The sequence below is a fragment of the Pseudomonas sp. REST10 genome, from assembly GCF_029542605.1.
Classification (GTDB): domain Bacteria; phylum Pseudomonadota; class Gammaproteobacteria; order Pseudomonadales; family Pseudomonadaceae; genus Aquipseudomonas; species Aquipseudomonas khazarica.
The window spans coordinates 1073201-1188543 of sequence record NZ_CP035677.1 but is presented as its reverse complement, the minus strand read 5'-3'; the positions used below and the strand labels follow the sequence as shown (position 1 = coordinate 1188543).

The following is a 115343-nucleotide window of genomic DNA, read 5'->3' as shown; positions in this document are numbered from 1 at the left end:
CAGCTTTCCGGTGGCATGAGCCAGCGCGTGGCGATCGCCATGGCCATCGCCGCCGAGCCCAAGTTGCTGATCGCCGACGAGCCGACCACGGCGCTGGACGTCACCATCCAGGCGCAGATCATGGAACTGCTGCTCGACCTGCAACGCGATCAGGGCATGGCCCTGGTGCTGATCACCCACGATCTTGCCGTGGTGGCCGAGACGGCCCAGCGCGTCTGCGTGATGTACGCCGGGCAGGCGGTTGAACTGGGCCAGGTGCCAGCACTGTTCGATGCCCCCAGCCACCCCTACACCGAGGCACTGCTCAAGGCCATTCCCGAGCACAGCGCAGGCGCCGAGCGCCTGGCGACCCTGCCCGGCATCGTGCCCGGACGCTACGACCGGCCGCAGGGCTGCCTGCTGTCCCCGCGCTGCCCCTACGTGCAGGAGCGCTGCCGCCAGCAGCGGCCCGCACTCGATGAACACGCCAGTGGCGCCGCGCGCTGCTTCTTTCCCCTGGAGGTGGCCTGATGAGTTGCGTACTCGAAGCCCAGGACCTGACCCGTCATTACAACGTCTCGCGCGGCCTGTTCAAACCCACCGCGCTGGTCAGGGCACTCAACGGCGTGTCGTTCAGCCTGCAGGCCGGCAAGACGCTGGCGGTGGTCGGTGAATCCGGCTGCGGCAAATCCACCCTGGCTCGCGCCCTCACCCTGATCGAGGAGCCCAGCTCGGGCAGCCTGCAGATCGCCGGCCGCGAAGTGGCCGGGGCCAGCAACGACCTGCGCAAGCAACTGCGCCGCGACGTGCAGATGGTGTTCCAGAACCCCTACGCTTCGCTCAACCCCCGGCAGAAGATCGGCGACCAGCTGGCCGAGCCGCTGCTGATCAATACCGGCCTGGATCGCGGCGAGCGCCGCGAGCGCGTACAGGCGATGATGCAGCAGGTGGGCCTGCGCCCCGAGCACTACCAGCGCTACCCGCACATGTTCTCCGGCGGCCAGCGCCAGCGCATCGCCCTGGCCCGCGCCATGATGCTGCAACCCAAGGTCCTGGTGGCGGACGAGCCGACCTCGGCGCTGGACGTGTCGATCCAGGCCCAGGTGCTCAACCTGTTCATGGACCTGCAGGAGCAGTTCGCCACCGGCTACGTGTTCATCTCGCACAACCTCGCGGTGGTGCGCCATGTGGCCGACGACGTGCTGGTGATGTACCTCGGGCGCCCGGTGGAAATGGGCCCGGCGGCGGCCCTCTACGACCGCCCCCTGCATCCGTACACACGGGCGCTGCTGTCGGCGACGCCGGCGATCCATCCCGATCCGGACAAGCCCCGGGTGAAGATCAGCGGCGAGCTGCCCAATCCGCTCGATCCGCCGTCCGGCTGCGCCTTCCACAAGCGCTGCCCGCATGCCGACGAACGCTGCCGCGGCGAGCGCCCGGAGCTGCGCCTGATCGACGCGCGCCAGGTCGCCTGCCATCACGTCGAGCGAATAGCCGGCTGAGCGTCTTCAGCTCACTGGCGGCAGGGTCAGCTCGATGCTCTCCGCCAGGGAGTCCTCCAGGCGCTGCAACTCGACCTCCACGGCCGCCGCGTCGTCGGCCAGCGACTCGGCGATGCGCATGAATGCCGGCGTCGCCTCGACGAGGGCCAGCACCACCATGGGATCGAAGCGCGTACCGCTGGCCTCGCTGATCTGCGCCACCGCCTGAGCGGGGCTGAGCCGTGGCCGGTACGGGTGCTGACAGGTCAGCTCCTCGAAGTGGCCGACCAGCGCCATCAGGCGTGCGGACAGAGGAATCTGCTCACCATGCACGCCCTGCGGGTAGCCCTTGCCATCCCAGCGCTCGTGCTGGCCATGGACGATGTCCTTGGCATCGGAGAGAAAACTGGTGCTGCTACCCAGCTTGCGCTCGGCACGCAGCAAGGCGTCCCGCCCGGCCAGCACGCCTTCGCTGAGCAGGCGCAGGTCGCCCTCGTCCGGTTCGCCATGGCGGAACAGGATACGGTCCGGCAGGGTCATCCGGTCGATCACGTGGAGCATGGCGGACTTGCCCAGCTGGGCGATGCGCTCCTCGTCCAGCTGAGCCGAAAGCGCGGGCTGTTGCCGTGCCACCGCCGCAGCCAGGCAGGTCATGTAGCGCTCGATGCGCGCCAGGTGACGGCTGCACGGGTTGTCACGCATGACGGCAACGCTGGCCATCGCCTCGATGGTCACGTCCTGCAGTTTCTGGATATCGCGGGTGCGCCGCTTGACCTCGAGTTCGAGGTACTCGCTCTTGTCGCGCAGGTAGTCGGTGGCCGCCTTGAGCTGCAGCTGCGCCTTGACCCGAGCCAGGACGATGGGCGGACTGACCGGCTTGGTGATGTAGTCGGCGGCACCGAGGTCGAAGCCCATCTGCTCGTCGACGGCATCGCGCTTGGCGGTCACCAGAATCAACGGGATATGCCGGGTCTGCGCTTCACGCTTGAACTGGCGGCAGAGCGCATAGTCATCCTGCCAGCCGAGCAGTATCAGGTCCGGCTGCGGCACCTCGCAGGCAGCAGCCAGCGCCTGGTCAGCGGCTACCAGGCGCACCTGGTAGCGCTCGACCAGCAGCGCGCCGATGCGCTCGCGCACCTCCTGTGAGTCGTCCGCGACCAGAATCAGCTCCTGTTCCGGCCTGTCGAGCATCCCGCGCATGGCGACCTCCACGGCTACCTGTCTACCGAACAGTAAAGGCGCAGAACGGCATCTGCGCCCAGGTGTTCCACAACTGACCGCCGTTAGGCTTTGAAAGTGCAATACGGATTGGCAGCGCGGCGGAGCCGGCCGACAATCGTCATTCAGATCGTCATCACCTGGGCAGGCCACATGTTGAATCCGGAGAGTTGCTGGCAGGCCGTCTGCGAGCGCGACGCGACGCTCGACGGACGCTTCGTGTTCGCCGTGCGCAGCACCGGCATCTATTGCCGGCCAAGCTGCCCGGCCAGGCGCCCACGCCGCGACAACGTCAGCTTCCATGCAGACCCGGGCAGCGCCGAAGCCGCCGGCTTTCGCCCGTGCAAGCGCTGCTCGCCGCAAGGCCAGAGCCCGGCGCAGCAGCTCGACGCGCTGGTCGCTGCCGCCTGCCAGTTGCTGCGCGGCGAGCAACGCCTGACGCTGCCCCAGCTGGCCGCGCGCATCGGCTTGTCGCCCTCGCACCTGGCGCGTGCGTTCAAGGCGCGTACCGGCATGACGCCCCACGCCTGGGCCGATGCCGAACGACGACAGCGCCTGGACGCGCACCTCGCGCAATCGCACAGCGTCCTCGACGCCGCGCTGGCGGCGGGCTACTCCGGCACCCGCGCCCTGTATGAGAAGCCGCAGGCCATGAGTCCGGGCCGACGGCGTTCAGGGGGCGCCGGCGAACACCTGCGCTACGGCATCGCCCCCTGCGCCCTCGGCCACGTGCTGCTGGCGAGCAGCGACAAGGGCGTCTGCGCCCTGCTGTTCGGCGACGATCCGGCGACGCTGCTCGCCGAACTGCAGCAGCGCTTCGCCGCAGCCCGGCTGGAGCAGGATGAGGGCGCCCTGCACGACTGGCTGCAGCAGGTGCTCGGGCAACTGCAGGAGCCGGAACGCGCCGCCCACCTGCCGCTGGACATTCGCGGCACGGCCTTCCAGCAGCGCGTCTGGCAGGCCCTGCAACAGATTCCCAGCGGCGAGACCCGCAGCTACGCCGAGCTGGCCGGGCAACTGCGCAGCCACCCGCGCGCGGTGGCCCGGGCCTGCGCCAGCAACGCCATCGGCCTGCTGCTGCCCTGCCACCGTGTGGTGGCCAGCGACGGCAGCCTCAGCGGCTACCGCTGGGGGCTGCAGCGCAAGCGCCAGTTGCTGGCGAACGAGCGTGGCGAACCATGAGTTCGCCGCTGCCACCCGCGACGACCGCCCCGCAACAGCATCTCGAGCGTTACACCAGCATCGCCGCCGCCACCTCGTTGCGCTTGCCGCGCCCGACCAGCTGCTCGACCAGGGTCAGGGCGAAGGCCAGTGCCGTTCCCGGCCCCTGGCTGGTGATGCAATTACCGTCGACCACCACCGCTTCATCGACGAAGCTGCAGCCGCTCAGGCGATCGCTGAAGGCCGGGTAGCAGGTCATCCGTCGCTGCCTGAGCACCCCGTAGCCCTGCAACGCTAGGGCAGGCGCCGCACAGATGGCGGCGAACAGCTCACCGGCCCTGGCCTGCTTGCGCACGCGCTCGGCCAGCGGCTCGAAGTCGGCCAGGCGCTGCGCACCGGGCATGCCACCGGGCAGCACGATCAGGTCGAAGTCCTGCGCCAGCACATCCACCAGCATGGCGTCGGCGGTCAGGCGCGTGCCACGGGAACAGGTGATCATCCGCCGCTCCTCGACACTCGCCACCAGCACCTCGACGTCGGCACGGCGCAGCACATCGATCAGGGTCACGCATTCGAGATCCTCGACGCCATCGGCGACGGTGATCAGTGCACGCTTGCTCATCTATCCACTCCTTCAGGTGCGAAATGAAACTGTCCGCCTGGTCATGAAATGGCCGCACAGCGCACAAATTCACCAGGCAAAACCTTGCTGGTATGATGCGCGGCTTTTGCGGGAACGGGCAATTTTCCGGCCGGTTCGGACGAATGTGCTTTGCTTTCTGCAGACCAATTTCGGCGCGCTCGCGCCTTGGGGAGCCACCATGCTGGAAAGACTGTTCCAACTCAAAGCCCACAACACCACGGTGCGCACCGAGGTTCTGGCCGGGATCACCACCTTCCTGACCATGGCCTACATTCTCTTCGTCAACCCCAACATGCTGGCTGCGACCGGCATGGACCATGGCGCGGTGTTCGTCGCCACCTGCCTGGCCGCCGCCATCGGCTCGCTGGTGATGGGCCTGCTGGCCAACTACCCGATCGCACTGGCCCCGGGCATGGGTCTCAACGCCTTCTTCACCTACACCGTGGTGATGACCATGGGCTACAGCTGGCAGACCGCCCTGGGCGCGGTGTTCCTCTCCGGCGCGATCTTCTTCCTACTGTCGATCTTCAAGATTCGCGAATGGATCATCAACAGCATCCCGCTGGCCCTGCGCGCCGGCATCGCCGCCGGTATCGGCCTGTTCCTGGCGATCATCGCCCTGAAGAACGCCGGCATCGTGGTCGATCACCCGGCCACCCTGGTCGGCCTGGGCGACATGAGCAACGGCGGTGCGCTGCTGGCCTGCCTGGGCTTCTTTGTCATCGCCGCGCTGGCCTACCGCAAGGTCACCGGCGCCGTGATGATCGGCATTCTGCTGGTCACCGCACTGTCGATCATCCTTGGCCTGTCCGAGCTGCCGGGGGTGGTCTCGATGCCGCCGTCGCTGATGCCGACCCTGCTGCAACTGGATATCGCCGGCGCCCTGGACATCGGCCTGGTCAGCGTGATCTTCGCCTTCCTCTTCGTCGACCTGTTCGACACCTCCGGCACCCTGGTGGGCGTGGCGCAGAAAGCCGACCTGCTGGACAAGGACGGCAAGATGCCGCGCCTGGGCCGTGCCCTGCTGGCCGACAGCACCGCGACCATGGCCGGTGCCGCACTGGGTACCAGCACCACCACCAGCTACATCGAATCTGCCGCGGGCATCAGCGCCGGTGGGCGTACCGGCCTGACCGCCTGCGTGGTCGCCGCGCTGTTCCTGCTCAGCCTGTTCTTCGCCCCGCTGGCCGGCTCCGTACCGGCCTATGCCACCGCACCGGCGCTGCTGTTCGTCGCCGTGCTGATGATGAGCAGCCTGGCGCAGATCGACTGGGACGACCTGACCGTCGCCGCCCCGGTGGTGATCGCCGCCCTGGCCATGCCGCTGACCTTCTCCATCGCCAACGGCATCGCCTTCGGTTTCATCGCCTGGACCGGCATCAAGCTGCTGTCCGGCCGTGCCCGCGAGCTGAACGCCGCGATGTGGGTGCTCTCGGCGCTGTTCATCGTCAAGCTGGCCTACTTCGCCTGATCGGCCCCTGGGTGGGCATGCCATTGCAGCCCCCAATACCCGCTAGCCGAATGCAACGGTGGATGAAAAGAGCGTCATCCACCCTACGCCCCCCGCCGGCCACCACCTAGGGTGGACATCGCTTTTCATGTCCACCAATCGCTCACTTGGCCCACCCACAGTGCAGCGTCGACGAGTAACCCAAGGCACGCGGCCACCGGCTCCGCTACAATGGCGCCCCGTTTTCCTGCCTGCACGAGTGACCGATGAGCCGCCCCGCATTCGACCCCGCCACCTACGACGCCCAACTCGCCGAGAAGAAGGCACGCCTGGTCGAACTGCTGGCGCCCTTCGCCGCCCCCGAACCGCAGGTATTCGATTCGCCACGCGAGCACTACCGCCTGCGCGCCGAATTCCGCCTGTGGCGTGAAGACGGCCAGCGCCACTATGCGATGTTCGCCCCGGGCGACAAGCACACGCCGATCCTGCTCGACGACTTCCCCATCGCCAGCCTGCGCGTGAACGAGCTGATGCCACGCCTGCGCGCGGCCTGGCAGGCCAGCGAGGTGCTGTCGTTCAAACTGTTCCAGGTGGAGTTCCTCACCACTCTGGCCGGCGACGCCCTGATAACCCTGGCCTATCACCGTCCGCTGGACGACGCCTGGCAGGCCGAGGCGGAAAAACTGGCGAGCGCGCTCAACGTCAGCCTGGTCGGTCGCTCGCGTGGCCAGCGCCTGGTGATCGGCCGCGACTACGTGGCCGAGGAGCTCGACGTGGCCGGGCGCAGCTTCCACTACCGCCAGCCGGAAGGTGCCTTCACCCAGCCCAATGGCCGGGTCTGCGAGAAGATGCTCGGCTGGGCTTACGATGCGCTCGGCGAGCGCCAGGATGACCTGCTCGAGCTGTACTGCGGCAACGGCAACTTCACCCTGCCGCTGGCCACCCGCGTGCGCAAGGTACTGGCCACCGAGATCAGCAAGGCCGCGGTGAATGCCGCTCTGGCCAACCTGGCCGACAACGGCGTGGACAACGTCGAGCTGGTGCGTCTGTCCGCCGAGGAGCTGACCCAGGCCCTCAACGAGGTGCGCCCGTTCCGCCGCCTGGCAGGCATCGACCTGAAGAGCTACGACTTCGGCAGCGTCTTCGTCGACCCACCACGCGCCGGCATGGACCCGGACACCTGCGAGCTGACCCGGCGCTTCGAGCGCATCCTCTACATCTCCTGCAACCCGGAGACCCTGGCCGCCAACATCGCCCAGCTGCACGACACGCACAAAGTCACGCGTTGCGCGCTGTTCGACCAGTTCCCCTATACCCATCACATGGAAGCGGGCGTGCTGCTGGAGCGCCGCTGAGTCGCCTGAACGGCTCAGTTCCCGCGCTGAATCCCCCGCAGTGCCCACCAGGCCAGCCCGGCCGAGACCAGTTCGAGCAGCAGCGCGTAGAGATTGAAGGTCTGCTGCGCGCCACCGTCGAGCCACAGGCCGCCGATGCGCGCCACGGCCAGGGCGCTGTAGAGCAGCACCAGCAGGGTCAGCCCCGGACGCAGCAGGTCGAGGCGCAGCAGCGCCATCGCGAGAAAGGCCGCCAGGCCAAGCTGCAGGCCACCGTAGAACGCCCGGATCTCGGTCACCGCCGCGGCGCTCATCAGCAGCGCACCGCTGAAGCTGGCCATTTCCTCAGGGCGGATGAAGTAGGCCAGCCCCAGCAGGACGAGGGCGGCAATCTGGATCAGCAGGACGATTCGCGCGAACAACATCGGAAATTCCTCGTTCGAGTGCCGGCGCGCAGAGCGACGCCGCACCAGATCATGGCACTTCCGTCAGGATGATCTACAACTATCACCTGTAGTAGTGCCCTCACCGTACTCGACATGGAGGTCGACATGCCTGCCCGCCGTCCTAGTCGTCCCGCCCGTCGGCGCCATGCCGAGCTCGTGCCTGAGTACCTCTCCACGCCCCCCGCTCAGGAGCCCCGCGACACCGTGAACCGGCGCACCGGATGATGCGCCGCAGCCTAGATAACGGCCACCCTGCGCTCACTGCACGAACCGCTCGCCAGGCAGGCGTGGCCACATAAGGAGATGATCCATGCGCAACGCACAAGGAACCCTGATCTTCACCCTGGCACTGGCCACCCCACTGCTCGCCCCGGTAGCCCAGGCCGGCACCTTTCCCGACTTCGGCTACCAGCCACCGAGCAAGGAATACAGCGGGCCGCTGTTCCAGCTCAGCCAGTCCTATCCCGACGCCGCACCTCCCGCGTCGGCCCTGCCGGCCTTCTTCAAGCTGCTACCCGGCAAGCGGAGCAACGACTTCGAGACCTGGCGCGAATACATGGACGCGGTCAAGGACTACTGCCTGGAAGGCAACGTGGAGAACGACTGGAACGTGCAGAAGAACACGCTGCGCCAGTGGTACCACATGCCCTGGCAGCACTACGGTCCGCTGGGTCGTGAGGGCATCCACGGTCTGACCAAGGAGGCGCAGATCCAGGCCAAGCAACTCGCTGCGAGCCAGACCAGCACCGGGCAGACCTACGCGGTGGGCATCTACAACGACATTGGCGCCTACACCATCGGCCAGGTGTGGAAAGACCCGCAGAACCCCGACCCGGACTTCACCTCCAAGCCCAACAGCTTCGCCAACGGCACCGTGGTGTGCAAGGCGCTGTTCGCCGATGTCGACCGCAGCCAGGTGCCCTTCCTGCAGAACCCGGTGCTGTGGAAGGGCTATATCACCACGCGCTTCGACTCCGCCGACCGCGAGGTGAAGGACGTCGCCCTGATCCAGATGGACATCGCCGTGCGCGACACCCGCATCAACGAAACCGGCTGGATCTTCGGTACCTTCCAGTACAACGGCGCAGTCACCGGCAAGGCCGGCTGGGACAACCTGGTCCCGGTGGGCATCATGTGGGGCAACGACCCGCAGGACACGGGCAACGACTTCAGCAACCCGCAACCGAGCCAGACGCGCATCAACCCCAACCTCAAGCAGACCGCGATCAACGCCAACACGGCGCAGTTGCCGCCGACGCACCTGGGCTGGAATGGCCGCCTCAACGGCCCGGTGGATAACCCGGTCAGTTCCTGCATGAGCTGCCACATGACCGGGGAGTACCCGCAACTGGCCATCATGAACCCCACCTTCCAGGCCAACCCTCCGGCTGTAGGTTCGCCGGAATGGATGCGCTGGTTCCAGAACATTCCCGCCGGCCAGCCGTTCAGCCCCGGCACCAAGAGCAGCGACTACAGCCTGCAGCTGGCGGGAGGCCTGGCCAACTTCTATGACTGGAAGTGCAACCAGGGCGGTGTCTTCGTCGATGGGCACAACGCCTGCCAGAAGGCCAGCCAGTTGAAGCTGATGCTCAAGAAGGAGGTCAAGCCTGAGCAGATCCAGCCGGTACAGCGCGATCCCGGCCTGATGGAACTGGAGTGACCCGTGCAGCGGCGCCGGAGCAACTGCGGCGCCGCGTCACGCATCTTGGTCATCCTCGGGCGCGGCGGTATCCTCTACCCCACGCCCACAGGAGCTGCCAACATGCGCCTTTCCCTGCTTGCCCTCTTCCTCATCGGCAACCTGGCCCACGCCAGCGAGCCGCTGACCATCGATGTCCACCGCGACGCCAGCTGTGGCTGCTGCACAGCCTGGATCAGCCATTTGCAGGACAACGGTTTCACCGTCAACGACCACGTCGAGCAGGACATGAGCGCAGTCAAGCAACGCCTCGGCGTGCCAGCGCGCCTGGCCTCCTGTCATACCGGCGTGATCGACGGCAAGTTCGTCGAAGGCCATGTGCCGGCCGCCGACATTCTCAAACTGCGCGAACGCGCCGACCTTGTTGGCGCCGCCGTACCGGGCATGCCCGTGGGCTCGCCCGGCATGGAGTACGGCGACCGCGTCGACGCCTACCAGGTCATCGGCCTGGACCGTGACCGTCAGGACCAGGTGCTGAGCGACTACCCCGCTCCGCAGCGATAACCAACGAGGGAGCAGCGACATGCGCTGGCAGAAAGGCAGACGCAGTGACAACGTGGTGGATGCCCGCGGCCGCTCCGGCAGGCGCGTCGGCGGCGGCTTGAGCCTTGGCGGCGTGGCGGTCATCGTCATCGTCGGGCTGCTGATGGGCCAGGACCCGCTGCAGATCCTCGGCCAGATAGCCGGCCAGGCCACGCAGCCGCAGGCACCCCAGTCCCAGACGGCACCACCCGCCGGGGATGAACAGAGCGAGTTCGTTCGCGCCATTCTCGGCGATACCGAGGACACCTGGCGCGAGCTGTTCCAGCAGGCCGGGCAGCAGTACCGCGACCCGCAACTGGTGCTGTTCTCGGGCGGGGTGAACTCGGCCTGCGGCTTCGCCAGCTCGGCGGTCGGCCCCTTCTATTGCCCAGGCGACAAGCGCGTGTACCTGGACATGGCCTTCTTCCGCGAGATGGAGCAGCGCTTCTCCGCCGCCGGCGACTTCGCCCAGGCCTACGTGATCGCCCATGAGGTCGGCCACCACGTGCAGACCCTGCTGGGCGTATCGGCCAAGGTCAATGCCGCCCGCCAGCGCGGTGAGCGCGTCGAAGGCGATGGCGGCCTGCTGGTGCGCCAGGAACTGCAAGCCGACTGCCTGGCCGGCGTCTGGGCGCACCATGCTCAGCGGCGTCACGACTGGCTGGAGGCGGGTGACCTGGAAGAGGCGCTGAACGCCGCCAGCGCCATCGGCGACGACCGTCTGCAGAAGCAGGCGCGCGGCCAGGTGGTGCCCGACGCCTTCACCCACGGCACCTCGCAACAGCGTGTGCGCTGGTTCAGCACCGGCTTCGAGACGGGTCAGCCGAGCCGCTGCGACACCTTCAAGGCGACACGCCTGTAACGGCCAAGCGGCTCAGACCGCGAAGCGCCGACTCCACCAGGCGAAGGCAGTGGCCGCCCCGCCACACAGGGCGATCACCAGTGCCATCGGCACCGCCGAGCCATCATGCAGGAAGGCCACCAGCGCCGATGCGCTGGCGGCCACGGTGAACTGCATGCTCCCCAGCAACCCCGAGGCACTGCCGGCATGCCGCCCCTGCCCGGCCATGGCGCAGGCCGTGGCGTTGGGCAGCAGACAGCCCAGGCTGGCGACGCAGATGAACAGCGGCACCAGCAGCGGCCAGAGCTGCTCCGGTCGCCACCACGCCAGCGCCAGCAGGCACAAGCCGCTGCTCAGGTACACCAGCACCACGCGCCGCAACCACACCGCCGGACCACCCGCCCGCACCAGCCGCGCATTGACCTGGGCCATGATCACGAAGCCGGCCGCATTGCTGCCGAACAGCCAGCCGTAGTGCTCGGCCGGCACGCCGTACAGCTCGATGAAGACGAAGGGGGAGCCGGCGATATAGGCGAACATTCCCGCCATCGCCACACCGCCAGCCAGGCTGTAACCCATGAACGGCGCATTGCCCAGCAGCGCCCGGTATTGCCCGAAGGCGCCACTCAGGGGCGCTGGCGGCAGCTCCTGCGGACGCGTCTCCGGCAACCAGCGCAGTACTGCCAGCAGGCACAGGGTCGCGAAGATCGCCAGGCTGTGGAAGATCCAGGGCCAGCCCAGGGTATTGAGCAGCAAGCCACCGCCCAGCGGCGCCAGGATCGGCGCAAGCCCCATGACCAGCACCAGTTGCGAAAACACCTTGGCCGACGCCAGCGGGTCGCACAGGTCACGCACCACGGCACGGGTGATCACCATGCCGGCGCAGCCGCCCAGGGCCTGCACGAAACGCGCGGCGATCAGCCACTCCAGGCTTGGCGCGATCGCACAGGCCAGCGAGCCCACGGCGAACAGCGCGACCCCGACCAGCAACGGCACCCGGCGCCCGAAGCGGTCGGCCAGCGGCCCGTAGAACAGCTGGCCGATGGCGATACCGACGAAGTAGGCCGCCAGCGACAGCTGGATGTGTTCGACATCGGTGGCGAATTGCTGGGCCAGAGTCGGGAAACTCGGCAGATAGAAATCGATGGCCAGAGGGCCGAAGGCACACAGGGCACCGAGAATCAGGAGCGTTCTCAGGTTCATGACTATTCCGGGCTTTATTGTTAGCCGGCTAATCATCTCACTGACCACAGCCGTGGTGAAAGCCCCAGCACCACCATCGTCGTGCACGACGCAGGACCTAAAACACTGGCGCTGATACCCGTCGATCACCCCTCAGCAGAGGTCGTGGCAAAGCCGGTAAACTCCGCCCCCTCATAGCCCAGCACCAACCTGCCGGATCACCATGCGTAGAACAAAAGAAGACGCGGAGAAAACCCGCCATACCATCCTGGCCGCAGCCGAACACCTGTTTCTCGAGCGCGGAGTCGCCCACACCAGCCTGGAACAGATCGCCAGGCACGCGGGTGTGACCCGAGGTGCCGTCTACTGGCACTTCCAGAACAAGGCCCACCTGTTCCACGAAATGCTCAACCAGGTGCGCCTGCCACTGGAGCCTCTGGCCCAGCAGCTGGCCGAAGTGGACGGACTGGTATCCCTGCAGCTGCTGCGCGACCTGTGCATCGAGGCCATGGCCAACCTGGTTCTCGACGACCAGCGCCGGCGCATCCTCACCGTGCTGCTGCGGCGCTGCGAGTTCACCGAGGAGCTGCGTGAAGCCGAGGAGCGCCACGAAGCCTTCGTCAATCAGTTCATCGCCCTCTGCGAACAGCAGTTCGCCCTGCCGTCCGTACAACCACTGCTGCAACCCGGGATCACCTCGCGCCTGGCGTCACGGGCCCTGCATGCCATGCTGGTCGGGCTGTTCAGCGACTGGCTGCGCGACCCCAACCTGTTCGACGCGCAGACCGACACGCCGGCGATGATCGACAGCTGCTTCCGCGGCCTGCTGCGGCAGTGGCCGTAGCGCCACTCGCGGCCGGCTAAGGCGCGCTCACCTCATAGCCCTCGCCGCGTATCGCCGCCTCCAGCTGCGCGGCCGGCACGTCACTGTCGACCTGCACCAGGCCGGCGGCGAGATCGACATCCACCTGCGCCGCCGGGTCGAGTGCCTTGATCGCCTGGGTGACGGCCCTGGCGCAGTGACCGCAGGACATTCCGCTAACCTTGAACTGCTGCATCTGCTGACTCCTTGAATCGATGGTCGATGGGTGTAGTCTCGACCTTGCCACGGTGGCAAGGTCAAGCACTTGCCGCCAGTCATTCCGCCGGCTTTCGACATGGGGATCATCGTCATGCGCCTGCCCTACCTGCTGCTTGCCGCTCTGCTTGCGCCAGCAGCCCTTGCCCAGCCGCTGGCACCCCTGCCATCGGCCGCCCAGGGCGAGGGCTACGCGGTACTCATCGTTTCACGCGAACGGCTGGAGGTGGCCACCACCTGCGAGGTCGCGCTGTACCTGCATGACCAGATGGCCGCCCGCCTGCATCAGGGCCAGTCGGTGGCGTTCAACCTGCCGCCTGGCAAGGTGTCCCTGCGCCTCGGCCTGACCGGCACCGGGCCGTGCCAGGACGGCATCGCCCAGCTGGAGGGGCAGTCTCTGGAGCTCTACGCCGGCGAAGTACGCCGCTACCGCATCGCCATGGGCAACGCTGGCCTGCGACTGCATGCCGCGCCCGCATTGAACTGAACGCTTGACCTTGCCATGGGGTCAAGGTTGATCCTGTGGTCATGACGTTACCGGGAGCCCGTCCATGACCACCTTCGACCTGCCGATCCAGGGCATGACCTGCGCCAGCTGCGCCGGTCGTGTCGAACGCGCACTGCGCAAGCTGCCGGAGGTCGCCAGCGCCACCGTCAACCTGGCCAGCGAGCAGGCGCGCATCGAAGCGCCTGCCGACAGCCTCGGGCAACTGATCGAGGCGATCGAAGGGGCCGGCTACGCCGTACCCGGCCACGCACTGGAACTGACCATCGAGGGCATGACCTGCGCCAGCTGCGTCGGCCGCATCGAACGCGCACTCGGCAAACTGCCGGGCGTGACCCAGGTCGCGGTCAACCTCGCGGACGAGAAGGCACGCCTGCAGGTCGTCGCCGGTTTCGACGCACAGCAGGCACTGCAAGCCGTGGCGGCGGCTGGCTACCAGGCCAGCCTCGTGGACGAGCAAGCCCCTGCGGACGACGGCAGCTCGCGCCTGCGCCGCGAGCGCCTCACCTTGTTCGCGGCCATCGCCCTGACCCTGCCATTGCTGGTGCCGATGCTCGTCGAACCCTTCGGCCTGCACTGGATGCTGCCAGCCTGGCTGCAGTTCCTGATCGCCACCCCCGTACAGTTCATCTTCGGCGCCCGCTTCTACCGTGCGGCCTGGCAGGCGCTCAAGGCACGCGCCGGCAACATGGACCAACTGGTGGCCATCGGCACCAGCGCCGGCTACGGCCTGAGCCTCTACCAGTGGGCGGTGACACCCGCCGGGCAGATGCCACACCTGTACTTCGAAGCCTCGGCAGTGATCATCAGCCTGATCCTGCTCGGCAAGTACCTGGAAAGCCGCGCCAAGCGCCAGACCGCCAGCGCCATCCGCGCCCTGCAGGCGCTGCGCCCGGATCACGCCGTGCGCCTGGTCGATGGCCGCGAGGAGCAGGTCAGCATCGATGCGCTGGCCCTCGGCGACCAGGTGCTGGTCAGGCCTGGCGAACGCTTTCCCGTGGATGGTCAGGTGGTGGAAGGCCGCAGCCACGCCGACGAAGCGCTGATCAGCGGCGAGAGCCTGCCGGTGGCCAAGCAGCCGGGCGACAAGGTCACCGCCGGCGCCATCAACGGCGAAGGCCGCCTGCTGGTGGAGACCACCGCCCTCGGCGCGGAGACGGTGCTGGCGCGCATCATCCGCCTGGTCGAAGACGCCCAGGCCGCCAAGGCGCCGATCCAGAAGCTGGTGGACAAGGTCAGCCAGGTGTTCGTCCCTGCCGTGCTGCTGGTGGCACTGGCCACGCTGCTGGTCTGGTTGCTTTTGGGGGCATCCGCCGAACAGGCCCTGCTCAACGCCGTGGCCGTGCTGGTAATCGCCTGCCCCTGCGCCCTCGGCCTGGCGACCCCGACCGCGATCATGGCCGGCACCGGCGTCGCCGCTCGCCACGGCATCCTGATCAAGGATGCCGAAGCGCTGGAGGTGGCCCATGACGTGCGCCACATCGCCTTCGACAAGACCGGCACGCTGACCGAGGGCAAGCCACGCATCGCCCATGTCGGCCTGGCCGAGGCCAGCGAAGAGACGCTGCTGCGCCTGGCTGGCGGCCTCCAGCAAGGCAGCGAACACCCGCTGGCCAAGGCCGTGCTGGAACGCTGCAGCGAGCAGCGCATTGCCCTGCCCGCCGTGAGCGACAGCCGCGCGCTGGCGGGCCGGGGCATCGCCGGCACGGTCGAAGGCCGCCAGCTGCAGCTGGGCAGCAGCCGTCTGCTGGACGAACAGCAACTGCAGGCCGGCGCCCTGAGCGAGTCCGCCCGCGCCTGGGAAGCCGAAGGTCGGACCCTGTCCTGGCTGATCGAAAGCGGCGACAGCCCGCGCCTGCTCGGCTTGCTGGCGTTTGGCGACCAACTCAAGCGCGGCGCCGCAGAAGCCATTGCCGAACTGCGCGAACAGGGCATCACCAGCCACCTGATCAGCGGCGACAACCAGGGCAGCGTCGCGGCGGTGGCAGGCACCCTGGGCATCGACCAACCGCATGCCCAGGTGCTCCCGGCGGACAAGGCGCGCCTGATCGACGAGCTGCGCCAGCAGGGCACGGTGGCCATGGTCGGCGACGGCATCAATGACGCCCCGGCACTGGCCGCCGCCGACGTCGGCATCGCCATGGGCGGTGGCACCGACGCCGCCATGCACGCCGCCGGCATCACCCTGATGCGCGGTGACCCGCGCCTGGTGCCGGCGGCCCTGGACATCAGCCGGCGCACCTATGCGAAGATCCGCCAGAACCTGTTCTGGGCCTTCATCTACAACCTGGTCGGCATCCCCCTCGCCGCGGCGGGCCTGCTCAACCCGATGTTCGCCGGCGCGGCAATGGCCCTGTCCAGTGTCAGCGTGGTGAGCAACGCCCTGCTGCTGAACCGCTGGAGACCCAAGGCATGAACATCGGCCAAGCCGCCAAGCACACCGGCCTCAGCGCCAAGATGATTCGCTACTACGAATCCATCGACCTGCTGCCCCATGCCGGGCGCTCGCAGAGCGGCTACCGGCAGTACGACGCCAACGACCTGCATCGCCTGACCTTCATCAAGCGCTCACGGGACCTGGGGTTCTCGCTGGACGAAGTGGGCAGGCTGCTGGCGCTGTGGCAGGACAAGCAGCGCGCCAGTGCCGACGTCAAGGCACTGGCCGAGGAACACATCGCCACACTGTCACGCAAGATCGCCGAGATGAGCGCCCTGCGCGACACCCTGGTGGACCTGGCGGCCAGTTGCCAGGGCAACGAGCGGCCGGACTGCCCGATCCTGCAGGGCATCGAACAGGGCGTCAGTTGCTGCGCCAAGGGACACGCGGAAACGCCGTAGCCCGGATGAAATCCGGGGCCCAGGCGCCGCCTGACGTAAAGGCCGTAGGGGCCCGCTTGCGGGCGATCACACAAGCGTCATGATCAACAGCCGGATGTTATCCAGCCCGCGTGCCCCAGCGGATCAGCACCGGACATTGCCTCAGCGCATCCAGGGTGGCGTCGGCTCGGCGTCCTTGGGTTCATCCTCGGCGTTGCGCAGGGCCTGTTTCTTCGCCTCTTCGGCCAGCGCGGCCTTGATCTCGCGCATCACCGCATCGATGTCGGCGGCGTCCTGCGGTTCGGCGAACTCGCCGGTCAGTTGCGTATGCGGCTGCAACTTGCCGGCCTCGTAGAGCGCCCACATTTCCTTGGCGTACTTGGTATACCTGAGCTCCGGGGCGAACTGGCCGAAGTACTCGGCCATGTTGCGCACATCGCGCTCGAGCATGCTGAAGGCATGGTTGTTGGCCGCCGCATCCACCGCCTGCGGCAGGTCGATGATCACCGGCCCCTCGGGGCCAAGCAGCACGTTGAACTCCGAGAGGTCACCGTGCACCAGGCCTGCGCAGAGCATCTTGACGATCTCCTGGATCATGAAGGCGTGGAACTCACGCGCATCGTCCGGGTGCAGGTCGACGTCATTGAGCCGCGGCGCGACGTCGCCTTCGCCGTCGTCCACCAGCTCCATCAACAGCACGCCATCGAGAAAGTCATAGGGCTTGGGCACCCGCACGCCGGCACTGGCCAGGCGGAACAGTGCCGAGAGCTCGGCATTCTGCCAGGCCTGCTCCTGCTCCTTGCGCCCGTACTTGCTGCCCTTGGCCATGGCGCGCGCCTGACGGCTGCCACGCACCTTGCGCCCCTCCTGATATTCGGAGGCCTGGCGGAAACTGCGCTTGTTGGCCTCCTTGTAGACCTTGGCGCAGCGTAGCTCGTCGCCGCAACGCACCACATAGACCGCTGCCTCCTTGCCGCTCATCAGCGGTCGCAGCACTTCGTCCACCAGGCCATCCTCGACCAGGGGTTCAATACGTTTGGGCGTCTTCATCGGTGTGGGTCACGGGTCCTTTCTAGCCGGGGATCTGAGTATTGGCCATCCTCGCACAGCCTGAGTCGATCATCACGCATTGATCAGGTGCCGTCTGAGTGCCTCGATGGCATAGCGCACCTTGGCGGGCTGAGCATCGCGGCGCGGCGTGACGATGTACAGGCCCACCGGTTCCAGCTGCCAGTCGGGCAGCAGGGGCAGCAGCTCGCCACTGGCCAGCAGCCCGCGGATTTCCGCCTCGGGCTGCAACGACACGCCCATGCCGGCCAGGGTGAACTGGCGCGACGCCAGGATGTTGTTGCAGGTGACGCGGCTCTCCAGGCGCAGCCGCTGCTGCACGCCAGCGGGGCCCTGCAATACCAGGTGCTGGATGCGTTCGAGGTGCAGGCCGATCCAGTCCAACGCCAGCAACTGCTGCGGTTCGCTCGGCAGACCGGCACGCGCCAGGTAGGCCGGCGCAGCGCACAGCAGCAAACGCCAGTTCACGATGTGGCGAGCGACCAGACTGGAGTCCTCCTGGCGCCCGACACGGATGGCCAGATCGATGCGCGACTCGACCAGATCGATCTGCTCGTCCTGAAAGAACAGCGTCAGGCTGAGGCCGGGGTGGGTGCTCAGCAGCGGGGCCAGCGCCTCGCACAGCAGCGGCCCGGAAAAGCCGACCGGGGCCGCGACGCGCAGCTCCCCGACCGGCGCATCCCGCTGCTCGGCCAGGCGCTGCTCGGCGCGCTGCGCCAGCTCGACGATCTGTCGACAGCTGTCATAGAAGGTTGCGCCGGCCTCGGTCAGGGTCAGCTTGCGGGTGGTGCGGTGCAACAGCGTGACCCCCGTGGCCTCCTCCAGTCGACGCACCTGCTGACTGACCGCAGAAGCCGACATGCCCATGGCTTCTCCTGCGCCGACCATCGAGCCCTTTTCCACCACGGTGGCGAACAGCGCCATGCGCTTGAGCTGCTCCATTATGAAGTCCTGCTTAACTATTCCAGTTCATGAAGCCACTTTTTCCTGGGTTTATCCAGCAGCGATCATGTGTTCCCCCCCCACTACTCGAGGTCCACCCCATGAAGATCGCTCTGATCGGCGCCACTGGTTATGTCGGCGCCCCCCTGTTGCAGGAAGCGCTGCAGCGCGGACATCAGGTCACCGCGCTGGTGCGCCACCCGGAAAAACTCGCCGCCCACCCTCGCCTGAGCGCCGTACAGGCGAACGTGCAGGACACCGCCAAACTGGCCGAACAGCTGCGAGGCCATGACGTGGTGATCAGCGCCTTCAACCCGGGCTGGGGAGTGGCGGACATCCGCGAGCAGTTCATCAGCGGCAGCCGCTCAATCATCGCGGCGAGCAAGCAGGCGGGCACCCAGCGCCTGCTGGTGGTCGGCGGGGCGGGCAGCCTGTACGTGGCCCCCGGTCTCCAGCTGATCGACACAGCGGACTTTCCCGCCGAATACAAGGAAGGTGCAGAAGGTGCCCGCCAGGTCCTCAACCTGCTGCGTGACGAACAGGCACTGGAATGGACGTTCCTCTCGCCAGCCGCCCTGCTCGTGCCTGGTCCGCGTACCGGCAAGTTCCGCCTCGGCAACGACGAGCTGCTGATGAACGGCGACGAGCCCGGCAGCGTCTCCGTGGCCGACCTGGCCGTCGCGCTGATCGACGAAGCGGAGCAGCCACAGCACATCCGCCAGCGTTTCACCCTGGCGTACTGACCTCAGCCCACAGACAGGGTGCGCAGCGCGCACCCGATCAGGAGTCACCATGAATCCATTGAGCAGCAGTGCCTTCGTCGCGACCGACACACCGGCACGTTACATCAGCCGTCTGTGCAAACACTTCGCACACAAGATTCCAGTCAGTTTCGACGAGCAGCAGGGCCGCATCGAGTTCGACTCGGGCCTGGCCACCTTGCAGGCCGAAGAACAGGGTTTGCGTCTGCAGGTCGAGAGTGGCAACGCGGATGACCTGCAACGCCTGCAAGCTGTCGTCGCCAGCCACTTCGAGCGGTTCGCCTGGCAGGAAGCGCTGACCCTGGACTGGCAACCTCAGAGCGCATCCAGCTGAGCGCGCAGGCGCCGCAGCACGGCCAGCGACTCGGGGTTGTCGCCGTGCACGCAGAGGCTGTCCGCACGCAGGCGTAGCGGCTTGCCATCGATGTCGGCAAAGGCCTCGCCACGGGCGATGGTCACGGCCTGCTCCAGTATGCGTTCAGGGTCCTGGTGCACCGCGTCCGCGAGACGTCGCGGTGCCAGCCGGCCATCGGAGAGATAGGCGCGATCGGCGAACGCCTCGAACATCAGCGGTACATCCGCCTCGTCCGCCAGGCGCAGCTCGCGGCTGTTGTCGGCCAGGGCCAACACCATCAGGGGCAAGCCCCTGCGATAACTGGCACAGGCATCGAGCACCGCCATCAGCAAGGCGTCGTCGAGCACCAGGTCGTTGTACAGCGCGCCATGGGGTTTGACATAGGCCAGCTGGCCGCCCGCAGCACGGCAGAAGGCATCCAGCGCGCCGATCTGATACAGCATCAGGGCACGCACTTCTTCCGGCGAACACTGCAGGTGGCGCCTCCCGAAACCCTGCAGGTCGGGGTAGGAAGGGTGTGCACCGACGCTCACGCCATGCTCGATGGCCAGCGCGACGCTACGCGCCATGATCAGTGGATCACCCGCGTGGAAGCCACAGGCCAGGTTGGCCTGATCGATCAGCGGCATGGCCAGCGCGTCGTCACCCATGCGCCAGGCGCCAAAGCCCTCGCCCATGTCACAGTTGAGCAGTATTCGCTTCATCCACGCAGCATAAGACGGACGACGGCAAAGTCCAGCGCGCGCCCCGCTTCCGCACGGTGGTACCCGACACGCCAACCTGCATGAACGCCAACGCCCCGGACCAGCCGGGGCGTTGGACAACCGGGCGTGCCTGTCGGCACGCCGGAGGCGGACTCAGAAGCTGTAGGTCGCCGAGAGGATCGCCGAACGGCCGTCGCCGTACTCGATGGCCGAGGAACGGGCACCGGTGCCCGGCGTCTGGCGAACGCGCTCCACGTAGTCTTCGTCGAACAGGTTGTTGAGGTTCAGCTGCAGGTCGACGTTGTCGTTGACCTTGTAGCCGACCATCGCGTTGTGCAACCAGTAGGAGTCCAGCTTGGCGTTGCTGCTGGAGCTGACGTTGCGCTCGCTGACATAGCGGGCGCCGTAACCCAGCGACCAGCCGGCCGGCAGCTGGTAGGAGGTCCACAGGTTGAACGAACGCGGCGGCGTGTTGGCCAGGGCCTGACCCTCGCGGGCGATGCCGGCGGCGGTGTCGGCCGCTTCGAGGGTCTCGCTGCTGAGTACGGTGTAGTTGGCGAACACGTCCCAGCGCTCGGTGACATGGCCGGTCAGCCCCACCTCGATCCCCTCGACGCGCTGCTTGCCTGCCAGCTGGGTGCTGCCGTCAGCCATGGTTTCGCGGGCATTGGTCTTTTCTACCCGGAAGATCGCCGCATCCAGCTCCAGGCGACGGTCGAGCAGTTCCCACTTGGTACCCAGCTCCCAGGTCTTGTTCTTCTCCGGATCGAGGCCTGAGGTCGCGTCCGAAACGCCGCTGCCGGTGGTCGCCAGGTATTCGGCCGACGGGTTGAAGGAGGTGCCGTAGGCCACGTAGATGCGGCCATTGTCGACCGGCTTGTAGACCAGGCCGATGCGCCCGCTGAGTTCTTCGTCGCGGGTGTCGAGCTTGGTCAGGGTGCCGGCCGGCAGCGCGGTGTTCTTGTAGTCGCCTTCGATCCAGTCGTAGCGCAGCCCCAGGCTCAGGTCCCAGTCGGAGTTCAGGGCGATGGTGTCGAACACGTACACCGCCTGGTTGTCGAGGCGGGTCGACGTATCCGCGCTCATGGTCTTGTTGACCGCACCGTTCCAGTAGCCCGGCGGGTTGCCCAGCGAGTAGCCACCAGTCGGGTAGAGCGCGGTGCCCAGGCCATGGTTGTAGGTCAGGCGATCGTAGTCCTCGCGGGAGATTTCCACCCCGGTGGACAGGCTGTGCTGCAGACCGAAGGTGTCGAAGTCGGCACGCAGGTTGGTCTGGTTGATCAGCATCTTGCTGTTCACGTCACGCCCATAGGCCTGCGGGCCGGCCGGCAGGTAGTTGCCGGCCGGTACGCCGGTGGTGTTGACGTGCGAGGCGGAGATCACCGTGTTGCGGTCGATCTGGCTGTAGCGGGTGAGGTTCTGCAGGCTCAGGCTGTCGTTGAAGGCGTGCTCGAGCTTGATGGTGAAGGAGTCGGTCTTGATGTCGTCCTTGTCCAGGTTCTTCCAGCCGAAGTAACTCTCGCGGTCCACCCCGGCGACCTTCTTGCCATCGATGGCCGGCACACCGTAGTCCGGCAGGATGTCGTCGGTCTGGTGGAAGTAGCTGAGGGTCAGGCGGGTGTCCTCGCTCAGGCCCAGGGCCAGCGACGGCGCGATGCCCCAACGCTTGCGGTCGATCTCGTCGCGGCCGGCCACGTCGTTTTCGTGCGTCATCAGGTTGAGCCGGAAGGCACTGTCGGTACCCAGGCCGTCGAGGGTCTGGTTGCTGTCCAGGGTCAAGCGGCGGTAGCTGTCGGTGCCGATGCTGGCGCCGATCTGGGTGAAGTCACGCAGGCGAGGCGCCTTGGTCACCTGGTTGATGCTGCCGCCGGTGGTACCGCTGCCGCCGAATACCGAGTTGGGGCCCTTGATGACCTCGACCGACTCGATGTTGAAGGTGTCGGTGCGGTTGGTCTGCGCGCTGTCGCGCAGGCCGTCGATCTGCATGTTGGCGTTGGCGCTGAAGCCACGGATGTTGATGCTGTCACCGGAACCACCACCACCCTCACCGGCGGTGAAGGTGATGCCGGAAACGTTGGACAGCACCTGGCGCAGGCTCAGCGCCTGCTGCTCGGCGATTATCTTCTGCGGTACCACGGTGACGGTCTGCGGGGTGTCCAGCAGCGGCGCGGTGTACTTGGGCGACGAGACCGACTCGGTCTTGTAGTCACCTTCCTGCTCACCCTTGACCGTGACGCTGTCCAGCTTGAGCGACTCGTCCGCCAGCGCCGGCAGCGTCAGCGAGGCAATGGCCAGGCCGATGGCAGTGGCCAGCACGCGTTTGACGGGCAAAACCTGATCGTAGTTCGTGGCACGCATTTGAGATAACCTGTCAATATGTAATGATAATTATTTACAAACATGTACAGAGGAATCCGTAGAAATCCCCCGCACAACGCCCTGGCACAGGGCCTGAAACGGCCCCGCCCCTAAAAGAGAACGTATATTATTTGTAAATAAATTTATGTCAAATAAGAAACACTATTAAATGCATTCTTATCTGGCATCTGCGCACGAACCACCCATCAGGACGGAGCAGTTCCTTTGCGCAGCGCGTGCAAGGACCTCAGCAGCTGTGTGGCGTCCAGATCGTCTGCGGGCCGATGCTGGCCAGATCGGCGCAGCCGGTCAGTGCCATCGCCACCTCCAGTTCGGCGCGCAACAGCTGCAGCACATGCGCCACCCCCACCGCACCGGCTACGGCCAGGGCGAAGATGCACGGCCGGCCCACCAGCACCGCGTCGGCGCCCAGGGCCAGCGCCTTGAGGATGTCGGTGCCACGGCGGATCCCGCCATCGAGCAGCACCGGCACACGTCCCTGCACCGCGGCCGCCACCTCCGGCAGCGCCTCGATGGTCGCCGGCAGGCCATCGAGCGTGCGGCCGCCGTGGTTGGACACGATCAGCCCATCGACCCCAGCCGCCAGCGCCTGCTCGGCATCGGCGGCGCTGAGGATGCCCTTGAGCAGGATCGGCAGGCGCGTCTGCGCGCGCAGCCAGGCCAGGTCGGCCCAGGTCGGCGCGGCGTTGAGCAGTGGTCCGCCGAGCAACAGACTGCTGGCGGACGGATCGGCGCTGACCGCCAGCGGGCGCATGCCGCGCAGATTCACCGCTTCGATACCGGCGGGCAAGGCGAAGCCCGCGCGCTGCTCACGGTTGCGGATGCCGCTGACCGGCGCGTCCACCGTCAGCACCAGGGCACGATAACCGGCGGCTTCGGCGCGCCGCACCAGGGCGGCGGTGAAGTCACGATCGGGCTGGATGTACAGCTGGAACCACAGCGGTGTCTGCGCCTGCGCCGCGATGGTTTCCAGCTCGATGCTGGCCTGGGTGCTGACCACCATGCCGGCACGCAGCGCACTGGCGCCCAGCACGCAGGCCAGCTCGCCGTCGGCATGGGCCAGCTTCTGATAGGCCACCGGCGCAACGAAGATCGGATGCTCGTAGTCCTGACCGAACAGGCGCAGGCGCGTGTTGCCACCGCGCAGGTCCTGCAGCACGCGACTGCGCAGGCGCAGCCGATCGAACGCCTGGCGATTGTCCTGCAGGGTCAGCTCATCCGCCGCCCCTCCGGCCAGGTAGGCCCAGGCCTGCTCGCTCATGCGTTCGCGGGCATAGGCCTGGTAGTCGCCGACGGCGGCGATGTCAGCGGGAATCTGTTGCAGCGGGGCAAGGGGCATGGCGACTCTCGATGGCGACTCAGGTCTGCGACCACTGCCGCAGCAGGTTGTGATACAGCCCGGTCAGGCGCAGCAGCTCGGGGCTGTCCGGCACCTGCAGGCGCAGCGCCTGGATGCTGTCGTCGAGCTCCAGCAGCAGCTCGCGCTGGTCATCCTGGCGCACCAGGCTCTGCAGCCAGAAGAACGAGGCCAGACGCGCACCGCGAGTGACCGGCTCGACGCGATGCAGGCTGCCACTGGAGTACAGCACCAGGTGTCCGGCCGGCAGCTTGATCCGCCGCTCGCGCGTCACCAGTTCGCCGCCGTCGTACTCGTCGGGTTCGTTGAAGAACAGCGTCGCCGACAGGTCGGCGCGGATACGCTGCGAGGTCCCCGGCACGCTGAAGATCGCATTGTCGATGTGGTCGCCGTACTGGCCTCCGCCGGCATAGCGATTGAAGCGCGGCGGCACCACCTTGAGCGGCAGGGCAGCAGCCATGAAGCGCGGGTTGCGACTCAGGCATTCGAGCAGGAAGTCGCCAAGCTGCTGCGTCAGCGGGTCGTTCTGCGCCAGTTGCTGATTGGTCTTGGCGTGCACCGCCTGGTGCCCGGCGGTCAGGCGCCCGTCCTGCCAGCTCGCCGTCTCGAGCGCCGCACGGCAATCGCGCAACTGCTCGGCATCGAGCACATCGGGGATGATCAGCATCATGGTGCCGCTCCAGGGCAAAGAGCAAAAGTGATAATGATTCTAAATAACTGGCGCACCAAACAACAGCCATGCGCGACAGAAATGAAAACGCCCACACGAGGTGGGCGCTTGCAGACAGCGTCGGGCCTTACAGGTAGTAGGACTTCAGCGGCGGAAAGCCATTGAACTCCACGGCGCTGTAGCTGGTGGTGTAGGCACCGGTGGAGAGCCAGTACAGACGATCACCGCTGGCCAGGTTCAGCGGCAGGCCGTACTTGTAGTTCTCGTACATGATGTCGGCGCTGTCGCAGGTCGGGCCGGCGATCACCACTTCTTCCATCTCGCCCTTCTTCTCGGTCCAGATGGGGAACTTGATGGCCTCGTCCATGGTTTCGATCAGGCCGCTGAACTTGCCGACGTCGGCGTATACCCAGCGCTCCACGGCGGTACGCGACTTGCGCGCCACCAGCACCACTTCGGAGACCAGCACGCCGGCGTTGGCGATCAGCGAACGACCCGGCTCGAGGATGATCTCCGGCAGTTCGTCACCGAAGTCTTCCTTGAGGAAGCGGGTGATCTCCTCGGCGTAGGTTTCCAGGTCGTTGGTGCGCTGGATGTAGTTGGCCGGGAAGCCGCCGCCCATGTTGATCATCTGCAGGGTGATGCCGTCTTCTTCCTTGAGACGCTCGAAGATCACCTTGACCTTGGCGATGGCGGCATCCCACACGTCGATGTCGCGCTGCTGCGAACCGACATGGAAGGAAATGCCGTACGGCACCAGGCCCAGCTGCTTGGCCAGGATCAGCAGGTCCAGCGCCATGTCCGGCTGGCAGCCGAACTTGCGGCTCAGCGGCCAGTCGGCGCTGGTCGAACCTTCGGTGAGGATGCGCACGTAGATCTTCGAACCCGGCGCCGCCTTGGCGATGTTGCGCAGGTCGGCTTCGGAGTCGGTGGCGAACAGGCGCACGCCCTTGTCGTAGAAGTAGCGAATGTCGCGGGACTTCTTGATGGTGTTGCCGTAGCTGATGCGCTCCGGGCCGACACCTGCGCTCATGACCTTGTCCAGCTCGTAGATCGAGGCGATGTCGAAGCTCGAGCCCTTGTCGCGCAGCAGCTCGATGATCTCGATGGCCGGGTTGGCCTTGACCGCGTAATAGATCTTGGCGAACGGGAAGCAGTTGCCCAGCTGGTCATAGGCATCGGCGATGATCTGCCGGTCGATCACCACGAAGGGGGTCTCGTGCTGATCGGCGAATGCCTTCATGCGCTGGAAAGTGGCGGGTGCGTAGTAGTCTTCGACCTTGATCGACATGCTGGGGACTCCAATGGCAAAACCAGGAACACATGAATTCGGGCAGCGAAACGCCTGACAGGTTCCGCTACGTGTCGGGGCTGGCCGCGCAACGCGCGAGCCTGAACGTCTGACAGTTTCCCCACTTTGGTTCGCCTACTTCCCAAGGCATGTCGCCGAGCATCACTGATCGCGGTGGGCCACCAGCGATCTCTCGTCGTCAGTACTTGAGCCGGATGGATCGTTTCCAGCATGGACGTTCGGGCGCGGACTTTAAGACCATGCGCCCGTCAGATCAACCGGAAATTCCCCCTATCTGGAGCGGCCCTGGCAAACGTTCCGGATATCACACAGAACAGGCGGAAATGCTGAACGGACGCGGCTTCCAGCCTCTGCCAAGTCTAGACGAGAGAGATGTCAGCGGCATGGCAACCGGGTGCACGCCGACCTCCCGATTGCCATGCCGGAACGACCTCGATTCAGTACACGTCGCGCCGGTAACGTCCGTCCTCGACCAGTTGCTGCACGCACTCGTTGCCGAGCACCTCACGCAGTGCCACATCGACACCGCCGGCCATGCCGTCGAGGCTGCCGCACACGTAGATCGCCGCGCCCTCGTCCAGCCAGGCAAGCAGACGTGCGCTGTGCTCGCGCAGCAGGTCCTGCACATAGTGCTTGCGGGCCTGGTCGCGGGAGAAGGCCAGGTCCAGATGCTGCAGGTCGCCGGACTCCAGCGCCGCCTGCAGCTCGTCGCCGCAGAAGAAGTCGCAGGCGCGACTGCGCTCGCCGAACAGCAGCCAGTTGCGCCTCTGGCCTGCCAGCGCACGCGCCCGCAGCAACGAGCGCAGCCCGGCCAGGCCGGTGCCATTGCCGATCAGGATCAGCGGACGATCATCCTCCGGCAGATGGAAACCGGTGTTGCGCCGCACCCGCGCCAGCAGCTGCCCGCCCACGGGCAGGTACTCGCTCAGCCAGCCGGACCCCAGGCCCAGGCGGCCACCCGCCTGTACGGCCTGGCGCACGATCAGCTGCAGCACAGCGTCGGCTGCCACCGAGGCAATGGAGTAGTCGCGCGCCCCCAGCGGCACCAGGGCATCGACCAGCGCCTGGGCATGCAGCCCGACCAGGTGGGCGAAGCTGCCTGGCAACTGGCGCTCGGCCAGGGCCTCACGCAGGCTGGTCGCCTGGCCATCCAGCGTCACCGGCTCGCTGCCGTCGAAGCCGGAGTGCTGCAGCCAGGCCTGCACGGCGGCGGCCCCGTGGCGCGGACGGATCTCCAGGATGTCGCCGGCCTGCCAGTCGCTCTGCGCAGGCGGCGTCAGGCCGATGAAGTACACCGGCGCGCCCTGACTGCCGTGGTTGAGCAGGCGGCGCTCGGCGAGCGTCCAGTTCTGCCAGGGCGTCTCTTCGAAGCGCATCGGCGCCGCACCGGTCAGGTCGCTCAACTGCTGCTGCCAGCGCTGCAGTGCCGCATGGTCGGCGCCATCCACCTCAATGCTGTCGAACAGCGGCCGAGCGCCCTGCAGCCCCAGCCAGGCGTTGATGCGCCGGGCGAAGCCACAGAAGTGCTGATACTGCCGGTCACCCAGCGCCAGCACCGCATAGCTCAGTTGCTCGAGAGGCACCGAACCCGCCAGCACCTTGCGCTCGAAGCCCTGCGCGGCATCCGGCGCCTCGCCATCACCGAAGGTGCTGACCACGAACAGCGCCTTCTGCGTCTGGCGCAGGCTGTCGGCATCCAGGCGTGACAGCGGTTCGACCCGCACCGGGATACCGGCGGCCTGCAGCTGGCCGGCACTCTGCCAGGCCAGCTGCTCGGCAAAGCCGCTCTGGCTGGCGAACCCCACCAGCCAGCCACCTGCCGAGTCCTCGTCCTTGAGCGAGCTGCGCGCCGCCAGCGCAGCCCGCTTCTTGCGCCGGCGATCCAGGTACAGCAGCCAGCCGGTGATGAAGAACAGCGGCATGGCCGCCGTGGCCAGCATCATCAGGATGCGCCCCGGCATGCCGAAGTACTCGCCGACATGCAGCGCATAGACGCTGGCCAGCAGCTGCGCCTTGAAACTCTTGTCGGCATAGCGCTCATGGCGGCTGACCGCGCCGCTTTTCGGGTCGATCTGGAACTGGTTGAAGGCGCGCACATGGTCGGCGCCGTCGAGCATGTAGAAGACGGTCCCCGGCTGCCCGGCCACGGCTGGCAAGCGCAGGTTCCAGGCGACCAGGCCGGGGCCGGCGGCCTGCTGGATACTCTGCCAGACGGCGTCGTAGTCGACTTCGGGGGCCGGGCCGTTGCCCGCGTCACGGCCACCCCGGCCACGGCCTTCCCCGCGCTTCTCCGGCGCCGTGTCGGAGAGCATGCGCGTCAGCCCTTCGCGGTACCACTCATAGGACCAGTACAGGCCGGTGAGCCCCGCGCAGAGGTAGAACAGCAGCACCCAGGTGCCGGCCACCGCGTGCAGGTCCCAGTTGAAGCCACGGCCTTTCTTCTTCCAGTCCAGGGTCAGCCAGGTGCGCCAGTTCAGAGCCTTGCGCGGCCAGCGCAGGTAGAGACCGGACAGGCAGAAGAAAATCAGCGCCAGGGTGCTGGCGGCGGTGATCTGCTTGCCCACCTCCCCCATCGACAGGAAGCGGTGCAGCATCAGCATCAGGTGGAAGAAGTCCTGGCCGATCGGCTCGGCCAGCACCTCGCCGGTGTAGGGGTCGAACGCGATGCGCGGCCCGCGTCGCTCGCCTGGCGGCGGCGCGAGAAAGGCCATGCCCGGCCCGTCATGCCGGGTATCGACCCACAAGCCGGTGACGCGATCAGCGGTCACGGCCTCGATCCGCGACACCAGTTCGCGCGGCGCAAGGTGGCCCTGCTCGCTCGGCTCGATCTGCCAGCGCTCGGCATTGAGCGCCCGGGTGATCTCGCCCTCGAAACTGTAGAGCGCGCCGGTGATGCCCATGACGGCCAGCACCAGGCCGGCGCTGATGCCGAAGAACCAATGCAACTGGAAGATGATTTTCTTGAACACGACGGCGCCACCCCTACCCTGACCCTTTGCGACGGGCGGCTACTCTATATGGGAATAATTTTCATAACCATTTATTTACGCGATTTTTACGCATTCGCAGCCTGCGCGACTCTCCTGCCCGGCCAGCGCACCTGAAACCCGATGGCCGCCCCTCGGCCAGAGCCTGCAGTTATCGGTATAATCGCCAGTTTTCCGGGCGCCAAGGCGCCCTCAACGATTCCATCCAGGCACGCATTCATGACCACCCAGGCCGCCGAAGTCGCCAAGCGCCGTACGTTCGCCATCATTTCCCACCCGGACGCCGGTAAGACCACCATCACCGAGAAACTGCTGCTGATGGGCAAGGCCATCGAAGTCGCAGGGACCGTGAAGTCGCGCAAGTCCGACCGCCATGCCACGTCCGACTGGATGGAGATGGAGAAGCAGCGCGGCATCTCCATCACCACCTCGGTGATGCAGTTCCCCTACCGCGAGCACATGATCAACCTGCTCGACACCCCCGGCCACGAAGACTTCTCCGAAGACACCTACCGCACCCTGACCGCGGTGGACTCGGCGCTGATGGTGCTCGACGGCGGCAAGGGCGTCGAGCCGCGGACCATCGCCCTGATGGATGTCTGCCGCCTGCGCGACACCCCCATCGTCAGCTTCATCAACAAACTCGACCGCGACATCCGCGACCCCATCGAGCTGCTCGACGAGATCGAGGCGGTGCTCAACATCAAGGCCGCGCCGATCACCTGGCCGATCGGCTGCTACAAGGACTTCAAGGGCGTCTACCACCTGACCGGCGACTACATCATCGTCTACACCCCCGGTCACGGCCACGAGCGCACCGAAGCCAAGATCATCCAGAGCCTCGACTCCGACGAGGCGCGCGCGCACCTCGGCGACATGTACGAGCGCTTCGTCGAAGAGCTGGAACTGGTCCAGGGTGCCTGCCACGAGTTCGACCCCGAGGCCTTCCTCAAGGGCGCGATGACCCCGGTATTCTTCGGCACCGCACTGGGCAACTTCGGTGTCGACCATGTGCTCGACGCCGTGGTCGACTGGGCCCCGCGCCCGCTGGCACGCGTGGCCAACGAGCGCAGCGTGGAGCCGACCGAGGAGAAGTTCTCCGGCTTCGTGTTCAAGATCCAGGCGAACATGGACCCGAAACACCGCGACCGCATCGCCTTCATGCGCATCTGCTCGGGCAAGTACACCCAGGGCATGAAGATGCGCCACGCCCGCCTGGGCAAGGACGTGCGCGTCGGCGATGCGCTGACCTTCTTCTCCAGCGAGCGTGAGCACCTGGAAGAAGCCTATGCCGGCGACATCATCGGCCTGCACAACCACGGCACCATCCAGATCGGCGACACCTTCACCGAAGGCGAGAACCTCGGCTTCACCGGTATCCCGCACTTCGCCCCGGAACTGTTCCGCCGCGTACGCCTGAAGGACCCGCTGAAATCCAAGCAGCTGCGTCAGGGCCTGCAGGAACTGGCCGAGGAAGGCGCGACCCAGGTGTTCTTCCCCGAGCGCAACAACGACATCATCCTCGGTGCGGTCGGTGTGCTGCAGTTCGACGTGGTCGCCAGCCGCCTGAAAGAGGAATACAAGGTGGAATGCGCGTACGAGGCGATCAACGTCTGGTCCGCCCGCTGGATCGAATGCAGCGACGAGAAGAAGCTCAAGGAGTTCAAGGACAAGGCCTACGAGAACCTCGCCGTCGACGGCGGCGGCCACCTCACCTACCTGGCCCCGACCCGCGTCAACCTCAGCCTGATGGAAGAGCGTTGGCCGGAGGTCAAGTTCCGCGCCACCCGCGAGCATCACTGATAGAAAGACGGCCCGCTTTGCGGGCCGTCTTTCTGCTGCAGGGCACACGTTCTGCTCGGCTCTGCAACTGGGCTGGCATACCAGCCCGTTTCAACGCAGCCTCGCCGCACGCAGGCTCGTTTCATCCATATCCTAGTAGCGGAAACGGCCAACAATGCCGTGCAAGCGCTGTGAGTTTTCCCCAGCATGGCGCCCGCGCTGCAAGGTATTTTCCGCCAGCCCCACGCTACGCGCCGCCTCCTCGCCCAGATTGGCCACACGCTGGTTGATCTCGTCGCTGACCTGCGACTGCTCACGTGCCGCCTCGGCGATCTGCAGGCTGCTGCGCGAAACCGTCTCGACCAGCCCGCCAATGCTGCCCAGCGCCTTGCCTGCGGTTTCCGCCTGCGTCACGCCGTTTTCGGCATGTTTCTGGCTGGAATGCATGACCTCAACCGCTTCACGTGAGGCGGTCTGCAAACGCTGGATCATGCTGTTGATTTCCTCGGTGGAGGCCTGGGTGCGACTGGCCAAAGTGCGCACCTCGTCGGCCACCACAGCAAATCCGCGCCCCTGTTCGCCGGCCCGCGCTGCCTCGATGGCAGCATTGAGTGCCAGCAGGTTGGTCTGTTCGGCAATGGTACGGATAACTTCCAGCACGCCGCCGATTTCCTGAGCGTGGGTTTCCAGCTCACCGATCACCCGCGCTGCGCTGCCCACCTCACCCGCCAGTTGGCGTATATCGCTAATGGTGCTGTCGATCACCTTGAGGGCCGCGCGCACTTCGCGATCAGCCTCGGCGGTCTGCTCGGAACTGCCACGCGCATGCTCGGCCACGCCCTGCACGGTAACGGACATCTGGTGCACAGCGGTGACTACCTGATCGATCTCGCTGCGCAGCACCTCGGCGCTGCGCTCGGAGGCTTGGGCATCACTGATCAGTTGCCCGGAAGAATGTTCCAAGGTGCCAGCCACCTCGCCCACAGTGGCGATCTGCTCACGCAGGTTGCGGCTGAACTGGTTGAAGGCATCGACCACCGCGCCGATTTCGTCATCATTCTCACGCTGGATCACCCGAGTCAGATCGCCGGAGCCGGAAGCCAGCCCCTCCAGGGTATGGCTGAGACGGCGAATCGGCGGTAGCACGCGACGATTGATCAGCATCAGTGCTGCAAAGATCACCGCCACAATTAGCATCAGCGCACCCAGGGTGACGCTGTGCATTTCGTCGAGGTAATCGGTGTTGCTCTGATGAACGCGGTCGAACTCCTCACCCAGCGGCTGTTGTAATTCGTTGAAACGAGCGATGACCGTGGCCGACTGCGCATCGAAGGCTTCCATTACCTGATCGCCAGCCTCTTTGCCCTGCTTGCTGTAAGCCTGGTACATACGTTTGCCGGTGTCATCGAGCTGATCGATCGGCTCGATCAGGGCGCTCAGCTGGCTGGCATAGTCCGGCAGCAGAGTGCGAAGTTTTTCCAGCAGCGCCTTGGCCTTGCGGTAATGCTCGGCGGCTTCGCCTGCCGGCTCGTCTTCTTGGGTCAGGCTGGCGTCGGTGTAGAACTGCTGCACCTGGGCCAGGTTGTAACGCAGTTCCTGGGTACTCTCGCGCGCCTCGGTCAGCTGCGCGGCATACGCCTCGCCCACTTCCAGTGCATCGATGGCGCGGCTCATCCAGACCGCCAGGCCCAGTGCAGTCAACAGGATGAACAGCGCACTGCCCCACATCAAACGCGTAATGGTGATATTCACCAGCTCTCTCCCGGTAGTGGACCTGCGGATGCTATCGGCAGCTACGACCCAAACTGGAGATCGCCGCGCCTTGCGCGCGCAGTATCCCTCATGCGCAGAGCGAACGCGTGCCTCCACTACCAAAGAGTGAGAACGCTTGGACCAGCTAGCGCTCCAGCTCACTCACCTGCAACCCAGCCAGACTGTACCGGCACCACAACTGGCGGCTACCAGGCGCAAGCAGCAGGTACTCGGCCAGCGCCGGCTCCAGCTCGGTACGTATTCGACGCGCCAGGGCGCGGGCGCCGAAACGTATATCGTGCTCACGGCACAACCAGGCGCGGGCGCTCGGTTCCAGATGCAGCGAACGTCCCTGGCGCGCGAGGCGCTGGCCCAGCTTGTCCAGTTCGATCTCCAGCAAGGCGTCCAGCCAGCGCTCGTCGACCCGCTCGAACACCAAGATGCGGTCGATACGGTTGAGCCATTCCGGTTCGAAACGCTCGTGCAGCACCTGCTCCAGCAGCGCCGCCTCCCCCTTCGGTGCCAGGCCCAGCCAGCGCCGCCAGCCACGACCGAAGCGCTCACGGTAGCGCTGCGCCTGCTGCGCCCCGACATTGCTGGTCATGAAGATCAGGCTGTTGCGGAAATCCAGGGTGCGGCTGCCGGCCGTCAGGGTCAGCCGGCCATGTTCGAGAATGCCGAGCAGGCTGCGCAGCACTTCCGGGCTGGCCTTCTCCAGTTCGTCGAACAGCACGATACCGGGTCGCCCGAAACTGCCGGCGATGGCTTCGCCATCGAACAGCGTGGTGCCCTCCTTGCTGCCGACGTATCCCGGTGGCGCGCCGGTCAGCGCCGCAGCGTAATGCTCCTGGGCCAGGGTGTGCATGTCGATGCGGCACATCGCGTCGGCGCGGCCGTGAATGGCCTGGGCCAGCAGGCGCACGATCTCGGTCTTGCCGACACCGGTCGGGCCCATGAACAGGTTGACCGCCAAAGGCCGCTCGCGCTCACCGATGTCGACCTTGACCACCTTGAGCATCGCCTCGACCTGCGCCAGCACGGCGTCCTGGCCGACGATGCGCGAGCGCAGCAACGCCATGACCGCTGCCGGCTCGAAGAGGAAACGCGACTGCAGGCGAGCAACGCCCTGTTCATCCAGACGCTCGCGGTTGCTGTCGATCAGGTCGTTGGCGAAGGGCATCCCGTTTATTCCACAGAGGCAAAGGCATCGCCGGCAAGCCGGCTCCTACGGGCGATCAGCCAGCCGTGCGTTCCTTGCCCGGATGCGGCAGTTCTGCCACCGGACAGTCGGCCACGCCGATGCTCGAGCGGGTCATTTTCTCCACATCCTCCTGGGCCTTCTGCGCGTCCAGCACCCAGGTGCGGTAGAACTCGAACGGGCAGTCGGCCACGCCCTTGTCGCCATCCCCGGAGTTGTAGACGCCGGTGTAGCCACGGTGCAGCAGCTTGAACAGGTGGTTCTGCGACTGGTCGTTGGCCCGTGCATCACGGATCTGCGACACCGACAGCTGGGCGTACTGGATGCCCATTTCCTCTTCGCCGCACTCGCCCAGGGTGCGCCCGTCGAAGCCGATCAACGCGGAGTGGCCGAAGTAGCTGTACACACCGTCGAAGCCGCTGGCGTTGGCCACCGCCACATAGCAGTTGTTGGCCCAGGCCATGGTCTTGGCCATCAGCACCTGCTGCTCCTTGGCCGGGTACATGTAGCCCTGGCAGCGCACGATCAGCTCGGCACCCTTCATCGCGCAGTCGCGCCAGATTTCCGGGTAGTTGCCGTCATCGCAGATGATCAGGCTGATCTTCATGCCCTTGGGGCCGGTGGAGACATAGGTGCGGTCGCCCGGATACCAGCCCTCGATGGGGCACCAGGGAATGCACTTGCGGTACTTCTGCACGATATCGCCCTGGTCATCGATCAGGACGAGGGTGTTGTAGGGCGCCTTGTGCGGATGCTCTTCGTGGCGCTCGCCGGTGAGCGAGAAGATGCCCCAGGTTTTCGCCTCGCGGCAGGCGGCGGAGAAGATCGCGGTCTCCTCGCCGGGGATGGCGGCGGCGGTGGCCATCATCTCGTCCCTGTCGTACATAATGCCCATGGTGCTGTATTCGGGGAACACCACCAGGTCCATGCCGGGCAGGCCGAGCTTCATGCCCTTGATCATCTCGGCGATCTTGCGCGCGTTGTCGAGCACCTCGGCCTTGCTGTGCAGACGCGGCATCTTGTAGTTGACGACAGCAACGCCGACGGTATCGGGGCTGCTGGAAATATCGCCGTGGCGCATGGAGAACCTCCGTTTGCGATGTACTTCGCAGGAGCGGCTTCAGCCGCGAATTTTCTTCGAGTGGTCGTTCTTCGCGGCTGAAGCCGCTCCTACGGGAACGTCCGGCCGTCAGTGACTGATCATCCACGGCCGTGCCGATGGGCTGGCCTTGAGGCCGTGTGGGTTGGCCTTGGTGCGCTGCACTGGCTTGCTCGGGCCGCAGCAGCTGCAGCCGGCCGGATGCTTGCGACTGGCCTTGTACTCGTCGAGATTCATCGGCGCGTTGGCGCTGCGCTCGTTGCTTTCATGGGCGCGGCGCTGGCTGCCCGGCAGGGTCGCCAGGCCCGGCGCGCTGAGGATCACCCGCTCGCTGGCGGTGTCGCAGTACGGGCAGGCGCAGGCCTGGTCGCGCTCGGCCATTGGCCGCAGCACGGTAAAGTCGCCGCAGTGCGGGCAGTCGTATTCGTAGATGGGCATGACGGCATTCCTCGAAAGACCAGGGCCCCTCCCCCGCATGCAGGAGAGGGGGAGTGACATCACTTGTCGTAGGCGATGGGCATGTCGATGCTGCCGTCGAGGAACCGGGTCGGGCCGCTGGCGCTGGGGTTGATGTCGAACTCGAAGATGTCGGTCGGCAACCACAGCGTGGCGCAGGCGTTGGGGATGTCGACCACGCCGCTGATATGCCCCTGCACCGGTGCCGAGCCCAGCAGCGAGTAACCCTGCGCGCCGCTGTAGCCGAACTTCTTCAGGTAGTTGATGGCATTCAGGCAGGCCTGCTTGTAGGCCAGGTTGACGTCGAGGTAGTGCTGCTTGCCGTCGTCGTCCACCGAGATGCCTTCGAAGATCAGGAAGTTGTTGTAGGTGGGCACGATCGGGCTGGGTTTGAAGATCGGGTTCTTGATGCCGTACTTGGCCATGCCGCCCTTGATCAGCTCGACCTTCATGTGCACCCAGCCGGCCATCTCGATGGCGCCGCAGAAGGTGATCTCGCCATCGCCCTGGCTGAAGTGCAGGTCACCGACCGACAGGCCGGCGCCGTCGACGTAGACCGGGAAGAAGATCTTCGAACCGCGCGACAGGTCCTTGATGTCGCAGTTGCCGCCATGCTCGCGTGGCGGCACGGTGCGCGCGCCGGTGGCGGCGGCCATGTCGCGGGCATCGCCCTTGAGCTTGCCCATGTGCGCGGTGGAGGCGAACGGCGGGTTGGCCAGCGGCGGTACGCGGGTCGGGTTGGTGTCGATCAGCGCCTGCTCGCGTTTGTTCCAGTCGGCGAGCATCTTGTGATCCGGCAGGCAGCCGATCAGGCCGGGGTGGATCAGGCCCGCGAAGCGCACGCCGGGGATGTGCCGGCTCTTGGTGAACATGCCCTCGAAGTCCCAGATCGACTTCTGCGCCGCCGGGAAGTGATCGGTGAGGAAGCCGCCGCCATTGCTCTGCGAGAAGAAACCGTTGAAGCCCCAGAGCATGTCCTGCTTGGCGCCGATGTCGAGCAGCTCGACGATCAGCAGATCGCCCGGCTCGGCCCCTTTCACGCCCACAGGACCGGACAGGTAGTGCACGGTGGAGAGGTCGACGTCGCGCACGTCCGAGGCATCGTCATCGTTCTTGATCGCGCCGCCGGTCCAGTCGTAGGTCTCGAGGATGAAGTCATCGCCCGGATTGACCCAGCAGGCCATCGGGATGTCCGGGTGCCAGCGGTTGTGGACTTGCTCGTTCTCGGTGGCGGCCTGGTTGAGGTCGACCTTGATCAGGGTATCGGTCATGACATAGCTCCATGGGACCTGTGAGGAATGCCGGCCACTGTGTGCCGGGTACGCAGCCAGTCTCAAGCGCGCGGGGAAATCGGCAAATACGTTGGATGACGTATGCCCAGAACGCCGGCCTTACGGGGCCTGCAGGCATTTTTCGCGGACGCGAAAAAGCGGCCACTGCATGGAGAACACAGTGACCGTAAAGCGGGAACCACTACCCTCTCCCCCAACCCATCTCCCATGAATGGGAGAGGGGAGCAGCACGCGGTGCGAAATGGCACACCACCGAACAGTCCCCTCTCCCGCTTGCGGGAGAGGGTTAGGGAGAGGGCAAGAAAGTCACACCGACAGATAACGACTGATGCTCGCCTCGTCGACCTGGTCGCGGCTCTCCTCGACCACGAACTTGCCCTTCTCGATGACCAGGAAGCGGTCGGCGATTTCCATGGTGAACGACAGCACCTGCTCGGAGACGACGATGGTCAGATCACGCATGTTGCGGATCTCCTTCAGGCTGCGGGCGATGTCCTTGATGATCGACGGCTGGATGCCCTCGGTCGGCTCGTCGAGCAGCAGCACCTTGGGATTGGTCGCCAGCGCCCGGGCGATGGCCAGCTGTTGCTGCTGGCCACCGGACAGATTGCCGCCCTTGCGGTGGCGCATGTCATGCAGCACCGGGAACAGCGCATAGAGGTCATCCGGTACCTTGCCGCCGGCGGAGGCCGGTAGACCGGTCTGGATGTTCTCCAGCACGGTCATGTGCGAGAAGATCATCCGCCCCTGCGGCACGTAGGCGATGCCACTCTCCACCCGCTGGTGGGTTTCCAGCTGCGACACGTCCTTGCCATCGACGCGGATCTGCCCGCCCCATTGCGGCAGGATGCCCATCAGGCTCTTGAACAGGGTGGTCTTGCCCATGCCGTTGCGGCCCATCACCGCGACGATTTCCTTCTTCGCCACGTCGAGGTTGAGCTCATGGAGGATCTGGCTCTGGCCATAGCCCGAGGCGAGGTTGCTGATCTGGAACATAAATGACTCCTTGCTGGACATGCCCCCGGATTGCATCCGGGCTACAGATACGCGCGACCGGGATCAATGCCCCAGGTACACCTCGATGACCTTGGGATTGCTCTGCACCGCCTCCATGCTGCCCTCGGCCAGCACCTTGCCCTGGTGCAGCACGGTGACGCGGTGGGCGATGCTCTTGACGAACTCCATGTCGTGCTCGATGACCAGCACCGAGCGCCCCTGGCTGATACGGTTGAGCAACTCGGCCGTCGCCACCCGCTCGCTCACGCTCATCCCGGCCACCGGCTCGTCGAGCATCAGCAGCTGCGGGTCCTGCATCAGCAGCATGCCGATCTCCAGCCACTGTTTCTGCCCGTGGGAAAGCAGGTCGGCCTGGCGGTGCAGGTGTTCGCCGAGCATGATCTCCTGCGCCACCTGCTCGACCCGTTCGATCACCTCCCGCGAGCGCTTGAAGAACAGCGCGCCGAACACCTTGCGCCCGGCCGGATAGGACATCTCCAGGTTCTCGAACACCGTCAGGTTCTCGTAGATCGACGGGTTCTGGAACTTGCGCCCGACGCCGGCGCGCACGATGTCGTACTCGCGCATCCGGGTCAGCTCGCGCCCGTCGAAGTCGATGCTGCCGGCGGTGGCGCGGGTCTTGCCGCAGATCAGGTCGAGCACCGTGGTCTTGCCGGCCCCGTTGGGGCCGATCACCACATGCACCTCGTTGCGGTCGACATACAGGTTGAGGTCGTTGACCGCCTTGAAGCCGTCGAAGGACACGGTCAGCCCCTCGATGGCGAGTACCGGCTTGGCGGCCTGGAAGCCTGCTGGGCTGTTCATGGCGTGGTCTCCAGTTCAGGGGCGGGACGTTTGTTCGCAGCGACGCTCCTGGCCGCAGGTTGCGCGGCGACCCGGGCCTGGGGTTTGCGTTTGAGGCGTGCCAGCCAGCGCTTGCCGTGGCTGTCCCACAGGCCGGCGAGACCGTTGGGGAAGTACATGACCACGACGATGAACAACCCGCCCATCAGGTACAGCCACAGTTCGGGAAAGCTCTCGGAGAAGTAGGTCTTGCCGAAGTTGACCAGCAGCGCGCCGTACACTGCGCCGAGCAGCGACAGGCGCCCGCCGACCGCGGCGAAGATGACCATCTCGATCGACGGCACGATGCCGACGAAGCTGGGCGACATGAAGCCCACCTGCAAGGTGAACATCGCCCCGCCGATACCGGCGAAGGCGGCGCCGACGCAGAACACGAAGATCTTGAAGCTGGCCACGTCGTAACCGGAGAAACGCACCCGCTCTTCCTTGTCGCGCATTGCCAGCAGCAGCCGCCCCAGCTTGGAAGCGACGATGAAACGGGCGATGAGGATGCAGCCGATCAGCAGCGCTGCACTGACGAAGTAGAGGATCAGCCTGGCTTCGTCGGTGCGGATGTCCCAGCCCTTGAGCGTGCGCAGGTCGGTGATGCCGTTGACCCCACCGGTGAGGCCCTGCTGGCCGATGATCAGCACGGTGAGGATCAGCGCGATGGCCTGGGTGACGATGGAGAAATACACGTCACCGACGCGGCGCTTGAACATCGCCAGGCCGATCACCAGCGCCAGCAGCACCGGCACCGCGACCACGGCGACCAGGGTGAAGCCCAGGCTGTGGAACGGCTCCCAGAGCAGCGGCAGTTCGGTGATCTGGTTCCAGTCCATGAAGTCCGGGATGCCGGGTGTGGACTGGATCTTGGTGCTCTCCGGGTCGGACGCCTCGAGCTTGAGGAACATCGCCATGCAGTAGCCGCCGAGGCCGAAGAAGATGCCCTGGCCGAGGCTGAGGATGCCGCCATAGCCCCAGCACAGCACCAGGCCAACGGCGACGAAAGCGTAGGTCAGGTACTTGCCCACCATGTTCAGGCGGAAGGCATCGAGCGCCAGCGGGAACACCACCAGGATCAGCGCCGCGAGCAGCGCCAGACCGATGGCCCCCTGCTTGCCGCCGAGCAGTTTGTCGAGTGTCTTGTTCATGTCCGCGTCCTCAAATCACTGTAGGAGCCAGCTTGCTGGCGATCCTGCGGTCCCTGATCGCCCGCGAGCGGGCTCCTGCCAAAGCACCAGGGTTCATTTGCGCACCTTGCTCGAGAACAAGCCCTGCGGGCGCAGCATCAGGATCAGCACCACGGCGGACAGGGTCAGCACCTTGGCCATCGATCCGCTGGTGAAGAACTCCAGCAGCGACTGCGCCTGGGCAATGCTGAATGCCGAGGCGATGGTGCCGAGCAGGCTGGAAGCGCCGCCAAATACCACCACCAGGAAGGTGTCGACGATGTACAGCGAACCGGCCGTCGGCCCGGTCGAGCCGATGGTGGTGAACGCCGCGCCCGCCACGCCGGCGACGCCACAGCCGAGGGCGAAGGTCATGCGGTCGACACGCCTGGTGTTGATGCCGACGGCCCGCGCCATCACCCGATTCTGCACCGTGGCGCGCACCTGCAGGCCCCAGCGCGAGCGGTACAGCATCACAAACAGCAGCGCGGTGAGCAGCAGGGTCAGGCCCATGACGAACAGGCCGTTGCGCGGGATGTCGATGGCTTCGGTGGGGTTCCACGAGCCCATCAGCCATTCCGGCAGCGTGGCGCCGACCTCGCGGGCGCCGAAGATCGAGCGAAAGCCCTGCTGCATCACCAGCGACAGGCCCCAGGTGGCCAGCAGGGTGTCCAGCGGGCGCTGGTAGAGCTTGCTGATCATCGCCCACTCCACCAGCCAGCCAATGGCTCCGGCGATGAAGAACGAGAGGATGATCGCGAGGAAGAAGTAGTAAGGCCCGAAGGCCGGAGCGTATTGCTCGGTGAGTGTCGATACCACGAACGTGGTGTAGGCGCCGATGGTGAGGAACTCGCCATGCGCCATGTTGATCACGCCCATCTGGCCGAAGATGATCGCCAGCCCCAGAGCCATCAGCAGCAGCACGCAGAACACGGACAAGCCGTTGAAACCCTGCATGGCTGCGATGGCGCCGAATTCAGATAGCCATTCCATGTCGATGGTCTCCAGTGGAGAAGAGAAAAGCCTGCAGGAACCGGCTTGTCGGCGATCCGTTCATCGCCAGCAAGCCGGCTCCTACGAGAGGGCGTTGCTTACTGGTAGCCTTCCGGGAAGGGGTTCGGCTCGATCAGGTCGGACTCGTAGACCACCTTGAACTGGCCGTCCTTCTGCACTTCACCGATGCGCGTCTTGCTCCACAGGTGATGGTTGTCGTGCACCTTGACGTAGCCTTCCGGCGCGGTGCCCAGCTCGATGCCCGGAGAGGCGGCGACCACCTTGTCGATGTCGAAGCTGCCGGCCTTCTCCACCGCGGCCTTCCACAGCCACGGGCCGAGGTAGGCGGCCTGGGTCACGTCGCCGATCACCGCATCCTTGCCGTACTTGGCCTTGAAGGCTTCGACGAAGGCAGCGTTGTTCGGGTTGTCCAGACTCTGGAAGTACTTCATCGAGGCGTAGAAGCCCTCCATGTTCTCGCCGCCGATGCCCAGCAGCTCGTCCTCGGTGACCGACAGGGTCAGCAGGGTCTGCTTGGCGGAGGTCACGCCGGCGGCCTTCATCTGCTTGTAGAACGCCACGTTGGAACCACCGACCACGGCGGAGAAGACCACGTCAGGCTTCTTCAGCTTGACCTTGTTGATCAGCGAGCCGAACTGGGTGTTGCCCAGCGGGTAGTACTCCTCGCCGACCACCTTGCCGCCGAGCACGTTCTCGATGTGCTTGCGCGCGATCTTCATCGAGGTACGAGGCCAGATGTAGTCCGAACCGATCAGGTAGAAGGTCTTGGCGCCCTTCTCCTTGGCCACCCAGTCGAGGCCGGCGAGGATCTGCTGGGTCGCTTCCTGGCCGGTGTAGATGACATTCTTCGACTGCTCCAGGCCCTCGTAGAAGGTCGGGTAGTAGAGCAGGCCGTTTTCCTTCTCGAACACCGGCAGCACGGCCTTGCGCGATGCCGAGGTCCAGCAGCCGAACACGGTCGCGACCTTGTCGCCGACCAGCAGCTTGCGCGCCTTCTCGGCGAAGGTCGGCCAGTCGGAAGCCCCATCTTCCTGGATGACCTTGATCTGCCGGCCGAGAATCCCGCCGCTGGCGTTGATCTGCTCGATGGCCAGGCGCTCGGCCTGGATCGAACCGGTTTCGGAAATGGCCATGGTGCCGGTCGCCGAGTGCAGGATGCCGACCGTGACCTCGCTGTCGGTGACGGCCAGGCCGGTGCTGTTGACCTCGGCGCTGGCGACATGGCTGAACAGGCTGGCAGCCAGCAGCGAGAGCGCCGCAGCCCCTAGCGCCAGCCGGCGGGGAAGAAGTCGAATCGGTTGAGAATCCATGGTCGTGCTCCTGTGCTGGTTATTCGTGCCGAACCACGCCGGCTTCGCAGCAAGGATGCGTTTGCCCCGGCACGCGGGGTATACGCAGCATGACGTAACGGCATACGTCATCTGACGTACAGCCTCGCGCGCCAGCCTGGTGCAAGCTGGGCGCAGAAAAACCAGGCAGACAGAAGCTCGCGCGCGCGGCAGAGGGCTCGCCGAACCGGGGCATGGAAGTTGCTGGGATCTGCCTGTAGGAGCCCGCTTGCGGGCGATGCGTCCTTCCTGGTCATGCAGATCGCCGGCAAGCCGGCTCCTGCAGGAACGCTCGACAGGGACGATCCATCAGACAACGCCAGCAGGACGACGCCCGTGCAGCAGACCGGCACCCAGCGCATCATCAAGATTCGCCGCGACTACAACTCCTGGGTCGCCGACGAGACCATGGAGGACTACGCCCTGCGCTTCACGCCCAGGTCGTTCCGCAAGTGGTCGGAGCTGCGCATCGCCAACACCGCACTGGGCGCCGTGTCGTTCCTCGCGCTGGAGGCCATCGGTGGCGCCCTGGCCCTGTCCTACGGCTTCACCAACACCCTGTGGGCCGTGCTCGCGGTCGCGCTGGTGATCTTCCTCACCGGCTTGCCGATCAGCTACTACGCGGCCCGCTACGGCCTGGACATGGACCTGCTGACCCGTGGTGCCGGCTTCGGCTACATCGGCTCGACCATCACCTCGCTGATCTACGCCAGCTTCACCTTCCTGTTCTTCGCCCTGGAAGCGGCGATCATGGCGCTGGCCCTGGAGCTGTACTTCAACATTCCCCTGGCGCTGGCCTACGTCATCTGCTCGGTCATCGTCATCCCGCTGGTGGCCTATGGCGTGACGCTGATCAGTCGCCTGCAGATGTGGAGCCAGCCCGTATGGCTGCTGCTGCTCCTGCTGCCCTACGTCTTCGTCGCCGCCAAGAACCCCGATGCCCTGTCGGACTGGACCAGTTTCGCCGGGCGCGAAGGCGAACCCGGCAGCTTCAACCTGCTGCACTTCGGCGCCGCCTGCACCGTGGCCCTGGCGCTGGTGACGCAGATCGGCGAACAGGTCGACTACCTGCGTTTTCTCCCGGAGAAAACCCGCGCCAACCGTGCACGCTGGTGGACCGCCCTGCTGCTCGCCGGCCCCGGCTGGATCATTCCCGGTGCACTGAAGATGCTCGCCGGCGCCTTCCTCGCGTTTCTCGCCCTGCAACATGAAATCCCCATGGAGCGCGCCGCCGAACCCACGCAGATGTACCTGGTGGCCTTCAACTACGTGTTCGCGTCGCCGCAGTGGGCGCTGGCCGCCATGGTCCTGTTCGTCATCGTCAGCCAGATCAAGATCAACCTGACCAATGCCTATGCCGGCTCGCTGGCCTGGTCGAACTTCTTCGCACGGATCACCCACAGCCATCCGGGGCGCGTGGTCTGGCTGGTGTTCAACGTGGCCATCGCCCTGATGCTGATGGAGCTGGGCGTGTTCGAGGCGATCGAGGAAGTGCTCGGCCTCTACGCCAACATCGCCATCGCCTGGATCGGCGCGCTGGTCGCCGACCTGGTGGTGAACAAGCCGCTCGGCCTGTCGCCGAAGTACATCGAGTTCAAACGCGCGCACCTCTACGACATCAACCCGGTGGGCGTCGGCGCCATGCTGATCGCCTCGCTGCTCTCGGTGCTGGCCCACGGCGGCCTGTTCGGCGCCCTGGCGCAGGCCGCCTCGCCAATCGTGGCACTGGGCTCGGCCTTCCTCCTCGCCCCGCTGCTGGCCTGGCTCACCGCTGGTCGCTACTACATCGCCCGCGAACGTCAGCCACAGTTGCTCTACCCCTACGCCGAGTCCGGCCAGGTGCAGTGCTGCCTGTGCAACAACCGCTTCGAAGAGCCGGACACCGCGCTGTGCCCGGCCTACGGCGCACCGATCTGCTCGCTGTGCTGCTCGCTCGATGCGCGCTGCGATGATCGTTGCAAACCCCGTGCGCGCCTGGCCGACCAGCTCGACGACTTCGTCAGCTGGGTCTTCCCGCGTGCATCGATCCCGCGCCTGCACAGCCGCCTGGCCCAGTACCTCGGCCTGCTCGGTCTGCTGGTGCTGATGCTGTTCGGCGCCCTGGCGCTGATCTACAGCCAGGTCTCGCTGAGCCTGCTGACGCAGGAACCGGAGGTACGCCAGACGCTATTCCAGGCCTTCCTCAAGGCCTTCCTCACCCTCTCGCTGTTCGCCGCCATGCTCGCCTGGTGGCTGGTGCTGACCCGCGAGAGCCGCCGCGTGGCGCAGGAGGAGTCGGACCGCCAGACCCTGCTGCTGATGCAGGAGATCGAAGCACACCGCAAGACCGACGAAGCCCTGCAACAGGCCAAGGAGGCCGCCGAATCCGCCAACGCGGCGAAGAGCCGCTACGTCACCGGCCTGTCCCATGAGCTGCGCACGCCGCTCAACAGCATCCTCGGCTACACCCAGATCCTGCAGCGCGACACGGCCATGCCCAGCCAGCACCAGGACGCCCTGGCGACCATCCTGCGCAGCGGCTCGCACCTGCTGTCGCTGATCGACGGCCTGCTCGACGTGGCCAAGATCGAGGCCGGCAAACTGCACCTGGAGCTGGCGGAGATTCCCTTCCCCGAATTCATCGATCAGCTCGAACGCATGTTCACCCCGCAAGCCGCCGAGAAAGGCCTGCGCTTTCGCCTCGAATGCATCGGGCGCATGCCGGCGGTGGTACGCGGCGACGAAAAGCGCGTGCGGCAGATCCTCATCAACCTGCTGGGCAACGCCGTGCGCTTCACCGAGCGCGGCGAGGTGCGCCTGCGCGTCGGCTACATGCGCGAGACCGCCACCTTCGAGATCATCGACACCGGCGTCGGCATCGCCCCGGAGCAGATCGAGCGTATCTTCCAGCCCTTCGAGCGCGGCGACCTGATGCGCCAGGACAATGGCGTCGGCCTGGGTCTGACCATCACCCGCATGCTCACCGCGCTGATGGGCGGCGAGCTGTCGGTGGACAGCGAACCGGGCCAGGGCACCCGCTTCCAGGTGCGCCTGTTCCTCTCCGAGGTGCGCGTGCCGCAGGCGGTGGTACACGTGGAGCACGACATCATCGGCTACCAGGGCGAGCGCCGGCTGATCCTGGTGGTGGACGATCACCTCGAGCACCGCCGCGTGCTCGCCGGCATGCTCGAACCACTGGGCTTCGAGGTGATCCAGGCGGCCAGCGGCCAGGAAGCCATTCGCCAGGTGGCCCTGGAGCATCCGGCGCTGATTCTCATGGACCTGTCCATGCCGCAGCTGGACGGCTGGGAAACCAGCCGCCTGATCCGGCGCAACACCCAGTGCCAGGCGCCGATCATCGTGATCTCCGCGAATGCCTTCACCGACGATCGCGAACGCAGCGTGGCAGCCGCCTGCAACGACTACCTGGCCAAGCCGGTGTACACCCCGCAACTGCTCGAACGCATTCAGCAGCAGCTGGGCCTGACCTGGCTGCATCGCACCCAGGAGCGGCCCGCCAGCGTGCAGCGCGTGACCCTGCCCGACAGCGACGACCTGCAGGCACTGCGCGAACTGGGGGCGCTGGGCTACATCCGTGGCATCCAGCAGCGCCTGGACGACATCGACCAGCGCAACCCGGCCTGCGCCAGCTTCACCGCCTCGCTGCGCAGCCTGGTGAAGCACTTCCAGCTCGACGAATTCAACCGCCAACTGAAGGAGGCCGAACATGAATGCGCCGCTCCACCAGCCTGAGTCGCGTCTGCCTGCCAGCCTGTCGGCCGAACGCGGCATCATCCTCATCGTCGACGACACGCCGGACAACCTGGCGCTGATCTCCGACGCCCTCGACGACGCGGGCTACATGGTGCTGGTGGCGCTGGATGGCAGCAGTGCGCTGGGGCGCATCCAGCGGCGGCGCCCCGACCTGATCCTGCTCGATGCGATGATGCCGGGGCTGGATGGCTTCGAGACCTGTCGGCGGATCAAGGCCGATCCTGCCAGCGCCGACATCCCGGTGCTGTTCATGACCGCCCTGACCGACAGCGAACACGTGGTGCAGGGCTTCGAGGCCGGCGGCATCGACTACGTGACCAAGCCGATCAACCCCGACGAGGTGCTCGCCCGGGTCGCCTCGCACCTGCGCACCGCGCGCATCCTGCAGGCTGCCAGGGCCGCGTCCAGGCCGGTCGACCTCAGCCTGGACAATGCGCCGGCGCACGCTCACCTGTCGGCACGCTTCCAGCTCACCGAGCGCGAAGTGGAAGTGCTGCGCTGGGTGGCGTGCGGCAAGACCAACCGCGATATCGGCGACATCCTCGGCCTCAGCCCGCGGACGGTGAACAAGCACCTGGAACACGTCTACGTGAAACTCGGCGTGGAAACCCGCACCGCCGCTGCCTCGGTGGCCCTGGCGGCGATGAGCGAACGCGCATGACGCACGCTCGGCTGATCCTTGAGTAGGGCGGGTGCAACCCGCCCTACGGAACGAGCGAAAGTCCGTAGGCTGCAGCATGCCGAATTGGCTTAGAGTGGTGGCAACGCACCTGTTTCGGAGCCTGCCATGCCCCACCCCAACCTCGTCATCCTCACCGGTGCCGGTATCTCCGCCGAAAGCGGCATCCGCACCTTCCGCGCCAGCGACGGCCTGTGGGAAGACCATCGCATCGAAGAGGTGGCGACCCCCGAAGGCTTCGCGCGCGATCCGGCGCTGGTGCAGCGCTTCTACGACCTGCGCCGCGCCCAGTTGCGCGACCCGGCCATCGCGCCGAACGCCGGGCACCTGGCGCTGGCCGAACTGGAAGCAGCCTGGCAGGGTGATTTTCTGCTGGTCACGCAGAACGTCGACAACCTGCACGAACGCGCGGGCTCCCGGCGCCTGCTGCACATGCACGGCGAACTGCAGTCGATGCTGTGCAGCAACAGCCAGCGACGCTTCCCGCTGGAGGGCGACATGCCGGTCAGCCAGGCCTGCGCCTGCTGCGGCCTGAGGGGCACGCTGCGCCCGGATATCGTCTGGTTCGGCGAGATGCCCTATCAGATGGAGCGCATCCAGGATGCGCTGGAGCGCTGCGAGCTGTTCGTCAGCATCGGCACTTCGGGTCATGTCTACCCGGCAGCCGGCTTCGTCGAACAGGCACGGCGGGCAGGCGCCCACACGCTGGAGATCAACCTGGAGCCCAGCCAGGGCCATTCGCTGTTCGCCGAAAAGCGCTATGGCCTGGCGACCGAGCAGTTGCCCCGCTGGGTCGCGGAGCAGTTGGCCGGCTGAGCGTCGACATGCAGGAGCCGGCTTGCTGGCGATCAGCCTCGCGCTGGATCACCGGCTCCTACAAAAGCGCGCGCATTGCCAGACAGCGACGTAGGGCGGGTGCAACCCGCCACGCCGAAACCGGCGGGTTGCACCCGCCCTACGGTTACTGCTGGGCTGGTGCGACCACTTCGGCCGGAGCTTCGGCGGCCGTGGGGCTGAACATGCCGCTGTTCCAGGCATGGTAGCCGCCAGCCAACAGCACCAGCAGCAGGACCACCCAGGGCCAGACCACCGGTTTGTCGGCGTAGGGGTCACGCAGGGCACGGTCGCTACCCTTGGGCAACTCGGCCATTTGCGTCAGCGCGGTACCGAAGGGAATGCTGATGCGCGCCTTGGCGTTCACTGCCCAGCCATTGGCATCGAGAATCGGCCCCAGGCTGCGCCGACGCAGCTTGAACCAGGCCAGCAGCATGGCCGGGCCGGAAATGGCCAGCAGCACGCCCAGCAACAGCAACGGCACCTGCCACCAGGCCAGCGACAGGATGCCTGTCACCACCGCAGCCAGGGCCGTACCCAGGGCACCGACCGCCAGGCCGATGGCAGCGAAGATCCCGGCGAACTTGGCGATGTCGAATGCCGGTGCCGGCGTTGCAACACCCGGCGCCCCCGTTTCACCGACCTTGGCAGCGGTCTTGCTGACCATGTCGGCGTCGCGGCTGGCCGCCAGTTTCTGCACCTGGTCGGAGACCAGCTTGGAGATGCGCCGATAGGGCGACCAGAACGCCTCGCGGATGCTGATGGCGCTCTGCACCACCTTGACCACCTTGGCGTCCCAGTCATTGCCGTCGCGGTCATAGAACAGGCCATGGCGCCCGGCCTGCAGGTCGCCCTCGCTACCGGCGGTGACCGCCACCACGATATTCATCGCCTCCTTGCCTCGCACCGGCTCGCCACGACGGGTACAGGCGCAGTAGAGCAGGAAGCAGTCGCTGGCCGCCGCCACCTTGGCATGCGCCTCGATGTTGTCGACCTCCACCGCCAGGTCGCAGCTCTTGCCGTCGATGTACAGCGTGCCGGCCTGGAACACGGCCTTGTCCTGACGGGCATAGAAACTCTGGAACGACACGAAGTTGCGCAGCAGCGTGATCAGGCCATGGCGCAGGCGAATCAGCTTGTCCAGCTCGACCAGCCCGTCGGCCGCCTCGGCCACGGTCTTGTCTTTCTCGACCAGCGCCAGCAGGCGGACTTCGGCGTCCTGCTCCACCAGTTCGAGGATGCGCCCGCGCTTGAGCACTTCGACAATCGCCACCTTGGGCGTCTCGGCCTGCCAGGCCAGGTAGTTGCCGCAGAGCGCGACCAGGTGCTGCCACTGCTCGCGCGACAGGCGCTCCAGCTCGCCGTAGACCGGCACCACCACGCGCTGGCGGAACTCGCCGATCGCGCCTTGCCACGCCGGGTTGAGGCCCTTGTCCAGTGGCAACTCGTCGCCGTGCTGCACCGCCGCCAGGGGCAGGCCGGCGACTTCGCCGGCATCCGCCAGGGACAGCGACGACAGACGCACCAGCTCGGCTTCCTGGGCATTCATCAGCGCCGCGGCACGCGGGTCGAACTCGGCCATGGCAACGCGGGTGAAGTAATCGTCGATCTTGGCGCGCACGGCACTCAGCGCCTCGACCGCCGCGACCGTGCCCTCGCCAAAGGCGTCCAGTCCCTGCTCCGCCGCACGCGCATGCCAGGCGTGCAGCTGGCGCGCCTGCGCGAAGAACTCGCCGATCTGCTCGGCGCCGATCGCGGCCTCGCCACTGCGGTCGGTCTGCGCCCCCAGGCTGGCGATGATGTCGGCGATGGCCGCCTTCAGCTCGGCGTCATCGGTCAGCGTCGCCGGCACCAGGCCGTCGCCGTTGGGTTCGTGCGGCGGGAACAGTTGCGCCAGGTTGGCCGTGTCGGCCGGCACCAGGCTGTCGCCATCGGCGCGTCCGAGCACCGCCAGCAGGCGTTGCGCCGCCAGGCGCAGGCGCGCCCCCACGGCGTCATCGGTGAGCGAAACGAGCTGCAGCGGGCCGTTCTCGAACAGCACGGCCGGATCGCGCAGACGCGCCAGCGTCCAGTCCACCACGTCGAGGATTTCCGGGGCGCGGATACGACCGTCCTTGTTCAGGTCGATGTAGTCCAGCATGCGCCGATCCAGCTCCAGGTTGTTCACCGGGCAGGCCAGGCTGGCCCAGAGTTTCTGGTCCAGGCCACGCAGTGCGGCGAGATCCGCCGGGGTTTCCAGTTGCACCTGATCGAAGCCGCCTGCCCGGAAGAAGCGCCAGCGATGCGCGAGAGCTTGAGTCATCTACAAAAGATCCTTTCTTGGTGAGGGCGACTGCGCCAAGCAGTCCGGCATGCTCCCGTCGCCACGCACGGGCGCACGGTCATGCCCTGGACTCCTACATCCCAGGCGCTGTTCGGCCCAGTGTACCCGAGCTTCAGCGGCGCGCGCTCATTGCGCCTCGACCGCCAGCGGCTGCGCGTCGGGCTGCTTGATCAGCGCATAGAGCACGCCGGTGAGCAGGCTGCCGGCGACGATGGCCAGCAGGTACAAGGCGGCGTGGTTGATGGCGTTGGGGATCAGCAGCACGAAGAGGCCGCCGTGCGGCGCCATCAGCTTGCAGCCGAAGTACATCGACAGGGCGCCGGTCAGCGCCCCGCCGGCGATGCTGGCGGGGATCACCCGCAGCGGGTCCCTGGCGGCGAAGGGAATCGCCCCCTCGGAGATGAAGCACAGCCCCAGCACGCCCGCCGCCTTGCCGGCCTGACGCTCGCTCTGGGCGAACTTGCGCCGCGCCAGCACGGTGGCGATGGCCATGGCGATCGGCGGCACCATGCCCCCGGCCATGGTCGCGGCCATCGGCGCGTAGCTGCTCGACGCCAGCAGGCCGACGGAGAAGGCGTAGGCCGCCTTGTTGATCGGCCCGCCAAGGTCCACGCACATCATCCCGCCGAGCAGCGCACCGAGCAGAATGGCGTTGGTGCTGCCCATGCTGTCGAGAAAGCGCGTCAGCGACTGCAGCACACCCGCCACCGGCGTGCCGACGACATAGATCATCAGCAGGCCGGTCACCAGGCTGGCCAGCAACGGGATGATCAGGATCGGCTTGAGCGCTTCCAGGCTCTCCGGCAGGCGCACCCAGCGGGCGATGGCCCTGGCGCTGTAGCCGGCGATGAACCCGGCGACGATGCCGCCGATGAAACCGGCGCCCAGCGAGCCGGCCAGCAGGCCGCCGATCATGCCCGGCGCCAGCCCCGGACGATCGGCGATGGAATAGGCGATGTAGCCTGCCAATACCGGCACCATCAGCTTGAAGGCGGCGTCGCCACCGATCTGCATCAGCGCCGCCGCGAACGTACCCTCTTCCTTGAAGGCCTCGATACCGAAGACGAACGACAGGGCGATCAGCAGACCACCCGCCACCACCATCGGCAGCATGTAGGAGACACCGGTGAGCAGATGCTTGTAGGGCCCGCTCTTCTCGCCCTGGCTGGCTGCGGCCTGGCCTTCTCCGGACGCCGCCTCGCTCAGTGGCCGGGCCTCGTTCAGCGCCCGTTCCAGCGTCTGTTGCGGCTGCTTCAACGCCACGCCAGTGCCACAGCGATAGACCTTCTTGCCGGCGAAGCGGCTGGTGTCCACCTCGATATCGGCGGCCAGCAACACCGCGTCGGCAGCGGCGATGGCAGCCTCGTCGAGCAGGTTGCGCGCACCGACCGAGCCACGGGTCTCCACCTGCAGCTCGATACCCGCACGCGTCGCTGCCTGCTGCAGCGCCTCGGCGGCCATGAAGGTGTGCGCCACCCCGGTCGGGCAGGCGGTGATGGCGACCAGCCGGCGCGTGCCAGCGGTCGACGGCTCGGCCGTAGCCTGATAGGGCTCGGCGCGCTCGGCCGCCTCACGCAGGAAGCGCTGCGGGTCGGCCAGCGCCTCGGCCGGCGAGGCCTGCAACAGGCGTTTGCCAGCGAAGCGCTGCAACGGCAGATCGCCGGTCCGGACCACCAGCACCCAGTCGGCGGCGGCGATTTCCGCCGCACTGAGCGGCGAACCGATGGCGCGGGCGTCGTGCACCTCGACGCGGGTTTGCCAGCCCAGGCGTTCGGCAGCCGCCTGCAACAGGCGCGAGCACAGCACGCTGGTGACCTGGCCATTGGGGCAGGCAGTGACGATCAGCAGATTCATGGTGGGTGCCTCTTATTGTTCTGGACGGTGCAGTTGCACGGCCGCTTCGAAGCGGGCCAGTTGCTCGCGATCATGGATACCGAAGCCGATCTGGGTGACCGCCTGCGCCGCTACCGCCGTGGCCAGGCGCAGCGTGCGCTCGGCGGGCCAGCCTTGCAGCAGGCCATGCAGGCTGGCCGCCAGCAGCGAGTCGCCGGCACCGACGGTACTGGCCACCTCGACGCGCGGCGGCACGGCAAGCAGGGCGATACCCGGCCCGTGCCACTCGACGCCGTCGGCGCCACGCGAGAGCAGCACATGCTCGATGCCCTGGCCGCGCAGGCGCGTGATGGCCGCTGGCAGGTCGTTGCCGCAGGCCTCGCGCAGCTCTTCCTCGTTGGGTTTGATCAGCCACGGCACGACGCCGAGGGCCGCCTGCAGGGCCGCGCCGCTGCTGTCCACCACCAGCGGTACGCCACTGGCCTTGATCCGTCGCAGCAGGCTGGCGAACCACTGCGTGGTGACGCCACGCGGCAGGCTACCGGCGACCACCACGGCGTCGTGCCCGGCAAGCAGCGGCTGCAGCTCCTCCTCCAGGCGCTGCAGGTGCTCGGCCTCGACCTGCGGTCCGGGGCCATTGAGGTCGGTGATGCGGCCATCGGCCTCGGCCAGCTTGATGTTGCTGCGCGTCTCGCCCGGCACGCGGACGAACAGGTCATGAAAGCCGCGCGCCTGCATCAGACGCTCGAACGGCGCCGCATTGGCACGGCCCAGAAAGCCGCTGACGCTCAGGCTGTGGCCCAGGTCGGCGAGCACCTGGGCGACGTTGAGGCCCTTGCCGGCGGCATGACTGCGCAGCTCGTCACAACGGTTGATCGCACCGGGCTGCAGGCTCGGCAGGCGCAGGGTCAGGTCCAGCGCCGGGTTCAGGGTCAGGGTCAGGATTCGTGCCATCAGTGCATCTCCGCGACCAGCGCGCGCACGGCGCTGGCACTGTCCAGCGCCAGGGCGCGATCGACCAGGGTACGTGCCTGGCGGCTGTCGACCTCGCGCACCCGCGCCTTGACCAGGGCGATGGAGCGCGGCGTCACACTCAGCTCGTCCACCCCCAGGCCGATCAGCAGGGGCACGGCCAGGCGATCGCTGGCCAACTCGCCACAGACGCCGACCCACTTGCCCTGGGCATGGGCTGCCGTGACAGTCATCTCGATCAGGCGCAGCACCGCCGGGTGCAGACCATCGGCCTGCGCCGACAGCTGCGGATGACCGCGGTCGATGGCCAGGCAGTACTGGGTCAGGTCATTGGTGCCGATACTGAAGAAGTCCACCTCGCGCGCCAGCACCGGCGCCAGCAGCGCGGCCGAGGGCACTTCGATCATGATGCCGAGCTGCAGGTCGCGCACCTCGATCTCTTCGCGCAGGCGCTGCACCAGGTCACGCGCCGCGCGCCACTCCTCCACCGCGCCGACCATGGGGAACATGATCCGCAGCGGACGGCCGTCGGCCGAGGCGAGCAAGGCGCGCAGCTGGGTTTCAAGGATCTCCGGGCGCTGCAGGCTGAGGCGAATGCCGCGTACGCCGAGGAAGGGGTTTTCCTCGGCGGGCATCGGCCAGTACGGCAAGGGTTTGTCGCCGCCGACGTCCAGCGTGCGCACCACCAGCGGGCGGCCAGCCAACGCGTCGAGCACGCGGCGGTACTCGGCTTGCTGCGCGGCCTGGTCCGGCGCCTGGGCATGTTCCATGAACACCAGTTCGGTGCGCAGCAGGCCCACGGCCTCCGCGCCCAGCTCCACCGCGTCGGCGGTTTCCCCGCTGGCACCGATGTTGGCCGCCACCTCGACTCGCACGCCGTCACGGGTCTGCGCCGTGTCGAAGCGCCGGGCGTGCGCCTGCTCCTGGCGTCGCTGCGCAGCCTCGCGCTCATGCAGCGCCTGGTCACGCTCGCGCGCATCCGGCGCCACCCGCAGTACGCCGCTGTCGCCATCGAGCAGCAGCGGCGTGCCCTGCGCCAACTCCAGCACGCCGTCGCCGGCGCCGACCAGCGCAGGAATGCCCAGGGCACGGGCGATGATCGCGCTGTGCGCCGTCGCCCCACCGCGCGCGGTGAGAATGCCGGCAACGCGTCGACGATCGAGCCCGGCGACATCGGACGGCACCACCTCGGCCATCACCAGGATGTAGGGTTCGTCCGGCTCGCTGGGCAGCGCCACGCCACACAGCTGCGCCAGCACCCGATTGCCGATGTCGCGCAGGTCGGCCGCGCGTTCGGCCAGCAGCGCATCATGCAAGGCTTCCTGACGCCTGGCCGCCGCCTCGACCTCGGCCTGCCAGGCCGCTTCGGCACTGGCGCCCTGCCGCAGGCGTGCCTCGACATCCTCACGCAGTACCGGGTCACCGAGCATGGCCAGGTGCGCACTGAAGATTTCCCGGATGCTGGCCACGCCCGCGCCATCGACCAGGCGCTGGATCTGTGCCGAGACGACGGCCAGGGCCTGCTCGAGGCGCGCCTGTTCAGGTTCGACGCCCTGCCCCTGTTCGGCGAAATGAAAGGTCGGAGGCGTGCGCACCAACGCCGGCCCGATGGCGATACCGGGCGAGGCACCAACCGCCAGCAGGCGAGCGCCGGCGACAGGCGCTGCCGGCGCGACCGGTTGCAGCTGCGCGGCCACCTCCGGCAATGCCTCGCTCAGCGGCTCGACCGTTTCACCGAGGCCGCTTTGCAGTGCCGCACGCAGCGCCGGCAACGCCGCTTCGGCAATCGCCGGCTCGGCGCTGAACTCCAGCATCTGTCCGCGACGCGCCCCCAGCGCCAGCAGCCGGCTGAGGCTCTTGGCCGAGACGCCTGCAGCGCCGTCACCGAGCAGGCGCACACGGATCTCGCCGGCAAAACCCTGCGCCAGCTCGCTCAAGGCCTTGGCCGGCCGTGCATGCAGGCCATGGGCATTGAGCAGCGGCACGCTGAGGCTGGGCCAGTCCGGCGCCACCTCGCCACCCAGCGCCTCGATCACCTGGCGGCTGTCGCTGGCCTCGCTGAACGCTGCCGCGCGACCGCCGATCAGCACATCGCAGAGCCGCTCCAGCGCCTGCCGATGCGCCTCGCCCTGGCTGGCCAGGCAGAACAGCCCGCGCAGCGCCTCGCCACGAAAGGTCAGCGGCTGCGCCGGGGTGACGAACGCCAGGCCCGGCCGCTCGACACTGGCCTCGCTGTGCAGCCACCACAGCCCCCCCCCTAGCGGCAACGGCTCGCCACGCGCCAGGCCGAGCGCAAAGCCCGTGCGCGCGCAACCGGCCTGGCGCAACAGGCGGGCACCCTGCCAGAGCAACTCGTCGAAGTCTTCGGCCGCCTGCCCCAACGCCACCAGCTGGCCATCCAGGGCCAGCGCCTGCGGCGCGCCCTGCAACAGTTCGAGGATCTGCGTGGCTTCACCCGCCTCACGCAAGGCCTGGCTCAGGTCCCCTTCGCCCAGGGCACGGGTCAGCAGTTGCAACAGATGCAGGTGCTCATCGGACTGGGCGGCAATCGCGATGGCCAGGTACACCCGTTGCCCGTCCCCCCAATCCACACCCGCCGGAAACTGAATCAGGCTGACACCCGTGCGCAGCACCTGGTCGCGTGTCTGCGGCGTGCCGTGGGGAATGGCGATGCCCTGCCCCAAAAAGGTCGAGCCCTGGCGCTCGCGTGCCTGCAAACCGTCCAGATAAGCCGCTGTGGCCAGACCAGCGCTGGCCAATGCGTCGGCAAGCATGGCCAGGGCTTCATCCTTGTTCGCCGCGGCCCGGCCCATCTGGATCTGACTGGCATCGAGTTCGAGCATGGGAGTCTCCGACTTATTGTTCTGGCTAAGACGAGCAGGTGAACTAGACTGCTGAAACGATTCACCATATTCCGGCACCTTAGCCGATAACGGGGCATCCTTGAAGCCCAGTCATCGCCGGGACGGTGTAGACTCGCCGCGCTCGCACAGCCGAAACCTCATCTCTACAGGGTGCGCCCGTGAAACTCAGCGACATCGCCCGCCTGGCCCAGGTCTCGGTCACCACCGCCAGCTACGTGATCAACGGCCAGGCCGAACGCCGGCGCATCAGCCCCGCGACCGTAGCGCGCGTGCTGGCTGTGGTGGAGGAACATGGCTATCGACCCGACCAGCAGGCCGCCAGCCTGCGCAGGGGGCAGAGCCGCTGCCTGGGCTTCATCCTGCCTGACCTGGAGAACCCCAGTTATGCGCGCCTGGCCAAGCTGCTCGAGCAGAAGGCTCGCGCCGCCGGCTATCAGCTGCTGATCGCCAGCTCCGACGACGCCGCGGACAGCGAGCGCCAGCTGCTCGAGCTGTTTCGCTCGCGCCGCTGCGACGCCTTGATCGTCGCCAGTTGCCTGCCGCCGGACGACCCGCTGTATCCGTCGATCGTCGCCTCCGGCCTGCCGGTGATCGCGGTGGACCGCGCGCTGTCACCCCGGCATATCCGCTCGGTGGTCAGCGATGACGAACAGGCCGGACGCACCCTGACCGCCAGCCTGCTGACGCCCCGGCCCCGGCATATCGCTCTGCTCGGCGCCCGTCCCGAACTGGTCATCAGCCAGGCGCGCGAACGGGGCTTTCATGCCGCGCTGGCCGGGTTCGACGGGCGCGTCAGCGTGTACCACGGCGAGCTGTTCAGCCGGGCCTGCGGCTACCGCCAGATGCAGGCGCTATTGGCCGACGCCGGCCCGCCCGACGCCCTGCTGAGCACAGCCTACGTCCTGCTCGAAGGCGTGTTCGACGCCCTGCGCGAGCGACACAGCGAGCAGCAGCCGGCGATACGCCTGGCGACCTTCGGTGACGCCCAGCTGCTGGACTTCCTGCCGCTGCGGGTCAATACGATGAGCCAGCAACACGAGCGCATCGCCGAGCGCGTGCTGAGCTGGGCCCTCCGCGCCGTGGAGCGGGACGACTATCAGCCCGGCATCGAGGCCATCGAACGCAGCTTCAAGGCGCGTATCTGACCCCCGCTGGCAAACCCGTTGGGGCGGCGGCTCGCCCGGTACTGGCAACCTGGCCGAAAATGGTCGACCCTGAGTGAACGATGCGCCTGATCGATACCCACACCCACCTCGACTTCCCTGACTTCGACGCCGACCGCGCCGAGGTGCTCGCACGCAGCCGGGCCCTGGGCGTACAGCGCATGGTCGTCCTCGGGGTGTACCAGAGCAACTGGCAGCGTCTATGGCAGCTGGTCGAGTCGAGCGAAGGCCTGTACGCCGCATTCGGCCTGCACCCGGTGTACCTGGACGAGCACCGCCCTGAGCACCTGGGCGAGTTGCGCGCCTGGCTGGACCGGCTGATCGGCCACCCCAGGCTGTGCGCCGTTGGCGAATTCGGCCTGGACTACTACCTGGACCACCTCGATCGCCAGCGCCAGCAGGCCCTGTTCGAAGCCCAGCTGCACCTGGCAATCGAGTTCGAGTTACCCGTCCTGTTGCATGTACGCCGCGCGCACGCGGCGACCATCGCCACGCTCAAGCGCCTGCGTCCGGCGCGTGGCGGCATCATCCACGCCTTTGCCGGCAGCGCCGAGGAAGCACGCGAATACATCAAGCTGGGGTTTCGCCTGGGCCTGGGCGGCGCGGCGACCTGGCCGCAGGCCAACCGCCTGCGCAAGGTCGTGGCCGGGCTGCCGCTGGAGGCCATCGTACTGGAGACCGACGCGCCGGACATGGCGCCCTCCATGCACGCCAACCAGCGCAACAGCCCGGAGCACCTTGCGGAAATCTGCAGCGAGCTGGCGGCATTGCGTGGCATGTCGGCCGAGGCGCTGGCGGCGGCCAGCAGCCGCAATGCGGAGGCGCTGTTCGGCTGGGGCTAGGCCACCAGGCTTGAGCCGCGATCAGGGCAGCTCAAGCCCTCGGGCCGATCAGACGCGGAACGCGCCGATCAACTGCTTGAGGCGGGTGACCAGTTCGCTCAACTCGCGGCTGGCCTGCTCGGTCTGGCTCGCGCCAGCGGCGGTGCGCTCACCAGCATGGTTGATCTCGACGATGTTCTGGTCGATATCGTGCGCCACGGCGGTCTGCTGCTCGGCGGCCGCCGCGATCTGCTGATTCTGATCGACGATCATGCCCACCGCGCCGAGAATGTTCTCCAGCGCCTGCTGCACCTTGGCCGACTCGCTGACCGTGCCATCGGCCATCTGGTGGCTGGCATTCATCGCCTTGACGGCGGCGCCGACACCGCCCTGGAGCTTGGCGATCATCGCCTCGATCTCCTCGGTGGACTGCTGGGTGCGCTTGGCCAGGTTGCGCACTTCGTCGGCGACCACCGCGAACCCGCGCCCCTGCTCCCCGGCACGCGCCGCCTCGATGGCCGCGTTGAGCGCCAGCAGGTTGGTCTGCTCGGCAATGCCCTTGATCACGTCCAGCACCTGGCTGATGGCGGCACTGTCGCTGGCCAGTTGATCGATGACCGCCACCGACTGGTCGATTTCCCCGGCCAGGCGCTGGATCGCCCCGACCTGCGACTCGACCAGCGCCCGGCCGCTGACCGTTTCCTGGTTGACGCTCTGTGCACTGTTCACCGCAGCGGCGGCGCTGCGCGCCACCTCCTGGGCCGTGGCCGACATCTGGTTCATCGCCGTGGCGACCTGCTCGATCTGCGCGCGCTGACCGGCGACGGCCTGGTTGCTCTCGCCCGACACCAGCTCGACGCGGTCGGCCTGGCCGCCCACTTCGCCGACCGTGTGGCCAACACGCTCGATCAGGTCATGGATACGCATGACGGTCTGGTTGAACACCTGCCCCAGCTCACCCAGCTCGTCGCGACTCTGCGCCTGGAAGGTGACCGTCATGTCGCCGGCCGCCACCTTGTCCATGACCTGGCCAAGGGTCTTCAGGGTCGAGCGCGTGGACACGTAGAAACCGCTGTAGAGGTAGACGATCAGCAGGAACACCACCACCAGCGCGACCACCAGCAACACCATCTGCGCGCGGTTCTCGGTCAGGCGCTCGCTCAGCTGGCTATCGAGAAAGGCCAGCAGGCCGTCGTTGAACGCGTAGGTCTTGGCCATCTGCTGGCTGACCTGCTCGTAGAACTGGGCCCAGGGCGTATCGAGACTGTCGGCGATGATCACCTGGTCCTCGAACAGCACAGCACTGTCCTTCAGGCTCTGCCGGCTGGCCTCGGCCAGACCGCCCAGGCCATTCTGCGCGGCGACGCTGCCCGCCAGCGCCTCCTGCAGGTTCAGGCCATATTCGGCGTGCAGCTTCTCCAGCTGCAGCAACAGATCATCGAACTTGGTGCTGGCCGCCGAGTTGAGAAAGCCCTGCCCCAGCGAGTAGGCGCCGATGGCACGGCCCTGGCTCAGCACGTCGGTGATCTGCGGGGTGACGTTGGTGATCAACTCGGTGATCTGGCGAACCTGGCGCTGCGGGTCCTGGCTGAGACCGGCCTGGCTGGCCACCAGCTTGATGAACACCTGCGAGGAGCCGAGCAGCTTCTCGACGATGACCGCCTTGCTCTGCAGCGACGTCTCGCCTTCCGCGCTCTTGAGATCCGCCAGCAGCTCGTCGCGCTTGCTGACGAACTCGGCCGCCTGCTCGGCATCCTGGGTGACCGGCTCCAGACCCTGCAGCCCCGCGCTCAGCGCCTGCTGCAGCTGGCCGATGCGGCTTTCCAGATCGCCCGCCTGGCCGGACTGGCCGATCATCGAGTTGATCTGCACCAGGTCATTGAGGCTTTCCAGGTCACGCCGCAGCTGCAGGCTCTGGCCCAGCAGCTCGAGGCTCTCCAGTGCATTCTCGGTCCCGACGAACTGTCGGTAGGAGTCACGCACCAGATAGAAATTGGTGACCAGCATGGGCAGGAAAAACAGGACACTGATCAGACTGAACTTCATGCCGAAGCTGAGGCGGTTCATCAGCGCGATGGCCGGATACAACACGGTCTTCACTAGACGTCTCCAGTTGCCATTATTGTTATGGGTGTTGCTTGAACGGCCGCAGAGCCTCTCACGGGCTGACGACGGCGTCCTGTGCAGCCCGACCTGCGGCGCGCGAATCCACGCGGCGAATACAGGCAGATAAATGTGACGCGAATCACTAAACAGGACAGGCTACCGCCCCCTTATACCCCTTATCGACCCGCCTCTCTGTAACTTAAGGTTAAACCCGCGCGACACCCCGCAACGCCTCGCAGGAAGCCTTCGAGGTTGCAGCAACCCCGGCCAACGCTCGCCAGGGCGCGCCGATCACCGCTAGATGAGCAGCACCCACACCGCGTAAGCGGCGTACCAGACCACTGCGGCGCGAATCAGCAGCTGCCACAGCTGATCCAGCGTATCCACGCCCTCCTCACCCATGACCGGGGCCGGCATCTCCCCCGCTGCACGCCCGGCCTTGATCACCAGTTGGGCGGCGGCGATGTCCCAGCTGAGCAACTCGTGCAACAGGGCACGCGTGACCGCAACGAAGTTGCCCACCAGGGCGAAGCTGGAAGCCAGCACCCGCGCAGGTAGCCAGTCGAAGGCGTGTCGCAGCTGAACCGCCCGCTCGCGCAGCGCGGCCTGCTCGGCATGCTCGGACGTCAGCGCCAGCAGCCGGTAGGCCAGCGCCGCCAGCGGACCGAGCAGCAGATACCAGAAGATCACCGCGAAGAAGCTCTGGTAGGCCTGCCACAGCAAATGCCCCTGGACCTGCTGCAGCAGTTGAGTGCCCTCTTCCGGCTGCAACGCCAGGTCACGCTCGGCGACGTGGTAGGCGGCCTGCCCGTCACCGCGACGCCAGGCGTCACGGAAAGGGCCCAGGGCTGCGAGCAGATCGCCACGGCCCAGGCTGTAGATCAGCACCAGCAGGTGCACCGGCAAGGCAAGCCAGCCATAGGCCAGCGGTTTGAGCACAAGCAGAACCAGCCCCAGTGCCGCGACGGGCAGAAGCACCAGAAGGCCCAGGCACAGCCACGGCGCTTGCTGCAGACTGCCCTGCTGCACGCGTCGCAACTGCGCGAGCCAGGGGCCGTCCTGCTGGATGCGCAGGCGCCAGGCGGAGAACTTCTCGACCCAAAGCACCAGCAGAATGACCAGAAAACTCATCGCTACCTCTCCTCAATCCTTCAATGTGGCGTACAGGCGTGGCCAGTCGAATGCGGGGCCCGGATCGGTCTTGCGTCCCGGCGCGATGTCGCAGTGCCCGCGAATGCGCTGGGTCGAGATGGCCGGATAGGCGTCCAGCAACTGGCGCGTCAGCTCGGTCAGCCTTGCGTACTGACTGTCAGTGTAGGGCTGGTCATCGGTCCCCTCCATCTCCACACCTAGCGAAAAATCATTGCAGTTGTCCCGTCCATCGAAGCGGGAAACACCGGCATGCCAGGCGCGATCCAGGCAGGAGACGAATTGCGTCAGCGAGCCATCACGCTCGATGAAGAAATGCGCAGAGACCTGCAGGTCGGCAATTTCGGAGAAGAAGGGGTGCTCATCCGTCACCAGGCGGTTCTGGAAGAACGCCTGCACCCTGCCGGTACCGAACTGTCCAGGCGGCAGGCTGATGTTGTGCACCACGAGCAACGAGATCTCGCCGTCGGGACGGGCGTTGAAGTTGGGTGACGGGCAATGACGAATGCCCTGAAACCAGCCGGTTGAGGGGTCGAGCTGCATGTGACACTCCTGAGCGAGCCATCACTCTAGAGCAGCCAACCCGGACGGCCAAGCACGAGACGGCAACAGGATGTGCGCGGGACAGGAAATGTCGAATGGGTCGTGCCGCCGTCAGGCACAGGACGAGGCATGCAGTGCCTCACGCCGGAAGCGCGCGCATGCCCTGAAGACAGCGCACGCCACGGCGATCGATCAGGCGTTCTTCAGCTTGCGCAGGTTGCCGATCACCGACTCCAGCGCGCGATCGAACAGCAGCGCATCGTCGAGCAGGCGAATGGCGTTGCGACGGAACTCCACGGCCAGCGAGTTGCGGCTCTTCTCCAGCACCTTCATTCCGGTGCGGTTGACGAACACGTACTTGCCGGTCGGTTTGATGATGGCCGCCAGCTTGCAACGCAGCTTGTGCTCCTCGTCTTCCTGGAATTCGACCCAGCTGCCCACACGCAGGCTGTCTACCTGCAGCAGCGCCTCATCGTCGTCCGGCAACATCACTTCCGGCTCCTGTGGGCGGGTCTGCCCTGGAGCCAGCAGGATGATTTCCTCGACCACCTCGACCATCGCCGGCGCGTCCTCGACCACCGCTTCCTCGGCGGGCAACTCCAGCAGCGGCAGTTCGAGGTCACCCTCGCCGCCGTCAGCCTGCACGGCCTCGGCCTGCTCGGGCGTGACCTCGGCCTCGGCAGCGGCGCGCTTGAAGCGCTGGAAGGCCTGCACATGCAGCACTTCCAGCTGGCTGAAGAACTCGCTGGTGGAGAACGGATCGAAGGCGGCGCTGGCCATGCCTTCGCGCAAAGCCTTGAGCAGGCCCGGGACCAGTTCCAGCAGTTGCAGACGGGCTTCAGGGTCCTCGTGCGGCGCAACGCTCCAGACCAGGTCGTCCATGGTCTGCAGGGCAGACTGCCACTCCGGCGATTCCACACCATGCTTGAGGCAGGTGAGCATCAGCACCTTGCTCCAGGCTTCCTGCAGCAGGCGCACCACCACCTCGGGCAGCGTCTTGCCCAGCAGGCGCTCGTTCAATGCCTGTTCGACCTGACGGCGGGCGAGCTCGGCCTTGGCGCTGCCTTCCTCGGCATCACGGGTACGTTGTTCGAGCAACTCGCTGCGGCGACGCTCATCGCCCGTGAAGGCCATGAAGTCAGCGAGCAGCTCGGAGAAAATCGCCGGGTCATCGACGAAGTCGTTCAGCAGACGCTGCACCACCTGTTCGATCTTCTGATACAGGCTGTCGCGCTGCGCATCGTCCTGCTCGCCCCAACCCAATGCCGCAGAGGCAATTTCGTTGAGCAGGCGACGAGCCGGGTGGCTGCCACGGCTGAAGAAGGTCTTGTCCAGCACCGCGACCTTGAGCATCGGGATCTGCAGGCGGCCGATCAGCGCCTTGAGCGAATCCGGCAGGGTGCGGTCGTCGAGAATGAACTCGAACAGCATCGACACCAGGTTGATCACGTCCTCGTCGACTTCACCGACCACACGCGCCTTGCCACTCTTGGCACTGGCGCGCTCGAGCAGGTGCTCGAGCTGGTTGCGCAGGTCGAAGTCGTCGAGGTTGATCTGCGCCGGCGTGCGCTGCTGCATGTGCGAGAGCAGGCGCATCAGGTCGTTGCTGGTGATGGGCAGCGCATCGGCCACCTGAGCGCGACGCGGCATCGCGCTGCCACGCACCTGGGACAACAGGTCCTGCAGCGCGCCGAAGACTTCCTGCACGCCCTGGTCGGCACCTTCGAGCAGCGGCATACCTTCCTCGGCAGAGGACTGCACGTAAGTGGAGGCGGCCGGGCGCGACTGGCGGCGCGGTGGTGCGGATTTCAGCTCGGGCAATACGCCGGCACTGACCAGCGCCTGGTTGGCCTCGGCATACAGATTGTCGCAGCTGCCCAGGACGTACTTCTCGAACAGCTTGAGGATGATCAGCTTGACCTTGATCTCGACACCCAGGCCGCTGCAGGCATCGAGGAAGTACTCGCTGAGCAAGGTCGGACCGAGCGGGTTGCTCTTGTCATCCAGCTTCTTGCTGATCACCGCGTTGAGACGCGTGGTGAGATGCCCCAGCGCTGCGGCGTCACGACTCATGACCTTGGCCACCATGGCGTCCAGTGCCACGGTTTCTTCCAGTTCGTCGTTCTGCACCAGGCTGAGGCTATCGAAGGACACCGCATCCAGGGCAGGCTGCGGCTTGCCGATCTCGTACTGGTTGAGATTGGCGAAAGACTCGAACACCTTCTGCAGGAAACCACGCTCGATGGTCTTGCGCTTGAGACGCAGGTCGCGCATGGCCTCGAAGAAGGCATTCTGCTCGGCATTGCTGGTCGCCCGATCCGCCATCTCGAAGAGGGTATCGTCGGCGTTGTCGAACAGACTCTGCAGATTCTGCTTGAGCTGTTGCGCGGCTTTGTCACGCACCTGAATCAGCGCCACGGGCAGTCTTCCTACCGGCGAAGTTGGCGATTGCTCTGCGGTGGCCTTGCTCAGGTGCACCACATTCGCGTCGGTCTTCATTCTAGTCTCCCGCAGACTGCCCGAACCCGGGCTTCCTGGTCTGCACAGCGTCAACCGAGCGTCATCCCTAACGTCAAAGGCCTGGCGTCAATAATGAAAAATGTAAAGGCATTATAGGGAGGCTGCGAGCCATACCAAGCCAATTTTTCCTACAGACATGATGCAGGTCACAGATAGCCACACGCCACCTCCAGACGGTAGCCAGTACCCGACGACCGTGGAGCCTACAGACTAACGCTGACAGCCGCGTGACGCCGCACCGGCGGTCGGGCAGAGCTCTGCTCGTCACCCGTGGATCGAAGCGATGCCCGCGAGCGCTGTAGCCCGATGCCGTCCTGCCTCTATAATCGCCCCTCGCCTACTCCGGAGCCGATCATGCCCAACCTGACCCTCGCCGACCTCAGCAGCGAAATCGAAGCCAATGTCCGCCGCGCCCTGGCCGAAGACATCGGCAGCGGGGACATCACGGCCCAGCTGATTCCGGCGGAGCGACTGGCCAGCGCCCGCGTGATCACCCGCGAAGCCGCGACCATCTGCGGCACGGCGTGGGTCGATGCGGTCTTTCGTCAGGTCGATCCGCGGGTCACGGTGCACTGGCACGTGCAGGACGGCGAGCGCGCCCAAGCCGACCAGACTCTGTTCAGCCTGGAGGGCCCGGCACGCGCGCTGCTCAGCGGAGAGCGCGCCGCTCTCAATTTCCTGCAGACCCTTTCGGCGGTGGCGACCCGCTGCAGCCACTACGCCGACCTGGTCGAAGGCACCCGGGTGAAACTGCTGGACACTCGCAAGACCCTTCCCGGCCTGCGCCTGGCCCAGAAATATGCGGTGACCTGCGGCGGCTGCCACAACCACCGCATCGGCCTGTATGACGCCTTCCTGATCAAGGAAAACCATATCGCCGCCTGCGGCGGCATCGCCCAGGCGGTGAACGCCGCCCACCAGATCGCCCCGGGCAAGCCGGTGGAGATAGAAGTGGAAAGCCTGGAAGAACTGCGCGAAGCCCTCGACGCGGGCGCCGACATCGTCATGCTCGACGAACTGTCACTGGAGGACATGCGCGAAGCGGTCAAACTTACCGCCGGCCGCGCGAAACTCGAAGCCTCGGGCGGCATCACCGACAGCACCCTGCGCGTGATCGCGGAAACCGGTGTGGATTACATCTCGCTGGGGACGCTGACCAAGGATGTGAAGGCGGTGGATTTGTCGATGCGGTTGGCGCTGTAGATATCCAGCGCGCCTTACCCCCGCGGCAACATACAACACCGCTCAACATGGCAATGCACTGGACACTCCGCGCCGAATGATCGACAACAAGCGCTGCGCCTTGCGATCACACTCGCAAGCGTGATTGAGCACACTGCCTCCTCCTTATCCCTTCTGGCATGATGGCTCCATGAAGCCCTCACGCAGTCGAGCAGCACAGTGAACGAAGCACTATTTTCCCTGCAAGAACGAATCAATTCAGGAACTGCGGTTGTCGGCATATATGGCCTCGGCTATGTCGGTCTGCCCCTGGCGCTGCGCTTCTGCGAAGTCGGCGTGAAAGTTATCGGCTTCGACATAGATGCTCGCAAGGTAGATCTCCTGAATAGTGGGCACAGCTACATCGAGCGATTGACGCCACAGTGCATCGACAAAGCCCTGACTCAGGGGCTTGAGGCCACGACAGACTTTGCGCGCACAGCCGAGGCGGATGCTCTGATCATCTGCGTACCAACACCGCTGAACAGCCATCGCGAGCCAGACCTCAGTTTCGTCATCAACACCGTAGAGTCGATACTCCCCCACTTTCGCCCTGGCCAACTGCTGAGCCTGGAAAGCACTACCTGGCCAGGTACCACGGACGAAGTGCTGGCCCCACGCCTGGCCAATCACGGCTTCATTCCTGGTGAAAATTGCGCTCTGGTGTTTTCCCCGGAACGCGAAGACCCTGGCAATACCCGCTACGGCACCCATGACATCCCCAAGGTAATTGGCGGCATGACACCAAGCTGCCTGGAACTTGGCCAGGCTATCTATCGCCTTGCCATTCGCACCCTGGTTCCGGTGAGCAGCACGCGTACAGCAGAGATGACCAAGCTGTTGGAGAACATCCATCGCTCGGTGAACATTGGCCTGGTCAACGAGATGAAGATCGTCGCCGACAAGATGGGCATCGATATACACGAAGTCATTCGCGCTGCGGCAACCAAGCCCTTCGGCTTCACGCCTTACCAGCCGGGTCCGGGTCTCGGCGGTCACTGCATCCCCATCGACCCTTTCTATCTGACCTGGAAGGCCAAGGAATACGGCATCAACACGCGCTTCATCGAACTGGCCGGTGAGATCAACCATTACATGCCGCACTGGGTCGTACAGAAAACCGCAGACGCCCTCAACGACCACGGCAAGGCAGTCAAAGGCAGCCGCATTCTGGTGCTGGGCCTGGCCTACAAGAAGAACATCGACGACAGCCGCGAATCGCCGGCCGTGGAGATAATGGAACTCCTGCACGGCAAAGGCGCATTGGTCGACTACGCCGACCCGCATATCCCGTGCTTCCCCAAGAAGCGGGATTATCACTTCGACCTGAAGTCCATCGAGCTAAGCCCAGAGAATATCGCCAGCTACGACTGCCTGGTTCTTGCTACCGATCACGACAGCTTCGATTACGAGCAGCTACTGAATCAAGCACGCCTGGTTATCGATACACGAGGGCGCTTACCCCGGCAAACGAACGTAGTCTCAGCCTAAGCCAGTCCCGAGGCAGCGGTAGATAATCCGACGCCACGCAGCTATCCAATAACAGGCCAACGCCAGCACGCGATGAACGCTTCTTTTCGACCTGATATCGAGGGCCTTCGGGCCATAGCCGTTCTTTTGGTTATCGCCGCCCATTTCGATCTCCCTGGGTTCTCGGGCGGTTTTATCGGCGTCGACATTTTCTTTGTCATCTCCGGTTTTCTGATAACCAGCATCCTGTTGAGAGAGCAGAGCACGACCGGCACGATCGCACTTGGACGCTTCTATGCACGCCGCCTACGCCGACTGCTCCCCGCGCTGGCGACGATGCTGGTTGTTACCAGCCTGCTGACCAGCTACCTGCTGCATGAAAGCCAGTACCAGGAGCAAGGTATCGCGACCGCCATGGCAGTCGTTTGGCTCAGCAATATCTACTTCACCTTTTCCGACGTCGACTATTTCGGAGATGAAAACACCAGCAATGCCATGCTGCATACGTGGTCACTGGGCGTTGAAGAGCAGTTCTACCTGATGTGGCCACTCGCGATCTTGTTGGTCGCCGGCTACTGCAAAGGTCGGAACCCCCACATAGCGGCAGTACGCTTTTTTACCGTGATCACGGTGATCTCTTTCTGCGCCTGCATGCTGTTCTCGGTGTCGAACCCGCAGTTTTCCTTCTACATGATGCCGACCCGCGCCTGGCAGTTCTCAGCCGGTGCTCTGGTATGGCTACTCTCTCGAGACAGGAGAGCCTCCAGCTCAATCGCCCTGGCCTTGGCTAGCAGCGGCCTCCTTCTGCTGCTGAGCGCTCTCGTGATCATCGAGCCGGACTCCGTCTACCCCGGCGCTCTCGCACTGTTACCCACCCTGGCTACATGCCTGTTGTTATGGGCAGGAAGTAGCGGCAAACAGACCATCATCGGTAGTTTTCTCGCGCTGCAACCGATGCAACGACTGGGACGGCTCTCATATGGCTGGTATCTCTGGCACTGGCCCGTTCTCATCATCGGCGAGCAACTGGCCCCCATCAAAGGCCATCTCGGTCATACGTTCCTCGCCCTGGCCGTATCCTTATTGGCTGCGATACTGACGTACGTTCTGATAGAGAACCCGATTCGCTACGGCTCGGCAGCCCGCATCAAGACCAAATGGCAGATCGTCCTGGCCGTGTTCACGATGCTTCTGCTCAACTCTCAGTTCCTGAAGTGGCAGACCGACACACAGAGACAATTGGCAACAGCCAACCAAGCGTTTGCCCAAGCCCTATCCGATGCTCCAATCCTATATAAGCAAGGATGTGATAGCTGGTATCACAACGCTGATCTCAATCCCTGCGTCTATGGGAACGAGGATGCTCAAAAGACTGCCGTTCTATTTGGCGACAGCATTGGTGCCCAATGGTTTCCTGCATTGGAACGCGCACTCGATCCAGCACAGTGGCGACTGATCGTTCTAACAAAGTCCTCATGCCCGATGGTGGATGAGCCGTACTTCTATGCACGTATCGGCAGGGAGTACACCGAATGCGCCGAATGGAGGGCAAAAGCAGTCACGTGGTTACAGCAGCAGTCGATTGATCGTCTGTTCATTGGCAGCACAGCCTCCAATGCTTTCAGTGATGAACAATGGCAAGAGGGCACACGCCGCATACTTGAGGAATTTGCACACAGCGCAAAAGCCATTTACCTGCTGGAGGCCAACCCAACGCTGAAAGTGAGCGGCCCCCAATGCCTCATGCGACATGGCGCCGATCATGAGGCCGCATGCCAGAACCCCGCGGGGCCGGCGCAATATACCCATGTAGCCGAACTACTCAAGGCCGTGGCGGAGACACAACCAAACACCTATTGGCTGCCCACCAGCAAGCTGGTCTGCCCGGACGGACAATGCCAGGCCATGCGCGACGGAACGGTGGTGTACAGGGACGCACAGCACCTGACCGCAAGCTTTGTCGCCAACACTGCGCCGTATTTCCTCGAACAGATTCAGCGTTACGAAAAGGCCACTCAATGACAGCGCGCATCCTACTGATCACGCGTAACCTCCCCCCATTGGTCGGAGGTATGGAGCGTCTGAACTGGCATATGGCTGATGAACTAGCCAAACAGCACGAGGTACAGGTGATCGGCCCGGGAGGAGCGGCAGCACTGAAGCCCCAATCTGTCATCCTGACTGAAACGCCACTCAAGCCCCTACCACTGTTCCTGCTGATGGCCTTTTTCAGGGGGGCGTGGATTACCTTGCGCTGGAAACCGGATGTCATTTTGGCGGGTAGCGGCCTTACGGCGCCCATTGCCTGGTTGCTGAGCAAACTGCGCGGCGCCCGCTCGGCCGCATATCTGCATGGCTTCGACATTAGCGTCAATCACGGCCTGTACCGCAGACTTTGGCGGCCAATATTCAAGATGCTAGATAAGGTCATCGTCAATAGCTCGCCTACACACGCTCTGGCCATAGCGGCTGACGTAAATCCAAACAAAATCAGTATTGTTTATCCTGGCGTCAGCCTGCCGGAGTCATCACAACCTGCAGAAAGCATCGCAGCGTTTAAAGAGCAGCACGGACTAACTGGCAAAAAGATCCTGCTATCCGTAGGACGCCTGACGACACGCAAGGGCTTGCGGGAGTTTGTAGAGCAGGCACTGCCCGCCATCGTAGAGACCGAGCCTGATGCAGTGCTCGTAGTGGTTGGCGAAGCACCAAAGAACTCCTTAGGCGCAGGAATCCAAAGCGTTGAAAGCATTCAGGCCCAAGCTGCAAAGTCTGGCGTGTCGGGGCATATCAGGTTTTTGGGCGTAATCACTGACAAGAAACGGCTGGCTACTGCCTACGAAGCTGCCAACGTACATGTGTTTCCCGTGCGACACCTCCCTAATGACCCTGAAGGCTTTGGAATGGTCGCTATTGAGGCAGCCGCGCATGGATTACCGACGGTGACGTTTGCTACCGGCGGAATAGTGGATGCAGTGTCGGAAAAACTATCAGGAACACTTGTACCCTCAGGCGACTACGTAGCACTTTCAGAACAGATAATAAAAATACTGCATACAGACATACCCACACCCCGCTCGTGCCAAGACTTCGCGTCACAGTTTGCGTGGGAACGTTTTGGGGAGAACCTTAGAGAAAGCCTGGGTACTTTTCCGATGGTAACAAAACCACACCGTTTGAAATATTAACTTGGCGGCAGCGCTCCAGTGATGACACCTCGAGCAATACCCCGGGCCCGCCTCAGCGCGAACAGGGGGAAAAAGCTACGCTGGCGCAGTGAGCGAACCAACGCCCGCAGCACAAGCATAGTAAAACGCACGGCTGCCAGTATCCGCCGCTCACTCACTTTGTTTTCAAGTACGTTACTCAATAGCAAATGAGCCAGTGCCGTACGCTCCTCATAAAATGGCGATCCTCGCTTGGCAGTTGCCGATCCCTCGTGATCTACCCACACAGTATCAACATGACTGATACGCGCACCCCGCCGATGCAAGTGCCAGCCCAAGGCGATTTCCTCACCATACATAAAGAACTGCTCATCAAAAAGCGGGGCAACTGGTATGCGATCAAGCGCCGCAAGCATGCAACATCCCCGTGGTACCTCGAAGGTCCCAGGCCATCGACAACTCATCAGTATCGCAAACCAGCGGTGATAGTAGACCTGTCCCAGCCGCTGCCCGTCATGTAGGAGCGAGGGGAAAGCAATGCAAACATCTTGTTCGGCATTCAATGCAGCTTCTAGCGCAGCAATCACCCCGGCATTTGGTAACGCATCGTTATTGATCAGCAATACCCGCTCAGAAACACGGTGACGAAGTCCAAGATTAACTCCCGCCGCGAAGCCCAGATTGGCGCCGGCATCTAAAACCCGAACGCGGCCATCATCAGCAAACGCAGATATAAGCAACGCGCAAGTGACGCCATCGTCCGCACTGTTGTCGACCACCTGTACGACCGGCACCCCCTGCTCTAGTAACGCTTTGACGCACGCGATCGTACGATGCGGGGAGCGGTATTCAACCACCAGTGCCTGCAACCGAGCACTCATCGTACGCCCCGTGTAGCCGCAACCACTAACTCCTCTCCGGCAAATGCTGACAAGCTTGCGGCCAAATCGACCATTAATGCCAACGGCCCGACCATCCAGGAGCGGCGGCCGAGAGCCATCGCTCGCTCACGGCTTGCACGCAGTCGCTTAGCGGAACCCCGACCACGCTTCAAGAAACGCACCTCATCAAAACCCACATCCCGCAAAAGGGATGCAAGCGCCAATGGGGACGGCATCACCAAATGCCTTGGCGTTTCGAGTGGCTGCCAGGCATCACTGTACAAATGGTGCCCTGGACCTGAAATATTAGGCGTAGCAATCCACAAATGCCCTCCAGGGCGGAGACGGCTATGACAATCTGCAAGCAAAACGCGCGGATCATGCACATGTTCCAAAACGTGGGCCATCGTAATTACGTCGAACAGACCTGACACATCATCGAGCGACGCATGGACATCGACATGAGAAGATTGACGCGCAACACCTGCTGCCGTTGGGTCAGGCTCAACTCCTACTACCTCCCACCCGGCCTCTCCAGCACGCTGCAGAAAACCACCACTCCCGCATCCTAAATCCAGCAAACGCCCACCACCGCGCGGCAAATGGCGCAGGTGATAATCGAGCTGCTGCCGAAGCGGCCATGCCAATAAAGCCAGCATAACCATCCATTTCGGGCCTGCTACACCGATGCGATAGCGACGTGCGAGGTAAGCTCGGGCGATACTCTTGAGCAAACCTCGCCCCTGAAGCACAGCGTTCTCTGCGAGAGGGGGTTGGTGCGTATAGTACGAACCATATGCCTTCGGTAATGCCGCAGGAGTGGGGCGTGGGTCCAATAACAAACTGCCACACCCAGGACACTCCACCATGGACCAAGTCCCCGGCACGTCCTCTTCGAGATCTATCAACCCCTCATAGGCATTGAGCAAACACTCGCTACCACAGACAGGGCACGCCCTGAGACGTTCTAAATCGCCGTCTTCCCACACAGCTCTATTTTCTCCGCTTGGCAATAACGACTATCTCTTCAGACAGCGCTGGAAACCATGATCCCAATACATCAATTACAGACGCGATAAGTGCGCCCCCGCATGCAAACCCTCGACTACGGCGACGCGCGTATTCCACTGATGGGAGTATTGAACTACGCGCACCTCTTCCACGACGCATCAAGCGCACATCCTGGTAACCGGCAGCCCGAAGCATGGCAACAACCTGGCGGGGCGGAGGCAAGAACAAGTGGCGCGGAGGGTCTAGAGAAAACCAGTTGCGTCCGAAAACAAGATGCCCCAGCCCAGAGGGATTGGGAAGGCTCATCCACAACGTACCGCCAGGCCGCAACCACGGGCGCATCCGCCGTAACGCCTCATCAGGCGCATGCAAATGTTCAAAAACATGCGAAAGAGTAATTTGATCGAACGGCGCCGCCGGTGCGAACGCCTCAATTGCACAGTTCGCCACGTCGAGCCCCTCCTGCCGCGCTCCCATTGCGGCGAGGGGGTCAGGCTCAATCCCCTGTACCACCCATCCAGCAGATCGCGCTCTCAAGAGAAAAGCACCATTGCCGCACCCGACATCCAGTACACGACCGGGCTTAGCCGGCAAATGGCGGAAGAAGTAATCAAGCTGCTGACGAAGCGGCCATAGCATGGGGACTAGCCAACGGCCTATCCGAGTAGCAGGGTGTCGCGTAGCGCCAAAACGCGCGTTAAGGTATCCATTGGCCAATCGCCATACCCACGAAGAGCCATTATCGCGCGAGTTTGCATTCCCACCGCTGCCATGGGTCACATAGTCAGTCGGATAGGCTCGACCAATGGCCGCGGGTGTCGGTCGTGGGTTCAAGTGAAGCGAGCCACACACCGAACAAGCCAGAAACCCCCAGCGCCCCGGCAAGCCCCCCAAAAGATCTTCAAGATCCTCATGGCGGTCAGCAAATTGCTCTCCGCCACAGGCCAAACAGATCGTGACGTATTCAAGATCTGCCTTGTCCCATTCAGCTCCGCCTTCGTCACCGCTTCTTTGACTCTCATACATCACTGGAGCTTCCAACTGACCTCAACTCGTCTAGAGCGAGAAAAAAAAATAAGGCCATGGTAATCGCAGCACAGGCCTCGGCAAGAAGACAACCAAACATTACACCTCCGATGCTCAACGCCGGGTATGTCAGAAACGCGACCGCCGCGAGAATCGCAAGGCTGCCTATATCTAACAGCGCCCTTACCAACGGAAGCCCGACAGCAATCAATGCCGTGGCAGCCACTTGACGAAGCCCTATGAGCACCACTAAACCTGCCAACCCCTGCATCCATGGCCACGCATCCGCATAGAGCCCGAAGCTACCTGGGGGGTATATCGCCAAAAAGGTATACAACAGCACTATCTGCACAATACCGATAGCAGCGACAGCAAGTAAGGTCGCGATAAACGAGCGCTTCAAACGAACGATATCACGCTGTGCGACAGCCGCCCCCCAGCGCGGCAGCATCGTGGCCGCCAATGCAGTGGCAGGCATAGCTAATGCCGAACATACGCGGTACGCCATTGCGTAGTGCCCCGCCTGGTGAAGTCCCATGACACGAACCATCAAGGGCTTGTCGAGCTCACTTGAAGCTAGAGCAGCGCCTCCCATTACCGCGTAACGCCATGCGGCAATGAATGTACTAATCAGCGGGAAAGCAGGTCGCCATTCCAACGCAACGCTCCGGGTGACCCATATCAGCATGGCGAAAGCAACCAAGGCTCCTACCACGACATGAATGAGCAAATAGCTCTCTAACATCATGTCTGCATTGCCCAACAGAGTCATGCACAGCCCCGCCGCCACTGCTCGTGCAATTGTCAGCGCTGCCGGCAAGCCGGCAGCAATACCAATATGGCCAATCGAATGCCCCCACAGACCGGCAGACTGGACAAGCGAAGCGATCAACACCTCGACAACCATGAAAGCGATTGTCACATGCAGAGAAACAACGCCCCCCAACCACCTATCGAGCAATAAAGCTCCTAAGATAGCCAGCAACGGGCCAGTGACGATAAGAACACCAAGCGCCTCACTCCAACGTTTTCCATTCCTGATTGACGAGTGCGCATCAGCAAAGAACAGGTAGGGAATACCTAAGGGGGCTACCAATGAGCAAACCGCCGACACTGCGAGCACCGAGGCGAGCCAGCCAAAGTCTTCCGCTGGGAGCTGCTGTACGAGCAGCCAGAGCCACGCAGCCAAGGAGAAGACTCGTACAGCCATCCACACCCCACCCGACAGCGTGTCTCTCGCAAGGGCAGCGAGCCTAGACATCCTGGTCACAGAGCACCCGACCGCCCAAGCACGCCATCCCGAACACCCGCAACCATATTGCCTAGCTGGGCCAAACGCTGTGGCCCAGCAAGTGCAAAAACCACCACTGTTAGACCCAGCTTTACTACCGCCCACGCTTTCCAAATAGGCGGAACGTAAGAGCGTCCGAGCAACAACACCGCATTGCGAAAAAGGTAACGATGCCTACTTGGCGAGCGCACCGGCCAAACCCGCCAACCGAACAGCCATAACCGCGTAGTTCGGTCGCCCATACGGTGCAGAAAAGAGGCCTCTGGCACGCCATATAACCGATGACCGGAAGCCAGTAACCGGAACGACCATTCGGTATCAACATGGTCGATAAACAAACCTTCGTCCATCCCCGCTAAAGACAACGCAAGCTCAAGAGCCATGAACGTTCCACTGCCGTTGAGGCACTCACAAGACACCGGGGCTCCATCAACGGGATTAACACGCGCCCAACGCCAACCTACTACCTGATGAAAGCCATGCTGCACGCCTGATACAGGGTCGCGTAACGCTGGGCCAACCGCCCCTACGGGATACCCGCGTGCCACCAGAGCGGAGTGGGCATCAGCCAAGGCGCTAGCCGAGCCTTGTAGCGGTTCGCTGTCCTGATCCAGCAACAACACATGAGTGCAGTCGCCTCGGCCCGCTAAGTACTCCATGCCGCGGTTCTGCGCAGCAGCCAACCCCAGATTCGCACCAAGGCGCATCACTTCGACTCCTGGAAGGTTGGCAATTGCCGGCTCTATAAGCGCCCACTCATCATCTGAAGTACCGTTGTCGACCACCAGCCGGAGCCAATCGTCTGGTAGAGCTCGCAGCTGAGTCACAACAAGCACAGGATCTGGACTGAATGTGACAGTGATCGATGCGCAGCGCATTAATGTCTCCACAGCAAATATGCCGTGCCTAATTCATTATCAAGATAAAGAGTACGCAGCGGACGCCCATATGCGAAAAAACCTGCTGTAGCACGAACCATAAGCCGAATGTCGACCAGTATCACTTTGTGTCTTTATACATCAACGCCGTGATCTGCTCTGAAATAAGCCCCATCAGAAACACCATCACAGCGCCGCTGTACAACAATGCACTCATATTGGTGAAGCGACCGAAACTATACAGGGTATAGCCATACCAGCCCGAAGCCAGCAGGAACATGGCAAGCGCCACCGGGGCGAAGATTTTCACCGGAGAAAACAACGTACCGATCTTGAAGATGATCAACAAAAAACGGGTGCCATCACGTAACAGGCGGATATGGCTTTTGCCGATACGCTGGGCAGCGTGAATCGGTACATAAGCCACCGAATAACCCGCCCGAAAAAAAGCCATGGTGCTGGTGGTGGGGTAAGAGAAGCCGTTGGGTAACAGGTAAAGAAACTCGCGAAACTTATCTGCCCGAACAGCTCGGAAGCCGGAGGTGAGGTCCTCGATACGGTGCCCGGTCATCCAACTGGCGAGCTTGTTATAAAATCCATTGGCCAAGCCGCGACCGAAGCTGGCCTGTGAACCTTTCTGACGCGCCCCAACCACCATGTCATGGCCTTGCTCAAGCACCTCTAGCAAGCGCGCGATATCAGCTGGGTCATGCTGGCCGTCGGCATCCATGAATACGATGATCTCACCACTGGCTGCTCGCGCTCCGGTCTTGATCGCCGCACCGTTACCCTTGCTGTAGGGGTGATGGACCACCCTGGCACCAGCAGCCTCAGCAAGCGTTGCCGTACTGTCAGTAGAGCCGTCGTTGACCACTATCACCTCGGCATTCGGACAGTGCTGGCGAATGCCGCTAACGGTTGCGCCGATGGCGGCAGATTCATTTTTTGCGGGTAGGATGATGGATAAACCCTGCATTATTTACCCCCCTGATTGAGTTGTTGCAACAGAGTGCTGTCCAGCCTCAATCTGTCGAGCAAAATATCTTCGGGCGCCATGGTTAATCCGGTGAGATCGCTGGCCAGTTGGGAATATCCGGATGCGGCCAGATCAGCAGCAATGCGCTCAATCAGTTGTTGGTTGCCGTTTTCTCGCGCTTTGCTGATAGCCAAACGGTAATGTGCTTCGGCTTGTTCGTGCTTGCCCAAATGCAGCAGATAATCGGCCATCATGGCGTGGCGGTAGTCCGGCTGTTCTTGGCGCTCAAAAATGATCGCCATGGCTTGTTGCAACCTTTCATCATCTATATCACGGGCATTCAGCCGCTGCTGCAGCAATGACCAGACCGAGTCACGGGTTTCAACACTCAGGTGGAGGGCTCTCAAACGCTGCAAATAACGCTGCCAGATGGCATCAATATCTACAAGGTTATCGGGAAACCCTGCAGCGCCGTGCATCAAGATAAGATTGACATCCGGCAGGGTGCTGGCACCTTGCAATGTTGACGCGCGTTCAAATTCTCGAACCGCGAAATGGTAGAAAGGCGAATTTACATCGCCATCAGATAGCTCAAAATAAGCCACCCCCATATCCATTGCAGCCCTCGCCGAGTTGGGGTTTTTCGAGGTCATATCCGTGGCCAGCAAAATAGGATTGCCCCAGGTGGCAGCCCGTACTACGCCCAGAAACCCCACTCCCAGCACCAGCACGGTCACACCCACATACTTAATGGCCGGACCATCACGCACCGGCAAACGGCTAACCAGTTCAACCACCAGCAGCAAAACGCCAAACAGAGCAAAGTAGTTGCGGTGCTCAAACACCATTTCCAAACCGATTACGTTACTGGTGATAAAGTGCGCGGCAAAAAACCAGAAGACACCTAGCGCTGCCAGCGTAAAACGCTTACGCCAGTAAACGGCCAGAGCAAATATCAAGACTAGGCCAACAACGGCAGGCAGGGTGATCAACGGTTGCAACCAGCCACGAGACACGCCCATATCGTCGTAATAAAAATAGATGGTTTGCGGCAGTGGTAGCAGCATTTGCTGAATGTACAACCAAAGCACGCGCCCTTGAGTCAGCAGACGCTCAACAGTATTAAAGTCACGCCCGCCGTAGGGCTCCAGACTGGAGTAATGCGGTACTGCCCAAAAAACAAAAGCCAACAACGCTAAAGCAGAGCCCGCACCATAACTGATACGCCAGAAGCGGCGCTGACCGCTACTGCCGGCAAAGCCCAGCACAGTTGCTTCCAGCGCCAGGCAAAACAGCGGCAGTAAAACCGCGCTCTCCTTGAACAGGGCCGCCAGCACAAAGCTGAGCAGCAGTCCCGACCACAGCCAGAACTTGGCTGGCTCGCCAATGATCTGCTGGATACGTATGCGCAAATACAGCAACAGGGCAATAAACAAAAAAGTGAAGCACAGGGTCTCCATGCGCTGCACTACATACAGGGCCGAAGACACCTGAATCGGGTGCAGTGCCCAGACCAGCGCCAGTGCCAGTGCCGCCATTGGCCGTTGCCCGGATTGAATACGCGGGCTGAAAGCCAGCAAGCGCAGCGCCAGCCAGTACACCAATACCGCATTGACGGCATGCACCAATAGGCCGGTGACTTTGTAGGCCCATGGGTGAATACCGGCCCAATAAGCATTCAGGGCAAAGCTGACCATGGCCAACTGGCGGGTGCCATCGGAATAGCCCTTGGAGGCCTTCCACAGGCTGGCAGCGCTGAGTTCCTTTATTTGGACAAAGGCGTTGGTGACGATGTTGTGGTAGTCGTCGAATAGAAAACCGCCCGACACACCCGGCCAGAACAACAACAGCACAAGAAAAAAAATCACCAGCGCCAGTAGGGGCTTGGCAACACGGACGATCATCGGCGAGCGAGCTTGCTGTAACACTGCGTATTCACTTTCTAAAACACCGTATGTATCACGGCATGGTGGGAAGCTGCCTATTGCTCAGCGGCCTTATTTATTCACACCCCACTGGGTGATATTTGGCAGGGATAGCGCTATCGACCTTGCAGGTCCAGGTACCAGAAGCAACACGGGCAATTTCCACGGTTTTACCGTTGACCGTGGGATTGCCTTTAAGCGTACAGCGAATAAAGCCGTTGTCGCTCGGATCCATGCTGAGGTTACAGCGCGACGTTGAGGTCGGTAGACCTATATCGGCCAGGCTAAAGGTGACAATACTTTCAGTGAGCACCTTCGCCTCAAAGGCAGTCTTGCCACTGGTCACTTCCGACAGCCCGGCAGCAATCTGTGATTTCGACACATAGTCCTGGTAAGCCGGCAGCGCAATGGCCGCCAGAATGCCGATAATGGCGACGACTATCATCAGCTCGATCAGGGTAAAGCCTTGTTGTTGTCGACGCATGATAAAACCCGCGAGGTAAGTGGACCAGGTAAATAAAACCCCGCTTTAGCGGGGTTTTATTTCAACTATCAAACGCAAGCTTGATTAGTTGGTGCAGCCAACCGGCAGGTACTTGGAGTCCAGACCACCAGTTACACTGCAGTTCCAAGCGCCAGAAGAGTTGCGAGTCAAGGTAACTACCTTGCTGAGAACCTTCGGGTTACCAGCCAAGATGCATGTAATATTCTCGGAACCAGCGGTACCGGTTACGGCAACAGTACTGCAGCGCGCAGTCTTGCTGGACAGACCGATGTCTGCCACCGAAGCAACAGCACTGGCTCCCGACTGAATTTTCTCTTCAAAAGCAGTCACACCACCACGGATATCGGCCAGACCAGCAGTCACCTGCGACTTGGCAACGTAATCCTGGTAGGCCGGCAGCGCGATAGCAGCCAGGATACCGATGATCGCAACGACGATCATCAGTTCGATCAGGGTGAAACCCTTTTGCATTTGAGCTTTCATTCTTCTCTCCTAAAAATGTACAGGTCCGACGACCTGCAAAGATCAATGCAGAGGCCATGCCAACTCCAACAGCAGCAATTTTGTACAGTTCCCGGAACGCAGCAGGCCGGATGCACGCCACCCCCAGGCACTAACTGCCGTTTTTTGTCACACCGAACAAGCGTGTTTGGCAGCCCATCTGCAACTACGTTATAAGGCAGGCATTGTGTTTGGAGCATGTGATGAACGAGAGCATTTCCCTTTCCGGCCTGGCAAGACAACTGGCGATGGCTGGTCTCATGGACGAGAAGGCCGCGCAGCAGGCCCAGCAGCAGGCGCAGCGCAACAAGTTGCCGCTGGTGACTTACCTCGTGCAGAACAAACTGGTGAAAAGTCGCGCCCTTGCAGAGCTGGCCGCCGAACAGTTTGGCGTGGCCTTCTTCGACCTCAACTCCATCGACAAGGAAGGGCAACCGCGTGAACTCGTCAGCGAGAAGCTGGTACGCCAGCATCGTGTGCTGCCACTGTGGCGACGCGGCAACAAGCTGTTCATCGGCATTTCTGACCCAACCAGCCACCAGGCTGTTACCGATGTACAGTTCAGCACAGGCCTGACCACCGAAGCGATTCTGGTCGAGGACGACAAACTTGGCGACGCTATCGACAAGTTCTTCGACTCAGCCAATAGCGGGATGGACGACCTCGCCGATGTCGATCTTGATGGCCTGGACGTCGAAGCAGTAGACGACGACAAACCGGTAGGAGACGGTGGCGCAGACGCCGATGACGCCCCCGTGGTGCGTTTCGTCAACAAAATGCTGCTGGACGCGATCAAAGGCGGCTCCTCGGACCTGCACTTCGAGCCTTACGAAAAAGCCTATCGAGTGCGCTTTCGTACCGACGGGATGCTGCATGAAGTCGCGCGTCCCCCCATTCAGCTCGCCCCACGCATCTCCGCCCGCTTGAAGGTAATGGCTGCACTGGATATTTCCGAGCGTCGCAAGCCTCAGGATGGCCGGATCAAGATGAAAATCTCCAAGACCAAGGCCATCGACTTCCGCGTCAATACCTTGCCAACCCTGTGGGGCGAGAAGATCGTGATGCGAATTCTCGACCCTACCAGCGCACAGATGGGCATCGATGCCCTCGGTTATGAGGAAGAGCAGAAGGAGCTATACCTCAGCGCCCTCAAGCAGCCACAGGGCATGATCCTGGTGACCGGCCCTACAGGTTCGGGCAAGACCGTTTCGCTCTATACCGGCCTGAATATCCTCAACACCCCAGATGTGAACATCTCGACCGCCGAAGACCCCGTGGAGATCAACCTGGAGGGCATCAATCAGGTCAACGTCAATCCACGACAGGGCATGGATTTTACCCAGGCCCTGCGCGCCTTCCTGCGTCAGGACCCGGACATCATCATGGTGGGTGAGATTCGCGACTTGGACACAGCGTCCATCGCGGTCAAAGCCGCCCAGACCGGACACATGGTGATGTCTACCCTGCACACCAACAGCGCGGCGGAAACCCTGACCCGCCTGCGCAACATGGGCGTTCCGTCGTTCAACATCGCCACCTCGGTCAACCTGATCATCGCGCAGCGCCTGGCACGAAAACTGTGCAGCAGTTGCAAGAAAGAGGTGGACGTGCCTCGCGAGACGCTTCTGGCAGAGGGTTTCCCCGAGGACAAGATCGGCAGCTTCAAGATCTATGGCCCGGTTGGCTGCGACAACTGCAAGGGCGGCTACAAGGGTCGTGTCGGTATTTATGAAGTGGTTAAAAACACGGCCAACCTGCAGCGGATTATCATGGAGGAAGGCAACTCCATCGATATCGCCACACAGATGCGTAAAGACGGCTTTAATGATCTACGCACCTCCGCTTTGCTCAAGGCCATGCAAGGGGTTACCAGCCTTGAGGAAGTCAACCGCGTGACCAAGGATTAACCATGGCGGAAAAAGCTCTAAAAACCAGCGCGTTCAAGTGGGAAGGCAAAGACCGACGCGGCGCCGCCGTCAAGGGCGTCATGAATGGCCAGAATCCTGCGCTGATCAAGGCACAGTTGCGCAAGCAGGGCATCAACCCGACCAAGGTGCGCAAGGAATCCTCTCTGTCCTTCAGCAAGGGCAAGAAGGTCAAGCCGATGGATATCGCCCTGTTTACCCGACAGATGGCGACCATGATGAAGGCCGGCGTACCACTGCTGCAGTCTTTCGACATCATCTCCGAAGGATTCGACAACCCCAACATGCGCAAGCTGGTGGATGAGGTGAAACAGGAGGTGGCCGCAGGTAACAGCTTCGCTGCCTCGCTACGCAAGAAGCCCGAATATTTCGACGAGCTTTACTGCAACCTGGTGGAGTCCGGTGAACAGGCGGGTGCACTGGAAAACCTGTTGGATCGTATTGCCACCTACAAGGAAAAGACCGAGGCACTGAAGGCCAAGATCAAGAAAGCGATGACCTATCCTATTGCAGTCATCGTGGTTGCGGTCATCGTATCGGCAATTCTCTTGATCAAAGTGGTCCCACAGTTTCAGGAGGTGTTTGCCGGTTTTGGTGCGGAGCTACCAGCTTTCACTCAGATGGTGATCAATATCTCCGAGGTTCTCCAGCAATGGTGGTTTATCTTCGTGGTCGCCATATTGGCCTTGTCCTTTGCGTTCAAGGAGGCAATGAAACGCTCCCAGAAGCTACGCGACTCGGTTGACCGCAGCGTACTCAAGCTCCCAATCGTTGGAGACATTCTCTATAAATCCGCAGTAGCGCGCTTCGCACGAACACTCTCAACCACGTTTGCTGCGGGCGTACCTCTGGTAGACGCCCTTGACTCCGTATCCGGTGCCACAGGCAACGTGGTGTTCAAAACCGCAACCAACAAAGTCAAGGCAGATGTCTCAACGGGTATGCAGCTGAATTTTTCAATGCGGACTACTGGCACCTTCCCGTCAATGGCAGTGCAAATGACGGCCATTGGCGAAGAGTCAGGCTCGCTGGATGAAATGCTCGATAAAGTCGCCAGCTTTTATGAAGCCGAAGTGGACAACATGGTTGATAACCTCACCAGCCTGATGGAACCGCTCATCATGTCTGTACTCGGCGTGCTAGTGGGCGGTCTGATTATTGCGATGTATCTACCTATCTTCCAGCTGGGTGCTGTGGTCTGATCAATGCCCTTACTCGACTTTCTGGCCAGCCATGTGCTGGCCTTTGTTTTGTGTGCAGTCCTACTTGGTTTGCTGGTAGGCAGCTTCCTCAACGTCGTGATCTACCGCCTGCCGAAGATGCTTCAACGCGACTGGCAAGCCCAGGCCCGCGAGGTGCTTGAGATGCCACCGGCACCTCCAGCAGAGACCTTCAACCTGGTGCTGCCCAATTCCTGCTGCCCGCAATGCGGCCATGAGATAAAGCCCTGGGAGAACGTGCCGGTCATCAGCTACCTGTTCCTGCGTGGCAAATGCTCGAACTGCAAGACGCCCATCAGCAAGCGCTACCCCCTGGTGGAACTGGCCTGCGGCGTGCTGTCCGGCTATATCGCCTGGCACTTCGGTTTCACCTGGCAGACCGGCGCCATGCTGGCGCTGACCTGGGGCCTGTTGGCGATGAGCCTGATCGACGCCGACCACCAGATCCTGCCGGACATTCTGGTATTGCCGCTGCTGTGGCTGGGCCTGATCGTCAATTGCTTCGGCCTGTTCACCAGCCTGGAAGACGCGCTCTGGGGCGCCATTGCCGGCTACCTGAGCCTGTGGTCGGTGTACTGGCTGTTCAAGCTGGTCACCGGTAAGGAAGGCATGGGCTACGGCGACTTCAAGCTCCTGGCGATGCTTGGCGCCTGGGGTGGCTGGCAGATTCTGCCGCTGACCATCCTCCTGTCTTCGCTGGTTGGCGCGGTGCTTGGCGTGATCCTGCTGCGCATGCGCGGCAGCGACTCCAGCACGCCGATGCCCTTCGGGCCCTATCTGGCCATTGCCGGCTGGATCGCGCTGCTGTGGGGCGATGTGATTACCGGCAGCTACCTGAAGTTCGCCGGCTTCTAGGAATCCATCCCCCCCTGACCATGACGCTGACTCCCGCAGGGGTCAGCTCGCCGGTGGGTACGTATCCACTGACTGTTCGCCTCACCCGGCAATCCCCCTTACAATCGCGCCCTTGAGCAATCACGGGACCGCATCGGCGTTATGAAACCCTGGATACTTGGCCTCACCGGCGGCATCGGCAGCGGCAAGAGCGCCGTGGCGCAAGGCTTCATCGAGCGCGGCGTACATGTGGTCGATGCCGATCACGCGGCGCGCTGGGTCGTGGAGCCGGGACGACCGGCGCTGGCCAGGATCGCCGAGCATTTCGGCAACGAGGTGCTGCAGGCGAATGGCGAGCTGGACCGCGCTGCGCTGCGCAAGCTGATCTTCACCGACCCGGAGCAACGCCGCTGGCTGGAAAGCCTGCTGCACCCACTGATCGGCCAGGAGATCGTGCAGGTCCTGGCACGCGCCGAGTCGCCCTACGCCATCCTGGTGTCGCCGCTGCTGGTGGAGTCCGGCCAGCGCCATATGACGCAGCGTATTCTGGTCGTCGATACGCCCGCTGACCTGCAGGTGCAACGCACCATCGCCCGCGACCAGAGCTCCGAGGAGCAGGTACGCGCCATCATGCAGGCACAGGCCAGCCGCGAGGAGCGGCTGCGGCATGCCGACGACGTGCTGAACAACGATCGCGACCTGGCCTGGCTCGATGCGGAAGTCGAGCGCCTGCACACCTTCTATCTGACCCTGCGCGGAGGCCAATCATGACCACCACCGTTCAATGCCCTACCTGCGGCGCGCCCGTCGAATGGAAAGCGGAAAGCACCTACCGCCCCTTCTGCTGCGAACGCTGCAAACTGATCGACCTGGGCGCCTGGGCTGCGGAAGAACACGCCATCCCCGGCGACAATCTGGAAGACGAGCTGTTCAGCGGCGACCTGCCGACGCGACCACACTGAGCAGCAACCGCCTGGCCGAGCAGCCCGTCGCTCGAAGCGGCTCCCCGCTGCCGCTCAAGGGCGCATGAAGGCGTAGTCACGCTCCTCGTCGAGGTTGTCGGCAAGAAACTGCAGCTCGTGCGCCAGTTCCTGCGCGTCGCGCGACGCCTTGTTCTGCTGCACCACCTCCGCCAGCAACGCACGCAGCACCATCAGCCGATCGAAGCCCTGCGCCTCGGCCTCACGCAGGTCGTCGCCGAGGGCGTCTCTGGCCCACTTGTAAATGCTCATGCCGTACCTCCCGTGGTTTTCCACAGCATGGCGCACGCCCCTGCCCGGACATTGACCCGCATCAACGCCTGGCCCGCCATTCAGGCGCTCGATGCAGCGCCATTCACTCGCCGCGATCGCTCTCCTTCCAGGGCGCCTGCAGGTAGCGACTGCGATTGAAGGTCTCCAGCCAGTCGGGGTAGAACACCACCAGCGCCGTGACGATCGTGCCGTTGATGAAGGCCTCGGGAAACGCCACCAGCCACAGGTACCCGGCAAAGTCATCGAGCCACGGCGGCATCGGGTACAGGCCGTCGATCCACAGCAATGCCAGGCCACCGAGCAAGGTCATCAGGGTGGCCAGTGCCGCGGGGAAGAAGCCGCAGAAGAAGATGTAGACGAACAGGTTGCGGGGCTGCGCGCGCTCCACCCGTATCGCGCACAGCTCGGTTACCAGTACCGGGATCAGCACCAGCAGCACGCCATTGACGCCAAGCGCGGCCAGATCCAGACGCCCCATGACCAGCAACCCCATCTGCGCTGCCAGGCCTGCCAGTATCGCCAGGGGCCAGTCCAGCAACAGGGTGACCGCCGTCATGCCGATAAAGTGGTAGGACAGCCCCGAGTCGAAATCGCGACGCACCAGCCAGAGCAGGAACAACCCCAGCATCGTGCCGAACAGCAGATGCTGGCGGCGCAGATCGCTGAACAGCTCCAGCCAGGGCGCGCGCACCAGTGCCCAGAGCAGCGCCAGCGCATAGATCAGCCAACCGCCCAGCAATGTGCTGAACGCCAACAGCTCAGAAGCGATCATGGGGTCTCGACCTTCCTTTCCGTTCGTCGCTCGCGGGGTTTGCCAGGCAGTCTACACCGCCTCAGAACGCCTGTTCAGACACCTGGCGCATCGCCCCGTGCAACGGCTAAGCTTCGGTGATGGACGATTCCGACTACCTGCGTCTGCTCACGCATCAGGCCGAACAGGCCAACGCCTTCCTCTCCAACGCCAGGAAATGGGAGCGTGAACGCTGGGTCTGCCAGCGCCTGCTGCAGGCACTGAACGTGCGCCACCACAGCGACGACTTCAACCCGAGCGGCCAGGAACCGCCCGACGTGCTGTTTCGCGAGGCCAACTTCGAAGTGTTCTTCGTCCTCGACGAAGGTCGGCGCCTCAACGACGAATGGCGAGCCGAGCTGGAGCGCCGTCGCAGTGCCTTTTCCCTGAGCCAGCTGGTGCGCCGCGAAGCCCGCCCCAAGCGCATTCCCGCCAGCGAAATGCAGGCGCGCCTGGCCCCGACCTTGCGCAAGAAGGCACACAACTACCGCGAGCGCGGCATCGACCTGGGCGAGCTGGACCTGGTCGCGTTCGTCAGCCTCAAGCGGGCCGTGCTGGACTGCAACAGCCATTTCCCACCGCCCACCGAATACCTGCGCCAGGGCTGGCGCTCGCTGTCGCTGGTCGGTCCGCGCTTCGCCCGCGTGCTGTTCGCCCACCCGGACGCCCCGGATTTCCTGCGCCACAACCTGGGCCGCAGCGTGCTGTTCGACATCGGTATCGGCTTGTGAGCCCGTTGCAGGAACTGCTGGCCGATGTGCCGCAAAGCGGACGCGTGCGCTGGATTGGCGTGCGCCCCAAGGCACGGGAAGCCATGCTCGAAGTCGAAGCCGTCGAGGCCCGCCGTGAAGCCGGACTGACCGGCGACCACAGCCGCCCCGGACCACGCAACGCACGGCAGGTCACCCTGATCCAGTGGGAGCACCTTGCCGTGGTCGCCGCCCTGCTCGGCCGCGACACGCCACTGCCGCCGGACGAGCTACGGCGCAATATCGCGGTCGCCGGCATCAACCTGTTCAGCCTCAAGGGCCGCTATTTCCGCATCGGCCAGGCGCTCCTGCAGACCACCGGCTGGTGCCAGCCCTGTGCGCGCCTCGAGGAGCGCCTTGGCCGTGGCACCTTCCAGGCCATGCGCGGCCATGGCGGCATCACCGCACGGGTGATCGAGGGCGGCATCATTCGCCTCGACGACAGCGTGCGAGTCGAAATCCTCGACAACCTTTCTGACCCGCAGGACAACGACGCTCGCCAAGGCTGGCGGGCGCGCCTAGAATAGCCGCATTCACGCAGAGGCCCTTCCATGACCAGCCGCCTGAGCCCCGAAGACCAGCAGAAAGTCGATCAGTACCTGAGTGCGCCGCAGCATCAGGTCGAGCGTCAGCCCTTTCGCGTCTGGCGCCTGCTCACCATCGTGCTGATCGCCGTCATCGGCCTGGGCCTGCTGAGCCGCTTTCTGAGTCGACTGGTGCTATGAGCTGCCTCGCGCTCGCCCTCTCGCACTCACACCGTCTTTTTCAAAGCCTTGTGAGCACTTTCCATGTCCCATCGCATCGTGATTGTCGGCGGCGGCGCCGGCGGTTTGGAGCTGGCCACCCGCCTTGGTAGAAAACTGGGCAAGAGCGGCGCAGCCCGGATCATCCTGGTCGACGCCAACCTCACCCACATCTGGAAGCCCCTGCTGCACGAAGTGGCGGCCGGCTCGCTGAACTCTTCGGAAGACGAGCTGAACTACGTGGCGCAGGCCAAGTGGAATCATTTCGAGTTCCAGCTCGGCCGCATGTCCGGTCTCGACCGAGCGGACAAGCACATCACCCTGGCCCCCACCCTGGACGATGACGGCCAGGTGCTGATGCCCGAGCGGCGCATTGCCTATGACAGCCTGGTGATCGCGGTGGGCAGTACCACCAACGACTTCGGCACGCCCGGCGCCGCCGAGCACTGCATCCTGCTGGACACCCGCGAGCAGGCCGAGCGCTTCCACCGCCGCATGCTCAGCCACTACCTGCGCGCCCACGCCAGCGAGCACGAGGATGGCTCGCAGATCAACATCGCCATCGTCGGTGCGGGAGCCACCGGGGTGGAACTGGCGGCCGAGTTGCACCATGCGGCGAAACAGTTGGCAGCCTACGGCCTGAACCGGATTCGCCCCGAAGACATGCGCATCACCCTGATCGAAGCGGGCCCGCGCGTTCTCCCGGCCCTGCCCGAGCGCATCGCCCGGCCGGTGCACAAGACTCTGGAGAAACTCGGCGTTACCGTGCTGACCGGCGCCGCCGTCAGCGAAGTGACGGCCGAAGGCCTGAAGACCGCCGACGGCAACTTCATCCCCGCCAGCCTGAAGGTGTGGGCCGCCGGTATCCGCGCACCGGGTTTTCTCAAGGACCTGGATGGCCTGGAGAGCAATCGCATCAACCAGCTGCAGGTACGCCCGACACTGCAAACCACGCGGGATGACGATGTGTTCGCCTTCGGTGACTGCGCCGCCTGCCCGCAACCCGGCAGCGAAGGGCGCAACGTCCCTCCGCGCGCTCAGGCCGCGCACCAGCAGGCGTCTCTGCTGGCCAAGTCGCTGCGCCTGAAGATCAGCGGCCAGGCCCTGCCGGAGTATCGTTATCGTGACTACGGCTCGCTGATTTCGCTGTCGAGCTTCTCCGCCGTGGGCAATCTGATGGGCAACCTCACCGGCAGCGTGATGCTGGAAGGCTGGCTGGCGCGCGTGTTCTACGTGTCGCTGTATCGCATGCACCAGATGGCACTGTACGGCGTGCCGCGCACGCTGCTGCTGATGCTCAGCGACCGCATCGGCCGTAGCACCGAGCCGCGCCTGAAACTGCACTGAAAGCGGCCGCGGAGCGGCCTTCTGATGACCCTCTCCCATTCATGGGAGAGGGTGCCCGCAGGGCGGGAGAGGGCAAAACCGGCGTCCACATACCCCGCTTACACCCTCCCCCACCTCCTCTCCGCAAGCGCGAGAAGAGAGACAAGCGAGTGACCACGCCGCAACACCCGAACGCCAGACACGAAAAAGCCCGCGCTAGGCGGGCTTCTTCGAATGGTGGTGGGTCGTGTAGGATTCGAACCTACGACCAATTGGTTAAAAGCCAACTGCTCTACCAACTGAGCTAACGACCCAAATATGGTCGGGGTAGGGGGATTCGAACTCCCGACATCTTGCTCCCAAAGCAAGCGCGCTACCGGACTGCGCTATACCCCGATTGGAATTTGGCTCCGCGACCTGGACTCGAACCAGGGACCCAATGATTAACAGTCATTTGCTCTACCGACTGAGCTATCGCGGAACTACTGACATTCCAGCCTCAACCGCGTTTCGCTTTCGCGTTGCCGCTGCTGAGGCGCGCCATTTTACGTAGCAAAAATTCCCTGTCAACCCCTGCAAACTGCTTTTACGACAATGCTTTGCAGCACGGGCATGGACTACTATATGTTTCATCGAACTGCGGCACGACGCAGGACGCGCCAGACGACGACGCCAGTTAGGACAGTCCATGAGCAGCCAGGACCAGCCCCCCATTCACCCCAAGGTGGTCAGCCTCGCCAGCCGCGGCATACAGCCGCGCTTCAGCGACCTGGTGCAGGCGTGCCGCAAACTGGTGATGAATCGCCTGGCGGAGCACCTCAACGGCGTCTTCGGCCAGGTCGACGACACCCTGTTCGAGTGCGCCGAGAAGGCCGAGAACAACAAGGTGCAGACGCTGTTCTTCGACAGCATGCGCGAGATACGCCGGCAACGCCCGCAGATCGAGCGCAGCTATCACCAGCAGATCGCCACCAACTTCTCCGATTTCCTCGACGGCAAGCTGCAGAGCCAGACCGCCGCGCAACTGGACTCCGAACACCTGGAGCTGGTGCAGAACGAAGATTACGAAGAGACCCTGCAAGTCACCAACATGGTCAGCCGGGTCAAGGCCCGCTGCACGCAGCAGCTGTTCGCCCTGGAGCAGCGCCTGGCGCTGCTCAACAACGGGCAGAAGCTCGGCGAGGACAACAACCCCTTCGGCCCGCAGGCCATCGCCCAGGCCTTTCGCGAGGCACTGGCGCCCTGCCCGTTCCCGCTGCAGATCAAGACCATCCTCTACATGCTCTTCGATCGCCATGTGATGCAGAGCCTGGACTCGCTGTACGGCGCCCTCAACCAGCGCCTGATCGACGCCGGTGTGCTGCCCAACCTCAAGTACAGCGCGCAGATCAACCCGAGCGTCAGCCGCCCGGAGGCACCCAAGGCAGAAGCCCCCGCGCCGGCGCAGCCAGCCACCGGCAAACCCGGCACGGTCCCGGCGAGCGCAGAGCCCGCGTTGCTCGACCTCGATCTGAGCGCGCCGCCCCCGAGCGATCCCTCGGCGCTGTTCAGCGGCCTGTCCAGCCTGCTGGACGAACATCGCCACAGTCATCCGGATGCCCCCCTGCTCGGCGGTACGCGCAGCATCGTCAGCTTCTCGCCGCGTGAGGCCAGCCGGACCTACAGCGCCAGCGAGCTGCTCGCCGCGCTCAACCGCATGCAACAGCAGTCGGCGCACGAACTGGCCCAGCGGCTGCAGAAGCCGCAGGCGGTCGAGGGTCTGAAGGCCGATCTGCAACAGCAGCTGGAATCTCACAGCAGCCTGCCCGGCGACAGCAAGGTTTCCGAGCAGGAAGCCGATGTCATCGACTTGGTCGGCATGCTGTTCGACTTCATCCTCGACGACGAGAATCTGCCGGACGCCTGCAAGACCGCGCTGTCGCACCTGCATACGCCCTACCTGAAGATCGCCCTGATGGACAAGGCGCTGTTCACCCAGCATCACCACCCGGCGCGGCGCCTGCTCAACACCATGGCCCAGGCCGGCGTGCTGTATGGCAGCGAAGGTGACGAGCGCGGCTTGCTGGCCAAGATGCAGTGGGTGGTCGAGCGCGTGATCCATGGCTTCAGCGGCGACCTGGCGCTGTTCGACGGCCTGATCGAAGAGTTCAACGAATATGTCGATACCCTGCGCCACAAGGTCGAGCTGCGTGAGCGCCGCGCGGTAGAAGCCGCCAAAGGCAGGGATCGTCTGCTCGGCGCGCGCGAGCAGGCTCTGGACGTGGTGCAGCGCTGCCTGGAGCAACGCGACCTGCCGGCGATCATCCGCAACTTCCTCGAGCTGACCTGGGCCGATGTACTGGTCTTCGTCCTGCTGCGCCATGGCGAGCAGAGCGAGGAATGGCGACGTGCCAGCGAAGTGGCCGAGCAACTGGCCTGGAGCGGCACCCCGCTGGACGAGGCGGACACGCAGCGCCTGCAGGAACTGCGCGTGCCCATGCTCAGCGACCTGCGCAAAGGCCTGGAGTTGCTGGGCGGCTACCACGAGGATGGCATTCGTCGCCTGCTGCAGGACCTGGTCGCCTGCCAGCACGCCGTGCAGGCCAAGCAGCCGCAACTGGCCGCACAACTGACCCCCACCCTGCCGGAAAGCCCGCTGGGCGCCATGCTCGGCGAGGATGCCGACCTGGTGCGCCAGGCGCCGTCACGCAACACGCTCTCGACACGTGCGCAGGCGCTGGCCAAGGAACTGGCGGACGTCGAGTTCGGCACCTGGTTCGAATTCGTCAGCAATGGCCAGAGCCGTGTGCTCAAGCTCTCCTGGTTCAGCCCGACCACGCACAACTACATGTTCGTCGACAACAGCGGTCAGCGTGTCGCGATCAAGCCGCTCACCGTACTGGCGAACGAAATGGAGAAGGGCCTGGCCCGCATCGTCACCCCCGAACGCGCAACACCACTGGTGGATCGCGCACTGACAGCCATCTACCGCGTGCTGCAGCGCTTCACTGGCCGCGCAGCCGAACCCCGCTGAGGAATTTCCATGGAAGAGCGTCGCCAACATAGCCGCCATGGCACCGAGATGCAGCTGGAGGTCTTCGACCTCAACAGCGGGCAGCGCCTTGGCCGTATCGTCGACCTGTCCGCGGACGGTTTCATGCTGTTCAGCGACACCCCGCATACGGCCGATGCCGTGCTGGAGTGCCGCCTGGTCTGCACCTCGGAAACCCATGGCCTGCAGGAAGTGCACCTCGGGGCGGACTGCCTGTGGAGTCGGCCGGGTGCCGACGGCCAGCATTGCTGGGCCGGCTTCCATATCATCGACCTGGCCGAGGACCAGGCCAAGGCACTGGAAGCGCTACTGGCCAAGCTGTAGCCCCGCCCGCCTGGCGCAGATGGCCACCGCGCCCTCTGCGCCACAACGAAAAACGGAGCCCGCAGGCTCCGTTTTTTTCATCCACCGGACGCTTACTGCGCCAGCTTCTTGTAACGCACGCGGTGCGGTTGCGCGGCGGCGTCGCCCAGGCGCTTCTTGCGATCAGCTTCGAACTCGGTGTAGTTGCCTTCGAAGAAGTTGACCTTGGCATCGTCCTCGTAGGAGAGGATGTGGGTGGCGATGCGGTCGAGGAACCAGCGATCGTGGGAAATCACGATGGCGGCGCCAGGGAAGTCCAGCAGCGCGTCTTCCAGCGCACGCAGGGTTTCCACGTCGAGGTCGTTGGACGGTTCGTCGAGCAGCAGCACGTTGCCGCCCTGCTTCAGGGTCAGGGCCATGTGCAGACGGCCACGCTCACCACCGGAGAGGTCCTTGACGAACTTCTGCTGGTCGGCGCCCTTGAAGTTGAAGCGGCCGACGTAACCACGCGACGGCACCTCGTAGTTGCCCACCTTGATCATGTCGAAGCCGTCGGAGACCTGCTCCCACACGGTCTTGTTGCCTTCGAGCGCCTCGCGGCTCTGCTCGACGCTGGCGATCTGCACGGTTTCACCGATCTCGATGTGACCGGAGTCCGGTTGTTCCTTGCCGGTGATCATGCGCAGCAGGGTCGACTTACCGGCACCGTTGCCGCCGATCACACCGACGATGGCGCCTTTCGGGATGCTGAACGACAGGTCGTCGATCAGTACGCGGTCGCCGAACGACTTCGACACATTGACGAAGTCGATGACCTTGTCGCCCAGACGCGGACCGGCCGGGATGTAGATCTCGTTGGTCTCGCTGCGTTTCTGGAATTCCTGCGACTGCATTTCCTCGAAGCGCTGCAGACGCGCCTTGGATTTCGACTGACGCGCCTTGGCGCCCTGGCGAACCCACTCCAGTTCGGCCTTCATGGCCTTGGCGTGCGACGCCTCGGCCTTGGCTTCCTGGGCCAGACGGTTGGACTTCGATTCCAGCCAGCCGGAGTAGTTGCCCTCGTAGGGGATGCCGTGGCCACGGTCGAGTTCGAGAATCCAGCCGGCGACGTTGTCGAGGAAGTAACGGTCGTGGGTGATCGCCACCACGGTGCCGGGGAAATCGTGCAGGAAGCGCTCCAGCCAGGCCACCGAGTCGGCGTCCAGGTGGTTGGTCGGTTCGTCCAGCAGCAGCATGTCGGGCGCCGACAGCAGCAGACGGCACAGCGCCACACGGCGCTTCTCGCCACCGGAGAGGTGCTCGATCTTGGCGTCCCAGGCCGGCAGACGCAGGGCGTCGGCGGCGACTTCCAGCTGGCGCTCCAGGTTATGCCCATCGGCGGCCTGCAGAATGGCTTCCAGCTTGGCCTGTTCGGCGGCCAGCGCATCGAAGTCGGCATCCGGCTCGGCATAGGCGGCGTACACCTCGTCAAGACGTGCCTGGGCCTGCTTGATCTCGCCTACTGCCTCTTCGACGATGTCGCGCACGCTCTTGGTCGGGTCCAGCTGCGGTTCCTGCGGCAGGTAACCGACCTTGATGCCGGGCATGGGACGGGCTTCGCCGTCGATCTCGGTGTCGACGCCCGCCATGATGCGCAGCAGCGTCGACTTGCCGGCGCCGTTGAGGCCGAGCACACCGATCTTGGCGCCCGGGAAGAACGAGAGAGAGATGTCCTTGAGGATTTCACGCTTCGGCGGGACGACCTTGCTGACCCGATGCATGCTGTAGACGTACTGAGCCATGGAGAACCTGACTGGTGAGAATGAGAGCTGAAAAAGTGGCGCACCCGGCACGCGTGGCGAAAACGTCGTGGGGACGCTGAACGTGCGATGCGCAACCGTCGTTTGCCGTCTACGGCCGTTTTCGCGACCTCCGCAGCCTGACAACGTGCAGAGACCTTAGCCGCCACGGAGAGGAACGCCAAGTATGGCGCGGACAGTTTGCGCACGCGGCGCAAAGCTACCGCAATGCAGGCGACAGGGCAAACTACGCTCGTCGAGCGGAACTGGCACTTGGCCACATTTACAGGCATTCTAGCCGGCTGACGTGAGCAGAGGCCCGCTCGCGCTTGTCATAGCAGATACAACCCCGCACTGGCTGCAGGCTCATAGAACGTGTCGACTCCCTCATCCCAGCCGAACTCCCCCACGGGCGAGTCGCGTGCGCCAAGGCGTCGCGAAGCGCTGCGGCGTGCGCTGGTGGTCCTGGTGCTGGCGATTCTGGGTCTGCTGGCCTGGCAACTGGTGCAGGAACATCGGCAACTGCTCGGCAGTCAGAAGCAGCTCAGCCTCAGCTACGGTGAACAGCTGGCCAAGCACCTGAGCCTGAGCATGCGCCTGAAGGCCCAGGCCGGGCAGGCCATGCTGCACAGCGCGGAGGACGCCAAGCACAGTGACGCCGAACTGCTCGGCACGCTGCGCAGCATTTTCCCGACCCTCAGCAGCATGGCCTGGTTCGACGCCAACGGTCAGTTGCTCAGCGACAGCTTCGCCAGTGCGAATGACCGCAGCTTCATTCGCAACCAGCTGCAGCGCAGCGCTTCGGCTGCCTACCATTTCGCCTTCAGTGCCCAGGACGGCGGCGCCCTGTACCTGCTGCTGCGGCAGGCCGACGGCAGCCATCGCGTCCTGCGCATGAGCACCAAGGCGCTGAGGAACTGGCTGCGCGAGCAACACCAGAGCGAACACGACTGGCTGCTCGAGGACCAGCAGAGCCTGCGCGTCATCGCCCGGGCCGACCACCTGCAGCAGGCGGCCGGCAGCATCGCACCGGTCACCGGCGCCGAGCAGGCGCAGAGCCTCGCGCAGATTCCCCTGCCCGGCAGCGACTGGCAGCTGCGCCCGCTCTTCGATGCCGATCGCGCCAGCAACGAGCTGATGCCAGCGCTGGCCGGCAAGTTCCTGCTGTTCGTCCTGTGCTCGTTGCTGACGCTCCTCGCCCTCTACGGCCTGCAACGCGAGCAGCGCCGCCTGCAGCGCCTGAACACCGAATCGCGGCGCTCGCTGCATCGCGCCGCCAGTGCGCTCGGGGCAGTCGAAGAGCGCATTCTCGTGACCCAGTCCGATGGCAAGCTGCGCTACCTCAACCCGCAGGCCGAGGCGCTGTTCGGCCTCAGCAGCGAGGCCGCCTGGGACCTGCACCTGCTCGACCTGCTGCCCGACCTCGATCCGTTGCTGCTCAACAGCCCGCAGCTGGCCGGCGACCCTGGCCCCGAGCTGGTCCGGGTGGAGCGCCAGGGCAGCGCCCGTCTGTTCGCCGTGACCCGCAGCGACATCGGCGACGCCGGGCCAAGGGGTGGCTACGTCTGGGTACTGCGCGACGTGACCGACGAGCAGCAGGCGATGCGCGTGCTGCAGGAGACCCGCAGGCGCTATCAGGACATCTTCGACGGCACCGGGGTCGCCCTCTGCGTGCTCGACCTCTCCGGCCTGCGCAGCCTGCTGCTGCAGAACAAGCTGCGCGATGCCGCCGGCCTCCAGCGCTGGCTGAAAGCCGATGCCCAGCACCACACACTGCTGCTGGATCAACTGCGCATCACCGAGGCCAATCAGGTGGCGCTCAACCTGCTCGGCGTCAAATCCATCGAGCAGGCCTGGCATCAGCTGATCGACAGCGGCCCGATCAGGCCGGACGACCTGCGCTACCGGCTGGCGGTCGCCGTGCTCGAAGGTCCCAACCTGGTGGAGCTGGAGACCCAGCTGGTCACCGCGCAGGGCCTGCAGCGCCATGTCTGGCTGGTCCTGCGCCTGCCGGAGATGATCCAGGACTACCAGGCCGTGACGCTGAGCATCAGCGACATCACCAGCCGCAAGCGCATCGAGCTGTCGCTGATCGAACGCGAGCGCTTCTGGTCCGAGGTGGTACGTTCGGTACCCGACCTGCTCTACGTGCATGACATGCAGAACCGCCAGGTGCTGTTCAGCAACCACAGCCTCGGCCTGCAACTCGGCTACAGCAAGGCCGAGCTGCGCAGCATGCGCGAGGATTTCTGGGAGCAGGTGCTGCACCCGGACGACAGCGACTACTACTGGCGTATCCGCAACCTGCAGAAAGTGGTCGGCGACGGCCTGCTGCTCGAGTCGGTGCTGCGCTGGCGCCACCGCGACGGCCAGTGGCGCTGGTTCAGCATCCGCGAGCAGGCCCTGGCGCGCGATGAGCGGGGCCGGGTAAGCCGCCTGATCGGCGTCGCCAAGGACATCACCGAACAGATCGAGCGCAACCAGTCACTGCGCGACAGCGAGCAGCGCTATCGCCTGCTGGCGGAGAGCATCAGCGACGTGATCTTCTCCACCGACAGCAGCCTGGCGCTGAACTACGTCAGCCCCTCTGTCGAACCGGTGCTGGGCTACTCCGTCAACTGGGTCATGGCCAACGGTTTCGCCAACATGGCCGCCAACCCGCAGCAACTGGTCGGCCTCAACCACCTGCTCGAACGCATTCGCGATGCACTCGGCGAACGCGATCGCCTCAACCGCCTGCGCGACGAACTGCCGGACCAGTTGTTCGTGTTCGACTGCCTGCGCGCCGACGGCCACAAGATCCCGGTGGAGCTGCGCCTGGTGCTGATGTGGGACGAGAACGGTCGCTTCGAGGGCATCCTCGGCGTGGGCCGCGACATCAGCCAGCAGCGCCGCGCGGAAAAGGACCTGCGCATGGCGGCGACGGTCTTCGAACACTCCACTGCCGCGATCCTGGTGACCGACCCGGCCGGCTACATCGTTCAGGTCAACAAGGCGTTCAGCCGGGTCAGCGGCTATTCCGCCGGCCAGGTGCTCGACCAGTTGCCCGGCATGCTCACCGCCGATCGCCAGCAGGCGACGCACATGCAGTACATCCTCGGCCAGCTCAACCAGCGCGGCAGCTGGGAGGGCGAGGTCTGGCTCAAGCGCAAGGGTGGCGAGAACTTCCCGGCCTGGGTCGGCATCACCGCGGTGCACGACGAGGAAGGCGACCTCGTCAGCTACGTGTGCTTCTTCAGCGACATCAGCGAGCGCAAGGCCAGCGAGCAGCGTATCCACCGCCTGGCCTACTACGACGCCCTCACCCACCTGCCCAACCGCACGCTGTTCCAGGACCGGCTGCACAGCGCCCTGCAACATGCCGAACGGCATGACGAGTGGGTGGTGCTGATGTTCCTCGACCTCGATCGCTTCAAGCCGATCAACGATTCGCTGGGCCACGCGGCCGGCGACCGCATGCTCAAGGACGTGGCCGTGCGCCTGTCGGCCTGCGTCGACGGTGACGACACCGTCGCGCGCATGGGCGGCGACGAATTCACCCTGCTGCTGCAACCGCGCGCCAGCCGCGAAGGCGCACTGAACCGCGCCATCCATGTCGCCGAACAGATTCTCGCCAGCCTGGCACGCCCCTTCGTGCTCGAAGGACGCGAGTTCTTCGTCACGGCCAGCATCGGCATCGCCCTCGCCCCGCAGGACGGTGACGAGCTGAGCCAGCTGATGAAGAACGCCGACACCGCCATGTACCACGCCAAGGAACGTGGCAAAAACAACTTCCAGTTCTACCAGGCCGACATGAACGCCAGCGCCCTGGAGCGCCTGGAGCTGGAGAGCGACCTGCGCCATGCTCAGGAACAGGGCCAGTTCGTCCTGCACTACCAGCCACAGTTCTCCGGCGACGGCCGCCGCCTGACCGGCGTCGAGGCCCTGCTGCGCTGGAACCACCCGAGCCGTGGCCTGGTACCGCCGGACGATTTCATCCCGGTGCTGGAAGAACTCGGGCTGGTGGTACAGGTCGGCGAATGGGTCCTGGAAGAAGCCTGCCGCCAGCTCAAGGCCTGGCATGACGAGAAGATCCGCATCCCCAAGGTCTCGGTCAACCTCTCCGCCCGTCAGTTCGCCGAAGGCGACCTGAGCGCGCGCATCGCCGCCGTCATCGAACGCACCGGGCTGCCGCCAGCCTGCCTGGAGGTCGAGCTGACCGAGAGCATCCTGATGCACGACGTGACCAGCGCCATGCAGACGCTGCACGAGCTCAAGCGCCTGGGCCTGTGCATCGCGGTGGATGACTTCGGCACCGGCTACAGCTCGCTGAACTACCTCAAACAGTTCCCCATCGACGTGCTGAAGATCGACCGCAGCTTCGTCGACGGCCTGCCGGAGGGCGAGCAGGATGCGCAGATCGCTCGCGCCATCATCGCCATGGCCCACAGCCTGAACATGATGGTGATCGCCGAAGGCGTGGAGAGCCAGGCACAACTGGACTTCCTGCGCGAGCACGGCTGCGACGAGGTGCAGGGCTACCTGCTCGGGCGGCCGGTGCAGGCCCAGCAGTTCAGCGCCCAGTTCAACGCTGCCGAGCTGTTCATGCTCATCTGAACGACGCGCATGAGGGCCACTTGTCTGCCTCATGACCGACCTTCATATGCCTGAATGCGACCTTTGCGGTAGAATCCGCCCCTTAATTTCTTCCGCCCAACTGGTTTTCAGGGGATTGCCATGTTCAGCCGTGATTTGAATCTCGCTCGTTTTGACGCCGAACTCTTTGCCGCGATGGAGCAGGAAGCTCAGCGCCAGGAAGAGCACATCGAGCTGATCGCCTCGGAAAACTACACCAGCCCGGCGGTGATGGAAGCCCAGGGCAGCGTGCTGACCAACAAGTACGCCGAAGGCTACCCGGGCAAGCGCTACTACGGTGGCTGCGAGTACGTCGACGTGGTCGAGCAACTGGCCATCGACCGTGCCAAGGAACTGTTCGGCGCCGACTACGCCAACGTCCAGCCGCACTCCGGCAGCCAGGCCAACAGCGCCGTGTACATGGCCCTGCTCAACGCTGGCGACACCGTGCTGGGCATGAGCCTGGCCCACGGCGGCCACCTGACCCACGGCGCCAGCGTCAGCTTCTCCGGCAAGATCTACAACGCCGTGCAGTACGGCATCAACGACCAGGGCCTGATCGACTACGACGAAGTCGAGCGCCTGGCCGTCGAGCACAAGCCGAAGATGATCATCGCCGGCTTCAGCGCCTACTCGCAGGTACTGGACTTCCCACGCTTCCGCGCCATCGCCGACAAGGTCGGTGCCTACCTGTTCGTCGACATGGCCCACGTCGCCGGCCTGGTCGCCGCCGGCCTGTACCCGAACCCGGTGCCGTTCGCCGACGTGGTCACCACCACCACCCACAAGACCCTGCGCGGTCCGCGCGGTGGCCTGATCCTGGCGCGCAAGAACGAAGAGTTGGAGAAGAAGTTCAACTCCGCCGTCTTCCCAGGCGGCCAGGGCGGCCCGCTGGAGCACGTCATCGCCGCCAAGGCCGTGTGCTTCAAGGAAGCGCTGCAGCCCGAGTTCAAGGCCTACCAGGCCCAGGTGATCAAGAACGCCCAGAGCATGGCTCAGGTGTTCATCGAAAACGGCTACGACGTGGTTTCCGGCGGCACCGAGAACCACCTGTTCCTGCTGTCGCTGATCAAGCAGGACATCACCGGCAAGGACGCAGACGCCGCCCTGGGCCGCGCCTACATCACCGTGAACAAGAACAGCGTGCCGAACGACCCGCGCTCGCCGTTCGTCACCTCCGGCCTGCGCATCGGCACCCCGGCCGTGACCACTCGCGGCTTCAAGGAAGACGAGTGCCGCCAGCTGGCAGGCTGGATCTGCGAAGTGCTGGCCAATATCGGCAACGATAAAGTCGAAGGCCGCGTGCGCGAGCAGGTCAAGGCCCTGTGCGCCCGCTTCCCGGTCTACGGCAACTGAGGCTCAGCCTGAAATGAAGAAGCCCGCCGATCGGCGGGCTTCTTTTTGCCTGGGATTCAACGCAGCACGTCAGGCCGGTTGTTTCACATAGCGCGCCAGCTGGGCGTCGCGGCTCATCACGTCGAGGGTGGCGGCCAGTACCTGCTCGCTGGTGGCGTCGGCCTGGCTGAAGATGCTGCCGAAATTGTCGTGGGTGACCTTGGCGAAGTGTGCACGGTCCTTGGCCTCCACACCCAGCAGGGTGGCGTAGGCATCCAGCGCCTCGCCCTCACCGACCGCCATGTCTTCGGCGATGGAGTCGAGCATGCCGTTCATCGCCAGCATGGAGCGACCGTTGTAGCCCAGCGCACCGCTGGTGTCGCAGCCGTTGGTACCGGAGGTCATGCCAAAGGTGGCATTGCCCGAGGTGCCGTTGGTGGTGGTAGCCAGGAAGTGCGGCGCCATGCCGCGCTGCCCTTCGAACAACATGTTGCCCCAGCCGCAGCCATTGCCACCGGCTGCGTCGGCGAATGCGCCAACACTGGCCATACTCAACAGGCCAAAGACCAAACCCTTGCCCAGCAGTCGCTTGCTCATATCTATCGCTCCGCAATATCGAGTAGTAAAAACCGCATAAGGAGCTTTGGCGACACTTGCCCACCTGTCAAACTGATGTGTATCTGTCGTGAGCCACGACGTGGCGCACATCACACGACCAACAGCCTTGACTATAGTGATGTAAACACCTCAGGAGCATGGGCATGAGTGAACCAGCCAATGAGCGTCGGCGCTTCCAGCGCATCGCCTTCGACGCTCCCACCGTAATCGCCCAGGGTGAGCGGCAATGGAAGGCAGCGCTGCACGACATCTCACTCAAAGGCCTGCTGATCAGGACGCCGCGCGACTGGAGCGGTGACCCGGATCAGCCGTTCGAGGCGCTGGTGGAACTGGGCGGCGAAGCCCGGGTGAAGATGGAGGTGGTGCTGACCCGTACGCAGCCTCACTACCTCGGCTTCGTCTGCCGCCATATCGACCTCGAATCCATCAGCCACCTGCGCCGCCTGGTCGAACTCAACCTTGGCGATGAAGAGCTGCTGGAGCGCGAACTGGCGGCACTGGGCGAAGGCGACTGAGCCGATCAGTGACGCAGGCAGGCAGCCTCGGCCTGCTCGCGGCGCTGACGTCGCGCCTGGAGACGCTGCGCCTCGCGGCGAGCATCGCGCGACTCGACAGCCTTGGCGTCGAAGTTGAAAGCACGGGAAAAGAAATCGAAGAACAGGAACATGAGGGTGTCTCCTTGGTTGGATACACCTTCATGCTGCGCGTAGGTAGCCTGCTACCTATTGATCCCGGTCAATTCCGCCCAGAGCCCCCTCGCGGCAGAACGCCGCAGCCCCGAAGCTACTCGAACAACGCATCCAGCGCCTGCTCCAGGCGCGTCACCGCGATGATCTGCAATCCTGCCGGCGCTTCCTTCGGCGCATTGCCCTTGGGCACGATGGCGCGCTTGAAGCCATGCTTGGCCGCTTCCTTGAGGCGCTCCTGGCCACTGGGCACCGGGCGGATCTCGCCGGACAGGCCGATCTCGCCGAACACCAGCAGGTCATGTTGCAGCGGGCGGTTGCGCAGGCTGGAGATGACCGCCGCCATCAGCGCCAGATCCGACGCCGTTTCCAGCACCTTCACCCCGCCGACCACGTTGAGGAACACGTCCTGGTCGTAGGTGGGGATGCCGCCATGGCGATGCAGCACGGCCAGGAGCATCGCCAGGCGATTCTGGTCCAGGCCCAGGGTGACACGGCGCGGGTTGCCCAGGTGGCTGGTGTCGACCAGCGCCTGCACCTCCACCAGCATCGGCCGCGAGCCCTCCCAGGTGGCCATCACCACGCTACCGGGCACCGCCTCCTGGGCACGGGTGAGGAAGATTGCCGAGGGGTTGGAGACTTCCTTTAGGCCCTTGTCGGTCATGCCGAACACGCCCAGTTCATTCACCGCGCCGAAGCGGTTCTTCACCGCGCGCAGCAGGCGCAGGCGCCCGTCGGACTCGCCCTCGAAATACAACACCGTATCGACCATGTGCTCCAGCACCCGCGGGCCGGCCAGCGCGCCTTCCTTGGTGACGTGGCCGACCAGGAAGATCGCCGTGCCGCTCTGCTTGGCGAAGCGCACCAGCAGCGCCGCGCTCTCGCGTACCTGGGCAACGCCGCCCGGCGCGGACTGCAGCTGCTCGGTGAAGATGGTCTGGATCGAGTCGATCACCATGACCTTGGGCTTTTCCTGACGGGCGGTGGCGATGATCGACTCGATGCAGGTCTCGGTCATCACCTTGAGCTTGTCCTGCGGCAGGTCCAGGCGCCGGGCGCGCATGGCCACCTGCTGCTGCGACTCCTCGCCGGTGACGTACAGGGCCGGGAAGCGCTGGGCGACATTGCACAGGGTCTGCAGCAGGATGGTCGACTTGCCGATGCCCGGATCACCGCCGATCAGCACCACCGAGCCATCCACCAGGCCGCCGCCCAGCACCCGGTCCAGCTCACTGGAGGCGGTGGAGAAACGCGGAATCTCCTCGACGCTGACCTCGGCCAGGGTCTTGATGTTGGCCTTGTCACCCGCCCAGCCGCTGCGCCCACTGGGCGTGGCGCCCTCGACCACGGTTTCCACCAGGGTATTCCAGGCGCCGCACTCACCACACTGCCCCGCCCACTTCGGGAAGGTGGCGCCGCACTCGGTGCAGCCGTACATGCGTTTTGCCTTGGCCATGGGGTAGTCGTCCTGCCTGTTCAACGAAGGCTGGAACGATACCGAACAACTGGATAAATTTACAGACCAGGTCTATTTCACGTGGATACGCTCATGCAGATCGAACTGCTGCCCACCAGCGCCGAACAGCTTCCGCTGCTCGCCAACCTGTACCAGTTCTATGCCTACGAAAGCTCCGACTGGGAGCAGGAGGACGTGGAAACCGACGGACGCTTCTACATCCACGAGCCGCACCTGCAACGCTACTGGCAGGACGCCGGCTGGAGCGCACAGCTGGTCCTCGCCGACGGCTTCATCGCCGGCTTCGTGCTGATCGAGCGCAGCGAGCTACCCGGCATCGACGCCCCGGAGTTCGCCGACCTGTTCATTCTGAAGAAGTACCGCCGTCGGGGTATCGGCCGTGCGCTGGTGCAGCAGTTGATGGGCGATGGCCAGCCCTGGCTGCTGCGCTACTACTGCCAGGACGAACTGGCCCGGGCCTTCTGGCAACGGCTGCTGAGCGAGTGGCCCAGACCCGCGCGGGCGATCTGGACGGAGGATGAAGCGGACGGGCTGCTCACCTACCTGATCAACCCGCCGGTGCATTGAGACCTGGGCCGGGGCTCAGTCCTTGCAACCGTTGCCGCAACCGCAGCACTGCCCGCTGGCACGCTTGAGCTGCCGAGCCAGTTCATCCTTGAGCGCGACGCGGTTGAGCTTGAGCGCCTGCAGGGAAACGTCGTCGAGCAACTCGATGCCGTCTTCGATCCGGCAGATGCGCTTGTCCAGCACCTCGTACTCCTCGGCCTGCCTGGCGAAGAGCGCATCGCCCTGGCGCAGGCGCTGCAGGGCGTCGCGATGCTCGGGGAAATCATGGATCAGGGGGTGATGATCGACGTGCATGGTGCAGCTCCTGGCTAAGGTGTTGATCGCAGCCTAGCCCGCCGCCGTCGCCCCGCCTTTGACCCTGATCAAGCCCCCATCAGGTAGCCCCGTGCAGCAGGTCCGCGATCTCGTCCTTGAGGCCGACGCGCTGTAGCTTGAGCCCCTGCAGCATCAGATCATCGGCGACCGAACGGCCGTCCTCTATCTCGTAGATGCGCTTGTCCAGTGCCTCGTACTCCTCCGCCAGCCTGGCGAAGCGCGCGTCGCTCTGCATCAGCTTGCGCAACGCATCGTGCTGCTGCGGAAATTCTCGGTTGAGCGGGTGATGTTCAAGCGGCATGGAGGACCCTCCCGGAGATCGTCCTATTCAGCCTAGTCGAAGCTGCGCCAGGCGTAGCCCCGCCACACGAGCGCAGCAGGCACCGAGAGGAAATGAAATGTTGCAGCTTGCGCGCATTGCGCAGCCTGTTTTCCGTTAAATTGGCAGGCCCTTGGTTACCAACACCCCTACATGACACTCCTGATAGCGTTCGCTGTCCTCTCCATCCTGGTTTCGTTCATCTGTTCCATCCTCGAAGCCGCGCTGCTCTCCCTCACGCCCAGCTACATCGCTCAGCAGAAGCTCGAACGACCGCGCCTGTATGAACGCCTGAAGGCGCTCAAGGACAAGATCGACCAGCCGCTGGCGGCCATTCTCACGCTGAACACCGTTGCCCACACGGTCGGCGCCACAGGCGTCGGCGCGCAGGTGACCATTGTCTTCGGCGATGGCTACCTGGGTGCCGCCTCGGCGATCATGACCCTGCTGATCCTGGTGCTCTCGGAAATCCTGCCGAAGACCATCGGTGCACGCTACTGGCGTACCTTCGCGCCCTTCCTGCCCGGTCTGCTGCAGGCGATGATCCTGCTGCTCAAGCCGTTCATCTTCATGTCCGACCTGATCATGCGCCTGTTCGGCGGCAAGGAGCCGGAGCATGACGTGCGCCAGGAGATCAAGGCCCTGACCCTGCTCGGCCGCGAAGTGGGCTCGCTCGACGAGGACGAGCAGCGTGTGATCGGCAACATTCTCGACCTGCACGAGATTCGACTGCGCGACATCATGACCCCGCGCATCGTCTGCGAATCGGCCGCGCCGGACGAGTCCATCGCCGCGTTCAAGGCCCGCGCCCGGTTGAGCCAGTTCTCCCGCTACCCGGTGATCGGCGAGGACGAGTCGCCGCTGGGCGTGGTGTTTCGCTACGACGCCCTGACCGCCGAGGATGATTCGGCAGCGCTGACCAGCATCATGAAACCGCTGAAGGTGGTGCCGGAAAGCATGAACGCCGAGAACCTGATGACCCAGCTGATGCAGGAGCGTCAGCACATGTGCCTGGTGTACGACGAGTTCGGCAGCTGGCGCGGCCTGGTGACGCTGGAAGACATCATGGAAACCATCATCGGCAAGCCGATCCTCGACGAGACCGACGACATCCCCAACATGCGCCGCTTCGCCAAGCGCCGCTGGGAGCATCGCATCAAGGCGATCCGCGCAGAGGACTGATCACCAGTAGTTCTCCACCGCCACCTGGCCCGGACGCCGGGTCAGGCTCAGGTTCAGGCCACGGGCCTTCAGGCGCTGGCGGATATCGTCGATCATCTGCGGGTTGCCGCAGATCATCACCCGCGAGTCCTCGGGCGTCAGTTGCAGGCCCGCCGCGCGCTCCAGTTCGCCGTTGTCGAGCAGTTCGGTGATGCGCGCCCCCAGGCAGCCCGCCGCCGGCTCGCGCGTCACCACCGGCAGGTAGGTGAGCTTGTGTGCGAACTCGGCCAGGTGCTCCAGGCCGGCGAATCCCGTGATCATCGACTGGTAGGCCAGTTCGGCGCGGGTGCGCGCGCTGTACACCAGCACAATGCGTTCGAAACGCTGCCACACCTCGAAGTCCTGGAGGATCGACAGGAACGGCGCGATACCGGTACCGCTGCCCAGCAACCAAAGGTCGCGGCCGTCGACGAAACGGTCCAGCGTCAGGTAGCCGGTGGCTTGTCGTTCCACCAGCAGGCTGTCGCCAGCGCGCAGACGGCTCAGCTCGCTGGTGAACTCGCCCCCCGGCACCACGATGGAGAAGAACTCGAGGAACTCGTCGTGCGGCGCGGATACCAGCGAGTAGGCGCGCCAGACCTGCGTGCCATCGGCCTTCTCCACGCCGAGACGCACGAACTGCCCGGCGCGAAAGCGGAAGCCGGCAGCGCGTGTGGTGCGCAGGGTAAACAGACTCGGTGTCAGGCCCTGCACGTCCAGCAGTGTCTGACGGGTGAACTTGTCTTCGCTGACGGTCATAATCGCCTCCTCATCGAATACCCGCCCAGTCTGGCGCAATCGGCCGACGACAAACACCGAAGGTTTGCATGCCTACTCTCGATACCCCCTTCGCCAGCCTCGACCTGCTGCGCCAGCCGCACCAGCCGAACGAGCCGCTGCAAGCCTTCGACGCTGCCGACGAGTACCTGCTCAATCATCTGCATGAGCAGGGCATCCAGGCAGACACCCGGGTGCTGCTGCTCAACGACAGCTTCGGCGCCCTGGCCTGCTCGCTGGCGAGCCACTGCCAGGTGACCAGCAGCAGCGACTCGCACCTGGGCTTTCTCGCCCTGACCAGGAACCTCGCCAGCAATGGCCTCAGTGCGGACGCGGTGAGCTTCGTTCCGGCCAGCGCCAGTGCGCAAGGCCCGTTCGACTGGGTGCTGATCCGCGTGCCCAAGACCCTGGCCCTGCTCGAAGAACAGTTGATTCGCCTGCATGGTCAGCTGGCCCCCGGCGCGCGGGTGGTCGCCGGCGCCATGGTCAAGCACCTGCCACGTGCCGCTGGCGATCTGCTGGAGAAATACCTGGGCCCGGTGCAGGCCTCACTGGCGGTGAAGAAGGCGCGCCTGCTACAGGTGAGCGTCGCCGACAAAGGCGCAGCGAGCTCGCCCTACCCGACACGCTACCGCCTGGACACCCCCGCGCTGGAGCTGGTCAACCACGCCAACCTGTTCTGCCGCGAAGGCCTGGATATCGGCACCCGGGCGTTCCTCCCGCACCTGCCGCAGCACCTCGATGCGCGCCGGGTGGCCGATCTCGGTTGCGGCAACGGCGTGCTCGGCATCGCCTATGCCCTGAACAATCCACAGGCCGAACTGACGCTGGTGGACGAGTCGTACATGGCCGTGCAATCGGCGCAGGAAAACTGGCGCGCGGCGCTGGGGGAACGGCCGGCGATCATCCGTGCGGGCGACGGCCTGGCCGAGCAGCCGGCCGACTCGCTGGACCTGGTGCTGTGCAACCCGCCTTTCCATCAGCAGCAGGTGGTCGGCGACTTCCTCGCCTGGCGCATGTTCCAGCAGGCCCGCGCCGCGCTGGTAACGGGCGGCGAGCTGTGGATCGTCGGCAACCGTCATCTCGGTTATCACGCCAAGCTCAAGCGCCTGTTCCGTGGCGTCGAGCAGGTCGCGGCCACGCCGAAGTTCGTCGTGCTCAAGGCCAGCAAGTAAGCGCCGCGCAGCCCCGACGCTCTCCGTAGCCCGGATGCAATCCGGGGCACGCGCAGGACCTACAACGTCAGGGTGAAGCGCGACAGCAAGGCACCGGGCAGCGCCATGGAGCCGGTCTGGCGGGCGCCGTAGGTGCCTCCGGGCAGCAGCAGCTCGGGCGTTCGGCCCAGCGCCTCCAGATGCTCGCCGAAGAAGCTGAACAGCGAGTCGTCGAAGCGCATGGTACTGACCGGGGCCTGGATCTCGCCGTCCTCGACCCAGAAGGTGGCGAAGCGGGTCATGCCGGTCAGGCGCCCGGCCGGCAGGTCGGAGAAATTGCAATACCACAGGTTGCCGATGTACAGACCGCTACCTAGGCGCGCCAGCACCTCGCCTTCCTCCAGTTCGCCGCCGTGCACGCGCAGCGACAAGGGGTATTCGCCGCTGCACGCGCCGTTGGCGGTCAGGCCGTATTCGGCGGCGCTGCGCGAGCTGACCAGGCGCTCGCCGGGCTGCCCGGCACGGATCAGCGTCACGGCCTGCCGCGGCCCTTCGCGGGTGAACGCCGGCGCCAGGCCGCCCTCGATACGCTCATCCATGCTCAACAAGGGGCTGAGCGCGGCCTTGCCGCTGAACAGGCGCTGCAGCGGGCTGCCACCTGAGGCCAGCGCCTGCGCACCGAAGCCCCAGCAGAACAGGCCGAACAGCTCCTCCAGCGCCGCCGGGCTCAGGTAGGCGCGATAGTCCCCCGGCGCCAGCGCCCGCAGCGGTCGCCCGAGGTAGGCCAGTTGCTGGCGCGCGCCATGCAGCTTGCCGGCGAAGACCTCGGCATCCCAGCGCTCGCCGGCGTAGGTGCTTTTCACCGCCTGCGCGTTGCCGTGGAACAGACTGAACTCGAGATTGAAGCTGCTTGCCACGTGCCAGCCAAAGGCCCCCCAGGAGCTGGCGAAGCCCTGATACTGCGGCCCGGCGGCGAGAAAGCCAACCAGGTCCAGACCCTGCGCCAGCTCGCTGATCTGCACGGCCATGGCGGCGGCATCCTGCGGCGCGACCGCGTCGCTCGATTCGCTGCGCCAGGCCTCGCGGTTCAGGCGCAGATACGGATCTTCGGGCAGGCCCGGCAGGATGGCGCGCAACTGCTGCACAGCCTGCTGCAGCAACGGCAGGTCGGCCTCCCGCTCGCCACTGAGCGCCAGCTTGCTCTCGGCATGGCGCAGGCCCCGGTACAGCGCCAGGGTGACGTACACCTGGCGTACCGTACCGGCCTGGCGCACACGGCCCTGATTGAAACGAATGAAGGCCGAGTCCTCGGCGTTGTAGCCAAGGGTGAAGCCTTCTTCACCGGCCAGTTGCTCCTGCAGGAAGGCGAGCAGCCCGTTGAAATGCTCACGCGCGCGCATCAGGCCGCCCCTCCGAACACATCGATGTCAGCGAACACGCAGGCCGGCGAGGCATGACCGACGCGAATCACCTGATTGGGCTCGCCCTTGCCACAGTAGGGCGTGCCCAGCACCTCGAAGGTGCTGGCATCGCCCACCGCCCGCAGGTTGCGCCAGAACTGCGCGCTGATGCCGCGATAGTTGGGGTTCTTCACCACGCCCTTGAGCTCACCGTTCTCGATCAGTTGACCCCACTCGCAGCCGAACTGGAACTTGTTGCGCGCGTCGTCGATGGACCAGGAGCGGTTGTTGCTCATCAGGATGCCCCGCTCGATGCCACCGATCAGCGCGTCCAGACGCTTGTCGCCCGGCTCCAGATTGAGATTGGCCATGCGATCGATCGGCGGCCGGTTCCAGCTGCAGGCACGGCTGTTGGCGACGCCCGGCAGGCCACTGCGCCACTGCGACAGCGCGCCGCCGAGGGGGCGCTGGAGAATGCCGTCGCGGATCAGCAGCTCGCGCCTGGCGGGCGTGCCGTCATCATCGAAGCCGTAGCTGGCCAGCTCGCCGGGGACATCCGGAGCGAAGCTGACGTTGAGCAGGGGCGAGCCGTAGCGGTAGTGACCGAAGTCCTCCTGGCGGATGAAGCTGGTGCCGGCGAAGTTGCGCTCGTCGCCGAGGATGCGGTCCAGCTCCAGCGGATGGCCGATGGATTCATGGATCTGCAGGATCATCTGGTCCGGCAGCAGCAACAGGTCGCGCGCACCGCTGGGCGTGTTCGGCGCCAGCAGCAATTGCAGCGCCTCGTCGGCGATGCGCGCGGCGCTGCCGGGCACCCCCAGTTGCCCAAGCACCTCGGCGCCACCCTGGCGCGCCAGGTGGGTCCCGCCGAAGCTGCGGCTCTGGCTGTCGTTGCCGTCGCTGGCGGTCACGCCCACCTGCGGGAACACGTAGCGCTGAGCACGGCGCAGGCGGGCCCCTGCACTGTTGAGGTAGATCTGCTGGTGATCGGTGAAGACCAGGCCCAGGTGGCTGTCCACCAGCCGGCTGTCCTGCGGGATGCCCGCTGCCTCGCTGAGCAGCCAGTCGAACCAGTGCGCCGGTTGCGCCGGCGACTGTGCGTAGCCCGGCATGACGTCATCGGCGCACGCCTGCGGCACCGGCTGCGCCAGCACGTCCAGCAAGTGCCGGCCAGCCAGGGCACGGGCAATCGCCTCGGCCCGCTCCAGCGCGTCCTGCAGGCCGCACTGGCTGATGTCGCTGGTCGCCGCATAGGCCTCGACGCCCGCGATACGCACCGTGAGCATGGCGCCGCCGTCCAGCGAGAATGACGGTGCCTGCGCCACGCGCCGGCGTACCCAGTAGGACTCCCGGCCTTCCTGGACATGACGCAGCGCCCAGAAGTCAGCCGTGGATTTCAGCGCGGCAAAGCGCCGCTGCAGGGTGTCGCTGAGGGCGAACATCGGGCCTCCTTGGCAAACGACCAGAGACGGCCAGTATGGGAACAACCCGGCAGAGGATCAATTGCGCCCTCAGCCCGGCGTGCCCAGCCCCGCTGCGCTCATGAACAGGCGCAGCAGCCAGGCCACCGCGCCGAGGGCAGTGACGCTGCAGGCCCAGATCAGCACCAGCCAGCCCAGGCGCTGCCACAGCGGCTTCTTCTCTTCGACTTCGGTCATATCGCCTCTCTCGCCCTCGATTCAACGCGCCACCCGCCGGAGCCCGCTGCCAGCGCAGCAGGCTTCGCGCAGATTCTCAGTGGTAGCCATCATCCACCGTGACCTTGCCGCGGAACACGTAGTAGCTCCAGGCGGTGTACATGAGGATGAAGGGAATGATGAACAGCGCCCCCACCAGCATGAAGCCCTGGCTCTGCGGCGGTGCAGCGGCCTGCCAGATGCTGATCGACGGCGGGATGACGTTCGGCCACAGGCTGATGCCCAGGCCGCTGTAGCCGAGGAAGATCAGCACCAGGGTGAGCACGAACGGCGAATAGTGCGCGTTGTCGGCCACCGCCTTGAGCAGCGCCCAGGTGCACAGCAGCACCAGCACCGGTACCGGCATGAACCAGAACAGGTTGGGCAGGCTGAACCAGCGTTCGGCGATGGGCGCATGGGCGAACGGCGTCCACAGGCTGACGATGGCCGTCACGCCGAGCAACACCAGCACCAGCGGTCGCGCCATGTCGTGCATCTGCTGCTGCAGGCGGCCTTCGGTCTTCATGATCAGCCAGGTGCAGCCGAGCAGCGCGTAGGCCGCGATCAGGGCCAGCCCGCAGAACACCGAGAACGGCGTCAGCCAGTCGAAGGCGCCACCGGCGAAGGTGCGATCGACCACTTCGAAACCGTCGATATAGGCGCCCAGCGCCACGCCCTGACAGAAGGTCGCGGTCAGCGAACCGCCAATAAAGGCCTTGTCCCACAGATGCCGCTTGGCGGCCTTGGCCTTGAAGCGGAACTCGAAGGCCACACCGCGGAAGATCAGCCCCAGCAGCATCAGGATCAGCGGCAGGTAGAGCGCATCCAGCACCACCGCATAGGCCAGTGGGAAGGCGCCGAACAGCGCCGCGCCACCGAGCACCAGCCAGGTCTCGTTGCCGTCCCAGACCGGCGCGACGGTGTTCATCATCACGTCGCGCTCGCCGTCGTCACGGACGAAGGGGAAGAGGATGCCGATGCCGAGGTCGAAGCCATCCATCACCACGTACATCATCACACCGAAGGCGATGATCACCGCCCAGATCAGCGGAAGGTCGATACCCATGTTCAGTTCCTCTCCGGCAAGCTGTCGGTTTCACCGTCTTCCAGGCCTTCTTCCGCAGCGGACATCGGCCGTGCCGGGGTCCGCGGCTGGCCAGGCCCGCCTTCGGTGCTGTCCTTGCCCTCGTCGATCTTCGGTCCCTTGCGCACCAGGCGCAGCATGTAGCCGATACCGGCGCCGAAGAGCACGAAATACACCAGCACGAACAGCGCCAGGGTGATGCCCATCTGCGCCGCACTGTGCCCGGACGAAGCATCGGCGGTGCGCATCAGGCCATGGATGATCCACGGCTGGCGGCCGATCTCGGTGGTGTACCAGCCGGCGAGAATGGCGATGATCCCCGAGGGTCCCATCCACACCGCCAGGTGCAGGAACGGCCGCGACTGGAACAGGCGCCCGCCGCGCCGCAGCCAGGTGCCCCAGAGGCCGACCAGGATCATCAGCAGGCCCATGGCGACCATGATGCGGAAGGTCCAGAAGACGATTGTGGAGTTGGCCCGGTCCTCCGGGGCGAATTCCTTGAGCGCCGGTACCTGCTTGTCCAGGCTGTGGGTCAGGATCAGGCTGCCGAGCGCGGGAATCTCCACCTTGAAACGCGTCTCCTCGCGCTGCATGTCCGGCCAGCCGAAGAGGATCAGCGGCGTCGGCTCGTCACCGACGTTCTCCCAGTGGCCTTCGATGGCGGCGATCTTCGCCGGCTGGTACTTCAGCGTATTGAGGCCATGCAGGTCGCCGATGAAGGCCTGTACCGGCGCCACCAGCAGCGCCATCCATACCGCCATCGAGAGCATCTTGCGGATCGCCGGGTTGTCGCGCCCGCGCAGCAGGTGCCAGGCCGCCGACGAACCGACGAAAAAGGCGGTGGCGAGGAAGGCCGCCGTGGCCATGTGCGCCAGGCGATAGGGGAACGACGGGTTGAACACCACGGCGAACCAGTCCACCGGAATCACCCGCCCGTCGACGATCTCGAAGCCCTGCGGGGTATGCATCCAGCTGTTGGAGGCGAGAATCCAGAAGGTCGAGATCAGCGTGCCGATGGCCACCATCACCGTGGAGAAGAAATGCAGGCCCGGGCCGACGCGGTTCCAGCCGAACAGCATGACGCCGAGGAAGCCCGCCTCGAGGAAGAACGCGGTGAGCACCTCGTAGGTCAGCAACGGTCCGGTGATCGCCCCGGCGAAGTCGGAGAAGGCGCTCCAGTTGGTACCGAACTGATAGGCCATGACCAGGCCGGAGACCACCCCCATGCCGAAGTTGACCGCGAAGATCTTCGACCAGAAGTGGTAGAGGTCGCGGTACACGGTGTTGCCGCTCTTCAGCCACAGCCCTTCGAGCACGGCCAGATAACTGGCCAGACCGATGGTGATGGCGGGAAAGATGATGTGGAACGAAATGGTGAAGGCAAACTGGATTCGGGCGAGATCGAGCGCCTCTAGGCCGAACATGTTACATCCTCATTCAGGGTTATCTCGGCCCCGGCACGCAAAGCCGAGCCATAGACTCCGAGTGTTGGAGTCGAACGCGCTGGAATTGTTCTTATGAAATGAGCAACGGCCGGCAAGCCGCTGGAGACGACGCGCGAAACGCGGCATTGATCTGGATCAATGCACGTTGAAAGACTAGCCGCTAACGGGCCACCTGGCGCTGTGGTGATTTGCCGCGTGACAGGCCGCCACAGGTGCCGCGCTCAACGGCCAAGTTCGGCGAGCAGCCACTGGCGGAACGCCTTGAGCGAGGGCAGCACCGCGTTGCGCGGCGGATAGGTCAGGCAGTAGGTGCGCTGGCTGGGAATCGCTTCGCCGACGCGCAGCAGATGGCCATGACGCACGTCGTCCTCCACCAGCAACTGCGGCACCAGGCCCACGCCGATACCGCTACGCACTGCCTGCAACAGGTGCGAGGTCAGCTCGAAGTTGGGCCCGCTGCGCATGCGCTCCGGCGCCAGGCCATGGCGGGCGAACCAGCTGGCCCAGAGCGGCGGATGGCTGGCCACCTGCAGCAGCGTCTGCGCGGCGATGGTCTCGGCGTCGACCACCTCGCCCGCCGCCAGCAGCGCGGGGCTGGCGACCACCACCATGGTTTCTTCCAGCAGCGGGTGCACCACCAGTTCCGGCCAGTCGCCGCTGCCGACGGTGATCGCGGCGTCGATCTCGCCGTCGGCGAAATCCACCGCCTGGATACGCGAATGCACATGCACCTGCACGCCGGGGTTGGCCGCGTAGAAGCGATTCAGCCGGGGCAGCAGCCAGGTCGAGCCGAAGGTTGGCAACAGCGCCAGGCGCAAGGTGCCCATGCCGGAGCCATAGGCCACCGCCTGCAGCGTGGCGCTGCGGATCTGCGCCAGGGCATCGCCGAGTTCGCGCAGGTACAACCGGCCCACGTCGGTCAGCACGATGTTGCGCCCCTCGCGGCGAAACAGGCGCACGCCCAGCTGCGCCTCCAGCGCCTGCACCTGACGACTGACCGCACTCTGCGTCAGCGACAGCTCCCTGGCTGCACGGGTGTAGCTCTCGTGCCGGGCAGCGGCCTCGAAGGCCAGCAGCAGCGACATCGAAGGCGTCAGGCGCCGGTGATTCATTCATATTCCTCATGAATTGATCGCGAAAAATACCCTTGTAGCACGGTCATGGCCCTTGGAAAATCGACATTATCCATAACGATACCGAGCCGTAGCCCTTCGCATTCAGAAGGTTTGAACGGCCATCTGCCGAGAACCGACCATGATTGCCCGCATTCCCACGCCCGCCGCACCGGCGGCCCCCTACCTGGCCTTTCTCGACGCCCTGCGCGGCGCCGGCTTCCGCGGCGAGATCGCCCGCGATCACGCCAGCCGCACGGTACTGGCCACCGACAACTCGATCTACCAGCGCCTGCCGCAGTCGGCGGTGTTCCCGCTGGATGCGGAAGACGTGCAGGTCCTGGCCCGTGTCGCCGCCGAACCGGCCCATCGCAGCGTGCGCCTGACTCCGCGCGGCGGCGGCACCGGCACCAACGGCCAGTCGTTGACCGACGGCGTGGTGGTGGACCTGTCGCGGCACCTCAACCGGATTCTCGAGATCAACCCTGCAGGGCGCTGGGTGCGGGTGCAGAGCGGCGTGGTCAAGGACCAGCTCAACGCCGCCCTCGAGCCGCACGGCCTGTTCTTCGCCCCGGAGCTGTCCACCTCCAACCGCGCCACCATCGGCGGCATGATCAACACCGACGCCAGCGGCCAGGGCAGCTGCACCTACGGCAAGACCCGCGACCATGTGCTCGAACTCGACAGCGTGCTGCTCGGCGGCGAGCGCCTGCGCAGTGCCGCACTGGACGACGAGCAACTGGCCCAGCAGCTGGCGCGCCAGGACCGGATCGGCGAGCTGTACCGCTGCGCCGAAGCCATCCAGCGCGAGAAGGCCGAGCTGATCGAGGCGCGCTTTCCCAAGCTCAACCGCTGCCTGACCGGCTACGACCTGGCGCACCTGCGCGAGGCCGACGGGCGCTTCAACCTCAACAGCGTGCTGTGTGGCGCCGAAGGCTCGCTGGGGCTGATCGTCGAGGCCAAGCTCAACGTACTGCCGATCCCGCGCTACTCGGTGCTGGTCAACGTGCGCTACGCCAGCTTCATGGACGCCCTGCGCGATGCCCGCGCGCTGCTCGAACATCAGCCGCTATCGATCGAGACGGTGGACTCCAAGGTGCTCCTGCTGGCCATGCAGGACATCGTCTGGCATGGCGTGGCCGAGTACTTCCCGCAGAATCCGGACATCCCGACCCTGGGCATCAACCTGGTGGAATTCAGCGGCGATGAGCCGGAGGAAGTCGACGCCCGCGTCGCCGCCTTCGCCCGGCACCTGCAGCACGACAGCAGCGTGCAGCGCCTGGGCCACACCCTGGCGACAGGCCGCGCCGCCGTGACCCGCGTGTACGCCATGCGCAAGCGCGCGGTGGGCCTGCTCGGCAACGTCGAGGGCGAGGTGCGCCCGCAGCCGTTCGTCGAAGACACCGCCGTGCCGCCGGAGCATCTCGCCGAGTTCATCGCCGAGTTCCGTGCCCTGCTCGACGGCCACGGCCTAGCCTACGGCATGTTCGGCCACGTCGACGCCGGCGTGCTGCACGTGCGCCCGGCACTGGACATGAAGGACCCGGCCCAGGCGGCCATGGTACGGCCGATCTCCGACGCCGTGGCCGAGCTGACCCAGCGCTACGGCGGGCTGCTCTGGGGCGAGCACGGCAAGGGGGTGCGCTCGGAATACGCGCCGGCCTTCTTCGGCGAGCTGTACCCGTCGCTGCAGGCGCTGAAGCACGCCTGCGACCCGCACAACCAGCTCAACCCGGGCAAGATCGCCACGCCGCTGGGCAGTGACGAAGCCCTGCTGAAGATCGACGAAGTGGTGATGCGCGGCGACCTGGACCGGCAGATCGACGAGCGCGTGTGGCAGAGCTACGGCAGCGCCGTGCACTGCAACGGCAACGGCGCCTGCTACAACTTCGACCCCAACGACGCCATGTGCCCGTCCTGGAAGGCCACCCGCGAACGCGTGCAATCGCCCAAGGGCCGCGCCTCGCTGATCCGCGAATGGCTGCGCCTGCAGGGCCTGGCCGGCGTCGACGTGCTGGCCCCGGTCGCCAGCGGCCCGTTGCAGTTCCTGCGCACGCTGCCCGAGCGCTGGCGCAACAGCCGCCAGGGTGGCGACGACTTCTCCCACGAGGTCTACGACGCCATGGCCGGCTGCCTGGCGTGCAAGTCCTGCGCGGGGCAATGCCCGATCAAGGTCAACGTGCCGGAATTCCGCTCGCGCTTCCTCGAGCTCTACCACCGCCGCTACCTGCGCCCGCTGCGCGACTACCTGATCGGCTCGCTGGAGTTCAGCCTGCCGCTGCTGGCCCACCTGCCCTGGCTGTACAACGCGCCGATGGGCTCGCGCCTGGTCAATACGCTGCTGGCCGAGCGCCTGGGCATGGTCGACAGCCCGAGGCTCAGCGACTTCGACTTTCGCGCCACCTGCCGGCGCTTCGCCGTGCAGACGGCGACGCCAAAGCGCCTGGCCGAACTGGACGAGAGCCTGCGCGCCACGAGCCTGATCCTGGTGCAGGACGCCTTCACCCGCTACTTCGAGACGCCGGTGTTCGCCGCCTTCATCGAACTGGCCAGCCGCCTCGGCTATCGGGTACTGCTGGCGCCCTACTCGGCCAACGGCAAGCCGCTGCACGTTCAGGGCTTCCTCGGCGCCTTCGCCCGCACCGCCCGGCGCAATGCCCGGCGCCTGCAGGCACTGGCGAACTTCGGCATTCCGCTGGTGGGCCTGGACCCGGCCATGACCCTGGTCTACCGCCAGGAATACGCCAAGCTCGACGGCCTCGACTGCCCAGCGGTGCTGCTGCCGCAGGAATGGCTGGCCGAGGTACTGCCGAGCAGCGACGCCGAGGCGCCGAGCGGCAGCTACCGGCTGCTGGCACACTGCACCGAGAAGACCAACGCCACCGCGGCCACGGCCCTGTGGGGCCAGGTGTTCCGCCAGGCCGGCCTGCAACTGGCGACACAGGCCACCGGCTGCTGCGGCATGTCCGGCACCTACGGGCACGAGGCGCGCAACCTGGAGACGTCACGGGCGATCTTCGCCCAGTCCTGGGAGCCGGCCCTGGCTCGTGAGGACGCCGGCGAAGCACTGGCCACCGGCTACTCCTGCCGCAGCCAGACCCAGCGCCTGCGCCAGCAGCGCCTGCGCCACCCGATCGAAGCGCTGCTGGAGCACCTGCGCGCGCGCGGCTAGGGCGCCACGCTGCGGCAAGACACCCGCGAGGCTGTACGGCTTCGCACCGGGCTGAGCGCTGCAGCAGGGCAAAAAAAAGGTTCATCGCGCTTTCCCGGGGAAGGCGGCCTTGATTTTCAGGAAGAAATAGTCAGAGTCCCGGAAGCCATAGGCCATCCGCTTGATCACCTTGATGCGGTTGTTCACGCCTTCCAGGACGCTGGTG

General features: G+C 64.7%; 97 protein-coding genes and 3 tRNA genes (1 of these 100 cut by a window edge). 42 read left to right on the top strand and 58 right to left on the bottom strand.

Features of this window, described 5'->3' with window-relative positions; translation table 11 throughout:
- Positions 1-510, top strand: the 3' portion of a protein-coding gene (locus tag EWH21_RS05430; protein WP_037046387.1) for an ABC transporter ATP-binding protein. Its footprint begins 453 nt before the window's first position; 510 of the gene's 963 nt are visible here — the last part of the coding sequence; its start codon lies beyond the left edge, outside the window; its stop codon occupies positions 508-510.
- Entirely contained in the window at positions 510-1481 is a 972-nt protein-coding gene (locus EWH21_RS05425) for a peptide ABC transporter ATP-binding protein (protein ID WP_037046369.1), read from the top strand. The genes EWH21_RS05430 and EWH21_RS05425 overlap by 1 nt, the downstream gene beginning before the upstream one ends.
- Before the next feature lie 6 nt (positions 1482-1487).
- Here EWH21_RS05425 and EWH21_RS05420 read toward each other — a convergent pair whose 3' ends face one another.
- Entirely contained in the window at positions 1488-2660 is a 1173-nt protein-coding gene (locus EWH21_RS05420) for an HD domain-containing phosphohydrolase (protein WP_277699993.1), read from the bottom strand.
- Positions 2661-2831: 171 nt separating this feature from the next.
- Here EWH21_RS05420 and ada point away from each other — a divergent pair, with 171 nt between their 5' ends.
- Positions 2832-3860: a bifunctional DNA-binding transcriptional regulator/O6-methylguanine-DNA methyltransferase Ada gene (gene ada / locus EWH21_RS05415; protein WP_134676892.1), complete on the top strand. Its 1029-nt coding sequence runs from the start codon at positions 2832-2834 to the stop codon at positions 3858-3860.
- Positions 3861-3909: 49 nt separating this feature from the next.
- On the opposite strand, the gene EWH21_RS05410 is transcribed toward ada, so the two are convergent.
- The gene (locus tag EWH21_RS05410; RefSeq protein ID WP_037046359.1) at positions 3910-4461 is read right to left on the bottom strand and encodes a DJ-1 family glyoxalase III; all 552 of its coding nucleotides are present in this window, start codon (positions 4459-4461) and stop codon (positions 3910-3912) included.
- A gap of 199 nt (positions 4462-4660) precedes the next feature.
- On the opposite strand from EWH21_RS05410, the gene EWH21_RS05405 reads away from it, so the two are divergent.
- Positions 4661-5953 (top strand): NCS2 family permease, encoded by a 1293-nt coding sequence (locus tag EWH21_RS05405; protein WP_037046356.1) that lies wholly within the window; start codon positions 4661-4663, stop codon positions 5951-5953.
- A gap of 245 nt (positions 5954-6198) precedes the next feature.
- Positions 6199-7287, top strand: a complete 1089-nt coding sequence (trmA, locus tag EWH21_RS05400) for a tRNA (uridine(54)-C5)-methyltransferase TrmA (protein ID WP_277699992.1) — start codon at positions 6199-6201, stop codon at positions 7285-7287.
- 14 nt (positions 7288-7301) lie between these two features.
- On the opposite strand, the gene EWH21_RS05395 is transcribed toward trmA, so the two are convergent.
- Positions 7302-7691, bottom strand: a complete 390-nt coding sequence (locus EWH21_RS05395; protein ID WP_277699991.1) for a DUF4345 domain-containing protein — start codon at positions 7689-7691, stop codon at positions 7302-7304.
- Between the two features lie 331 nt (positions 7692-8022).
- Between EWH21_RS05395 and EWH21_RS05390 the strand changes: the two genes are divergently transcribed.
- The 3 genes from EWH21_RS05390 (at position 8023) to EWH21_RS05380 (ending at position 10795) form a co-directional block, all read left to right on the top strand.
- Complete coding sequence (locus tag EWH21_RS05390; protein ID WP_277699990.1) at positions 8023-9372, top strand: hypothetical protein; 1350 nt, start codon at positions 8023-8025, stop codon at positions 9370-9372.
- Positions 9373-9474: 102 nt separating this feature from the next.
- Positions 9475-9915, top strand: a complete 441-nt coding sequence (locus EWH21_RS05385; RefSeq protein ID WP_277699989.1) for a DUF411 domain-containing protein — start codon at positions 9475-9477, stop codon at positions 9913-9915.
- A 19-nt stretch (positions 9916-9934) separates the two neighbouring features.
- Positions 9935-10795 (top strand): neutral zinc metallopeptidase, encoded by an 861-nt coding sequence (locus EWH21_RS05380; RefSeq protein WP_047589766.1) that lies wholly within the window; start codon positions 9935-9937, stop codon positions 10793-10795.
- Between the two features lie 12 nt (positions 10796-10807).
- On the opposite strand, the gene EWH21_RS05375 is transcribed toward EWH21_RS05380, so the two are convergent.
- A complete protein-coding gene (locus EWH21_RS05375; protein ID WP_277699988.1) occupies positions 10808-11977 on the bottom strand; it encodes a multidrug effflux MFS transporter in 1170 nt (389 codons plus the stop codon).
- A 202-nt stretch (positions 11978-12179) separates the two neighbouring features.
- Between EWH21_RS05375 and EWH21_RS05370 the strand changes: the two genes are divergently transcribed.
- On the top strand, positions 12180-12800 hold the full coding sequence (locus EWH21_RS05370) for a TetR family transcriptional regulator (protein ID WP_152487907.1): 621 nt from the start codon (positions 12180-12182) through the stop codon (positions 12798-12800).
- A 16-nt stretch (positions 12801-12816) separates the two neighbouring features.
- Here the strand turns inward: EWH21_RS05370 and EWH21_RS05365 are convergent, their stop codons facing one another.
- Positions 12817-13014, bottom strand: a complete 198-nt coding sequence (locus tag EWH21_RS05365) for a cation transporter (RefSeq protein ID WP_047589773.1) — start codon at positions 13012-13014, stop codon at positions 12817-12819.
- Between the two features lie 114 nt (positions 13015-13128).
- Between EWH21_RS05365 and EWH21_RS05360 the strand changes: the two genes are divergently transcribed.
- From EWH21_RS05360 to cueR, 3 genes are all read left to right on the top strand, one after another.
- On the top strand, positions 13129-13521 hold the full coding sequence (locus EWH21_RS05360; protein ID WP_047589816.1) for a hypothetical protein: 393 nt from the start codon (positions 13129-13131) through the stop codon (positions 13519-13521).
- Positions 13522-13585: 64 nt separating this feature from the next.
- On the top strand, positions 13586-15955 hold the full coding sequence (locus EWH21_RS05355; RefSeq protein ID WP_277699987.1) for a heavy metal translocating P-type ATPase: 2370 nt from the start codon (positions 13586-13588) through the stop codon (positions 15953-15955).
- Positions 15952-16377: a Cu(I)-responsive transcriptional regulator gene (cueR, locus tag EWH21_RS05350; RefSeq protein ID WP_152487904.1), complete on the top strand. Its 426-nt coding sequence runs from the start codon at positions 15952-15954 to the stop codon at positions 16375-16377. The genes EWH21_RS05355 and cueR overlap by 4 nt, the downstream gene beginning before the upstream one ends.
- Positions 16378-16518: 141 nt before the next feature.
- On the opposite strand, the gene EWH21_RS05345 is transcribed toward cueR, so the two are convergent.
- Both EWH21_RS05345 and EWH21_RS05340 read right to left on the bottom strand, forming a co-directional pair.
- The gene (locus EWH21_RS05345; protein ID WP_277699986.1) at positions 16519-17406 is read right to left on the bottom strand and encodes a PA4780 family RIO1-like protein kinase; all 888 of its coding nucleotides are present in this window, start codon (positions 17404-17406) and stop codon (positions 16519-16521) included.
- A 72-nt stretch (positions 17407-17478) separates the two neighbouring features.
- Positions 17479-18366: a LysR family transcriptional regulator gene (locus EWH21_RS05340; RefSeq protein WP_152487902.1), complete on the bottom strand. Its 888-nt coding sequence runs from the start codon at positions 18364-18366 to the stop codon at positions 17479-17481.
- A gap of 101 nt (positions 18367-18467) precedes the next feature.
- On the opposite strand from EWH21_RS05340, the gene EWH21_RS05335 reads away from it, so the two are divergent.
- Positions 18468-19109 carry an NAD(P)-dependent oxidoreductase gene (locus EWH21_RS05335; RefSeq protein WP_277699985.1) on the top strand — a complete coding sequence of 214 codons (642 nt, stop codon included), beginning with the start codon at positions 18468-18470 and terminating at the stop codon, positions 19107-19109.
- Positions 19110-19158: 49 nt separating this feature from the next.
- The gene (locus EWH21_RS05330) at positions 19159-19461 is read left to right on the top strand and encodes a DUF2218 domain-containing protein (protein ID WP_037046322.1); all 303 of its coding nucleotides are present in this window, start codon (positions 19159-19161) and stop codon (positions 19459-19461) included.
- On the opposite strand, the gene EWH21_RS05325 is transcribed toward EWH21_RS05330, so the two are convergent.
- The 6 genes from EWH21_RS05325 to EWH21_RS05300 form a co-directional block, all read right to left on the bottom strand.
- Complete coding sequence (locus EWH21_RS05325; protein WP_152487900.1) at positions 19443-20186, bottom strand: 5-oxoprolinase subunit PxpA; 744 nt, start codon at positions 20184-20186, stop codon at positions 19443-19445. The genes EWH21_RS05330 and EWH21_RS05325 overlap by 19 nt on opposite strands.
- 153 nt (positions 20187-20339) lie before the next feature.
- Positions 20340-22544, bottom strand: coding sequence for a TonB-dependent siderophore receptor (locus EWH21_RS05320; protein WP_152487899.1), 2205 nt, complete (start codon positions 22542-22544; stop codon positions 20340-20342).
- 247 nt (positions 22545-22791) lie between these two features.
- Positions 22792-23904 carry an alpha-hydroxy acid oxidase gene (locus EWH21_RS05315; RefSeq protein WP_277699984.1) on the bottom strand — a complete coding sequence of 371 codons (1113 nt, stop codon included), beginning with the start codon at positions 23902-23904 and terminating at the stop codon, positions 22792-22794.
- A 19-nt stretch (positions 23905-23923) separates the two neighbouring features.
- Positions 23924-24592, bottom strand: a complete 669-nt coding sequence (locus EWH21_RS05310; protein WP_179553458.1) for a Fe2+-dependent dioxygenase — start codon at positions 24590-24592, stop codon at positions 23924-23926.
- Between the two features lie 127 nt (positions 24593-24719).
- On the bottom strand, positions 24720-25883 hold the full coding sequence (locus tag EWH21_RS05305) for a type III PLP-dependent enzyme (RefSeq protein ID WP_037046306.1): 1164 nt from the start codon (positions 25881-25883) through the stop codon (positions 24720-24722).
- A gap of 458 nt (positions 25884-26341) precedes the next feature.
- Positions 26342-28873 (bottom strand): sulfite reductase flavoprotein subunit alpha, encoded by a 2532-nt coding sequence (locus EWH21_RS05300; RefSeq protein ID WP_277699983.1) that lies wholly within the window; start codon positions 28871-28873, stop codon positions 26342-26344.
- Between the two features lie 237 nt (positions 28874-29110).
- Here EWH21_RS05300 and EWH21_RS05295 point away from each other — a divergent pair, with 237 nt between their 5' ends.
- Entirely contained in the window at positions 29111-30694 is a 1584-nt protein-coding gene (locus EWH21_RS05295) for a peptide chain release factor 3 (protein WP_037046300.1), read from the top strand.
- Between the two features lie 132 nt (positions 30695-30826).
- Here EWH21_RS05295 and EWH21_RS05290 read toward each other — a convergent pair whose 3' ends face one another.
- The 10 genes from EWH21_RS05290 to urtA form a co-directional block, all read right to left on the bottom strand.
- Positions 30827-32425, bottom strand: coding sequence for a methyl-accepting chemotaxis protein (locus EWH21_RS05290; protein ID WP_152487895.1), 1599 nt, complete (start codon positions 32423-32425; stop codon positions 30827-30829).
- A gap of 145 nt (positions 32426-32570) precedes the next feature.
- Positions 32571-33605: an AAA family ATPase gene (locus EWH21_RS05285; protein ID WP_277699982.1), complete on the bottom strand. Its 1035-nt coding sequence runs from the start codon at positions 33603-33605 to the stop codon at positions 32571-32573.
- 55 nt (positions 33606-33660) lie between these two features.
- Complete coding sequence (locus EWH21_RS05280; protein ID WP_277699981.1) at positions 33661-34704, bottom strand: aliphatic amidase; 1044 nt, start codon at positions 34702-34704, stop codon at positions 33661-33663.
- Between the two features lie 108 nt (positions 34705-34812).
- On the bottom strand, positions 34813-35160 hold the full coding sequence (locus tag EWH21_RS05275) for a zinc ribbon domain-containing protein (RefSeq protein ID WP_047589796.1): 348 nt from the start codon (positions 35158-35160) through the stop codon (positions 34813-34815).
- A 59-nt stretch (positions 35161-35219) separates the two neighbouring features.
- Entirely contained in the window at positions 35220-36449 is a 1230-nt protein-coding gene (fmdA, locus tag EWH21_RS05270; protein WP_047589798.1) for a formamidase, read from the bottom strand.
- Positions 36450-36776: 327 nt separating this feature from the next.
- Positions 36777-37466, bottom strand: coding sequence for an urea ABC transporter ATP-binding subunit UrtE (gene urtE / locus EWH21_RS05265; protein WP_037046284.1), 690 nt, complete (start codon positions 37464-37466; stop codon positions 36777-36779).
- A 63-nt stretch (positions 37467-37529) separates the two neighbouring features.
- On the bottom strand, positions 37530-38291 hold the full coding sequence (urtD, locus tag EWH21_RS05260; RefSeq protein ID WP_037046281.1) for an urea ABC transporter ATP-binding protein UrtD: 762 nt from the start codon (positions 38289-38291) through the stop codon (positions 37530-37532).
- Positions 38288-39463 carry an urea ABC transporter permease subunit UrtC gene (urtC, locus tag EWH21_RS05255; RefSeq protein WP_047589800.1) on the bottom strand — a complete coding sequence of 392 codons (1176 nt, stop codon included), beginning with the start codon at positions 39461-39463 and terminating at the stop codon, positions 38288-38290. The genes urtD and urtC overlap by 4 nt, the downstream gene beginning before the upstream one ends.
- Before the next feature lie 93 nt (positions 39464-39556).
- Positions 39557-40474, bottom strand: a complete 918-nt coding sequence (gene urtB, locus EWH21_RS05250; protein WP_179553453.1) for an urea ABC transporter permease subunit UrtB — start codon at positions 40472-40474, stop codon at positions 39557-39559.
- Between the two features lie 98 nt (positions 40475-40572).
- On the bottom strand, positions 40573-41805 hold the full coding sequence (gene urtA, locus EWH21_RS05245) for an urea ABC transporter substrate-binding protein (protein WP_037046273.1): 1233 nt from the start codon (positions 41803-41805) through the stop codon (positions 40573-40575).
- Between the two features lie 354 nt (positions 41806-42159).
- On the opposite strand from urtA, the gene EWH21_RS05240 reads away from it, so the two are divergent.
- The 3 genes from EWH21_RS05240 (at position 42160) to cobB (ending at position 47071) form a co-directional block, all read left to right on the top strand.
- Positions 42160-45555 carry an ATP-binding protein gene (locus tag EWH21_RS05240; RefSeq protein ID WP_277699980.1) on the top strand — a complete coding sequence of 1132 codons (3396 nt, stop codon included), beginning with the start codon at positions 42160-42162 and terminating at the stop codon, positions 45553-45555.
- Complete coding sequence (locus tag EWH21_RS05235) at positions 45530-46237, top strand: response regulator (protein WP_051800504.1); 708 nt, start codon at positions 45530-45532, stop codon at positions 46235-46237. The genes EWH21_RS05240 and EWH21_RS05235 overlap by 26 nt, the downstream gene beginning before the upstream one ends.
- Before the next feature lie 126 nt (positions 46238-46363).
- The gene (gene cobB / locus EWH21_RS05230; RefSeq protein WP_047589810.1) at positions 46364-47071 is read left to right on the top strand and encodes a Sir2 family NAD+-dependent deacetylase; all 708 of its coding nucleotides are present in this window, start codon (positions 46364-46366) and stop codon (positions 47069-47071) included.
- Positions 47072-47216: 145 nt separating this feature from the next.
- Here cobB and EWH21_RS05225 read toward each other — a convergent pair whose 3' ends face one another.
- From EWH21_RS05225 to ptsP, 4 genes are all read right to left on the bottom strand, one after another.
- Complete coding sequence (locus EWH21_RS05225; protein ID WP_277699979.1) at positions 47217-49391, bottom strand: hypothetical protein; 2175 nt, start codon at positions 49389-49391, stop codon at positions 47217-47219.
- A gap of 147 nt (positions 49392-49538) precedes the next feature.
- Entirely contained in the window at positions 49539-51266 is a 1728-nt protein-coding gene (locus EWH21_RS05220; protein WP_277699978.1) for a fructose-specific PTS transporter subunit EIIC, read from the bottom strand.
- Positions 51267-51278: 12 nt separating this feature from the next.
- The gene (gene pfkB / locus EWH21_RS05215) at positions 51279-52199 is read right to left on the bottom strand and encodes a 1-phosphofructokinase (RefSeq protein ID WP_277699977.1); all 921 of its coding nucleotides are present in this window, start codon (positions 52197-52199) and stop codon (positions 51279-51281) included.
- Positions 52199-55060, bottom strand: coding sequence for a phosphoenolpyruvate--protein phosphotransferase (gene ptsP / locus EWH21_RS05210; RefSeq protein WP_277699976.1), 2862 nt, complete (start codon positions 55058-55060; stop codon positions 52199-52201). Before ptsP ends, pfkB begins: the two co-directional genes overlap by 1 nt.
- 179 nt (positions 55061-55239) lie before the next feature.
- Between ptsP and cra the strand changes: the two genes are divergently transcribed.
- Positions 55240-56226 carry a catabolite repressor/activator gene (cra, locus tag EWH21_RS05205; protein WP_277699975.1) on the top strand — a complete coding sequence of 329 codons (987 nt, stop codon included), beginning with the start codon at positions 55240-55242 and terminating at the stop codon, positions 56224-56226.
- Between the two features lie 80 nt (positions 56227-56306).
- Complete coding sequence (locus EWH21_RS05200) at positions 56307-57086, top strand: TatD family hydrolase (RefSeq protein WP_277699974.1); 780 nt, start codon at positions 56307-56309, stop codon at positions 57084-57086.
- Positions 57087-57134: 48 nt separating this feature from the next.
- Here EWH21_RS05200 and EWH21_RS05195 read toward each other — a convergent pair whose 3' ends face one another.
- The 4 genes from EWH21_RS05195 to EWH21_RS05180 all read right to left on the bottom strand — a co-directional run bounded on the left by EWH21_RS05195 (position 57135) and on the right by EWH21_RS05180 (position 63362).
- Entirely contained in the window at positions 57135-59165 is a 2031-nt protein-coding gene (locus EWH21_RS05195) for a methyl-accepting chemotaxis protein (protein ID WP_047592419.1), read from the bottom strand.
- Between the two features lie 303 nt (positions 59166-59468).
- On the bottom strand, positions 59469-60302 hold the full coding sequence (gene ampE / locus EWH21_RS05190; RefSeq protein WP_047592421.1) for a regulatory signaling modulator protein AmpE: 834 nt from the start codon (positions 60300-60302) through the stop codon (positions 59469-59471).
- 12 nt (positions 60303-60314) lie between these two features.
- Positions 60315-60863: a 1,6-anhydro-N-acetylmuramyl-L-alanine amidase AmpD gene (ampD, locus tag EWH21_RS05185; protein ID WP_277699973.1), complete on the bottom strand. Its 549-nt coding sequence runs from the start codon at positions 60861-60863 to the stop codon at positions 60315-60317.
- Positions 60864-61055: 192 nt separating this feature from the next.
- Positions 61056-63362 carry a DUF1631 domain-containing protein gene (locus EWH21_RS05180; protein WP_277699972.1) on the bottom strand — a complete coding sequence of 769 codons (2307 nt, stop codon included), beginning with the start codon at positions 63360-63362 and terminating at the stop codon, positions 61056-61058.
- 375 nt (positions 63363-63737) lie between these two features.
- On the opposite strand from EWH21_RS05180, the gene nadC reads away from it, so the two are divergent.
- The 4 genes from nadC to EWH21_RS05160 all read left to right on the top strand — a co-directional run bounded on the left by nadC (position 63738) and on the right by EWH21_RS05160 (position 69262).
- Positions 63738-64586: a carboxylating nicotinate-nucleotide diphosphorylase gene (gene nadC / locus EWH21_RS05175; RefSeq protein ID WP_277699971.1), complete on the top strand. Its 849-nt coding sequence runs from the start codon at positions 63738-63740 to the stop codon at positions 64584-64586.
- Positions 64587-64784: 198 nt separating this feature from the next.
- The gene (locus EWH21_RS05170; RefSeq protein WP_277699970.1) at positions 64785-66095 is read left to right on the top strand and encodes a nucleotide sugar dehydrogenase; all 1311 of its coding nucleotides are present in this window, start codon (positions 64785-64787) and stop codon (positions 66093-66095) included.
- Between the two features lie 72 nt (positions 66096-66167).
- The gene (locus EWH21_RS05165) at positions 66168-68096 is read left to right on the top strand and encodes an acyltransferase family protein (protein ID WP_152487877.1); all 1929 of its coding nucleotides are present in this window, start codon (positions 66168-66170) and stop codon (positions 68094-68096) included.
- A 50-nt stretch (positions 68097-68146) separates the two neighbouring features.
- Positions 68147-69262 (top strand): glycosyltransferase family 4 protein, encoded by a 1116-nt coding sequence (locus tag EWH21_RS05160; protein ID WP_152487876.1) that lies wholly within the window; start codon positions 68147-68149, stop codon positions 69260-69262.
- Here EWH21_RS05160 and EWH21_RS05155 read toward each other — a convergent pair.
- From EWH21_RS05155 to EWH21_RS05120, 8 genes are all read right to left on the bottom strand, one after another.
- Positions 69259-70122 carry a glycosyltransferase gene (locus tag EWH21_RS05155; protein ID WP_152487875.1) on the bottom strand — a complete coding sequence of 288 codons (864 nt, stop codon included), beginning with the start codon at positions 70120-70122 and terminating at the stop codon, positions 69259-69261. The genes EWH21_RS05160 and EWH21_RS05155 overlap by 4 nt on opposite strands.
- Positions 70119-70856, bottom strand: coding sequence for a class I SAM-dependent methyltransferase (locus EWH21_RS05150; RefSeq protein WP_277699969.1), 738 nt, complete (start codon positions 70854-70856; stop codon positions 70119-70121). Before EWH21_RS05150 ends, EWH21_RS05155 begins: the two co-directional genes overlap by 4 nt.
- 1295 nt (positions 70857-72151) lie before the next feature.
- Positions 72152-73369: a hypothetical protein gene (locus EWH21_RS05145; RefSeq protein WP_277699968.1), complete on the bottom strand. Its 1218-nt coding sequence runs from the start codon at positions 73367-73369 to the stop codon at positions 72152-72154.
- Between the two features lie 56 nt (positions 73370-73425).
- Entirely contained in the window at positions 73426-74328 is a 903-nt protein-coding gene (locus tag EWH21_RS05140; protein ID WP_152487871.1) for a glycosyltransferase, read from the bottom strand.
- 121 nt (positions 74329-74449) lie between these two features.
- Positions 74450-75304, bottom strand: a complete 855-nt coding sequence (locus EWH21_RS05135; protein WP_277699967.1) for a glycosyltransferase family 2 protein — start codon at positions 75302-75304, stop codon at positions 74450-74452.
- Entirely contained in the window at positions 75304-77208 is a 1905-nt protein-coding gene (locus EWH21_RS05130) for a hypothetical protein (protein ID WP_277699966.1), read from the bottom strand. The genes EWH21_RS05135 and EWH21_RS05130 overlap by 1 nt, the downstream gene beginning before the upstream one ends.
- Positions 77209-77305: 97 nt before the next feature.
- Positions 77306-77713, bottom strand: a complete 408-nt coding sequence (locus tag EWH21_RS05125; RefSeq protein ID WP_277699965.1) for a pilin — start codon at positions 77711-77713, stop codon at positions 77306-77308.
- An 84-nt stretch (positions 77714-77797) separates the two neighbouring features.
- Entirely contained in the window at positions 77798-78217 is a 420-nt protein-coding gene (locus tag EWH21_RS05120) for a pilin (RefSeq protein WP_277699964.1), read from the bottom strand.
- 221 nt (positions 78218-78438) lie between these two features.
- On the opposite strand from EWH21_RS05120, the gene pilB reads away from it, so the two are divergent.
- The 5 genes from pilB (at position 78439) to yacG (ending at position 83176) form a co-directional block, all read left to right on the top strand.
- Positions 78439-80142 (top strand): type IV-A pilus assembly ATPase PilB, encoded by a 1704-nt coding sequence (gene pilB, locus EWH21_RS05115; RefSeq protein ID WP_152487866.1) that lies wholly within the window; start codon positions 78439-78441, stop codon positions 80140-80142.
- Positions 80143-80144: 2 nt separating this feature from the next.
- Entirely contained in the window at positions 80145-81362 is a 1218-nt protein-coding gene (locus EWH21_RS05110; protein WP_152487865.1) for a type II secretion system F family protein, read from the top strand.
- Positions 81363-81365: 3 nt separating this feature from the next.
- Positions 81366-82235, top strand: a complete 870-nt coding sequence (locus tag EWH21_RS05105; RefSeq protein WP_277699963.1) for an A24 family peptidase — start codon at positions 81366-81368, stop codon at positions 82233-82235.
- Between the two features lie 141 nt (positions 82236-82376).
- Positions 82377-82985 carry a dephospho-CoA kinase gene (gene coaE, locus EWH21_RS05100; protein WP_277699962.1) on the top strand — a complete coding sequence of 203 codons (609 nt, stop codon included), beginning with the start codon at positions 82377-82379 and terminating at the stop codon, positions 82983-82985.
- On the top strand, positions 82982-83176 hold the full coding sequence (gene yacG / locus EWH21_RS05095) for a DNA gyrase inhibitor YacG (protein ID WP_037046227.1): 195 nt from the start codon (positions 82982-82984) through the stop codon (positions 83174-83176). The genes coaE and yacG overlap by 4 nt, the downstream gene beginning before the upstream one ends.
- Before the next feature lie 54 nt (positions 83177-83230).
- Here the strand turns inward: yacG and EWH21_RS05090 are convergent, their stop codons facing one another.
- Positions 83231-83446 carry a hypothetical protein gene (locus EWH21_RS05090; protein ID WP_277699961.1) on the bottom strand — a complete coding sequence of 72 codons (216 nt, stop codon included), beginning with the start codon at positions 83444-83446 and terminating at the stop codon, positions 83231-83233.
- Between the two features lie 103 nt (positions 83447-83549).
- Complete coding sequence (locus tag EWH21_RS05085) at positions 83550-84239, bottom strand: energy-coupling factor ABC transporter permease (protein WP_277699960.1); 690 nt, start codon at positions 84237-84239, stop codon at positions 83550-83552.
- A gap of 119 nt (positions 84240-84358) precedes the next feature.
- Between EWH21_RS05085 and EWH21_RS05080 the strand changes: the two genes are divergently transcribed.
- From EWH21_RS05080 to EWH21_RS05065, 4 genes are all read left to right on the top strand, one after another.
- Positions 84359-84988: a DUF1780 domain-containing protein gene (locus EWH21_RS05080; protein ID WP_037046220.1), complete on the top strand. Its 630-nt coding sequence runs from the start codon at positions 84359-84361 to the stop codon at positions 84986-84988.
- On the top strand, positions 84985-85533 hold the full coding sequence (locus tag EWH21_RS05075; protein WP_037046217.1) for an MOSC domain-containing protein: 549 nt from the start codon (positions 84985-84987) through the stop codon (positions 85531-85533). Before EWH21_RS05080 ends, EWH21_RS05075 begins: the two co-directional genes overlap by 4 nt.
- Before the next feature lie 24 nt (positions 85534-85557).
- The gene (locus tag EWH21_RS05070; RefSeq protein ID WP_037046215.1) at positions 85558-85731 is read left to right on the top strand and encodes a DUF3094 domain-containing protein; all 174 of its coding nucleotides are present in this window, start codon (positions 85558-85560) and stop codon (positions 85729-85731) included.
- 63 nt (positions 85732-85794) lie between these two features.
- Complete coding sequence (locus tag EWH21_RS05065; protein ID WP_037046213.1) at positions 85795-87096, top strand: NAD(P)/FAD-dependent oxidoreductase; 1302 nt, start codon at positions 85795-85797, stop codon at positions 87094-87096.
- 217 nt (positions 87097-87313) lie between these two features.
- Here EWH21_RS05065 and EWH21_RS05060 read toward each other — a convergent pair.
- The 3 genes from EWH21_RS05060 to EWH21_RS05050 form a co-directional block, all read right to left on the bottom strand.
- Positions 87314-87389: transfer RNA gene (locus tag EWH21_RS05060), tRNA-Lys, on the bottom strand.
- Positions 87390-87394: 5 nt separating this feature from the next.
- Positions 87395-87471: transfer RNA gene (locus EWH21_RS05055), tRNA-Pro, on the bottom strand.
- Positions 87472-87480: 9 nt separating this feature from the next.
- Positions 87481-87556 (bottom strand) — tRNA-Asn (locus tag EWH21_RS05050).
- A gap of 207 nt (positions 87557-87763) precedes the next feature.
- Here EWH21_RS05050 and EWH21_RS05045 point away from each other — a divergent pair.
- Together EWH21_RS05045 and EWH21_RS05040 are read left to right on the top strand one after the other, a co-directional pair.
- A complete protein-coding gene (locus EWH21_RS05045; protein ID WP_277699959.1) occupies positions 87764-90088 on the top strand; it encodes a DUF1631 domain-containing protein in 2325 nt (774 codons plus the stop codon).
- A 9-nt stretch (positions 90089-90097) separates the two neighbouring features.
- On the top strand, positions 90098-90430 hold the full coding sequence (locus tag EWH21_RS05040; protein ID WP_037046209.1) for a PilZ domain-containing protein: 333 nt from the start codon (positions 90098-90100) through the stop codon (positions 90428-90430).
- Between the two features lie 92 nt (positions 90431-90522).
- On the opposite strand, the gene ettA is transcribed toward EWH21_RS05040, so the two are convergent.
- Complete coding sequence (gene ettA, locus EWH21_RS05035) at positions 90523-92190, bottom strand: energy-dependent translational throttle protein EttA (protein WP_047589915.1); 1668 nt, start codon at positions 92188-92190, stop codon at positions 90523-90525.
- Between the two features lie 372 nt (positions 92191-92562).
- Between ettA and EWH21_RS05030 the strand changes: the two genes are divergently transcribed.
- Positions 92563-96783, top strand: coding sequence for an EAL domain-containing protein (locus EWH21_RS05030; RefSeq protein WP_277699958.1), 4221 nt, complete (start codon positions 92563-92565; stop codon positions 96781-96783).
- A gap of 120 nt (positions 96784-96903) precedes the next feature.
- Entirely contained in the window at positions 96904-98157 is a 1254-nt protein-coding gene (gene glyA / locus EWH21_RS05025) for a serine hydroxymethyltransferase (protein ID WP_277699957.1), read from the top strand.
- A gap of 69 nt (positions 98158-98226) precedes the next feature.
- Here the strand turns inward: glyA and EWH21_RS05020 are convergent, their stop codons facing one another.
- Positions 98227-98733 (bottom strand): DUF3015 domain-containing protein, encoded by a 507-nt coding sequence (locus EWH21_RS05020; RefSeq protein WP_037046200.1) that lies wholly within the window; start codon positions 98731-98733, stop codon positions 98227-98229.
- A 164-nt stretch (positions 98734-98897) separates the two neighbouring features.
- Here EWH21_RS05020 and EWH21_RS05015 point away from each other — a divergent pair, with 164 nt between their 5' ends.
- Positions 98898-99269 carry a PilZ domain-containing protein gene (locus EWH21_RS05015; protein ID WP_277699956.1) on the top strand — a complete coding sequence of 124 codons (372 nt, stop codon included), beginning with the start codon at positions 98898-98900 and terminating at the stop codon, positions 99267-99269.
- A 5-nt stretch (positions 99270-99274) separates the two neighbouring features.
- Here the strand turns inward: EWH21_RS05015 and EWH21_RS05010 are convergent, their stop codons facing one another.
- Together EWH21_RS05010 and radA are read right to left on the bottom strand one after the other, a co-directional pair.
- Positions 99275-99421 (bottom strand): hypothetical protein, encoded by a 147-nt coding sequence (locus EWH21_RS05010; protein ID WP_167494354.1) that lies wholly within the window; start codon positions 99419-99421, stop codon positions 99275-99277.
- A gap of 116 nt (positions 99422-99537) precedes the next feature.
- On the bottom strand, positions 99538-100896 hold the full coding sequence (gene radA, locus EWH21_RS05005; protein WP_037046196.1) for a DNA repair protein RadA: 1359 nt from the start codon (positions 100894-100896) through the stop codon (positions 99538-99540).
- A gap of 93 nt (positions 100897-100989) precedes the next feature.
- On the opposite strand from radA, the gene EWH21_RS05000 reads away from it, so the two are divergent.
- Positions 100990-101484 (top strand): GNAT family N-acetyltransferase, encoded by a 495-nt coding sequence (locus EWH21_RS05000; protein WP_152487858.1) that lies wholly within the window; start codon positions 100990-100992, stop codon positions 101482-101484.
- A 15-nt stretch (positions 101485-101499) separates the two neighbouring features.
- On the opposite strand, the gene EWH21_RS04995 is transcribed toward EWH21_RS05000, so the two are convergent.
- Positions 101500-101778: a DUF465 domain-containing protein gene (locus EWH21_RS04995; RefSeq protein ID WP_037046191.1), complete on the bottom strand. Its 279-nt coding sequence runs from the start codon at positions 101776-101778 to the stop codon at positions 101500-101502.
- A 79-nt stretch (positions 101779-101857) separates the two neighbouring features.
- Complete coding sequence (locus EWH21_RS04990) at positions 101858-102100, bottom strand: DUF465 domain-containing protein (protein WP_037046189.1); 243 nt, start codon at positions 102098-102100, stop codon at positions 101858-101860.
- Positions 102101-102271: 171 nt separating this feature from the next.
- Between EWH21_RS04990 and EWH21_RS04985 the strand changes: the two genes are divergently transcribed.
- Positions 102272-103300, top strand: a complete 1029-nt coding sequence (locus EWH21_RS04985; RefSeq protein ID WP_037046186.1) for a hemolysin family protein — start codon at positions 102272-102274, stop codon at positions 103298-103300.
- Here the strand turns inward: EWH21_RS04985 and EWH21_RS04980 are convergent, their stop codons facing one another.
- Complete coding sequence (locus EWH21_RS04980) at positions 103301-104077, bottom strand: ferredoxin--NADP reductase (RefSeq protein WP_134676939.1); 777 nt, start codon at positions 104075-104077, stop codon at positions 103301-103303.
- Between the two features lie 68 nt (positions 104078-104145).
- On the opposite strand from EWH21_RS04980, the gene EWH21_RS04975 reads away from it, so the two are divergent.
- On the top strand, positions 104146-105270 hold the full coding sequence (locus EWH21_RS04975) for a methyltransferase (protein ID WP_277699955.1): 1125 nt from the start codon (positions 104146-104148) through the stop codon (positions 105268-105270).
- A 59-nt stretch (positions 105271-105329) separates the two neighbouring features.
- Here EWH21_RS04975 and EWH21_RS04970 read toward each other — a convergent pair whose 3' ends face one another.
- The 6 genes from EWH21_RS04970 to EWH21_RS04945 form a co-directional block, all read right to left on the bottom strand.
- A complete protein-coding gene (locus EWH21_RS04970; RefSeq protein WP_277699954.1) occupies positions 105330-106649 on the bottom strand; it encodes a metallopeptidase TldD-related protein in 1320 nt (439 codons plus the stop codon).
- The gene (locus tag EWH21_RS04965; protein WP_152487853.1) at positions 106649-108091 is read right to left on the bottom strand and encodes a TldD/PmbA family protein; all 1443 of its coding nucleotides are present in this window, start codon (positions 108089-108091) and stop codon (positions 106649-106651) included. Before EWH21_RS04965 ends, EWH21_RS04970 begins: the two co-directional genes overlap by 1 nt.
- 69 nt (positions 108092-108160) lie before the next feature.
- On the bottom strand, positions 108161-108307 hold the full coding sequence (locus EWH21_RS04960) for a DUF2474 domain-containing protein (RefSeq protein ID WP_277699953.1): 147 nt from the start codon (positions 108305-108307) through the stop codon (positions 108161-108163).
- A gap of 76 nt (positions 108308-108383) precedes the next feature.
- On the bottom strand, positions 108384-109391 hold the full coding sequence (cydB, locus tag EWH21_RS04955; RefSeq protein WP_037046165.1) for a cytochrome d ubiquinol oxidase subunit II: 1008 nt from the start codon (positions 109389-109391) through the stop codon (positions 108384-108386).
- 2 nt (positions 109392-109393) lie between these two features.
- The gene (locus tag EWH21_RS04950; protein ID WP_277699952.1) at positions 109394-110833 is read right to left on the bottom strand and encodes a cytochrome ubiquinol oxidase subunit I; all 1440 of its coding nucleotides are present in this window, start codon (positions 110831-110833) and stop codon (positions 109394-109396) included.
- A gap of 242 nt (positions 110834-111075) precedes the next feature.
- The gene (locus EWH21_RS04945; RefSeq protein WP_134676945.1) at positions 111076-111966 is read right to left on the bottom strand and encodes a LysR substrate-binding domain-containing protein; all 891 of its coding nucleotides are present in this window, start codon (positions 111964-111966) and stop codon (positions 111076-111078) included.
- 142 nt (positions 111967-112108) lie between these two features.
- On the opposite strand from EWH21_RS04945, the gene EWH21_RS04940 reads away from it, so the two are divergent.
- A complete protein-coding gene (locus EWH21_RS04940; protein ID WP_277699951.1) occupies positions 112109-115138 on the top strand; it encodes an FAD-binding and (Fe-S)-binding domain-containing protein in 3030 nt (1009 codons plus the stop codon).
- A gap of 81 nt (positions 115139-115219) precedes the next feature.
- Here EWH21_RS04940 and EWH21_RS04935 read toward each other — a convergent pair.
- Positions 115220-115343, bottom strand: a 124-nt coding sequence (locus tag EWH21_RS04935) for a transposase (RefSeq protein ID WP_277700592.1), incomplete at its 5' end; no start/stop codon positions are given.

Coding starts and splice junctions, on each gene's coding strand:
- EWH21_RS05425 (WP_037046369.1), top strand. CDS start 510: ATGAGTTGCGTACTCGAAGCCCAGGACCTGACCCGTCATTACAACGTC.
- EWH21_RS05420 (WP_277699993.1), bottom strand. CDS start 2,660: ATGCGCGGGATGCTCGACAGGCCGGAACAGGAGCTGATTCTGGTCGCG.
- ada (WP_134676892.1), top strand. CDS start 2,832: ATGTTGAATCCGGAGAGTTGCTGGCAGGCCGTCTGCGAGCGCGACGCG.
- EWH21_RS05410 (WP_037046359.1), bottom strand. CDS start 4,461: ATGAGCAAGCGTGCACTGATCACCGTCGCCGATGGCGTCGAGGATCTC.
- EWH21_RS05405 (WP_037046356.1), top strand. CDS start 4,661: ATGCTGGAAAGACTGTTCCAACTCAAAGCCCACAACACCACGGTGCGC.
- trmA (WP_277699992.1), top strand. CDS start 6,199: ATGAGCCGCCCCGCATTCGACCCCGCCACCTACGACGCCCAACTCGCC.
- EWH21_RS05395 (WP_277699991.1), bottom strand. CDS start 7,691: ATGTTGTTCGCGCGAATCGTCCTGCTGATCCAGATTGCCGCCCTCGTC.
- EWH21_RS05390 (WP_277699990.1), top strand. CDS start 8,023: ATGCGCAACGCACAAGGAACCCTGATCTTCACCCTGGCACTGGCCACC.
- EWH21_RS05385 (WP_277699989.1), top strand. CDS start 9,475: ATGCGCCTTTCCCTGCTTGCCCTCTTCCTCATCGGCAACCTGGCCCAC.
- EWH21_RS05380 (WP_047589766.1), top strand. CDS start 9,935: ATGCGCTGGCAGAAAGGCAGACGCAGTGACAACGTGGTGGATGCCCGC.
- EWH21_RS05375 (WP_277699988.1), bottom strand. CDS start 11,977: ATGAACCTGAGAACGCTCCTGATTCTCGGTGCCCTGTGTGCCTTCGGC.
- EWH21_RS05370 (WP_152487907.1), top strand. CDS start 12,180: ATGCGTAGAACAAAAGAAGACGCGGAGAAAACCCGCCATACCATCCTG.
- EWH21_RS05365 (WP_047589773.1), bottom strand. CDS start 13,014: ATGCAGCAGTTCAAGGTTAGCGGAATGTCCTGCGGTCACTGCGCCAGG.
- EWH21_RS05360 (WP_047589816.1), top strand. CDS start 13,129: ATGCGCCTGCCCTACCTGCTGCTTGCCGCTCTGCTTGCGCCAGCAGCC.
- EWH21_RS05355 (WP_277699987.1), top strand. CDS start 13,586: ATGACCACCTTCGACCTGCCGATCCAGGGCATGACCTGCGCCAGCTGC.
- cueR (WP_152487904.1), top strand. CDS start 15,952: ATGAACATCGGCCAAGCCGCCAAGCACACCGGCCTCAGCGCCAAGATG.
- EWH21_RS05345 (WP_277699986.1), bottom strand. CDS start 17,406: ATGAAGACGCCCAAACGTATTGAACCCCTGGTCGAGGATGGCCTGGTG.
- EWH21_RS05340 (WP_152487902.1), bottom strand. CDS start 18,366: ATGGAGCAGCTCAAGCGCATGGCGCTGTTCGCCACCGTGGTGGAAAAG.
- EWH21_RS05335 (WP_277699985.1), top strand. CDS start 18,468: ATGAAGATCGCTCTGATCGGCGCCACTGGTTATGTCGGCGCCCCCCTG.
- EWH21_RS05330 (WP_037046322.1), top strand. CDS start 19,159: ATGAATCCATTGAGCAGCAGTGCCTTCGTCGCGACCGACACACCGGCA.
- EWH21_RS05325 (WP_152487900.1), bottom strand. CDS start 20,186: ATGAAGCGAATACTGCTCAACTGTGACATGGGCGAGGGCTTTGGCGCC.
- EWH21_RS05320 (WP_152487899.1), bottom strand. CDS start 22,544: ATGCGTGCCACGAACTACGATCAGGTTTTGCCCGTCAAACGCGTGCTG.
- EWH21_RS05315 (WP_277699984.1), bottom strand. CDS start 23,904: ATGCCCCTTGCCCCGCTGCAACAGATTCCCGCTGACATCGCCGCCGTC.
- EWH21_RS05310 (WP_179553458.1), bottom strand. CDS start 24,592: ATGATGCTGATCATCCCCGATGTGCTCGATGCCGAGCAGTTGCGCGAT.
- EWH21_RS05305 (WP_037046306.1), bottom strand. CDS start 25,883: ATGTCGATCAAGGTCGAAGACTACTACGCACCCGCCACTTTCCAGCGC.
- EWH21_RS05295 (WP_037046300.1), top strand. CDS start 29,111: ATGACCACCCAGGCCGCCGAAGTCGCCAAGCGCCGTACGTTCGCCATC.
- EWH21_RS05285 (WP_277699982.1), bottom strand. CDS start 33,605: ATGCCCTTCGCCAACGACCTGATCGACAGCAACCGCGAGCGTCTGGAT.
- EWH21_RS05280 (WP_277699981.1), bottom strand. CDS start 34,704: ATGCGCCACGGCGATATTTCCAGCAGCCCCGATACCGTCGGCGTTGCT.
- EWH21_RS05275 (WP_047589796.1), bottom strand. CDS start 35,160: ATGCCCATCTACGAATACGACTGCCCGCACTGCGGCGACTTTACCGTG.
- fmdA (WP_047589798.1), bottom strand. CDS start 36,449: ATGACCGATACCCTGATCAAGGTCGACCTCAACCAGGCCGCCACCGAG.
- urtE (WP_037046284.1), bottom strand. CDS start 37,466: ATGTTCCAGATCAGCAACCTCGCCTCGGGCTATGGCCAGAGCCAGATC.
- urtD (WP_037046281.1), bottom strand. CDS start 38,291: ATGAACAGCCCAGCAGGCTTCCAGGCCGCCAAGCCGGTACTCGCCATC.
- urtC (WP_047589800.1), bottom strand. CDS start 39,463: ATGAACAAGACACTCGACAAACTGCTCGGCGGCAAGCAGGGGGCCATC.
- urtB (WP_179553453.1), bottom strand. CDS start 40,474: ATGGAATGGCTATCTGAATTCGGCGCCATCGCAGCCATGCAGGGTTTC.
- urtA (WP_037046273.1), bottom strand. CDS start 41,805: ATGGATTCTCAACCGATTCGACTTCTTCCCCGCCGGCTGGCGCTAGGG.
- EWH21_RS05235 (WP_051800504.1), top strand. CDS start 45,530: ATGAATGCGCCGCTCCACCAGCCTGAGTCGCGTCTGCCTGCCAGCCTG.
- cobB (WP_047589810.1), top strand. CDS start 46,364: ATGCCCCACCCCAACCTCGTCATCCTCACCGGTGCCGGTATCTCCGCC.
- EWH21_RS05225 (WP_277699979.1), bottom strand. CDS start 49,391: ATGACTCAAGCTCTCGCGCATCGCTGGCGCTTCTTCCGGGCAGGCGGC.
- EWH21_RS05220 (WP_277699978.1), bottom strand. CDS start 51,266: ATGAATCTGCTGATCGTCACTGCCTGCCCCAATGGCCAGGTCACCAGC.
- pfkB (WP_277699977.1), bottom strand. CDS start 52,199: ATGGCACGAATCCTGACCCTGACCCTGAACCCGGCGCTGGACCTGACC.
- ptsP (WP_277699976.1), bottom strand. CDS start 55,060: ATGCTCGAACTCGATGCCAGTCAGATCCAGATGGGCCGGGCCGCGGCG.
- EWH21_RS05200 (WP_277699974.1), top strand. CDS start 56,307: ATGCGCCTGATCGATACCCACACCCACCTCGACTTCCCTGACTTCGAC.
- ampE (WP_047592421.1), bottom strand. CDS start 60,302: ATGAGTTTTCTGGTCATTCTGCTGGTGCTTTGGGTCGAGAAGTTCTCC.
- ampD (WP_277699973.1), bottom strand. CDS start 60,863: ATGCAGCTCGACCCCTCAACCGGCTGGTTTCAGGGCATTCGTCATTGC.
- EWH21_RS05180 (WP_277699972.1), bottom strand. CDS start 63,362: ATGAAGACCGACGCGAATGTGGTGCACCTGAGCAAGGCCACCGCAGAG.
- nadC (WP_277699971.1), top strand. CDS start 63,738: ATGCCCAACCTGACCCTCGCCGACCTCAGCAGCGAAATCGAAGCCAAT.
- EWH21_RS05165 (WP_152487877.1), top strand. CDS start 66,168: ATGAACGCTTCTTTTCGACCTGATATCGAGGGCCTTCGGGCCATAGCC.
- EWH21_RS05160 (WP_152487876.1), top strand. CDS start 68,147: ATGGAGCGTCTGAACTGGCATATGGCTGATGAACTAGCCAAACAGCAC.
- EWH21_RS05155 (WP_152487875.1), bottom strand. CDS start 70,122: ATGAGTGCTCGGTTGCAGGCACTGGTGGTTGAATACCGCTCCCCGCAT.
- EWH21_RS05145 (WP_277699968.1), bottom strand. CDS start 73,369: ATGGCTGTACGAGTCTTCTCCTTGGCTGCGTGGCTCTGGCTGCTCGTA.
- EWH21_RS05140 (WP_152487871.1), bottom strand. CDS start 74,328: ATGCGCTGCGCATCGATCACTGTCACATTCAGTCCAGATCCTGTGCTT.
- EWH21_RS05135 (WP_277699967.1), bottom strand. CDS start 75,304: ATGCAGGGTTTATCCATCATCCTACCCGCAAAAAATGAATCTGCCGCC.
- EWH21_RS05130 (WP_277699966.1), bottom strand. CDS start 77,208: ATGATCGTCCGTGTTGCCAAGCCCCTACTGGCGCTGGTGATTTTTTTT.
- EWH21_RS05125 (WP_277699965.1), bottom strand. CDS start 77,713: ATGCGTCGACAACAACAAGGCTTTACCCTGATCGAGCTGATGATAGTC.
- EWH21_RS05120 (WP_277699964.1), bottom strand. CDS start 78,217: ATGAAAGCTCAAATGCAAAAGGGTTTCACCCTGATCGAACTGATGATC.
- pilB (WP_152487866.1), top strand. CDS start 78,439: ATGAACGAGAGCATTTCCCTTTCCGGCCTGGCAAGACAACTGGCGATG.
- EWH21_RS05110 (WP_152487865.1), top strand. CDS start 80,145: ATGGCGGAAAAAGCTCTAAAAACCAGCGCGTTCAAGTGGGAAGGCAAA.
- EWH21_RS05105 (WP_277699963.1), top strand. CDS start 81,366: ATGCCCTTACTCGACTTTCTGGCCAGCCATGTGCTGGCCTTTGTTTTG.
- coaE (WP_277699962.1), top strand. CDS start 82,377: ATGAAACCCTGGATACTTGGCCTCACCGGCGGCATCGGCAGCGGCAAG.
- yacG (WP_037046227.1), top strand. CDS start 82,982: ATGACCACCACCGTTCAATGCCCTACCTGCGGCGCGCCCGTCGAATGG.
- EWH21_RS05090 (WP_277699961.1), bottom strand. CDS start 83,446: ATGAGCATTTACAAGTGGGCCAGAGACGCCCTCGGCGACGACCTGCGT.
- EWH21_RS05085 (WP_277699960.1), bottom strand. CDS start 84,239: ATGATCGCTTCTGAGCTGTTGGCGTTCAGCACATTGCTGGGCGGTTGG.
- EWH21_RS05080 (WP_037046220.1), top strand. CDS start 84,359: ATGGACGATTCCGACTACCTGCGTCTGCTCACGCATCAGGCCGAACAG.
- EWH21_RS05070 (WP_037046215.1), top strand. CDS start 85,558: ATGACCAGCCGCCTGAGCCCCGAAGACCAGCAGAAAGTCGATCAGTAC.
- EWH21_RS05065 (WP_037046213.1), top strand. CDS start 85,795: ATGTCCCATCGCATCGTGATTGTCGGCGGCGGCGCCGGCGGTTTGGAG.
- EWH21_RS05045 (WP_277699959.1), top strand. CDS start 87,764: ATGAGCAGCCAGGACCAGCCCCCCATTCACCCCAAGGTGGTCAGCCTC.
- EWH21_RS05040 (WP_037046209.1), top strand. CDS start 90,098: ATGGAAGAGCGTCGCCAACATAGCCGCCATGGCACCGAGATGCAGCTG.
- ettA (WP_047589915.1), bottom strand. CDS start 92,190: ATGGCTCAGTACGTCTACAGCATGCATCGGGTCAGCAAGGTCGTCCCG.
- glyA (WP_277699957.1), top strand. CDS start 96,904: ATGTTCAGCCGTGATTTGAATCTCGCTCGTTTTGACGCCGAACTCTTT.
- EWH21_RS05020 (WP_037046200.1), bottom strand. CDS start 98,733: ATGAGCAAGCGACTGCTGGGCAAGGGTTTGGTCTTTGGCCTGTTGAGT.
- EWH21_RS05015 (WP_277699956.1), top strand. CDS start 98,898: ATGAGTGAACCAGCCAATGAGCGTCGGCGCTTCCAGCGCATCGCCTTC.
- EWH21_RS05010 (WP_167494354.1), bottom strand. CDS start 99,421: ATGTTCCTGTTCTTCGATTTCTTTTCCCGTGCTTTCAACTTCGACGCC.
- radA (WP_037046196.1), bottom strand. CDS start 100,896: ATGGCCAAGGCAAAACGCATGTACGGCTGCACCGAGTGCGGCGCCACC.
- EWH21_RS05000 (WP_152487858.1), top strand. CDS start 100,990: ATGCAGATCGAACTGCTGCCCACCAGCGCCGAACAGCTTCCGCTGCTC.
- EWH21_RS04995 (WP_037046191.1), bottom strand. CDS start 101,778: ATGCACGTCGATCATCACCCCCTGATCCATGATTTCCCCGAGCATCGC.
- EWH21_RS04990 (WP_037046189.1), bottom strand. CDS start 102,100: ATGCCGCTTGAACATCACCCGCTCAACCGAGAATTTCCGCAGCAGCAC.
- EWH21_RS04985 (WP_037046186.1), top strand. CDS start 102,272: ATGACACTCCTGATAGCGTTCGCTGTCCTCTCCATCCTGGTTTCGTTC.
- EWH21_RS04980 (WP_134676939.1), bottom strand. CDS start 104,077: ATGACCGTCAGCGAAGACAAGTTCACCCGTCAGACACTGCTGGACGTG.
- EWH21_RS04975 (WP_277699955.1), top strand. CDS start 104,146: ATGCCTACTCTCGATACCCCCTTCGCCAGCCTCGACCTGCTGCGCCAG.
- EWH21_RS04970 (WP_277699954.1), bottom strand. CDS start 106,649: ATGCGCGCGCGTGAGCATTTCAACGGGCTGCTCGCCTTCCTGCAGGAG.
- EWH21_RS04965 (WP_152487853.1), bottom strand. CDS start 108,091: ATGTTCGCCCTCAGCGACACCCTGCAGCGGCGCTTTGCCGCGCTGAAA.
- EWH21_RS04960 (WP_277699953.1), bottom strand. CDS start 108,307: ATGACCGAAGTCGAAGAGAAGAAGCCGCTGTGGCAGCGCCTGGGCTGG.
- cydB (WP_037046165.1), bottom strand. CDS start 109,391: ATGGGTATCGACCTTCCGCTGATCTGGGCGGTGATCATCGCCTTCGGT.
- EWH21_RS04950 (WP_277699952.1), bottom strand. CDS start 110,833: ATGTTCGGCCTAGAGGCGCTCGATCTCGCCCGAATCCAGTTTGCCTTC.
- EWH21_RS04945 (WP_134676945.1), bottom strand. CDS start 111,966: ATGAATCACCGGCGCCTGACGCCTTCGATGTCGCTGCTGCTGGCCTTC.
- EWH21_RS04940 (WP_277699951.1), top strand. CDS start 112,109: ATGATTGCCCGCATTCCCACGCCCGCCGCACCGGCGGCCCCCTACCTG.